Genomic DNA, 115,343 nt, shown 5'->3' on the forward strand with positions numbered 1-115,343 from the left:
CCGGCCTCGGCGGCTCCGGCGATGCTCATTGGCAAACGCTGTGGGAGCGGGTTGATGCCCGCGCCAGGCGATTTCAGCCGGCGAGCTGGGACCAGCCGGACCTCCGCGACTGGGAGCAGTCCCTGGAGCGCGCGATCGAGCGCTGCGCGAGGCCGCCTGTCCTGGTCGCACACAGCCTCGCCTGCCTGCTGGTGGCGCACTGGGCCGCTCGCTTCCCCTCCGCGATTGCGGGCGCGTTTCTGGTCGCTGTCCCCGACCCGGACGGCGCCATCTTTCCCGCGGAGGCCGCCGCCTTCAAGCCGGTCCCGAACGGCGCGCTGCGCTTTCCCGCACTCGTCATCGCGAGCACGAATGATCCCTATGGTGCGCTTGAGGTGACGCAGCGCCGGGCACATGATTGGCAATGCGGCCTGATCGTGGCTGGCGCACTGGGCCACATCAATGCCTCGAGCGGGCTCGGCGACTGGCCGCAGGGACGCGCATTGCGGGATGCCTTCAGTGCGGGCCTGCGGAGGTGACGGCGAGAAGGACGGCAGCCGTCAGCGTGGCCCCTTGCCGATCGCGCGCGCCGCGAGGGCGGCGAGCTTCGGATGGCGGCGCAGGCCCTGTGCGGCATGATCCCGCCACGCATAGGGCAGGCCGCGCCAGGACAGCGCGACGCTGACATCGGTCAGCGGGATCTTCGTGGCGCCGAAGCGGCGCTTGTAATCCTGGTTGCCGATGCTGAGATCGAAACGGCGCACGCCCTTTGCATGCAGCGCCGCCATGGTGCGCTCGATGACGAGCAGCCCGGGCGAGCAGCTCGACCATGAATCGCCGCCGTGGCTGATGCGCAGCAGGTAGTAGGTCGTGCCTTGCCTGACGCCGAACGAGGTGCCGATGACGCCCTCGTCGCAAACCAGCGCCGAGACGACGGCATAACCTTCCGTGATGCCCTGACGGGCAACCTCACGATAGAACCGCGCATGGGTCTCGTCGTTGAGGACGAACGGCGAGCCGAGCTTTTGCATGCGCGCCTGCTGCTGCACATCCATCACGTCCAGCAGTTCGAGTGCACGCGCGATATCCGTGGCGACCTCGAACCGCGCGCCGGCATGACGGGTGAAGACACGCCAGCAGCGCGGCATCTGCATGCGCTTGATCGAGGCCTGGTAGGATTCATAGTCGTCGCCCATAAGCACGAGATTGCCGTTGAGCGAGGAGGATCCGATCCGGCCGAGCGACACCAGTGGATTGGGCTTGCCGCCGACCTGCGCCGGCATCTTCCTCAGGCGGAGCAGATCGAAGCGTTCGGGCAGCGCCCGCAACGCGTCGATCAGCGCCTTGTTGATCGCATCCGCCGCCCCCGCGTCCAAGCCGCCATCGAGCATCAGAATCGGCGCGTTGTTGTCGGAAACGCCGAGGTCCGCGAACTCGACGATGCGGATGCCGCGCCTGACATGGCTGATCATCGGCACGATCGCGATATCCTTGCCGTTGGCGGCATCGGAGACCACGGCGATCAGCGGGGTCACATCGCGAAACGCCTCGTACCAGGCGCCCAGCCAGTAGACATGCTGGAACGCGGTGCGGTGCCCGCCGTTCAGACGCGAGGCCGCCTGCCGCCAGTCACGCACGAAATCGATCGCGATTCCCGACGTGCTGGACGCCCGACCATCCAATTGCTCGACGCTGAGAAAGGTCATCCGTTGCGCATGCGACTACTGAGTGTTTCCAGATAGATGATGTTCTGCTGCAGACCGCAAGCAACGTCTCTGCTCATCCTTAAGCAGATGCCACCTCGGGACGGATCTCCTGCGACAAGCTGTCATGGCTTTGGTTCCATCTGCTCGACGCATTGGAACCTCGCCAGGAAATGCAGGCCGGTCACGGCAAAAGCGAACATGAACCAGATCGGATTCTGCCGATCGAGCACGAAGGTCTCGGTGGCTCCGTAGTACAAGCCGAACAGCCATATGGTCAGGAACAGCTTTGCCAGTGCGCCGCTGCGGCTGTGAGCCTGGGCCGCCTGGAAATTGCCGAGCGGCGCGAGCACAAAGACGAGAACGACAAGCAGCAGACCAGGCAGGCCGATGGTGACCGCGAGATCGAGATAGCTGTTGTGGCTATGGGCCGCAGTGGTTGCCCATTCGGCACCTTGCGCGGTCTGACGTGCCGTTACGTCGTCCCAGAACGCCGCATAGCCGTGGCCGATGATCGGCTTCTCCGCGACGGCCGCGAGCGCGAACTCCCAGATCGCGGAGCGGCCGGTGAAGGTGGGATCGAGCGGAAGCAGCCGCGTCATGCCGCCGAGCGTCGGGCTCATGACGCTGCCGACCGTCAGAAGGTTCATCAGGATCAGCGGCGCGAAGCAGATGATCCGCTTCAGCCACACGCTCCGCGTGACGAAGACCAGCGACGCCAGTGCGTAGATCGCAACGCACAGCACCGAGGACGTCTTGCCACCGGTGAAGATCAGGAAGATGCCGGCAAGCCCAGCGATCGCCGGACCCATCACGAAGGAGCCGACGGCGGACAGATAGATGCCGACATAGACCAGGATGGTCATCACCGGCGAGGCGACGTTCTTGTGGCCGAAACTGCCGCGCCAGTCGCCGGCAAGTTGCGGCTCGGTGATATCGAGCGCCGTGTGGATCGAATACTGCGGCGCCAGGAGGACGCCGAGATAGCAGAGCGCGAGCAGCACCAGCGCGGCGGCACCCAGGCAAAGGTTGAAGCTCCGCTGCGTCGGCGGCAGCAACGGCAGCAAGACGGCAAGCGACGTCACGCTCGCCGTGAGCACGAACCGCTGGATCGAAACGCCGCGGCTCTCGGAGAAGACGATGTTGACCATCAGCCAGCCCACGAGGCAGAGGTGAAGCGGCGTCAGCAGGCTCTTCAGCGCGGGTGCATCCGAGGCAGCGACACACAGCGTCGCGACCGCAGCCAGGACTCCCCAGGAGACATAGGTCAGAGCCATTCGTCCGCCGACGATGGCGGTAACGTCGGGATTGCGCAGGTCAGGGAATGGATCGAGCGTCACCAGCACCAACAGCAGCGACCCGACCGCAACGACGCAGCGCGCTGCCTGCAAAGCGTTGAGCCCCGCAAGGGCGTCGCGCAGGCCATGGCCGAGCGATCTCGCCTCGATCTCAGTCGTGTCTGCGGCGCTGCGATCCAAACTGCATCCATAGGCAAGTGATAGGCGGGGGGCCCCAAATTCTAGCTCGTCGCCGTTAACCACCCCTTAACCAGCATCCCGACGATGGCGGACCCTGGTGCAAGCGAATTGCGCCGTCCTCTTCCGGATTCGTCATCGGCTCGATGGCTCCGGCTTAACGCTAATACACGAAACCGGCGCCGCGCAGACCTTCGCCGCAACGCTTCGACCATAATGGGGATATCATCCGCGACAGCCGATGTTGCGTTTGCTGGCGTTGGCAAGCGCGGCAGATGCGCCCTGGTTAATGGTCCATTAAAGACGAGCCGCAACTTGATCACCGCCGAGGACGACGTTCTCGAACTGCCAGCCGTCACCCGCGCGGCGGCGCCAGCGCGCCTCCCGCTTCAGGTCGATTCGGCCACGTCCGTATCCGTCGTCATTCCTGCCAAGAACGCTGCAGCCTATGTCAGCGAAACCATTGCGAGCGCGCTTATGCAGGCCGATGTCGGCGAGGTGATCGTCGTGGACGATGGCTCGACCGACGACACCGCTGCGATCGTCCGGGACGTGCATGACTCGCGGTTGCGCCTGATCCAGAACGATACCGCCGGTGTCTCGGCGGCGCGCAATCTCGGCGCGCGGCACGCGAACGGCGAGTGGCTGCTCTTCCTCGATGCCGACGACCGCCTGCGTCCCGGCGCGGTGGCGGCCCTGCTGGCGGCAGCGCGCGGTGCTCCGCGCGCGATTCTCGTCTATGGCGACTACAACACGATCGACAGCGAAGGACGGCAGATCGGCCGGCGCGACCTGCTGAAAGCACGCCGCAAGCCTTCAGGCGACGTGCTGGAGCGGCTCGCGAGCGGCAACTTCATCGTCAACGGCGGCATCGTGCTCACCCGCGCGGAGGCTTTCCGCGCCATCGGCGGTTTCGACGTCTCCCTCAAATATTGCGAAGACTGGCATTGCTGGTGCCGTCTTGCGGCGATCGGCGAGTTCGAATTCGCGCCAAAGCTCCTGCTGGATTATCGCCTGCACACCGCCAACACGATGAACGCGGCGGTGCGAACACCGCAGGATTTCTTGCCGGCGGTCGCACGGGTGTTCGACGACGGGCTGATCCTGGCAAGACTGCCCGAGGGCACGGCGAATGGGTTGCGCCAGGCGGCCGAGATTCATCTCGTCACCTATTCGGCGATGCAAGCGGTTCGCTTCGGCAGATATCGCGAGGCCTTCGCCTATCTCGCGATGATCGGCCGGCGGTCGCTCAAATCGCTGCCACGCTCCGCGATCAGGGTCGCCCTCGCCCGTTTCGGCATCTAGTCCGCCGCCGCGTCAGGAGACGATCTTCGAGGCCTCATAAGGCTTTGGTTCGACGCCGAAAGCCGCCAAGGCGGCGCCAAACGCAACCATCATGGGATGCATCGCGACGACGGCTTTCGACGACGTCAACAAGGCTGCGGTGCGAACCAGCGACAGCGGCAGCCGTCCAAGCATCTGCGCGAACACCCGCGCCCGCGCCGCTGCGTTCTGCGCGGCCTTGTACTGCACACGATAGTTGATTGCACCAATGCGCAGGCCGCGCTTTGCGATCCAGCCGAGGCTGGTGCGGTTGTGCGGAACGGTCTCGGTGATAACGGCATCCGCGGTCCAGTGGAACCGCATGCCGGCGTCACGGCATCGCACGAAGAAATCGCAGTCGCCGCCGCCGAGGAAATTGAAGCGCAAGTCGAATGCGGGACGATCGAACCGCTCGAAGGCAGCACGGGTGATCAGACAATTGCCGCAGCCATAGATCAGCGGCACCGCCCCGCTATAGTCATAGGCGGGACAGAACGCCGGATGCCGCGACAGCCAGGGTTGGGTGTCGTCGTCGAAGACCGGCAGCACCGGCCCGCCGACCACGTCGGCGCCGGTGGCCTCCGCGGTACGAACCATCAGCTCGAGCCAGTCGGGTGAAGCGATCTCGTCGTCGTCGATCATCAGGAAGCGGGTCGCGGCGGGAAACAGCGCCTGCCCCGTCTCGAACGCGGCGTTGATCGCCTGGCAATTGCCCTGCCGTTTCTCGACGAGGCAGACGCCCTGGAGCCGGCCATCGGCGAGATACTCGGCGGCGACCGGCGCGCTCTCGCGCCGCGCAGCGTCGTTCTCGACCATGACGACGGCAAAGGAGCGGGGTGTACGCTGGCTCGCCAGCGAGTCCAGGGTCAACCGCAGATGCTGCGGGCGCCGGAAACAGGGAACGCAGACGACAATGCCTACCGATAGATCGATGACACGGGAGCTGGCCACGATCTCCCGGTTGGGATCACACACGACGTCCGAGATGCGCGTGGCGGACAGGTCTGTCGGGATCAATGTCATGATGTCCTAGATGTCCGAGATATATTGAGAAAGCCCTGCTTCGATCGCGCGGATCGACGTCATCCCACGATGGCACGCCGCCGCGGGACAGATGCGTGCCAAAATGAACGGTCGGCGCGCGGCACACCCGCCACGCCACGCCGGCGATCTCCAGCCATCTTGGCCCAACACCATGCAGTTAACCGCCTTCGCGTGCTCCTGCCGCAGAACCTCGCACGCGTGCTAGTGCAATTCGCGGTCCAGTGCGCCGACAGCATTGCAACATGAACAATGCCGTAGTTAACGCCTGTACGCATTAACCCGACCGTAAGCACTGCGATGAGTGAGACGGCGCGGCATCGGATTTGCTCTTCGGGCAAGCGAGTCTTTTCCTGTAAATTTGAATAGAACAAGCGCGGTCAGAAAATCATGAACAAGCCAGCCACGATCGACTTCGCGACAGCCACGGCGATCAACATCTCCGCGGCCACACCCCCCACTCAGGCGCTGCACGATCTGGTCCCCGGCGAAGCCCGAGACAGCCTGCTCGCCGTCCATGACGTGCTGCGCCGCGAGCTGCCGCTGGACCGGCTCGCCATCTATGAAGCCGGCGGCGGCTCGTGCAGCGTCCTGCCGCCGGAACTGCTGGGCCGCAGCAAAGTCACCGTCGTCGACATCGACGAGGACCAGGTCCGTAACAACACCTACGCCGACGAGGCCATTCTCGGCGACGTCCAGACCTACCGCTTCGGGCGCGAGACCTTCGATCTCGTGATCTGCTACAACGTCATCGAGCATCTGCCGAAGGTCGACGCCGCGCTCCTGAACTTTCGTGACGCGCTCAAGCGCGGCGGGATGATCCTGATCGGCGCGCCCAACCCGCGCTCGCTCTCCGGGGTCGTCACCAAATATTCGCCGCACTGGTTCCACGTCTGGTTCTACCGGCACATCCGCGGCATCAAGGATGCCGGCCTGCCCGGCGAACCGCCGTTCCCGACGTTCTTCCATCCGCTTGTGACGTTGCCACGACTCGAAGCATTCGCGGCCGCCAACGGCCTCGAGATGATCTATCGTCGTGAAGTCGAGAGCCCACGCTACCCCGAGATGCGCCGGCGCAGGCCGCTGTTCGCGGCCCTGGTCGACGCCGGCGCCGCGATGCTGAACGCCCTGCTCCCGCGCGGCACCGACGTCCGCCGCGGCGACTATCACGTCATTCTACGGAAGCGCTGAGGCGCCATGGCACGTGTGCCGCCCATCACCGGACGAGCGGAAGCTCGCGGCCATGCTGCGCGCGGTAACGAACCGTTAATTCCTGGAAAATTCCGGAATCGCGAGCCTCATAGGAGCGAGCCGAACAGCGGCACGCGCTTAAACGCTTTGTTTGCCATTTCGGTGAATAGTCCCCCGGTGAGTATGGTTAATTTTCCCTGTTGCGTTGACTGGACACCTATATCCCGGGTGCGTGGCGTAAAGCGAAGAGTAACCCCTCAGCCCGCGGCAGTTGGAATGAAAGCTGGGGATCATGCTTGACTATAGCCAGCCGATCGATCGGGCCGGACCGGAGGCCCCGCAACCGAGGCCTCAGGCCGGCTTCAACGTGCTGGAGCTCGCCAATCTGCTCTGGCGGCGAAAGGTAGCGATCGCCGCGGCCGCTCTGCTCGGCGCGACGCTCGCAGTCACCATCGGCAAGAGCGTGACGCCCCGCTACACCGCCACCGCCCAGCTCTATGTCGACCCGCGCGAGCTTCAACTGGTCGACCGCGAACTCACGCCCCGCGCGCAGGACGTATCCGGCATGTCCATGGTGGTGGAGAGCCAGGCGCGCCTGATCACCTCCAACAGCGTGCTGCTCCAGGTGATCCAGCAGGCCGGCCTCGAGAAGGATCCGGAGTTCGGCGCCGGTGACGGCAAGAGCCTGATGTCGTCACTGCTCGGCCTCATCGGCCTTCAGCCTCGCGTACCCTCCGCCGCGGAGGCCAAGGAAGTGCAGCTTGCGGCGCTCGAGGCGCTGAACAAGCACATCACCGTCCGCAAGACCGAGAAGAGCTTCATCGTCGACATCGAGGTCTGGTCGACGGATCCCGCAAAAGCGGCGATGCTCGCCAACACGCTGACCAATGCCTACCTCGCCGAATCCAGAAACTCGCAGGCTTCGGCCGCACGGCGCGCCACCAACGATCTCTCCGGCCGCCTCAAGGAGCTGCGCGAGCGGCTGCGCAATGCCGAGACCACGCTCGCCACCTACAAGGCCCAGAACAATTTCGTCGGCACCCAGGACGCGCTGATTAGCGATCAGCAGCTCTCCGCCAGCAACCAGCGGCTTTCCGCGGCCCGCGCGGCGACGATGGATGCGCAGGCACGGCTCGACCAGATCGAGGCGAGCCGCCGTACCGCGGCCGATGCCGGCGCGATTCCGGAAGCGCTGCAATCGCCGACCATCGCGAATCTGCGCGCGCAATATGCCGACGCCCGCAAGAAATATGCAGAGCAGGCCGGCGAGCTCGGACCGCGCCATCCGGCGCTGCGCCAGACGGAGAAGCAGGTCGAGGACCTCAAGCGCACCATCGCCGAAGAGATCGACCGCTTCGCTCAGTCCGCCAAGAACGATCTGACGCGCGCCCGAGATTTCGAAGCCTCGCTCAACCGGGCGCTGGAAGCGCAGAAGCGGCAGAGCGTGCAGCTCAGCCAGGCCGCCGTGCGTTTGCGCGAGCTCGAGCGCGAAGCCGATGCCAGCCGCGACGTCTATCAGTCCTTTCTCAAGCGCTCTCGCGAGACCGAAGAACAAGAGAGTCTGAACACTTCGGCGGCCCGCGTCATCGGCGAGGCGACTGTGCCGCAGCGGCGCTCGTTCCCGCCGGCAATGAGCCTGTTCGCCATGATCGGCTTCATCTTCGGCGCGATCGCCGCATCAAGCTGGTTCGTTGCGGCCGAACTCCTGCTCGGTGCGACCGCACCGGCACCGACGCCTGCCCGTCCACAACGCACACCGGCGCCGGATTCAGCGCGAGCTCCGCAGCGGGCGCGCCCTGCAGAGGCTTTGCCGCCTCAACCGACCCCGCGAGTCCCAGAAGTCGAGCAGATGCCGCCGGAACTTGCCGCGCCCCCGCTCCAGCCTTCGATGGTCGAAGAGCCCCTGATCGAGAGACCGCTGATCGCACGCTTCCAGGAGGCCGACGTCATCCGCACGCTCGGCGCCATCCTCGCCACCGGCGGCGGCATCGACCTTACGCGGCTGGGCTGGCCGACGCTCCGGCCCGGCTTTCCGCTGACGACGCTGCTCAACGCCTGGCGCGACATGCGGGCATCGGCGGCCCGACGCGCCGGCGGCAAGGCGATGCCGGTCATCGCGCTCGTCGGTGCCGGCACGACGACCGGACGGAGCGTGACCGCGCTGAATTTCGCGCTGGCGGCCGCGCGCGACGGTGCCAGCGTACTGATGATCGATGCCGACCATCAGGTCCGCTCGCTCTCGAACAAGATCGTCCGCCCCGGCAAGAGCGAGCCGAGCAGGCTCGGCTGGCTCTCGATCGGCAGCAAGGACGCACGCGAGATCAAGACGGTCAACGGCATCTCGGTGCTGCCGGCCGCGGAGGGCGACGCCGGCAAGGCGGCCGATGCGATCCGCAAGGCGATTGCGCAGGCCCGTTCCGCCGGAGGCTATGATCTCGTGGTCCTCGACGGCCCGCCGATGCCGCTCTCGGCCATCTGCCGCAAGCTGCTGGACGACATCGACTCGCTGGTGGCCGTGCTGCCGACCAGCCTCGACGTCAACGACAGCCTGGAAGAGATCCTGTCCGCGCTCGGCTCCGCCGAGAGCAAGCTCGTCGGCGTCGTGCTCGACGAACTGTCCCCCGCCATGCAAACGCGACAGCGAGGCAGACAATATGCTTGAGCGCCGCGTCAATCTCGACGGACGGGCGGCAACCGCCGACGTGCCGAGACTCACCGTGGGCGGGCTTCGCATGGCCGCGCTCGACCTGGAAGCCACCGCCGATTTCATGATCGAGGCGACCGATCCTGACAATCGCATCGGCCGTCCGCTGTTCCTGACCTCGGCCAATGGCGAGGTGCTGGCGCGCTGCTCGACCGAACCGCAGACCGAGCACCTGTTCCGCGCCGCCGACCTGATCAACGCCGACGGTCAACCGCTGGTCGCCGCCTCGAAGCTGCAGTCCTGGTTCCCGCTGCCGGAGCGCGTTGCGACCACGGACCTGTTCCACGTCGTCGCGCGCAAGGCCGAAGCCCTGGGCCGCACATTCTACCTGTTCGGCGCAAGCGAGGCCGAAAACGCCGCTGCGGTCGAGAACGTGCAGAAGATGTATCCGCATCTCAAGATCGTGGGACGCAGCCACGGCTATCTGCGCGGCGAGGCACTGCGTGCCAAGGTCGAGGAGATCAACGCCCTCGCGCCGGACTATCTGTGGGTCGCGCTCGGCGTGCCCAACGAGCAGGCATTCGTTCAGGAGTTCACGCCGCACCTGACTAATGTTGGCGTCATCAAGACATCCGGCGGCCTGTTCAATTTCTTGTCAGGCAGCCGTTCCCGCGCGCCGCAATGGATGCAGAAGATCGGGCTCGAATGGGCCTGGCGCATCTTGCTCGAACCACGTCGGTTGTTCTGGCGCTATTTGACCACCAACCCCCGTGCGCTCTATCTTCTCTTCAGCCGCAACCACCCCCTCCGCTAAGAGAAGAGCAGAAGACGACATGACCGACCGACCGACCGTCCTCGTCACCGGGGGCGCTGGCTACATTGGCTCGCATGCCTGCCGCGCACTGACCGCCGCCGGCTATCAGCCCGTCGTTTATGACAATCTCTCGACAGGACATCGCAGCTTCGTATCCGGCCCGCTAGTGACGGGCGATCTGCTCGACGGCGCGACGCTGGCGCGCACCTTCGCCGACCACAGGATCACGGCGGTGATGCATTTCGCTGCGGCGAGCCTCGTCGGGGAGTCCATGGCCGACCCGCAGAAATACTACATCAACAACGTCCAGGGCACGCTGTCGCTGCTGCAGGCCATGCGCAACGCGGGCTGCCAGCGCATCGTGTTCTCCTCGACCGGCGCCGTCTACGGCAACGCCGATTCCAAGGCGCTGCCGGAGGACTTCCCCTGCGCGCCGATCAATCCGTACGGCGCCTCGAAGTTGATGATCGAGCGCATGCTCGCCGACTACCGCACGGCCTATGGCTTCGGAGCGTTCTGCTTGCGCTATTTCAACGCCAGCGGCGCCGATCCGGCCGGCGGCATCGGCGAAATGCGCGACAACGAAACCCACCTCATACCCCGCGCCATGATGGCGCTGCAGGGCCATGTCGAGTTCGCCGTGTTCGGCGACGACTACGACACGCCCGACGGCACCGCGATCCGCGACTACATCCACGTCACGGACCTCGCTGCGGCCCATGTCGCGGCACTGAAGCTTCTGGAAGACGGACATGCCGGCGGCAGCTTCAATCTCGGCACCGGCTCCGGCTTTTCGGTACGCGAGATCCTCGACGCGATCAGGCTGGAGACCGGGCGCGAGGTGCCCCACACCGTCAAGCCGCGCCGCGCCGGCGACCCCACTTATCTGGTCGCGGATCCCTCCGCTGCGAGAAAGGTGCTGAACTTCGTGCCGCGTCACTCGGACCTGCCTGCCGTCATCCGCACGGCCTGGGCCTGGCACCAGAAGGCGCATCCGTTCAGATCGCGTTAGGCAAACGCTGCTCCCATTGCTTGCCTGCCATGCCCTCGAGCGGCTAGAATGCATGCTTGCGGCGCCCGAGCGCATCGCCGACAGCCGCACGCTTCGCATCGCCGACGACGATGTCGGCTTGCATGGTTCGGCCCATTTGCGGCGAGCCGATTTTCCGAGCGAAGCGATGGCCAAACACCCGTGTCGGCCCGTCATCGCGGCGCGGATTCAAGGAGCATCGACCACATGCATCAGGCTGCACGCCTGGAATTCGAGCGCGTGATGGAGGAGTTCGTCCGCTGGCACGTCGTGCCGGAGGGCGAGCGCTCGCCTGCGCCGGCCTGGTGGTGGGGGCCTGCCATGGCAGTAGTCGACAACCGGGAGCCGATGAGCGAAACATGCTGCCGCGCGCTGAATGTGAGCGAAGGAACGAGCCTCGCCGATGGCGCGCGCACCATTCTCGCGCTGTTCGTCGAGCAGACGTCACTCACGGGGCCCCAGGATTTTCCGAGCAAGGCCGACGGAGGAGAACACGAGGTCCGCGAGCTGCATCCGCAACCGTCAGACGACAGCGCGTTTCAGCCGTGACGCTGCGTCTTCCCCGGCCGGTTCCGGCTGGAGGGGCGGCGCGACCGGCAGCACCGTGGGCCGCAGCAACTCGGCCATCTGCTGCGCGGGCAGCGGCCTGGAGATAAGGAAGCCCTGCATCTCGTCGCAGCCATGGGCCCGCAGGAACGCCTCCTGCTCGGCATTCTCGACGCCTTCGGCGACGACCGTCATGCCGAGTGCCTTGCCCATGCTGATGATCGCCTGCGCGATCGCCTGATCCTCCGAATCCTGCGGCAGATCCCGCACGAAGGAGCGGTCGATCTTGATCGTATCGATCGGGAAGTGCTTCATCAGCGACATCGACGAATAGCCGGTGCCGAAATCGTCGATGGCGAGACGGATGCCGCGGCTCTGGATGGAGTCGAGCACCTTGAGTGCGCGGCCGACGTTGCGCATCATCATGCTCTCGGTAACCTCCAACTGGAGCAGCACCGGTGACATGCCGGAGGTCGCCAGCGCCTCGTCGACGTCCTGCAACAGATGTTCGTCGGCAAACTGCCGCGGCGACAGGTTGACCGCCATCGACACCGGCAACAGGCCGCGGCGCTGCCAGGCCATCGCCTGCGCGCAAGCCTCATTCAGCACCCAGCGGCCGATCGGCACGATCAGCCCGGTTTCCTCCGCGAGCGGAATGAACTGGGCCGGAGAGACGTTGCCGAGATCGGGATGGTTCCAGCGCAGCAGCGCTTCCACACCGGTAATCTGGCCGGTCTCCATGTCCACCTTGGGCTGATAGTTCAGCGAAAACTGCTCGCGCTCCAGTGCTCGGCGTAGCGCACTTTCGAGCGACAGCCGCTCGATCGACTGCGTCTTCACTTCCTTGGAGAAGAAGCGATAGCCGTTCTTGCCGTCTTCCTTGGCGAGATACATCGCCATGTCGGCGTTCTTGGTCAGCGTCTGTGCGTCCGAGCCGTTGGCTGGATACATCGCGATGCCGATCGAGGCCGTGGTGTGGCACTCGTGCCCGGCCAGCTCCATGGGCTCCGCAAGGGCGGCGAGCAGCTCGGTCGCGATGCGCTGGACGTCGTCTATCTCGCCGCACTGGTCGAGGATCACCACGAACTCGTCGCCGCCGAGGCGCGCCACCACGTCGCTCGTTCGCAACGCACCGCGCAAGCGATCTGCCACTTCGAGCAGGAGCAGGTCGCCGGCCTCATGCCCCAGCGAATCGTTGATGACCTTGAAGCGGTCGAGATCGATGAACAGCACGGCAAAGCGGTGATCGTGGCGTTGCGCCGCTTCGATCGCCTCGTGCAGCAGCGCGTTGAATGTCTCACGGTTCGGCAGGTCGGTGAGGCTATCATGCGAGGCGAGGTATTCGATCCGCTCGTCGGCCTTGTTCTTCTCGTCGGCGCGATCGAAGTTCTCCATTGCGAAGGAGACGTTGTCCGCGAGACGCTGCAACAGCTCGACGAACTCGGGCGTGAAGGTACCCGGTTCGGTCGACATGTAGATCATGACGCCGACCGCCTGGTCGTTCGAGACGAGCGGAAACGCGGCACCTGACCGTGCACCGTCCCCACGCACGATGGCATGGAAGACGCGAACGCGATCGTCGTTGAGATAGTCGTTGCTGATGCAGGGTCGCCGCGTCCGGAATGCAGTGCCGCTCATTCCGCGGCCTTCCGCCCGCTCAGGATCGACGGAGAGACGGACGTTGCGCGTGGTGGCCGCAGACGGACCGGCGGCGGCTACGATCTCGAGCTGGTCCGTGCCGGCTCTGGCCAGTGCTATCGTGGTGGAGGTGAACTTGGCGCCGTTCGATGCAGCAAGGCACACCAGGTCGAACAGCTCGGCACGCGACTTCGCCCGCATGATCGCCTCGTTGGTCGCACTCAGAGCCGCGAACATGCGCGTCAGGCGCTCCTTCTGCGCTTCGGTGCGGACCTTCTCCTCGGCGCGGTCGAAATTGTCGAGTGCAAAAGAGACGTTCTCTGCGAGGCGTCCGAGCAGCTCGAGCAGATCGGGCGTGAACGTGTCTTCTTCCGATGCGAGGAAGAGCAGAATGCCGACGGGCTTCCGCCCCGCGCTCAGAAGCGGGAAGCACGCCGCAGCCCTGGTCCCATCTTCGAGGGCCTTTGTGCGCCAGTGTGCGGATCGCGGTTCGTTCAGATAATCGTTCATGACGCTGGGCCGGCCCGTACGCAGCGAGGTCCCGATGATTCCCTGGCTCTCGGGATGATCTGGGGAAATCCCGCAGGTGCGCCCGACCATTCGCTCCTGCAGGCGGCCCTTCACGGCGACGACACGAACGAGCTCGCGGTCTTCATCGATGATGCCGATCGTCGCAGAGGCGAACAGATCGCCGAGCACAGCCGCCTGGCAGGTCGCCTCGAACAACTCCTCGCGCGTCTTGGCGCGCATGATGGCTTCATTGGTTGCGCTCAGCGCCTCGAACATGCCGCTCAGACGATTGCGCTGCTTGTCCGCTCGCGCCTTCTCGTCAGCGCGGTCGAAACTCTCGAGCGCGAAGGCGACATTGGCCTGAAGCTTGCGGAGTAGCTCGACGAGTTCGGGCGTGAAAGTGCCGCGCTCGGGGGAATTGAACAGGAAGATTCCCTCGACCCGATCGCCGTTGAACAGCGGCAAAGCCGCGGAGGATGCGATGCCGTTGCGGCGCGCGCTAGCATGCCACGGCGCGATGCGGTCGTCGGCGAGCACATCGTTGCTAACGGCGGGCTGGCGGGTGCGGAACGCCGTGCCCGTCAGTCCGCGCCCTTCGGGCACCCGATCGGAGCTGGAGAACGTGAACTTACGAACCTGATCCGCATTCGGTCCATAGCAGGCGACAACGCGCAGCAGCTCGGCCTGATGGTCGATCAGCGCGATGTTGGCCGAGGTGAACTTGGCTCCCTTCGCCGTCGCTTCGCAGACAAGGTCGAACAGCTCGGCCCGCGACCGCGCCCGCAGGATCGCCTCGTTGGTGGCGCTGAGCGCCGCATACATTCGCGCCAGGCACTCTTCTTCCGCGGCGATCCTGGCTTTCTCGGCCTCGCGGCCGAAATTCTCGATGGCAAACGAGACGTTCTCCGCCATGCGCAGCAGCAGCGCGACGATCTCCTCATCCTTGGCCCAGGAGCGGCTGATGAAGAACAGCAGCACGCCGACGCTTTCGCCGTACCTGATCAGCGGCGCGACGACGCAGGCGGCGACGCCTGTGTTGACGTTGGCCTGCTCCCACGGCGTGCCCTTGGTCCGGCTGGCGAGATCGTCCTCGACGATGGCTTTCTGCGTCCGGAATACCTCGCCGGATACGCCCCGGCCATAGGGGTTCTCCGGATCGATCGAATAGCGTGCCTGGGTGACGAGCTCCAGATTCTGCCCGGTTGCAGCGACAGGTTTCATCCAGTGCGAATCCGGCTCGCGGAGCAGCACGATGGTCGCCAGCGACTTGCCGCCATAGACCGCGGCGTCGCACACGAGCTGGTATAGCTCCTGCTCGGTCTTGGCGCGCAGGATAGCCTCGTTGGTGGCACTGATGGCGCCGAACATGCGGTTCAGCCGCCGCATCGCCCGTTCGCCGGCCTTCCGCGCGGTCTCTCGCGCGAAATTGTCCAGTGCATAGGAGATGTTGGCCGACATGCGCTCGAACAGCGACACCATCTGCTCGTTCAGCGAATTGGCTTCGCGGCGGGTGACGAAGAGTACGCCGACACTCTTGCCGTTGCAGAGCAGCGGCAGCGCTGCGGCCGCACCGATGCCGGCTGGGGCCGCTCCGTCACGCCACGCCAGTGAACGCGGGTCGTTCAGATAGTCGTTGCTGATGCACAGCTTCTGGTCCCGAAATGCCTCGCCGCCGACGCCCGATCCTTCGGGAGTGCCGGCTTCCGTCGTGATCACGATCGAACGCAGCCGCGCAATGTCTTTGCCGCAGCCGGCCGCAAAACGCAGCCGCCGGCCGTCCGGCTCCACCAGGAACACAGCAACGGCCAAGAAATCCCCGCTCGAAAACCCGGCGTCGCAGACCTTCTGGTACAGCTCGTCCGGCGATTTCGCGTAGAGGATCGCTTCGTTAATTGCGCTCAACGCCGCAAATGTGCGCGCGAGTGTCGTCGGCACGATCTCAGCTCCCGGGCATTCTGCCTATTTCTCCCGGTAGCTTTATGAGAGGCGACCGCCTAAGTGGTCGTTATTGCGCACTGCAAACCGTCCATCAAAGTGAACGAGATGCGAACGAGGCGCGCCAAACTGTCTAAAATACCGCCGCACGGCCCAAATCTCGCGCCAAGCGCGCGCTCTCTTCACGAGTTTTCGGCCCTGGATGGTTTACGGGAGATTGATATCTCAGCAATGCCTAGAGCGGCCAGCAAGGCCGGCGCGATGCCGACCAGTTGCCCCTCTACAACCTGACGACGCTTGGAAGATGCAGCCGCGCGACGACGGCAACATCAAAACGGCAGCGCCACACCCGCCTTGATCTCCTTCAGCACCACATTGCTGCGGACGTAGCGGATGCCGGGAATGCGGAACATGAACTCGTCGAGGAAGCGGTTGTAGGCGGGCATGTCTTGCACGACGACGCGCAGGTGATAGTCGGCATCGCCGGTGGTCGCGAAACACTCCAGAACTTCGCGCCGTTTCGTCACGCGCGCCACGAACTCGTCGACGAATTTGGCGTCGTGCCGCTCCAGGGAGACGTGGAGGATGGCCGACATCGCAAAGCCCGCCTGCTCGCGCGCGACCAGCGCCGCATAGCCCTGGATGATGCCGGCCTCCTCCAGCGCGCGCACCCGGCGCCAGCACGCCGAGGTGGACATGCCGACCTCATCCGCAAGCTGCTGGTTGGTGGCGCGACCGTCCTTTTGGAGATGGGCGAGGATCCGTGTGTCCTGCTCTTCGATCATGAATGCACCTCAGTTCGATAGACTCTACCACAATCAGCCATAAATCAGAAAATCCTACCGAATCCAGGGCCAGGATAGAACGAATAGGTAAGACCTACCAGCCGCCAGGGCTTAACCTTCGCTCAAGGGCAGAGTGCCCTGCGAGGTCCGCCATGGACACCATTCCATCACTCGACGCCTACGAGCTCTCCGACCGCTACGACCGCGAGGGGGGGCGGGTCTTCCTCACGGGCACGCAGGCCATCGTCCGCATCGCGCTCGACCAGGTCAGGCGCGACCGCTCCCGCGGCCTCAACACGGCGGGCTTCATCTCCGGCTATCGCGGTTCGCCGCTCGGCAGCGTCGATCTCGAACTGTGGCGCATCCAGGAGCGGCTGAAGCGGGACCGCATCGAATTCCTCCCCGCGGTCAACGAGGACCTTGCCGCAACCGCGGTGCTCGGCTCGCAGCAGGTGGAGACGCAGGCAGATCGCGAGGTCGATGGCGTGTTCGGGCTCTGGTACGGCAAGGGACCCGGCATCGATCGCTCCGGCGATGCGCTCAAGCACGGCAACGCCTATGGCTCCTCGCCGCATGGCGGCGTGCTGGTGGTCGCCGGTGACGACCATGGTTGCGTCTCGTCCTCGATGCCGCACCAGTCCGACGTCGCCTTCATGAGCTGGTTCATGCCGACGCTGCACCCCGCAAGCGTGAGCGAATATCTCACGTTCGGCGAATATGGCTATGCACTGAGCCGCTTCTCCGGCATGTGGGTCGGCTTCAAGGCGATTTCGGAGATCGTGGAATCGGCAGCGTCCGTCGCGCTGCGCCCTGATCGCGACTTCCGCACCCCCGACTTCACGCCACCGCCGGGTGGCCTGCACTATCGCTGGCCCGACTTGCCGGGACCGCAGATCGAGGAGCGGCTGGAAGCGAAGAAGCACGCGGTCTACGCCTTTGCGAAGGCCAATCCGATCGACAGGCACATCTACGACATTCCGAACGCGACCTACGGCATCGTCACCACGGGCAAGGCGCATCTCGACCTGATGGAAGCACTGCGGCTGATGGGCCTCGATGAAGCCGCTTGCCGCAGCATCGGCATCGACGTCTACAAGGTCGGCATGGTCTGGCCGCTGGCGCTGCACGACGCCATGGACTTCGTGAAGGGCAAGCGCGAGATTCTCGTGGTCGAGGAGAAGCGCGGCATCATCGAGAGCCAGTTCAAGGAATATTTCTACGATTATCCCGGCGCCAAGCCCGAACGCATGGTGGGCAAGCACGACGAGCGAGGGGCACGGCTGATCTCCTGGATCGGCGAATTGTCGCCCCGCGCGCTCGCCGGCGTTCTCGCACGCCGGCTCGATCCGATGTTCCCGGGCCTCAATCTCGCCGCGCGCGCGGCCGACTTGATGCCGGAGGCCGCGCGCACGATCAACGTCTCGGGCGCGACGCGCACCCCCTATTTCTGCTCGGGATGTCCGCACAACACGTCGACGAAGGTGCCGGAGGGATCAAAGGCATTGGCCGGCATCGGCTGCCATTTCATGGCAAGCTGGATGGACCGAGAGACCTCCTCGCTGATCCAGATGGGTGGCGAGGGCGTCAACTGGGCGGCTTCGTCGCGATTCACCGGCCACAAGCATGTGTTCCAGAACCTCGGCGAAGGCACCTACTATCACTCCGGCTCGATGGCGATCCGGCAGGCGATCGCGGCGGGCGCCAACATCACCTACAAGATCCTTTTCAACGACGCCGTCGCGATGACCGGCGGCCAGCCGGTCGACGGCCCCGTCAGCGTGCATGCCATCGCGCATAGCGTCCGCGCCGAGGGCGTTGGGCGCATCGCGCTGGTCTCGGACGACCCCACGCAGTTCGCGCCGGCGGACCTGCCCGCCGGCGTCACCATTCACCCGCGCGATGAGATGGATCGCGTGCAGCGTGAGCTGCGCGAGGTCCCCGGCGTCTCGGTCCTGATCTATCAGCAGACCTGCGCCACCGAGAAGCGGCGCCGGCGCAAGCGCGGGCAGATGGCTGATCCCAAGCGTTTCGCCTACATCAACGACCTCGTCTGCGAAGGCTGCGGCGACTGCTCGGTCGAATCCAACTGCCTCAGCGTCGAGCCAAAGGAGACGCCGTTCGGCCGCAAGCGGCAGATCAATCTCTCGGCCTGCAACAAGGATTTCTCCTGCCTCAACGGCTTCTGTCCGAGCTTCGTGACCGTCGAGGGCGCGACGCGACGGAAGAAAAGCGCCAGCCAGATCGACGCGGTTGGCCGCGCCGCCACGCTGCCCCTGCCCGCGCCCGCAACGCTCGATCGCCCTTACGACCTGCTCGTGACCGGCGTCGGCGGCACCGGCGTGATCACGGTCGGCGCGCTGGTCGGCATGGCCGCCCATCTCCAACGCCTGGGCGTCTCGGTGCTGGACTTTACCGGCTTTGCGCAGAAATTCGGCCCGGTGCTGAGCTATATCCGCTTCGCCGCGAGCCCCGAGGCACTGCATCAGGTCCGTGTCGACCAGGGCTCGGCCGATGCGCTGATCGGCTGCGATCTCGTCGTCAGTTCCTCGCCGAAGGCGTCGGGCACCTATCGCCGCGGCACGCGCGCAATCGTCAACACCGCGGAGATGCCGACCGGCGACGTCGTCCGCTTCCGCGACGCCGATCTCGCCTCCCCTGCCCGCCTGCGCGCAATCCGCCAGGTCATCGGCAATGACAATCTCGAGACGATCAATGCCAATGCGCTGGCCGAACGGCTGCTCGGCGATGCCGTCTATGCCAACATCATCATGCTGGGCTTTGCCTGGCAGCACGGTCTCGTCCCGGTCGCGCTGCAGGCGCTGCTGCGCGCGATCGAGCTCAACGCCGTCGCAGTCGAACGCAACAAGCAGGCCTTTGCCTGGGGCCGGATCGCAGCGGCGGACCCGGAGTTCCTGCCGAGCACGGAGGCCGCGCCCGAAGCCGAGACGCTCGACCAGCTCATCGCCCGGCGTGTGGATTTTCTGACCGGCTATCACAGCGCGGCCTATGCAGCGCGCTACCGGAGGATCGTCACAGACGTCCGCGATGCCGAAGCGAACCTGAACAGCGAGGCGCTGACCGAAGCCGTCGCGCGCACCCTGTTCAAGCTGATGGCTTACAAGGACGAGTACGAGGTGGCGCGGCTGCACATGCAGGGCGGGTTCCTCGACGAGCTGAAGCGCGAATTCGAGGATGGGTTCAAGATCCAGTATCACCTCGCCCCGCCGTTCCTGGCATCGCGGCGCGATGCACGCGGACGTCCCCGCAAGCGCGCCTTTGGAGAGTGGATCCAGATGCCTTTCAGCATGCTCGCGCGCTTGAAGCGGCTGCGCGGAACGCCGTTCGATCCGTTCGGCTACAGCGCGGAGCGACGCACTGAACGCGAGCTGATCGCCTGGTATGAAGACCTGATCGAACGGATGCTCGGCCGGCTCGACACGGCGTCTCTTCCGGATCTCGTCGCAATTGCCAGAGCGCCCTTGGAGATCCGCGGTTATGGCCCGGTGAAGGATGCCGCGATCCGCAAGGTGAAGGCGGAAGTCGAGCGGCTGTTGACCGAACTCGGCACGCCATCGCCGGCAAAGATATACGCCACCGGTTGACGCGGCGCCCGCGACGCTTCAGCTTCCGTGTCGAGGGACGCCCTGATGGCACCTCTGCAATCGGGTGACGCATCATGAATTACGACCAGTTGACCCTGACCCAGGCCACGGCCGACCTCCGCGCCGGGAAGATCACGAGCACCGCGCTCACGACGGAAGCTCTCGCCCGTGCCAGGGCCAATGCCGATCTCAATGCCTTCATCACGCTGGACGAGGCCGGTGCCCTGGAGGCCGCCGCGGCGTTCGACTCAAACGGCGACAGGAGCAAGCCGCTGGGCGGCGTGCCCGTCGCGATCAAGGACAATATCGAGGTGGCCGGGCTGCCCTGTAGCGCCGGCACCCCGGCGCTGAAGGATTACAACCCGAAGACCGATGCGCCCGTGGTGGCAAAGCTGCGTGCCGCCGGAGCGGTCATCATCGGCAAGACCAGCATGCACGAATTGGCCTTCGGCATTTCCGGCTACAACACCGCGTTCAAGACCGGCGCCGAATTCGGCGTCCGCAACGCCTATGACCGCGCGCTGATCGCCGGCGGCTCCTCGTCCGGGACGGGTGCCGCAATCGGCGCACGGATCGTCGCGGGCGGGCTCGGCACCGACACGGGAGGATCGGTGCGCGTGCCCGCCGCGCTGAACGGATGCGCCTCGCTGCGGCCGACCGTCGGGCGCTATCCGCAAGCAGGGATCGCCCCGATCTCGCACACCCGAGACACCGCGGGCCCGATGGCCGCGACGATGGCCGACGTCGAGCTGCTCGACCGTGTCATCGCCGGTGGAGACGAGATTGCGCCGGCCGATTTGACGCAGGTGCGGATCGGTATCGTAAAGTCGATGCTGACCAACCTCGATGCCGACACCGAGATCGCGTTCCACGCGGCAATTGCAAAAATGACGGCCCAGCGCATCACGATCGTCGAGATCGAGATGCCCCAACTGGCCGGGTTCAACGGTCAGGTCGGCTTTCCGGTCGCGATGTATGAAGCCTATGACGACATGATCGCGTATCTGAAGCACACCGGCACCGGCCTCAGCATCGAAGCGCTGGCGAAGGAAATCTCGAGCCCCGACGTGAAGGGCACCTATGATGGCCTCGTCCTCCCGCGCAAGCTGCCCGGCCCCGACGGCACGGTGATTGACGCCAAGCCGATATACGATGCCGCGATCAAGATCGCGCGCCCAGCGCTTCAAGCGCTGTATAGTGACACGTTTTCCGGAAACAGGCTCGACGCCATCGCTTTTCCGACGACCCCGCGCGTCGCGATTGCCTCCAATCCCGACTCCAGCAGCCTCGAATACTTCGGACTCTTCATCCAGAACACCGATCCCGGTAGCAATGCCGGCATTCCCGGAATTCAGATCCCGGTCGGACTGGGCGGCACCAGCCAGCTGCCAATCGGGCTCGAGCTCGACGGCCCGGCAGGAAGCGACCGTCACCTGCTTGCCATTGGAATGGCACTGGAGACCCTATTCGGACGATTGCCGCCGCCGCGCCGATCTTGAGTAGGGATTGATCAGGCGCGCCGCCGCGGCAGGGGGTCTTGAACCTGTCCCATACCGAGATCACCGCGCCGGTCGAGGCCCGGGTGTCCGCGACCACCCGCTCAACCCGGGCAATGACACCTGGCTTTGGTGATGCCCCGCCGCGACTCGCTTTTCACGGCGCGTTCGGCTTAAACCGCCGTCGCCTTGGCGAACTCCACGTAGATCTCGCGAAGGCGCGTTGCGATCGGACCGGGCTTGCCGTCGCCGACCGTCTTGCCGTCGATCGCGACCACCGGCTGCACGAACGATGACGCGCTGGTGATGAACGCCTCCTTGGCAGCGAGCGCCTCGGAGACCGTGAAGGACCGTTCCTCGACGCGGAGCTGGCGCTCCTCGGCAAGCGCGATCACGGCCTTGCGGGTGCAGCCGGGCAGGATCGCGTTGGAATTCTTGCGGGTCACGATGACGTCGTCCTTGGTGAGGATGAACGCCGAAGACGAGCCGCCCTCGGTGACGTAGCCGTCTTGCAGCATCCAGGCCTCGCCCGCGCCGGCTTCGGCCGCGGCCTGCTTCGCCAGCACCTGCGCCAGCAGCGCCACGCTCTTGATGTCGCGGCGTTCCCAGCGGATGTCGGGCACCGTGATGACCTTGATGCCGGTCTTGGCCACTGCGGCATCGACGATGTCCTTCTCCGAGGTGAACATCACCAGGCTCGACTTGACGTCGCCCTTGGGGAACGGGAAGTCGCGCCCCTTGTCGGCGCCGCGCGTGACCTGGAGGTAGACGAGACCGCTCACGAGCTTGTTGCGCGCGATCAGCTCCTTCTGGATCTCGGTGATGCGCTCGATCGTCTCCGGGAGTTTCAGCTTGATCTCGCCGACGGAACGCTCCAGCCGGGCCAGATGCGAAGCATTGTCAACCAGCTTGCCGTCCAGCACGGCCGAGACCTCGTAAATGCCATCGGCGAACAGGAAGCCGCGATCGAGCACCGAGATCTTGGCTTCCGAAAGCGGGACGAATGAGCCGTTGACGTAGGCGATCGAGTCCAAGGCAGTCTCCTGGGAAGCAAGGGAATTCGCCTATCCCTATAGGAGATTTGGCAAGGCCGATAAACCCTCGATCCGTCATTCCGGGGCATTCGCGCAGGGAATGCGCCCGGAATCCCGAGATTCTCAGGTGCCCAATTGCGCACCATAGTTCGATGTTTCGCATCGTCCCGGAATGACGGACGTGGTCAGTGCGACAGAATCTTCGACAAGAACTTCTGCGCGCGGTCGCTGCGCGGCTTGCCGAAGAAGTCTTCCTTCGGCGCGTCCTCGACGATCTCGCCGCGGTCCATGAAGATGACGCGGTTGGCGACCTTGCGGGCGAAGCCCATCTCATGGGTGACGACCATCATGGTCATGCCCTCATGGGCAAGGTCGACCATGACGTCGAGCACCTCGCTGACCATCTCAGGATCGAGCGCCGAGGTCGGCTCGTCGAACAGCATCACGATCGGATCCATGGCGAGCGCACGCGCGATCGCGACGCGCTGCTGCTGGCCACCGGAGAGCTGCGCAGGAAACTTCTGCGCCTGCTCCTTCAGGCCAACGCGCTCCAGCAGCTGCATGCCTTTGGCCACCGCCTTGTCGCGCGACCTGTCGAGCACCTTCTGCTGCGCGAGGCAGAGATTATCGATGATCTTCAGGTGCGGAAACAGCTCGAAGTGCTGGAACACCATGCCGACGCGCGAACGCAGCTTCGGCAGATTGGTCTTGGGATCGTTGACCTTGGTGCCGTCGACGCTGATGTCGCCGCTCTGGAACGGCTCCAGCGCGTTGACGCATTTGATCAGCGTCGACTTGCCCGAGCCCGAGGGGCCGCAAACCACAACCACCTCACCCTTGGTGACGCTCGTGGTGCAGTCGGTCAGCACCTGGAAGCTCGGGCTGTACCATTTGTTGACGTGGCTGATTTCGATCATGAGCGGCTAGCCCTAGCGAATGATGGCGATGCGCGCCTGGAGGCGGCGGACGCCATAGGACGCGATACAGGAGATGGTGAAGTAGACGACTGCTGCAAACAGGTACATTTCAACCAGGCGCCCGTCGCGCTGCGCCACCTTGCTGGCCGCTCCCAGGAAGTCGGTGATCGACAGCACGTAGACCAGCGAGGTGTCCTGGAACAGCACGATGGTTTGCGTGATCAGGACCGGAAGCATGTTGCGGAAGGCCTGCGGCAGCACGATGTAGCGCATGGACTGCGCGTAGGTCAGCCCCAGCGCACTCGCAGCGGCCGGCTGTCCGCGCGAGATCGACTGGATGCCGGCACGCATGATCTCGGAGAAGTACGCGGCCTCGAACATGATGAAGGTGATGAGCGAAGAGGCAAAGGCGCCGACGCTGATCGGCCGCGAGGCGCCGGTCACCCACTGCCCGATATAGGGCACCAGGAAGTAAAACCAGAAGATCACCAGCACCAGCGGCAGCGACCGCATGAAATCGACATAGATTCCGGCGATGCGGCCAAGGACCTTGAAGCCGGAGAGCCGCATCAGCGCGAGTGCCGTACCGAAGACGAGACCGCCAAGGGCCGCGAGCCCCGTCAGCGTCAGCGTGAAGGTCATGCCCTCGTAGAACAGATAGGGCAGCGCGCGGCGGATGACGTCGAAATCGAGATTGCCGAACATCGCTTATTTCCCCGTGATGTAGCCGGGGATCGCGACCCAGCGCTCGAGAAAGCGCATTCCGGTCACGACGACGGCGTTGACGAGGAGGTAGAGGATGGTCGCGGCGGTGAAGGCCTCGAACACCTGGAACGAGAATTCCTGCATCGAGCGCGCCTGTCCGGTCAGCTCGAGCAGACCGATCGTGATCGCGACCGCCGTATTCTTGATGGTGTTGAGGAATTCGGAAGTGAGCGGCGGCAGGATGATGCGGAATGCCATCGGCAGCAGCACGTAGCGATAGGTCTGCACCGTGGTCAGACCCAGCGCGGTAGCGGCCATCTTTTGTCCGCGCGGCAGCGAACCGATGCCGGCCTGCAATTGCACGGCGACGCGGGCCGACATGAAGAAGCCGACGCCGATCGCGGCCGTCCAGAACGGCGCGTTCGGCAACTGCTTCAACCAAGTGCCCGCAGCTTTCGGCAGCAGCTCCGGCAGCACGAAGTACCACAGGAAGAGCTGCACGAGCAGCGGCATGTTGCGGAAGAACTCGACATAGGCAAAGCCGAACCAGTTCGCCCCTTTCGATGGCAGCGTGCGCATCACGCCGACGATCGAGCCGGTGATCAGTGCGATGACCCAGGCCAGCGCCGCGGTCTTGAGGGTCAGCACCAGGCCCGACAGCAGCATGTCGAGATAGGTGCCGGTCCCCATCGGGTTCGGCTGGAAAAAGATTCCCCAGTTCCAGTTATAGTTCACGTGTCCCCCGCGCGAACGCGCCAGTCATGGATGTCCTGAGCGCCTATGCAAATGTCCGGCCACCCTGGTGTCAAGAGTGGCCGGACATGATCCCGATCGAAAGATCGAGGTTTTATCTTACTTGTAGTCGTCCGGGTTCGGCGAGTCCGTCGGCTTGGCGAACTCGTTCTTCAGCTCGGCCGAGATCGGCGTGTTGAGGTTCAGGCCCTTCGGCGGGATCTTCTGGGTGAACCACTTGTCGTAGATCTTCTGGGCTTCGCCGGAGGTGTAGAGCGCCGCCGTCGCCGCATCGACCACCTTCTTGAACGGCGCGTCGTCCCTGCGCAGCATGATGCCGTAGGGCTCGGGCTTGGAGAACGCATCCTTGGAGACGACATAGTCGCCCGGGTTCTTCGAGCCGGCGACGAGGCTCGCCAGCAGGATGTCGTCCATCACGAACGCAACCGCGCGGTCGGTCTCGACCATGAGGAAGGCTTCGGCGTGGTCCTTGGCCGGAATGATGTTGGCGCCGAGGCCCTTCGCGACGTTGGCTTCGGTGAGCTGCTTGATGTTGGTGGTGCCGGCGGTCGAGACGACAGTCTTGCCCTTGAGATCGTCGATCGACTTGAGGCCGCTCGCCTTCTTGAAGACGTAGCGGCTGGCCGTCAGGTAATGGGTGTTGGTGAAGGCGACCTGCTTCTGGCGCTCGGCATTGTTGGTGGTCGAGCCGCATTCGAGGTCGATGGTGCCGTTGGCCATCAGCGGGATACGCGTCGCCGACGTCACCGGGTTGAGCTTGACCTCGAGCTTGTCGAGCTTGAGCTCCTTCTTCACGGCGTCGACGATCCTGTAGCAGATGTCCATCGCGAACCCGATGGGCTTCTGGTTGTCGTCCAGATAGGAGAACGGAATCGAGGAATCGCGGAAGCCGAGCGTGATCGCCCCGGTGTCCTTGATGTTCTTCAGCGTGCCGGTCAGCTCCTGGGCCCCGGCCTGGCTGACGACGAAGGTCGCGGCGAGCGCGAGCCCGATGCTACGGAAATGTTTCACTTTCTTCTTCCCCTTTCAGGATGATGCGGCCGGATGCAAGCACAAATCGGGCCGGATTAGAATGTGACTTTCGGCTGGACCAATGCCTCAGGTTAACGGGCCTGTCAGTGGTCTCGGCAATTCGCCGAGATCCCAGAACAGCCCGGCCATCACCGTCAAGGCCTCTTCAGTCAAGGGCAGCAGGATGTGCTCATTGGGCGCATGCTGGGAGCAGCCGGGATAGGAGTGCGGGACCCAGATCGTGGGCAGGCCCAAAATCTCGGAAAACACGTCGTTCGGCAGCGAGCCTCCGAAATTAGGCAGCACGGCCGGCACCTTGCCCGTGGTCTCCCTGACCGATTCCGCCGCCCATTTGATCCAGGGGCTGTCGAAATCGGTGCGCGATGCAGCAAAGCTCTGGGCCGCCCGCACCTCGACCATCGGAAAGCCCTTTGCGACCAGATGCGCGCGGATCGCCTCGATCAAGCCCTCCACCCTGGTCCCGACCACGAAACGCAGCTGCAGAACGGCATTGGCATGGCCAGGGATGGCATTCGCCGGCTTCTCGATACTGCCCGAGGACATCGCCAACACCTCCAGCGTGTTCCAGGCATAGAGCCGCTCGGCCGCCGACAGGCCCTCCTCGCCCCAGTTCTCGGCCAGTGCGGGCTCGTCCGCGGTCGGCACGACCTCCACGTCCGCCAGATAGCTTCGGATCTGGTTCGTGAGCCGGGGCGGCTTCAAAGCGTCGAGCAGGAGACGGCCATGGCCATCGACCAGCGTCGAAATCGCATTGACCAGGATAGTCGCGGGATTGGCGAGCACACCGCCCCAATTGCCGGAATGGTGGCCGCCATCGCGCAGGTTCACGTCGAGGTGGATGCGGATGCCGCCGCGGCAGCCGAGAAAGAGCGTCGGCCGATCGGCGGACAGGCGCGGCCCGTCGGAGGCCATGAACAGGTCGGCCTCGAGCGCGCCGCGGTTGAGATCGCAGACCTTGCCGAGATCGGGCGAGCCGATCTCCTCGCCCATCTCGATGATGAACTTGGCGTTGAAGCCGAGCTTGCCGCCGCGGGCATCTCGCACGGCGCGCAGCGCCGCCATGTTGATGCTGTGCTGGCCCTTGTTGTCGGCGGTGCCGCGGCCGTAGAGCCGCGTGCCTGAAACGGTGGTGCGCCAGGGATCGCGGCCATCGCGCCACTCGCCTTCCATGCCGTCGACGACGTCGCCATGGCCGTAAATCAGCACGGTCGGCGCGGACGCGCTCTCGTGATGCTCGGCGAACAGGAAGGGCGCCTTGCCGCTCGGCGAGTCCACGATGCGACTGGAAAAGTCCAGTGCAGCGAAGGCCGGCTGCATCTCCTGCTCCAGATAGGAGCGCAGCTCGCTGGCGCGCGACGGGTTCTGGCTTTCGGTCCGATACGCGACGCGGCGGTCGAGCTCGGCGAGAAACGCACCGGACTTGAAATCGTCGCGTGCACGGGCGATGGCGTCGGCTCTGGTCATTGCTTTCGTTTTCAAGGTTTCGACGCGGGCGAACGTAGCGGGCTACATGGGCCGTCGAAGTGGCGGGGGCTGGACAGGTCTCGAAGGTCGTCTTGGGATTTCGCTGTTGCTCGCTCGAGATTGGCTTGCCAAGCGCGGTGGCACCGCTGATTTTGACCTTGCCAAGACCCAAACATATGCAAGAACTTCGCCAAGTTGGGGCGCACATCTAGCATTCGAAGAGCCCTCAGTACAGGGCGCCGAGGGGACCAGCATGGCCAAAGAGATCAGGCTCAACGCCTTTGCGATGAATTGCGTCGCACACCAGTCGCCGGGCCTGTGGACCCACCCGCGGGACCGCACTGCCGACTACAACCGCTTGCCCTACTGGACCGATCTCGCCAAGACGCTGGAGCGTGGCCGTTTCGACGGGCTGTTCCTGGCCGACGTGCTCGGCGTCTATGACGTCTATGGCAACAGCCCTGACGCAGCCTTGCGCAACGCGGCGCAGACGCCGTCGAACGAGCCGCTGCTGCTGCTCTCGGCGATGGCTGCGGTGACGCAGAATCTCGGTTTCGGCGTCACCAGCAATCTGTCTTTCGAGCCGCCCTACCCGTTCGCACGGCGCATGTCGACGCTGGATCACCTCACCGAGGGGCGGATCGGCTGGAATGTCGTCACCGGCTATCTCGACAGCGCCGCGCGCGGCGCCGGCAAGGACAAGCAGACCGGGCACGACGACCGTTACGACATCGCCGACGAATATATGGAGGTCGTCTACAAGCTCTGGGAAGGGAGCTGGGAGGACGACGCCGTGCTGCGGGACCGCAAGCGCGGCATCTTTACCGATCCCACCAAGGTTCATCGCATCAATCATGAGGGCGCGAACTACCGCATCAACAACACCATTCATCTCAGCGAACCGTCGCCGCAGCGCACGCCCGTGCTGTACCAGGCCGGCACCTCGCCGCGCGGTCGGCAATTCGCGGCCAAGCATGCCGAATGCGTGTTCATGTCAGGACCGTCGGCCAAGGTGATCGCGCCGCGCGTCTCCGCGATCCGGCAGGAGGCCGCCGCGCTCGGCCGCAACCCGGCCGAGATCCTGATGTTCTCGATGATGACGATCATCCTCGGGCGGACCGAAGCCGAGGCGAAGGAGAAATACGCCGACTATCGCCGTCACATCAGCCCGGAAGGCGCGCTCGCCCTGATGTCGGGATGGACCGGCGTGGACTTCTCCGGCTACGACCTCGACCAGCAGGTCCGCCACGTCCAGAACGACGCCGGCCGCAGCGCAATGGACAACGTCACCCGCGCCGATCCGGACCGCGTCTGGACCGTACGCGACGTCATCGAGCATGTCGGCATCGGCGGCGCCGGTCCGGTCGTGATCGGCACACCCGAAATGGTCGCCGACAAGATCGAGCAATGGTTCGAGGCAACTGACGTCGACGGGCTCAACGTCGCATTCGCGATCTCGCCCGGCGATTTCGAGGACATCGCCGACATGCTGGTGCCGGAGCTGACCCGGCGCGGACGGTACAAGCCGGAATACGCGAAAGGCACGCTGCGGGAGAAGCTGTTTGGCGCGGGCCGGGCAAGGCTCGATGCGAAGCATCCGGCGGCGGGGTATCGCGTTGGAGGGAAAGCGTAGCGCTCCCGGGTACGCTGTCGCGCAGGCCGGGAATCCAGTCCGGCGCGAAATATCGGTCGACGACAGCTGTCTCTGGAATACTGGATCGCCCGGTCGAAGCCGGGCGATGACACCGAGTGTGTCGAGATTCAGACCTTGCCGTCCACTATCACCTCGATCAGCTTCGTCCCCGGCCGGCTGAACGCCGACGACAGGGTCGCCTTCAATTCGCGGGGGTCGCTGACCTTGATCGCTTCACAGCCGAGCGCCTTGGCGACGGCGACGAAATCCACCGGCGGATCGACGAAGTCCATGCCGACATAATTGTCATCGCCATGGAAGGCGAGCAACCGCTGCTTGATGATGCGGTAGCCGCCATTGTTGACGATGACCACGTTGAGCGGCAGCTTGTGATGCGCTGCCGTCCAGAGTGACTGGATCGAATACATCGCGCTGCCGTCGCCGGAGAAGCACACCACAGGCCGGTCCGGATTGGCGATGCTGGCGCCGACCGAGGCCGGCAGGCCCCAGCCGATGCCGCCGGAGGCGAGGCCGTGATAACCGTAGCGGTCGCGGTGCGGACGCAGCGCCGTGATCTGGCGGCTGGAGGTGAGTCCTTCGTCTACCAGGATGGCATTGTCAGGCATGGCCTCGACCATCTGGAGGACCAGGAAGTCCGGATCGATCGGCGAACGGCCGGCACTCTCGCTGATCTGCTCGACCAGGGCGGCGCGACGTGCGGCCCAGTTCTTCGGCGCAAGCTCGGCGAGACGCTGTCTTGCACGTTGCGCCAGCGCCGCCCCGCCCATCTCCTTCAGCAGCGGAATCAGCGCGCGCAGCGTTTCCTTCAGATCCGCCTTCAGCGCGATCTCGGCGCCGTAATTCTTCGCGATCTCCCAATCGGCGAGGCCAACCTGCACGATGCCGAGACCATCCGGCAGCGCATCGACCTCGCTGTAAACAGACATCCGCAAGGGATCGCCGCCGAGCGCAATCAGGAGGTCGTATGGCGCAAGCGTGTCGCGCGCCACCTTCTGCACGCGGGCCAGCGTTCCGACGAAGCTCGGGCTTTCGGAAAGGAAGTGCGAGCCATAGGGCGTCGAGGACTGGTAGGCGGCAGCTCCAAGCAGCTCGGCGAGTTCAGCCGCTTCCTTCAGCGCGTCGCTCTTGACCACCTCGTCCATGGTGACGATCACGGGGCGTTCGGCCTTGAGCAAGCGCGCGGCAAAAGCCTTCAACGCCTCATCCGACGGTTTGGTGCGGGCATCAACGCGGGTGGAGCGGCCGAGATCGATCCCGGCCTCACTATTCAGGATGTCGCCGGGCAGCGAGATGAACACCGGGCCAGTCGGCGGCGTCGTCGCGACCTTGGCGGCGCGGCGAACGATGCGCGGCAGGTCCTCCAGCCGCGTCACCTCGACCGCCCATTTCACCAGCGGCTCGGCCATGCGCACCAGGGGACCGTAAAGCACCGGCTCCATCAGCCCGTGGCCCTGCTCCTGCTGGCCGGCCGTGAGGATCATCGGCGTGCCCGTGAACTGGGCGTTGTAGAGCGAGCCCATCGCGTTGCCGAGGCCCGGTGCGACGTGCACGTTGCAGGCGACGAGCTTCCCGGAGGCGCGACTGTAGCCGTCGGCGATCGCCACCACCAGGCTCTCCTGCATCGCCATCACATAGGTGAGATCAGGATGATCCTTCAGCGCGTGCATGATCGGCAGCTCGGTGGTGCCGGGATTGCCGAACAGATGCGTGATGCCCTCGTCCTTGAGCAGCGCGAGAAAGGCGGAGCGGCCGGTGATCTTGTTCTTCATGCTTCCTCCAGGAGCGGACATTGCCGCAACGACTGAAAGCATGATGACCGAAATGGGAGGAGGCGCGCAATGGAGCGCGGTCATGGCTGCGTTGCGCGGGAACGCAACGCGCTACATCTCCTCCCGGCCCAACTCGAACGGATCTTCGCCGCTCGCCCGCTTCTTCTTTTTCGAGCGCTGCCAGACCACGCCCGGAAAGCCCTTCAGCGGCACCAGCGGCTCGCCGGTATAGGCCCATTCCTGCAGCTCCTCGATGGCGATGTGATAGAGCGGCTGGCGGCCGGTGCGCTCCTTGAACAGCGCACGGGGGATGTTGACCATATGCGGGCCGCGCGGACGCTCATAGGCGATCGGCGTGCCGCAATGCGAGCAGAAGCTGCGCGTGGTCTTCGTGGCCTTGTCCTCATAACGCGCGAGCGAGGTCTTGCCGGATGTGACGCGAAAACGTTTCTTCCAGCTTCCGACATAGGTGGCGTAAGCCGCGCCATGGGCGCGGCGGCTTGCCGCCGAATGATCGTGCCAGGCCCAGCGCGCGGGTACGTCGATCTCGAAGGTGACCTTGCCGCAGAGGCATTGACCGGTGGCGATCCCTGCGGCGGCTGCGGCTTTGGCCATGGAGGTCTCTCCGTCGTCATTGCCTAGCTACGCTCGCAATGTCGAAGTTTGTGGTGCGGGTCGCGCAGCAAATCAAGCTCGTCACTCCGGGCGATGCGAAGCATCGAACCCGGAATCCATCTCACCTCCAGGTATGTGGCCCGATGGATTCCGGGCTAGCGACTTCGTCGCGCCCCGGAATGACCGAGAGAAGCCCTACGCCGGCGTCAGCTCGTCATAAGCAGGATAGTCCGTATATCCCTTCTCCTCGCCGCTATAGAACGTCGCGCGGTTGTACGGCGTGATCGGCCAGCCGCGCTCCAGACGGCGCGGCAGATCGGGATTGGAGATGAAGATGCGGCCGAACGCGATGATGTCGGCATGGCCGTCGGCGATGGCCGCATTCGCGGTTTCGCCGGTGAAGCCGCCGGCGGTCATCAGCACGCCGCTGTAGAGCGGACGAAACAGCACCATTGCCGATGGCACGTTCTCCCAGTGCACGTCGGCGCGGCCGGCGCCGCTGGAGCGCGGCTCGATGAAATGCAAGTACGCCAGACCAAGCTTGTCGAGCGCCTTCACGACATGGGTATAAAGCGGCATCGGATCGGGCTCGCCGGAATCATTGGCGATGCCGTGGGGCGACAGCCGCACGGCGACCCGGTTCGCGCCCCAGACGTCGATCGCCGCCTGCGTGACCTCGAGCAGCAGCCGCGCGCGGTTCTCGATCGAGCCGCCGTATTGATCGGTGCGGTTGTTGCTGCGCGACTGCAGGAACTGCTCGAGCAGATAGCCGTTGGCGCCGTGGATCTCGACACCATCGAAACCGGCGGCGAGCGCATTCTTGGCACCTTGGCGGAACGCCTCGACGATGTCCTTGACCTCCTCGGTCTCCAGCGCGCGCGGCGTCTCGTAGTCGGCAATTTTGCCGTCGGCCGTCATCGCCTTCATGCCCTCGGCCTTGATCGGAATCGCCGAGGCCGACACCGGCAGCGCGCCGCCGTGGAAAGAGGAATGCGAGACGCGGCCGACATGCCAGAGCTGGAGGAAGATGATGCCGCCCTTGGCGTGAACGGCATCGACCACCTTGCGCCAGCCCGCGATTTGCGCCTCCGAATAGATGCCGGGCGTTGCCGGATTGCCGCGTCCGTGCGAGAGCACCGGCGAGGCTTCGGCGACGATCAGGCCGCCTTGCGTTGCGCGCTGACCGTAATATTCGGCATTGAGCGGCCGCGGCGCAAAGCTCTCGCGTTCGGCCCGCATGCGCGTGAGTGGCGCCATCGCGACGCGATGCGCGAGCTTGTACGGACCGACCTGCAATGGTTTGAACAACGCCGGAAATTTCATGCTGCACCGATTTTCCATGGAAGGATGCTGATCATATAGCGTGGGGCGGCCACCGGCAAAGGCGCCGCCCCACAAGCAGATATTCCCCCTCGCGGAACGCGACGAGGAACAGACCTTACGCCGTCTTGATCCAGACCGCCTTCACGTTGAGATACTCCTCGACGTGCTGCTTGCCGGATTCGCGACCGTAGCCGCTCATCTTGTATCCGCCGAACGGCATGGCCGGGTCCATCGCCTGGTAGCAGTTGACCCACACCGAGCCGGCGCGCAGGCGCTTCGCCACCGCATGGGCCTTGCTGACATCGCGCGTCCACAGGCCGGAGCCGAGGCCGAACGTGGTGTTGTTGGCGCGCTTGACCAGTTCGTCCATGTCCTTGAACGCGATCGCTGAGATGACGGGACCAAAAATCTCCTCCTGCGCGATGCGCATGTTGTCCTCAACGCCCGCGAATACCGTCGGTGAGACGAAGAAGCCCTTCGACAGCGCGCCTTCCGTGACGCGTCCGCCGCCGGCGAGCGCCTTCGCGCCTTCCTTCTGGCCGATGTCGAGATAGCCGGTGACGCGCTCGAGTTGCTGCTCGGAGACGAGCGGTCCGATCTGCACGTTGGGATCGAGGCCGTTGCCGACTTGCAGCTTCTTGCCGAACTCGGCAACGCGGCCGACGAATTCGTCGTAGATCGACTGCTCGACGAACAGGCGCGTTCCGGCGCTGCAGATCTGCCCCGAATTGGCGAACACCGCCATCGCGGCGCCCGGCACCGCGGCATCGAGGTCGGCGTCAGCGAACACGATGTCCGGCGACTTGCCACCGAGCTCGAGCGAGACGCGCTTGAGGTTGCCGGCGGAGGCTCGGATGATCGACTGACCCGTGACGTGCGAGCCGGTGAAAGCGACCTTGTCGACGTCGTGATGCGAGGCGAGCGCCGCGCCCGCGGTCTCGCCATAGCCGGGTACGACGTTGATGACGCCGGGCGGCACGCCCGCCTCCATCGCCAGTTCGGCGATCCGCAGCGAGGTCAACGGCGCTTCCTCGGCGGGCTTGAGCACCACGGTGCAGCCGGTCGCGATCGCCGGACCGATCTTCCAGATCGTCGCGGTCAGCGGCCCGTTCCAGGGAATGATGGCGCCGACGACGCCGACCGGCTCTTTCAGCGTGTAGGAGAAGATCTCTCCTGGCAGCGAGTTCTCGATGGTCTCGCCGTGGATCGCCGTGGTCTGGCCGGCGTAATAGCGCAGCATGCCGACGGCGCGCAGGCGATAGGCGCGGGTACGGCTGAGAGGCGCGCCCATGTCGAGCGTGTCGAGCTGCGACAATTCGTCGAAATTCTTTTCGACGAGGTCAGCGAGCTTCAAGAGCAGGTTCTGCCGCTCGAACGGCTTGACCTTGCTCCAGGGGCCCTCGAAGGCGCGGCGAGCGGCGGCAACCGCACGGTCGATGTCTTCCTTGTCGCCTTCGGCGACGGTGGCGAGCAGCTCGCCGGTGGCGGGATTGCGGGTCTCGAAGCGCTTGCCGGAGGCGGAATCGACCCACTTCCCGTCGATCAGCATCTGCTTGTAGGAACCGTTCGCGAACGGATGGCGCGTGATCGGAATAGCCTGCGACACAGCCATGGCTGCACTCCCTGTCAGGTGTTTGATTGGCTCGATCTGGGCGGGATCGTTCGGACGAGGATACAGCCGTGCCGGATAGGCGTAAAGGCAGCGCAGGACGAAGAGCTCCCATGCCGACTTGTGCAGGGTCGGACCGCTGCCATGTTATAATTCGACCGAGAGCCCTCCACGGAGACGATCCATGCCACATCCCGCCATCGTCAAAGACAATGTTGCCGTGATCACAGGTGGTGCATCCGGCATCGGATTTGCCGCCGCCACCGCCTTTGCGCGCGCTGGGATGAAGGTGTGTGTCGCGGATGTCGACGAGGCACGGCTGGCGGAGACTGCAACAAAACTGTCATCCGTCACGGCTGCCGCAAACGTGATGACCTCCGCCGTCGATGTCAGCAAGGCCCAGAGCGTGACGGAACTGGAACGCGCGGTGCGCGAACGGTTCGGCGGCACCGACATCCTCATGAACAACGCAGGCATCCAACCGGGCAGCACGCTGTTCGGCGAGCCCGACCATTGGCAGCGCATCATCGGCGTCAACATGTGGGGCATCATCAACGGCGCGCGGATCTTCGCGCCGAACATGATCGCACGCGGCCGGTGCGGCCTCATCATCAACACCGGCTCCAAGCAGGGCATCACCACGCCGCCCGGCGACCCCGCCTACAATGTTTCGAAGGCTGGCGTGAAAGCATTCACCGAGGCGCTCCAACACGAGCTGCGCAACACGAAGGGCTGCGACATCACGGCCCATCTGTTGATCCCGGGCTTCGTGTTCACCGGCCTGACTGCGAAGGGACGGACCGAGAAGCCGGCCGGCGCCTGGACACCGGAGCAAACGGTCGATTTCATGCTGGCGCGGCTCGAGGTGGGCGATTTCTACATTCTGTGCCCGGACAACGACGTGCCGCGCGCTCTCGACGAGAAGCGTATGCTCTGGGCCGCGGGCGACATCGTCGAGAACCGCCCACCATTGTCGCGCTGGCATCCAGATTACGCGGATGCATTCAAGACATTCGTGGGGAGTGACTGACCGTCGAAATCTCATGGAGAGGAGCGCGGAACCGTCTGGCGGCCTGCTGATGCGACTCGGCCTCGATCCTTCGAGAGGCCGCGAAGAGCGTGGCTTCCTCGGCATGAGGAGCTGGAGCGCGGCAGCACGGTGAGATCAGAGGCCCCGACTACAACGTCTCTTGCTTGTGTCCACACTGCTTGCAGGCGAACTTGACGCGGGCTTGTCCCTTTTCCGCCTGGACCCGGTTCGGTGCGCCGCACTTGCCGCAAACCGCCTCGATGCGGGTGGTGCCCTGCTTCACGACGACGGTCTTCTTTTCCATCGATTCGCGGATGAGGCGTTCGGCCTCCTCACGCAGGGATTGTTTCGACAAAGCTCATCTCCGCCTCTGGAAAGCGCGAGAGCCATAACGCACCTGCATTCGAAGCACAATGCGTGATCAGGACCGCCGGCCCGTCAAGACGTTCTTCCGGATGGTTCCGGACGCGAGGGCGGCTGAGCGTGTCGCTCCGCGGCTCGCTTGCTCGTCGTCCGGGCCGGCTCAAGCCGCCTTTCGTCAGGCTGCCTTGGATACCTCCATCAGCAAACGCTCGGCCTTCGCGTCCTCGATACGGTTCACCAGCCGGCTGCTCTCGTGATTGTCGCGCACGGTCTTGGTCAGGGTGATGCAGGTCTGGATCAGCATCACGATGCCCATGGTGAGATAGCCTTTCATCCAGAGGTCGACCGGCAGGAAGAAGATGCCGACGGCCATGAGGAACGCGGAGGCTGCGAAGGACACGTAAGTGAAGGTCACCCAGGCGCTGCTGTGGGGCTGGCCGTTCTGGTTCATGATGGTCTCCTGTTGGTTCGATTGACGTTTGGGGATGAGATCAAACCGTTGGCGCATGCTTGCACTTCAACCGTGCCAGCACGTCGTCCGCAGTGGTCTTGAGCCGCGGACCAAAACCCTGCTCGGCGAGTCTCTCGGCGGTGGCGAGCGGACCGGTCGCCGCATCGAGCTCGACCAGCGCATCGTCGGCGGCCTGGGCCTCCATCTGCCGCTCGCGCAGGCGTCGCAAGGTGCTCTCCGCCTCCGGCAGCGTGGATTCGTAAGGACGTGCCGCCTCGATGCCGCTGCGGCGAAGCGCGCGCACGGCCTCCGAGGCTCGGGCGACGCGACGGCCGCGATCGAGCTCGGTGATGCGGGCCTGCGCGGTTGCGACGTGCCGCTTGAGCCGGGCGATCTCGGCCGCGAACAGCGCACGGGCCGTCATCGCCGCATCGCGGTCGGCCTCTAAGCCTGCGATGGCTTCCGCGGCGTCCCTGGCGAGATCCTCACGGCCGCCGTCGAGCGCCGCAACCGCGCGCGTCTCGAGATCGGCGATGCGCGCGACGGTCGCCTCGAACTTGCGACCTTCCTGCTGATCCTGCGCGATCGCCAAGGCCAGCGTCCGCTTGCTGCGTTCGACGGCGGCAGCCGCATCGCGCATCTGCTGGTCGAGGATCAGAAGGGCGGTGCGGTCCTCCAGTTCTTCGCCCGCGGCGGCCACGCTGCCGCGGAAGAGTGTCACTACGGTCTTGAACATCTGTAGCTCCCTGTTATGAGCGTTGCTCACAGATGCTTTGTAGCAAGAACCTTGAACATCGTTCAAGAAATAATTGAGCGATGCTCAAGAATTTGGTAGAAAATGTCTAAGCCGTTGGAACGACGAGAGAAACTTCGATATGACCTGATAATGGCGGCGGAGCGGATGATCGCCGACCGCGGATTGTCCGGCCTGAAAACCCGCGATCTCGCCCGCGAGATTGGCTGCGCCAACGGCGCGGTCTACAATCTCGTGGCCGACATGGATGAGCTGATCCTGCGTGTGGGCTCGCGCACGCTGCTCAGGCTCGACGAGGCGCTCAGCGCAGCGGAAAGCGCGGGCGAGCCGATGCCGCAAGAGACGCTGATCCGCATCGCGATCGCCTATTGCGATTTCGCTGCCGAGAATCTCCAACTCTGGCGCGCGCTGTTCGAACATCGAATGGGGGCCGACAAGGTCGTCCCCGACTGGTCCGTCAACGACCAGATGCAGCTGTTCCGCCACATCTACCATCCGCTCGCCGCGCTGCTTCCAGAGCGCAGCCCGGAGGAACTCGGCATTATGGCGCGCAGCCTGTTCTCGGCCGTCCATGGCATGGTGGCGCTGGGCCTGGAGCAGAAGCTCGTCGCCGTGCCGTTGCCGGCGCTGCGCAAGGAGATCGCGACGCTCGTGCGCGCAATGATTGACGGACTGGTCCGGCCAGCGGCTTAAAGACGACAGCAGAGTTCGCCGGCACCAGCGAAGGCCATTCGCGCTTCGCCCGACTTCTTTGCGCCGCACCCGCTGAATCTCGAGGACGGCGAGGAACGAACGTTTCAAGGGCTCGTTGTCGCCGTAGTTTCCCTCACAGCGCGAGCCGTCCCATGTATCACCACGTCAAGAAGCTGATGTTCACCGTGCGCGTCGACGAACCCGATCCGCGCTTCGGCAATATGCTCCTCGAGCAGTTCGGCGGCGCCAACGGCGAACTTGCGGCGGCGATGCAATATTCGATTCAAGGGCTGAATTGCGAGGATCCCGACCGCAAGGACCTGCTGATGGACATCGGCACCGAAGAGCTCAGCCATCTCGAGGTCGTCGGTTGCCTGGCGCGGATGCATCTTGCGCCTTCAAAGAACGATCGTCAGGCGGCCGAAGCCGATCCGCTGATTGCGATTGCGGGCGGCGGCGGCGTCAATCTGTTCAACTCGCAAGGCAATCCCTGGACTGCCGACTATCTCAAGATCACCGGCGAACTCGACGTCGATCTCCGCAGCAACATCGCCGCCGAGGCGCGTGCCAAGATCGTCTATGAGCGCCTGATCAATTTCTGCGACGATGCCGGCAGCAAGGACGCGCTGCAGTTCCTGATGACGCGTGAGATCACGCATATGAAAGCCTTCGCGCGTGCGCTCGAAAGCCTGTCCAAGCCGGCCTTCAGCATCGGCAGGATCGCTCCGACGCCCGGTCTTGTGAACCAGTACTTCAACGATTCCACCGGAAGCGGCGATCACGGCGAGATCGACACCCGCGGCCCCTGGAACGAAGGCGAGGACTGGGTATTCACGGAATCGCCTGCCCTCCAGTCTTCTGACCCCGGCGCAGCCCCGTCGATCGTCGCGGAGAGCTCGTCGCCCGTCGACGAGGCGGGCCTGACCGATCTTCTGCTTCACGAGCTGCGCGACATCCTCCATGCCGAGAAGCAGTTGACCAAGGCGCTTCCCAAGATGGCCCAGGCCGCGCGCTTCGACCAGCTGCGCGAGCTGTTCGAGCAGCATCTCGTCGAAACGGAGAACCAGGTCGAGCGCATCAATGAATGCTTCCAGCTGCTCGGCGAGAATGCGCGGGCCAAGCCCTGCAAGGGCATGATGGGCCTGATCGAGGAAGGCCAGGAGGTCATGAAGGAAGGCGAAGAGAAGGAGGACGCAGCCGCCGATCTCGCGCTGATCTCAGCGGCCCAACGCGTCGAACATTACGAAATGTCCGGCTACACCACGGCACGCAACCTGGCGCAGCAGCTTCGGCACAGCGCCATCGTCGCTCTGCTCTCTAAGTCGCTCGCGGAAGAGGAGAACGCCGATCTCCTGCTCAATCAGGTGGCGCGGTCGCTGATGTCCGTGGCCAAGATGCCCGCCGCGCTGGAGCAGGCCGAATAGAGGCACTGGCGCCACACCGCGTTCAACCGCCCCTCGCCAGCACGCGCGGGGCGGTACGCGTTTTCTCACGTGTAGTTCCACCGCGTGAGACGGCGCGCGCCTGCTCGGCCGCAAAACCCGTCTTCAGGCGCGCCTCGCTCGCACGCAGCATCGCCTCATCCAGCTTGCCCCGCCGTGATCCGTCGAGAGCGCAGGCGAAGACGCGGTAGAATTGTGTGCCGTCATAGGCGACCAGCAGCAGATCGACACCGGCATTGATTGCCTCGACTACGGCCTTGCAGACGTCGTTCTGATAGATCGCGCCCATCACGAGGTCGTCGGTCATCACCATGCCCTGATAACCCCATTTGTCGCGGATGATCCCTTGGACGACCAGCTTCGAATGCGAGGCGGCGCGGTCGGGATCGACGGCGGTAAGCGTGACGTGACCGATCATCAGCGCGCTGCGCGAATGCGACAGCACCTCGCGAAACGGCAGCCAGTCCGCTGCTTCCAGCTCGGTCACCGACGCATCGAGATTGGCGCTGAAGTGATGAGTGTCGCTGCGCACGCGGCCGATGCCGGGAAAATGCTTGAGCGTCGCACCGATGCCTGACTCTTCCAACCCACGCACATAGGCGCTCGCGATCGTGCTGACGACGACGGGATCGGCGGCAATCGCGCGCTGCCCGATCAGCGTGTGGAAGTCGAGACGATTGCGCCTCGGCGGCGGCTTGAGGTCGAGCACCGGTGCGAGATTGAGGTTGACGCCGATTCCCGCGAGCTCGCGCCCGTGGATGCGGCCGAACTCTTCCGCCTTGGCCTGCTGATCATCGGGAGCAAGTCCGGTGAGTGTCGCCAGCGCCGGCACCCTGGTCAGCGGAGGCGCGAGATGCCCGACGATGCCACCCTCCTGGTCCGCGGCGACGACCAGCGGCGGCAGGCCAGCTGCGCGCCTGATATCCTGGAGCGCCGCGAGCTCGGCGCGCAGCGCCTCGACTGTCCGTCCCCGGATGTTGTGGCGGGTGACGTAGACGCCGCCGATCAATCCCAGTTCGGCAAGGCGCGCAACTTCCGGAAAGGACGAATACCCGACCATGAAATGTGGTCCGAGCTGGCGAGCCTCAGCGGCGCTGGCGCCGAGGACATCATGCTTGCGCAGCTCGAACCTGACATGCGCCGCAGACATCAGAACCGGCGGCAGGCACCAGAGCAAGACGAGGAGCTTGCCCGCAAAGCTGCGCCAATGCCCGCGACGCAGCAGGACGATGACGACCAAGATGCTTGTGACGACAAGCGCGACGTTTCCGGCGCCACGTAGCACGAGCAGATAGGGATCATTCTTGTTTGCGGCCGCGAATGCGGCGAGCGGCGCGGCTAGCCAGAGCAGGATGAGGCCGATACGACCGAGGAATTGCATGATGCATCACACGCTGTTGGAGCGAATGCTTCGCACCTATCAAAGCGGTTGACGCTGCGCGAGAGACAAACGCGCGCCTGCACGAAAACTGCAAAAGACTCCTGAAACCGTGCAGACGACGATCCCGCCTTCTGCACAAGGCCCCTTCAGACTGCGTGATGTCACACATCACGAAAGGTCTTTTGGACATGGCGAGCCTGGCTTCGACGATAGCAGCGGACCTCCAGCCGATCCGGCATCCCACCATTTTGGCCAAGCTTGGCCTCGCGCTCGCGCTGGCCGCACTGGCCGACTGGCTGTTCTACGGCGAACAGATCGGGCTGTCGCTGACGCTCTTTGCTGTCGCGACCGTTGGCGTGTCGGTGCTGTTCAATCATGCGGCTCTGGATCTGCGGCGCGCGATGATCGGCGTGGCCGTTCTCGTCGCCGGTCTCGTACCGGCCTTCGAGGAGCTCAACACGCTCTCGTTCCTGATCCTCATCGCGGCGCTGCTCATAGCCCTGCTGCTCGCGACCAATCCGGAAACGACCGGGCTCGCCGAGCGTAGCCGCGCACTGCGCAACTTCGTCCTGCTCGGCCCCTTCAGGTTCTTTCCCGACGCGCTCCAGATCTTCAATATGTCGGCGTTCACTCGCGGCGTCGCACTGTGGCTACTGCCGGCGGCGCTGAGCACCGTATTCGTCGCGCTGTTCGCAGCGGCCAATCCTGTCATCGAGCATTGGGTGTCCTTGCTCAATCCAAAGCTCATCTTCGAATATGTCAGCGTCCCGCGCGTGCTGTTCTGGACCATGATGCTCGCGCTGGTCTGGCCCTTCATCCATGTATGCTGGCAGCGCAAGACGCTTGCCACCACTGGTGTCGCCGATGTCCCGGTGCCCCCGTCGCTCCCGCCGCTCGTCCCGGCCGAATTCCTGGGCCCTTCGACGATCCTGCGCTCGCTGATCCTGTTCAATCTGTTGTTCGCAGCGCAGTCGATTCTCGACGGCATCTATCTCTGGGGCCACGTGGCGCTGCCCGCCAATATGACCTATGCGGCCTACGCCCATCGCGGCGCCTATCCGCTGATCGCAACCGCCCTGCTCGCCGCCGCCTTCGTGCTGATCACGATGCGTCCGGGCGGGCCGGCCGAGAAATCGAAGGTGATCCGGTCGCTGGTCTATCTCTGGGTGGGACAGAACGTGCTTCTGGTCGCCTCGTCCATTCTCCGGCTCGACCTCTATGTCGACATCTACATGCTGACCTACTGGCGCATCGCGGCCTTCATCTGGATGGGGCTGGTGGCGCTGGGACTGATCCTGATCCTCGCCCGCATCGTGCTCGGAAGGTCCAACCAATGGCTGATCGGCGCCAACCTGATCGCGTTGACGATCGTGCTCTATGGATGCTCGCTCGTGAACTTCGACGCCTTCATCGCCGACTACAATGTTGCTCACAGCCGGGAGGCATCGGGCAAGGGCGTGCAGATCGACATCAACTATCTCCTGACGCTCGGGCCGCAGGCTCTGCCGGCCATCGACAAGGCAATCGCGCTGCGGCCTGGCTCCGGCGAGGGCTGCCTTGTGTCACGGCGAGACAGGCTTGTAGAACAGCAGCGTCGGGAACTGGCCTGGCGGAGCTGGGGCTTCCGAGGCTGGCGGCTCCAGCGCAGGCTGGACGCCCCAGCCAAAAGCTAAGTCCGGCCCCCAGCCGCCGGGCTGACGAAGCAGCGGAGAATTTCTTGGCGCATCGCATTCTCATCGTCGACGACGAGGGTCATATCCGCGAGGTCATCCGTGTTGCCCTGAAGAAGGCCGGTATGGACGTGATCGAGGCGCGCGACGGCAAGGAGGCGCTCGCCCGCTTTGCCGCCGACAGGCCCGATCTGATCGTGCTCGACATCGGCATGCCCGAATTCGACGGCCTCGAGGTCTGCCGCGAGGTGCGCAAGTCCTCCGACGTGCCGATCCTGTTCCTCTCGGCGCGCGACGAGGAGATCGACCGCATTCTCGGGCTCGAGATCGGCGGCGACGATTACGTGACCAAGCCGTTCAGCCCGCGCGAGCTGGTGGCGCGGGTCAACGTCATCCTGCGCCGGCTGGGCCCCCGCAACGGCGAGATCAAGGCCGGCGGCCCGGCCACGCTGACGCAAGGCCGTCTCCTGATCGATCCCGAGCAGCATGTGGCATCCTTCGCCGGCACGCCGCTGAAACTGACGGCGATCGAGTTCGGCATCCTGCGCGCGTTCCTGACCCGCCCCACCTCGGTGTTCAACCGTGAGCAGCTGATGCGGGCGGCCTATCAGCTCAACATCCAGGTCTCCGACCGCACCATCGACAGCCATATCCGCAACATCCGCGCCAAGCTGGCGGCGCTGAACTGCGGGAACGTCGTCGAGACCATCCACGGCGTCGGCTTCAAGCTCGGCCGCTGCGAGAAAGAGGCATGAGCACGGCACCCGACAAATGGCGGCCGTCGCTGGGGCTGGTCATCTTCACGGTGCTGACCACCGTTGGCGTGCTGCCGCTGGTCGGCCTGTTCTTCTTCCGCCTCTACGACAATCAGCTGATCCGCCAGACCCAGGCCGAGCTGATCGCGCAGAGCCGCGTGCTGGCGACGATCTATGCGCAGGAGGTCACGGCGCGGCTCGACGGCGGCCTCACGCTGGGCGCCGAGGTGCCGCCGGGCGTGCTGCCCGATCCCGGCGACCAGGTCACGCCGATCCGTCCCGCGCTCGACCTCACCGCGAACGACTTGCTGCGGCGGCGGCCGGATGCCCAGGCTGCACTCCGGCCGGCGCAGCCCGCCTACATCGAGATCGGCGCACGACTGACGCCGATCATCCGCGAGACCCAGAAGGTCACGCTGGCGGGCTTCCGCATCCTCGATCCGCAGGGCGTGGTGATCGCCGGCCGGCAGGAGGTTGGGCAATCGCTTGCGCATATCGAGGAGGTCGCGGACGCGCTGCACGGTCAATACCGCGCCACCTTGCGCAACCGCGTGCCGGACAAGCCTCCGCCGCCAATCTATTCCTTCAGCCGCGGCCTCGGCGTGCATGTGTTCTCAGCGATGCCGGTCATCGTCGACAATCGCGTCGCGGGGGTGATCTACACCACGCGCACGCCGAGCAATATTTTCGACCTCCTCTACCAGGAGCGGGGCAAGTTCGTGCTGGCCGGGCTTGCCGTGATCCTCGGCACGATCGCGATCGGGCTCGTGTTCTCGCGCACCATCACGCTGCCGATGCGCGAGCTGATCGATCGCGCCGCGCGAATCGGCCGCGGCGACCGCGAGGCGTTCCGGCCGCTCCGGCACTACGGCACGCGCGAGTTCGCCCAGCTCTCGCACAGCTTCCTCGGCATGGCCGAGCAACTGGCGCGCCGCTCGGACTACATCGCGACGTTCTCGGCGCACCTTACCCACGAGCTGAAATCGCCGCTGACCTCGATCAAGGGCGCGGCCGAGCTGCTGCAGGATTCGGTTCAAGGCAAATCCGGCAGCCTGACGCCCGCCGAGCAGAAGACATTCATCGCCAACATCCTGTCCGACACCCAGCGGCTGGAGGCGATGGCGCAGCGGCTGCGCGAGCTCGCCCGCGCCGAAAGCCTGCCGCAGAACGAGCGCACGGAGCTCGCGCCCGTGATCGCCGACCTCAGAAACAGGTTTCCGGCAAGCTCGATCGACGCCAGCGGCAGTCTCGACCGGGCGGTCGGCATGTCCGGCGAGAAGGCGCTGATCGTGCTGTCGCATCTCGTCGACAACGCGGTGCGGCACAAGTCGCGGAGCATCAGGCTGGAGGCGGTCGACGAGCGGACGACCCTGCTGCTGACGGTCAGCAACGACGGCGAGCCGATCTCGGCGCCCAATCGCGACAGGATCTTCGATGCCTTCTTCACCACCCGCCGCGACCAGGGCGGTACCGGAATGGGGCTGGCGATCGCCCGTGCGGTCATGGCGAGCCATGGCGGCTCGATCACGCTGAAGCCGACCGACGAAGGCGCGGCCTTCGAGCTCCAGTTTCCCGCAGCCTAGATGGCGAACACCCAGGCGGCGACGATGGTGCCGATGGTAACGATACCGGCGATGGTCCAACCCGCGGCATATTCCAGCTCAGGGTGACCGGTCGCCCGCATGATATCTACCGGATCGGTGGCATGCTTCTCTGCCATGACAGCCTCGCACATGACTCCCCGCGTCATATGTAAGTCGCATCAGCCGCCATTAGGTTCCATCACGGACGTGCGAGGAATGATGCAGCTAGGCTTGTTCGCAGAGCCGCAGGCGGAGCCGGCCGGGCTTCGCCATACGGACGATTTTATCGGTGCCGCAGTCGAGCAGGACTTGATCGACCGCATCGCAGCATTGCCGCTCCAGCGCTTTCAGTTCGGCGCCTTCGAGGGCAACCGCCGCGTGGCGTCGTTCGGCTACCGCTACGACTATTCGCTGCAGCGCCTGGTCGAAGCGGAGCCGATCCCGGACTGGGTGGCGCCGATCGCGCGTCACGTCGAGGCATGGGCGGGGCTGCCGGAGGGCAGCGTCCGGCAGGTTCTGTGCACCGAATACGAGGTCGGCGTCGGCATCGGCTGGCACCGCGACAAGCCGCATTTCGACAAGGTGCTCGGACTATCGCTCGGCGCGCCCTGCAAGTTCCGCTTCCGTCGCCGCAGCGGCGACCGGTGGGAGCGCCACACGCTCGAAGCCCTGCCTCGCTCGCTCTACATGATGGACGGCGAGGCACGGTCGCAATGGGAGCACAGCATTCCGCCGGTCGGGGCGCGGCGCTACTCCATCACCTTCCGGACGATGAAGCGGGCCTGACGGGTCGTCCAAAACAAAAACTGCGAAAACAACCCCATGCACAGTAGAATGCCTCTTCCGGCGCGAGACTGGCCGGCGCCGGACAAGGGCTTGACGGATCGAGACAAACTGGCCGCGCCCCGCAATCGTCCCGGGGCCTTGCGACCTTGCGTTCCAAATGATGCGCGTGCGAAGGGAGGACGTATGTTCGGCGCCGGCTAACAGTGCCGCGAATTCGCCTCAAGGCAAGCTGACTACTAATGAGGCGAATTGAAAAGACAGGTCACATCAGCGAGCCACTATGAGCCCCGCAAGGCGGCCGGCATCACCATGAAGAATTTTCTGACGTTTTTCTTGCTTCTGACCATGAGCACGGCCTCCGCACACGGACCTTTGCCGGCCCGGCTCTCCGCGCCGTCCGATCTCGTGCGCGTGGGTCTCACCGATGCCGACACGACCGCCGGAGGCACGGCGCGGCTGTGCGAGCAGGTCACCTTCTCGCGCGGCCTGCGCTATGGCGAGAGCGAAGCCAATGTGCTCGACGTCGCGACCAGCGCAGCCAAGGCCGATACGCCGCGGCCGGTGCTGCTGTTCGTGACCGGCGACAGCTTCACCGGCGACCACGCGGCGCCGGAGCTGGCCCGGCAGATCCAGGACCAGGCGATGTGCTTTGCCGCGCGCAACGACATGATCGGCGTGCGCGTCAGCTACCGCCTGGCGCCCGCGGCGACCTGGCCGATGGGGGCCACCGACGTGGCGGCGGCGCTGTCCTGGGTCCACGGCAATATCGACCTGTTCAACGGCGATGCCCGCGAGATTGTCGCGGTCGGCTATGGCGCTGGCGCCTTCCACGTCGCGACCCTGCTGGCGCATCCCGAGTTTCAGGCCGACCGCGCCGATGTTGCCGCGGTCGTGCTGGTGTCCGGCATCTACCGCGCGGGCAAGGACGCGAGCGACAGCGAGAAGGCCTATCTCGGCCCGGATGCCAACCAGTATAACGCGCGATCGGTCTTCCCCGGCATCCTGAACGTCGACGTGCCGATCGTGCTGGCGTGGGCGGCGGACGATCCTGCTGCAATCATGGCGCAGGGCGAGACGCTGAAGAAGACGCTCTGCGGCGCCGGCCACTGCCCGCGCAGCGCGCTGCTGCGCAGCCGCGACGGCATCGCCAGCGCCTTCGGCCTCGACGGATCCGGCGACAGCCTCGCCGAGCCGACACTGCTGCTGGTGAAGCAGCTCGAGGCACGGGGGTTGCCGTAGCGGTCTGGCCTTGGCGGGCAAACAGACGGAGCCGGGGTCACGACCTTCCCCGCTTGCTTGAGGGAGGGGGAGCGCACCTTCTTCGCGCCAACGGCTGGACTCATCAAACCCCTCCTGGGCGCCATCACGCCGGCTTGAGCGAGGCCAGCGCGTTCTCCAGCAGCGACCGCACCCGCGCTGGATCGCCCGACTTCACCACCGCGGGATCGAGATAGAGCTCGAGCCCCGGCGCGCGCTCGGTGATGATGCCGCTGCTTTCCGCCGCCGCGTCGGTCAGCGCGTCGACCGAATAGGGAATGACCTCGCGGCTGATGCCCTTCATCGTGATGGCCGGCAGCGCATGGGCGCGGACGATGTCGCTGACGAGGGCAAAGGTCTCGTAGCTCAGCACGATGCCGCCGGGCTCGGCGATCGATTGCAGGCGCGCGGCGAGGTTCGCTTCTGCACCGATGATGGTGTAGTCCATGCGGTCGGCGCTGCCGAAATTTCCGACGTTGCAATAGCCGGAATTGATGCCCATGCGCGAGCGGAACGGCTGCTCGACGCCGGAGGCGCGCCATTTTGCATTGAGCTCGGCAAGGCGCTGCTGCATGCGCCAGGCCATCTGGAGGCAGGCCTGCGCATCGGCCCGGTCGCCCCTGGTCTCGGGGTCGCCGAAGAAGATCAGCATGGCATCGCCGATGAACTTGTCGATGGTGCCGCCATATTCGTGGGCGATCGCCGACATCTCGGTGAAATATTCGTTGAGCAGCTGCGTCAGTTGCTCCGGCTGGAGCCGCTCCGCCGTCGCGGTGAAGTTCTGGATGTCCGAGAAGAAGATGGTGAGCTTCTTGCGTTCGGTATGGATGGTGACGTCCTTCTGGCCGCTGAAAATGGACTTGTAGACCTGCGGCGGGATGTAGCGCGAGATCTTCATCGATAGCGAGGCGAGGAAGTCGTTGGCGGATTCGAGCTCCTTGTTCATGCCCTTGATGCGGCGCGCCTGGCGGCGCTGCAGCGACAGGAACGCCAGGCCGCTGCCGGCGGCGATCACGAAATAGGCCAGCAGGAACTTGAACGAGAAGATGTTGGCGGCGATCGGCTGGGCGATGATCACCTCCTGGATGCCGCGGACATCGCCGACCTTCCAGTCCTTCTTCGGGCTTTCGGGGTGGCTGTTGTGACAGCTGACGCAGGCCGGGCCCATGGTGACGGGGGCAACGAGGCGGACCTTGTCGTTGAACAGCGAGGTCTCGGTCTCCACGATCCTCTGCTCGGGATCCCGGCGCAGCGCGTCGATCGCATCCTTCTCGAACTTGTCGAGGTGGTGCGGCGCGCGGTTCTGGAACGGGAAGTCGGAAACGAAGCGGTAGGTGATGTTCTCCTGCTGCGCGCCGATCACCCGGCCGAGCTCCAGCGACAGCGTCGCCGGAATCGGGATGGCGCCGGGGACGGATTCGTAGTTGTGAACGACCTTGGTGCTGCCGTCGCGGTTGGCGAGGATGCGTCCGACCACGTTGGTCGCGTAATAGCCGCGCACGCTCGTGATCACCGAATTGAGATCGATTGCCTGCCGGCGCAGGCCCGTCTTGCTGAGCTCGGTCAGGTCCAGCCACACCGCGAGCGGCAGGGCAAGCAGGAGGAAGACGATCACGGCACCGGTCAGGATACCGCTCTTGCGCTGTTCTTCGGAGATCTCTTGTTTCACATTGTGGCTCCGTGGTGCGCGATTTTGTCGGCAAGGACCGTCCGAATCCGCGGCAAGGAATGCGGCGGCACAGAGCCCATATTTGCCAGCCGGCGCAAGCCCATTTTATGGTAGTCCGGCTCGGTGCCCTTTCGTTTGATCACGGATGCTCAAGTTCGGCACCGACCTGCATCCGCTCCGCCGGGAGAAGCCCCATGACCGAGACCATCCGCATCAAACGCTTCCATGCGCGGCCCGTGATCGTGCCGATGAACCTGCCGCTGCAGACCTCGACCGGCGCGATCGCCAAGGCCCCGCTGGTGCTGATCGACTGCGAGACCGACCAGGGCGTGGTGGGCCACGCCTATCTGTTCTCGATCACGCCCTCTGCCCTGAGGCCGCTGGCGGCGATGATCACGGAAATGTCGGAGCTGCTGGCTGGCGACGAGCTGCTGCCATTCGAGATCGAGCGCAAGCTGGCCCAGCGATTCACGCTGCTCGGCCTCGCAGGCCTGCAACGGCTGGCGCAATCCGGTATCGACATGGCGGCATGGGATGCGCTCGCCCGCAGCAAGGGCCTGCCGCTGGCGCGCCTGCTCGGCGGCGCGCCGAAACCGGTCAAGGCCTACAATTCGAAGGGGCTCGGCATCATGCCGGCCGGCGCCGCGGTGGACGAAGCCCACAAGCTGCTGGCCGAGGGTTTTCAGGCGGCAAAGATCCGCGTCGGGCGGCCCGACGCGCGGGAGGATCTCGCCGTCGTGCGCGCGGTGCGCAAGGCCGTCGGCGATCAGGTCACTCTGATGTGCGACTACAATCAGGCGCTGACGGTCACCGAGGCCATCCGCCGCGGCGAGATGCTCGACGACGAAGGCCTCACCTGGATCGAGGAGCCGATCCGCCACGATGACTATGCCGGCTGCGCCCGCATCGCGGACGCGCTACGCACACCGGTCCAGATCGGCGAGAATTTCGACAGCGCCTTCGCGATGCAAGCGGCGCTCTCGGCGGAAGCCTGCGACTATGTGATGCCCGACGTGCAGCGCATCGGCGGCGTCACCGGCTGGCTGCGCGCTGCGTCGCTTGCGCACGCCGCCGGCATCGAGATGTCGACGCATCTGTTCTCGGAAGTGAGCGCGCATCTTCTCTGCGTGACGCCGACCGCGCATTGGCTGGAATATGTCGACTGGGCCGACGCGGTGCTGGCGACGCGGCTACGGATCAAGGATGGTTTTGCGCTGCCAGGCGAGGAGCCCGGCAACGGGATCGAATGGGACGAGGCGGCGGTGGGCAAATATTTGGTGGCGTGATCACGCTGCCGCCCGCCCAACACCGACGCCGTCCTGTCGAAAGCCAGGATGACGTAGGGAATATGCTGCGGGCAGTTCGTCACCCCTCGTCATTGCGAGGAGCTCTTGCGACGAAGCAATCCGCGCGCGCACCGGCGAACGAGCCTGGATTGCTTTGCTACGCTCGCAATGACGCAGGGAAAGCAAGACCGCTCGTTGCGCTGAGACGAGAAGCGGACTAACGGTGCCCCATGACCACTTGGCGCCCTCACGCTCACATCCGCGTCGTCGCGATCGGCCTGCACTGGCGGGACGGTCGGCTGCTGGCGGCCGAGGTGCGCGACGACGCCGGCCGGATCAAGGGCGTGCGGCCGCTTGGCGGTGAGGTCGAGTTCGGCGAAAGCTGGCGGGCCGCTTTGCTGCGCGAATTCAACGAAGAGCTCGGCATCGAAATCTCGCTCAAGGGCGAGGCCATGATGCTGGAGAACATCTTCGTGCACGAGGGAGCAACCGGGCATGAGGTGATGTTCATCTCCGAGGTCGAGTTTCCCGATGCCGCGTTCCGCGGTCAGGACCGCATCGACTTCAGGGAGGACAATGGCGCCCACATCGTCGCCCGCTGGTTCGACCTCGCCGATCTCGATGTAGCAGGCGCTCCGAGCCTGTTTCCGACCGGGCTGAAGGGCCTGCTGCTAGGGGCGCCAAAGGGCAGGCCCGCGTAGTCGGCTCTCCTGTCTTGCCGGGCGCAACGCGTCAGGCAAAGCAGGAGCCGTCCGCCGCAAAGGCAAGCCGTCGGCACGTGCTGGCGGGCTTCAACGCCACTCACACGGCAGTGCCGAGCGGTACTGCTCGGCGGCTACTTCATCAGTTCGAAGCGACCTCCTCGGCCTCCAGCTGCTGTTGGGAGTTCGGACCTTAAAAATTACCGAAGAATGAACCAGCCGGCTCGGCGCACGACGCGACGGATTTACGGCCACATCGACCTTGGGACCACAGGGCTGAAATTCGCGTGCAGCCGCAGGCGACGGTAAACTTTATGGTCCCGCTCCGGCTTTCCCGGTCTCGAGCTACGGCAACCGCTCCGCTGTTGCCGTCGGCTTTATTCAGAGTTTAGATAAGATTGGAGAGTACCAATCCTGGATGTCAAGAGGCGCCTTTAATGCTAATTGACAGTCGTCAACCGCATGGCTTACGGCTTCCACAACGAGATATTTTCTTCAAGTTTTGCGCTGCGTTGCTCGGAAATTCATGATGAAGCGATGACTCTGCCCCAAGCCCTGAGCGATGGCGCACCAGCCGCCTCCGATCTATCCGCACTCGCAATCGACCGTAGCGCCGGCTCGCGGCGTCACAAACGACTGCGCCGCATCGTGGTGCGGGTCCTTCTGGTCGCCGTTCTCGTCGGCGTTGGCGTCGCAACGTGGGTGTGGCGCCGGCATAGCCAAATCGTCGTCGAAACGGCGCTCGTCTACTCCGTCTATCCGTCGCAAGCGCTGACACTGCTCAACGCGACCGGGTATGTCGTTGCGCAACGCAAGGCCTCCGTCGCCTCGAAGGCGACAGGCCGTCTCGAATGGCTGGGCGTTCTCGAAGGCAGCAAGGTGCGCGAGGGTGATGTGATCGCCCGTATCGAGAGCAGCGACACGCACGCGATGCGCGACCAGGCAGCCGCCAACGTGCAGGTTGCGGAAGCCAACCTCGCCCAAGGGCGGGCGGAGCTGACGCAAGCAGAAATCGCGTTCAGGCGCTCAGAGGCCCTCGGCGAGAAGAACATCATAAGCGAGTCGACGCGCGAAACCGCTGAGGCACGCCTCGCCAAGGCGCGAGCAGCGTTTGCCGGGTACGGGGCCGCCATCGCGGCCGCGCAGGCCAATCTCCGCGTGTCCGAAGTTGCCATCAGCCAGACCCTTATCCGAGCGCCCTTCGACGGCGTTGTCCTCACGCGGCACGCCAACGTAGGCGACACGATCACACCGTTCTCGCAGGCGGTCGACACCAAGGGCGCGGTCGTCACCATCGCCGACATGGACTCGCTCGAGGTGGAAGCCGACGTGGCGGAATCGTCGTACCTGAGCATCCACGTGGGGCAACCGGTGGAGATCCAGCTGGACGCGATTCCCGGCGAACGCTTCGAGGGCGTGGTTAACCGGATGGTACCGACCGTGGATCGCGCCAAGGCGTCTACCCTCGTGAAAATCCGGTTCGCGCAGCGTGACTCGCGGATGCTCCCGGATATGAGCGCCAAGGTGGCTTTCCTCGAGCGTGAAGTAGCCGAATCAGAACGCAAGCCCGTTCTTGCAGTGCCGGCGGCGGCCGTTCTCGAGGTGGATCGACGACAGCACGTCTACGTCATCGAAAATGGGAAAGCTCGTCTGCGGAGCGTGGATCTCGGCGCCAAAGTGGGTGACCAGATTGAGGTACGTGACCTCGGTGCCGGGACGCGAGTGGTGATCCGACCGTCGGAAGATCTTGGGGACGGGCGCGCAGTCAAGCAGGCCACGAAGTGACCGTGCTTCGCGTCGCCGACGCGCCGGCCGGGGAAGATGTGCTTATCGCACTGACCGACGTAAGCAAGAGCTACCGACGCGGCGCGCAGATCGTCCCGGTCCTTTCCAAGCTCACATTCGACATCCGCCGCAAGGAGTTCCTCGCCCTGATGGGTCCGTCGGGCTCGGGCAAGTCGACACTGCTCAACCTCATCGCTGGCATCGACAGTCCGGATCACGGCTCGATCAAGGTGGGGGGCGAGGACATCACGCTTCTCGAGGAAGCCGATCTCGCTGACTGGCGTGCGGCGAACGTGGGCTTCATATTCCAGTTCTACAACCTGATGCCTGTGCTCACGGCGCTCGAGAATGTCGAGTTGCCTCTCACTCTCACGAGCTTGGGGCGGCGCGAGCGCCGAGACCGCGCGCAACTCGCCCTCAGTCTCGTCGGCCTTAGCGATCGCGTCAAACATCTGCCCTCGGAGCTCTCAGGCGGACAACAGCAGCGCGTGGCGATCGCGCGGGCGATCGTCACCGACCCGACAATGCTGGTGGCCGACGAACCGACCGGCGACCTCGACCGGCAATCCGCCGAGGAGGTGCTCGAGATCATGCAGCGGTTGAACCGCGATATGGGCAAGACGATCGTGATGGTGACGCATGATCGGCGCGCGGCGGCACGCGCGAAGCGCATCATGGACCTGGAAAAGGGCGATCTTTCCTATCTGGTGGAGCAGCGCCTTGCGTGAGTGCCGATCATGAGCCAATGGCTCACGCTCGTGGTGCGTAACGTCTTGCGCCACCGGCTGCGCACGTCCCTCACGCTCGTCGGGCTCATCGTTGCGATCCTCGCCTTTGGTGTGCTCCAGACCGTCGTCAAAACGTGGTACGCGGGGGTGGATGGCGCCGCTCCTGCGCGACTGCTGACCCGCAATGCCATCTCTTTCACGCTGCCGCTGCCACAGGCTTATCGGAAGCGCATCAGCGCCGTCGAAGGTGTGCGGCGCGTCACTTGCATAAGCTGGTTCGGCGGCATCTACAAGGATCCGAAGAACTTCTTTCCGCAGTTTGCGATAGATGCCCCGAGCTATCTCGATATGTTTCCCGAGATCCTGGTTTCGGACGAGGCGCGGCGCGCTTTCCTGCACGACCGCCGCGGCGCGATCGTCGGACGCAAGCTCGCCAAACGCTACGGCTTCAAACCAGGCGATGTGATTCAGCTGCGCGGGACGATTTTCCCCGGCAACTGGGAGTTCGTGATCCGCGGCGTCTTTGACGGTCGAGAGCCCAAAACCGACACCTCGCAGCTATTCTTCCACTGGGATTACCTGAACGAAACGCTGCGCGTGCGCTCCAAGGCACAAGCCGATCAGGTTGGCATCTTCGCCGTGGACGTCGACGGCATCAATCGCGTCGCGGAAGTCAGTCAGGCAATCGACGACGTATTCCGAAACTCGCTCGCCGAGACGCTCACCGAGACTGAGCGCGCTTTCCAGATCGGTTTCGTGAAGCAGACAGAGGCGATCCTCATTTCCATCCGCGTTGTCTCGTTCATGGTCATTATTATCATCCTGACGGTCATGGCAAACACCATGGCGATGACGGCGCGTGAGCGTCTCCGCGAGTATGCGACGCTGAAGGCAATCGGCTTCAGCCCCGGTTACGTAGCGCGATTGATCCTCGGGGAGTCCGTCATGATGGCATTGATCGGGGGCGCGATTGCCATCGGGCTCACGCCCCCGATTGCCGCGCGCCTCGCCGAACTCTCTGCAACGCTATTCCCGTCCCTGATCGTGAGCGTCAACACCGTCATGTTGCAAGCACTCGCGTCGTTGCTGGTCGGGGTCCTCGCCGCGGTCTTGCCGATGCGCCGGGCAGCCCGTGTCAGCATCGTCAACGGCCTTCGGGCGTTGGGCTGACCATGCCGTTGCTGCTCGCCTACAGCTTGCGTAACCTGCAAGTGCGCAAACTCACCAATTTCCTCACCGCGACAGGGATGGCGCTCGTGGTGTTCGTCTACGCTGCCGTGCTCATGCTTGACTCCGGACTCAAGCAGACGCTCGTTACGACCGGCGAGGATACGAACGTCATCTTCGTACGCCGCTCCGCGGAAGTCGAGATCCAGAGCCTGATCGACCGCCGGCAGGCCAGGATCATCGAAAGCCAGGCCGAAATCATCAGCGGGGCCGAAGGCGCGCCGCTCGTATCGAAGGAAGTGGCTGTGCTGATCGCACGGCCAAGGCGCAAGACCAAGCAGGCAAGCAACGTTCTGATCCGCGGCGTTGGTCCAGCCGCCCTGGCCGTGCGTCCGCAGGTGCGGCTTGCCGAGGGGCGAATGTTTCGTGCGGGATCGAACGAGATCGTGATCGGACGAGCGCTCGTGGGGCGTTTCGAGGACGTCGAGGTTGGATCGAGCCTCAGGTTTGCTCAGCGAGAGTGGAAGATCGTAGGCCGGTTCGACGCTGGCGGCAGCGGGTTCGATTCCGAGATTTGGGCCGATGGCGAGCAGCTCATGCAGTCGCTTCGGCGAGATGTTTTCTCTTCGGTCACGGTGCGGCTCGCTGATCGATCCAGCTTTGATACGCTCAAGGCGCGTCTCGAAGCGGATCCCCGTCTCACCATCGAAGCCAAGCGCGAGCGCGCCTTTTACGAGGAGCAGTCGCGCCTGCTCTCCGGGTTCATTCAGATTCTCGGGATCACGCTCTCGGTGATGTTCTCGCTCGGTGCAGTCATTGGCGCGACCATAACCATGTACGCGGCCGTGGCCAGCCGCATGATGGAGGTAGGGGTCCTGCGCGCACTTGGGTTCCGGCGCTCGCGGATCCTCGTTGCTTTCCTCGTTGAGGCAATGCTGCTCGCGATCGTAGGCTGGGTCGTTGGGCTCTTGTTCGCATCGCTCATGACGCAGGTGAGGATCACGACGCTGAACTGGACCTCGCTCTCCGAACTCGCATTTCGGTTTGTGCTGACGCCCGAGATCGTGCTGCGGTCGCTCGTCTTCGCGCTCGTGATGGGCTTCCTCGGCGGTTTCCTGCCGGCCGTACGGGCCGCCCGCATGAAGATCGTCGATGCGTTGCGCGTTGCTTGAGCGTTCGGCGGGGTGAAACCCTGCGGTCTCATCCTGATTGTCGCGCTGTAACCTTTGTTGATCGGCCATCATCAACTGACCGCGCCGTACAGGCCCATGTCCGAGAGAGCGTCGCGTACGAGTGGCGCCAACTCGGCGCGGGTCGTTACGCGGTCTGGCACGTAGCCGGACACAGTCAAGAACAGCCGCTCGCCGACACGGTAGTACACGATGAATAGCACGCCACCCAGCCGCTCAAGCTCCGAGGCCGTATAGCGCTCCAGAAGGGAGGCTTGAAGAAGCAATGCCTCGCCGCAAGGACGGTTCATGTCCGGCGGCAACTCGCCGACAAGGCTGCATCCAACGGGCAGATCCGCTCCGAGCGCCCCCCGCTCCAGATGGCGCGCGAGCCACGGGGGCACATACGGAATCAGCGGAAACAATGGCGACAGGTCATCACCATGCCGGACCAGCGAGGCCAACGCAGCCTTGTGATCTCGCTGGAGAGCGCGCGGATGGTTGCGGCAAGCATCGGGGTCTGCCATCACGGTGACCGATCGCAGCGCGTTGCCGCGCCGGTCACCTGGATGGCGGTCGCTGACCGGCAATACCAGCTTCACGTGCCCTGAGGCGTCCACGCGGCCCATCCGGAAAGCGAGCCGTGCCGCGAACGCCATGATCAGCGGGTTACTTGCCACGCCCAGAACCGACGCACGCTGTTGGCAGGCGCCTGCGTCCATGACCACCTGCACGAGCGGCACATCCGCTGCCGGCTCAGAGTGGGCGCGGCTGCTTCGCGCGCGGGAGCTCGAACGCGGCGAGCCCGCCCTCCCCTTGCGCGACCGCCGCACGAGAGCCACCAGAGCGTGCCAAACGTCAGGCAGGGCGCGCAAGCTCTCAACGCTGTCGCGCGCCAGCATCACTGGAGACCAACGCCGAGATGGAGCCGGGAGTCCCAGGTCGCCATCGCGACCAGCCACCGCGTCAGCGATGGCCTGAGTGGTGGCTTGCATGTCAGCGATCGTATGCGACACCAGCATCATCAGCGCGCAGCCACCGCCCTCCAGTGCCTGGACCGCCAGACGCCAGCCTGGTCCGCGCTCGGGATCCACAGGCAGGTCGAGCAGCACACGTCGCAGCTTGGGCAGACACTCGTCGGGAATCGGGTCGTGAAACCACGTCACTGGGCCCGGCACGGGATTAGCCACCCAACGGTGCCGCCCCCACGGCAATGGTGAACGCTGCAGGAGACGTCCCAGCAACCCCCGTGCGAGGCGCTCGCTGAACTCTCTCACGGCGGCTTCATCGATAGCGTGCGGATACAACCAGGTGAGATGCAGCGCTGGCCCGCGTCCGAGCGCGCGCAATCCGGCGAATGAGCCTTGGTCCATATAGCACAGAATGTCGTCCGCGCCCGCGCCAAGGTGGTTCGCCCGGCCGCGGCGTCTACGCAGTTTGTTGACAGAAGAAGGGCTCACCCCTCAAGCCCCGGGTTTCTTTGCTGCGCGATGCGACCGCCGCCCAACAAGGTTCGGTGCTTCCAGACGATGTGGGCAGGCTGAACGCCGCGCGTTCCGACACACTCGTCCCGAATCCACCGCACTGCATCACCTTTGCAAGTACGCGAGCGCGACAGCTTAATGACGCCACCCGTGTCACACCGCGTCCAGGTTTTGTAGGACGCGTTCGAGCGCGCTGACAAGCCCGCCAGGCGAAGATCGCCAGCCGCGATGGACATGAAACTCGACCGGAAGCCGGTTGGCAACGATGAAAACTCTGGTCGCGTATACCGTCGTCTGCCACATCTGTGGTTTCTGTGGTTTCGCGGTCCAAAGTCGCAGTTGCCCCCCGCGGCCTATCAGTCGTAGTCAATTGGCCCGATCCTGAGAACGCGTAACTTTCATCGTGTGGGAATCCACATGCAAGACCAGTCGCCGCGCCACGCCGGAATCAGGCGTCGATGATCGCGTCGAGTCCGAAGTCGGCGAGTGTTCGCGAGACCACCATGCGAAGTTCGTCAGACGTGGTTGGTGCGGGTCCCAACCGGCAGGCCTCGATACAGAGGGAGACGGTCTCGTCATAGCGGGAGGCCACCACGACGAGATGACCGTGTGAGCGCTCCAGGTCTCGGCGCGTGACGTTGACATCCACAGCTCGTGTCAGCACATGACGGCACGGCGCGCCGTCGATGCGCCCGAGCGCGGCCGGCAGCATTCCGACGTCGGAACAGCTTACTGGCATGTCACCGGCATAATTGAACAACCGGTTCACGAGCGTCTTTGCGGCAGTGCGCGGCATCCAAGCGATGGCGGGCAGGAACGAAGCCAGGACATCGGTCTGATTTTTCCTCGCGAGGCGCAGCGCCTTCCGTGACGCATTCACGGGCTCCAGGGTCCTGGTCAGGCCTGCAGGCGCGACGTTCATCGTCAGGAATTCGATCGCCAGCGCGCGTTCGTCGTCCAGCCCCCGCCTTTTGTTGATCGGGAGAAGCAGGCTGACGGCGCCGTCAGAGGAACGGCAGCGGCCCAGATGCGATGCCAAGGACGCTACGAAGCCCGGCAGCAGGGTACTGAAGCTGCCACCAAGCCGCTCCTCGCACGCGAACCAGTCACGCGATTCAACGGTCACCACGACGGCCGGAAGCTCCACAATCGCCAATGGGTCGTGACTTGCTTCAACGGCTGTAACGGCCGGCCTCTGTATCGGGGCGGCAGGGCGGCACCAGCTCGCCTGCGCGACCCGAGCGAGTGCGGCAACCGTGCGCGGAGCGTCGGCCAGGATCTGCCACGCGTCTGACACGCACCCGGACAGCAGTCCGCGCGCGCCTTTGAGCAAGTACGGGCTCGGGACGCCCGTGCCGTTCACGGCAGCCTCGATAAAGCGCAAGGCTCCCATTCCGTCCAGCACGAGATGCGATCCGACGATGCTCACGGCCGTGCTGCCATCGTCGAACCGTTGGATGGCCATTCGTCCGGCCGGACCGATGACGGGGTCTACGGACGCGCGCGCATGCTGGTTAGCCCAGTGCAGCAGCCGCGATCGTGGCAGCAGATCCGAACCCTGCTCAGGCGGAATGGGCGGCCAGGCGGGCTTCACCCAACGAGGCCTTCCCCACGGCAAGCGAGACGGTTCGATGAGCCGATTGAAGGACTGCGAGGTGAGTCGTTCATATGTTCGCACGAGCGCGGCGAGGTCCACGTCACGGTCATAGAGCCAGAGGCATTGCATCAACTGGCTCCGGCCGGTGACCCTGAACAATTCGTAGGCCAGTTGGTCCAGCCAGGCGAGCCGGTGTCGCGCGTATGCTGGAGCGCCGGGCGTGCTGGTCTCAGGCATCGAAAAACTCACCAGCAAGTTCGTAATCGGCCAGAAGCCGTTCGACGAGCGCACGAAGATCCCGAGGATCCGTCACCACGCCGGGCTGGTAGGCAACGAAGCTCAGAGCGAGAAATCCGGGTGTGACGCCGGCGAAGAGAGTGGCCACGCCTCGACGCGCCTCGATCGCGCGGCGCGGGACCGGACGGTCGATGCCGCGAAAGCAGATTCGATCAGCCGCGCCGCCATCGATCTGGAGCACGTCCGTCGGCAAGTCGCCCAAGTTCGAACAGGTGACCGGCAGGTCAGCGAGCGCGCCAAGCGCAAGATGGCCGGCAGCCGAAAATGCGCGTCGAGGCACAAAGGGCACCAAGGGCAGCAGCGCGGAAAGGCGATTGGGCGCCCGCCTCGTCCGCAGCAGCGTCGCCCGCAGACGCCGCTGCAACGTATGCAGGCGCCCGCGCGATTCGTCGACACGCAGCTTCAATGTGGCTAGCGCGACGCCGTTCCCGCCGGTGTGCGACAGACCCTGTCGTTGGTTCACGGGGATCAACAAGGTCACATCATCGCCACGGACGCGACCGAGCGCCTCGGCAAACGCCGCGGTTACCGCGGCAAGGAGCGTGAGGCGGTTCGCACCGAGGCTCTTTGCTCTGGCGTCCCAGACGGACGTGGGCACGCGTATGAAGGTCGACGGAAACACGACTGCCCCGCCATCTGCGATTGTCACGGTTGGCGATGCGGCGGGTGTGTTGGACGCGGCGCGCGAGGCGTATGCTGTACGGACCGCCTGGGCGAGCGCCCGGAGGGTCGCTGGCGCGTCCCGCACAATGCGTTGGAGTTCGGCACCCAGTGTCGTTGCGGCGCGGTGCGCTGACCAGCCTGACCATGCGGGGTAGACTGGGGGCCGTCGCTCTCCCCGCACTGCTTCGCTCACGGCTATTGCCGTCGTCAGTCCGTCCGCGATGCAATGCGACACCACGAGCGAGACCACGGTGGAGCCATCGGTGAAGGTCTGGACCGTCAAGGTCCATGCTGGCCCCCGCTCAGGGTCCAATGGAATTTCGACCTGCGCGTCGGCCCAGACCTGCATCGCCTCGGGGGCAAGCGGCGCCTCCGCAACAGCCAGGGCAGGCGACGGGGGTGGCGCGCTGACCCACTGATGCCGTCCGAACGGAAGCAGCGCCGGCCGGATCAGGCGCGCCAGATGGCCATGCGCGAGATTGTCACGAAACCGCCTCAGCGCGTCCAGGTCGACGGGCCGCAGATAGCGCCACAGCACCTGAATGACCGCATGCTGCCCAAGCGAGATATGCGCAAGATAAATGCCCTGATCCGTGAAGGACAAGAAGGGCGGCGACACACTCGACACGTTCTCTGGGTGAGACATCGTATGCGTCATCGTCAGCGACCGACATGCGAGTGCGCCGGCATCAATTGGTCGGCCGCCCGACGGCAAGCGCCCGCAAGCGCTTTGACATAGCGGTGCATCGAGGCACGGGCCGTCGCGTTTGCGGGATAGGCCGCCGTAAGCGAGAGCCCGCGTTGCGTACGGAAGAACCAGAGCGCAACCTGCGCGGCCATGCCCTGGTTGATGTAAACCCGCCCATTCACCTGATGCCATTCGCGCGCAATGTGCGCACTGAGCGGAGGAACGTTCGCATCCATATAGGATAGCATGACGCCACCTGTGGCGACGGATCGAATCGTCGGCAGCCCGGCGGCCAGTTCAAGTACGAGTTCGATCGGCACGTTGGCAAGGCCTAGCCGTTCGTCAAAGTTGCGTTGGGCGGTGAAGGCGAGTTCAGGAAACGTTCGTTCTTGCACGTCGAAGTCGATCGGCACCACGCCCACGCACCAGCCGGTCGTCCTGAAAGCCTGTGGCGATCTTCGCGTCGTTGTGGGGGTGACGACACTGTAGCGCGAGCGCCCAGTCAATTCCCGCTCGGTCAGGGCCGCGCAGGCCAACAGACCGCCGATGACCCGCGCGCCGGACACATGGCACGCGGACTCGAACGCGGCCATGACGGCATCATCGAAAATATCCAAGTGAACATACTCGGCGTGGCAGCGATCCTCCAGCACAGCGAGCGGCAGCGCGAAAGAGGGCATGCGTCCGTCGTTGCGGTGCAGGAACGCGATCCACTCCTTCACCTCAGGATCCGCTAGCGTCGTCACGGCTGCCCGCTGGCGCTGAGTAGTGCAGTAATCCAGATAGCTCCCGGGCCGTCCGAGGTGAGCCGGCGTCTCGCCGTCCAGCACAGCGCGATACACCGAGCGGATCTCTGCCATCAGGAACGCGATGACGGTCGCGTCGGCATGCAAGTGATCAATGCTCGCGAAGCAAGTGAACCCATTCGCGCGCTGGAGAACGCCAAACCGAAAGCAATCCCATGCGAACGGCGAAGGCGTTGCCATGACATGTTCTTGCCAGTCCTCCGCGCTCACCTCGCCGATTGCCGAGGCCTCCATCTGGATGGCCGCAGGGTCGGCAAGTACGTGTCGTACGATTGCTTCGCCGCGCTCCTCGAACCAGCTGTGATAAGTGTCGTGCCTGCGCAGATGTGCGGTCACCACATGGGTCATGGCTCTGAGGTCACATCGCCCGGGTTCGTCCCACACAACGACAAGCAGCCGCGCCATCGCCTCGTGCCGCTGCTCACACGCGCGGAAGGCGCGCAGATGCTGTTCCTGTTCGTAGCTCGGTAACACGGGCGACACCGGTGCACGTTTCGCGCTTTCCATCGATGCCGCAGACGGACACCACAGAGTGAGCGTCGCAGGAGACCCTGACCAATCGTGCAGCGGACGCAGATCAGTCACCGGCATCTGCTCCGGCCGGCTGCAATTCCTGCATCGCCCCACTCAGTGTGTCGGCCAGTGCACGCACGGTCGTCGCGTCCACGGCACGGAGCCGGATTCCTGTGTCGGCTTCGAGCGCGATCAGCAGCTGGAGCGTCCCGAGTGAGTCGAGGCCGTAATCGAAAAATGAGCGGTCTGGATTCACCGTACGGCGCAAGATGACACCGAGATGCTCGACGATCAGGCGCCGCAACAGGGCCGCCCGTTCGTCCGGCGGCGTGCGTCTCAACTCCGTGCGCAGATGCCGCGCCGGATCGCCCGCGGCTTCTGAAGCCGGTGACATGGCCGCCGCGAACGGACTCCGAGCGGATAGCGCCGTCAGCCAGGGCGCGCCGTCGAGATGGGCGTATGCGGCATACCCGCGGTCGTGCCGCAGAAGCGTGTCGAAAGCGTAAACACCGTCGCGCGGCTCGATCATTCGCGCATCGCCGCGCGCCGAGAGATGCGCACCGGCGCCGATGTCCGCCCACGCGGCCCAGGCGATTGCCGAAGACGGCAGGCCTTGCGCGCGCCGCCACTGCGTGAACGTGTCGAGCCAGCTGTTTGCGGCTGCGTACGCGGACTGCCCAGGCGAACCAAAGAGCGCAGCGACCGACGAGAAACAGCAAAACCAGTCGAGTTGCTGCTTCAGCGTCGCCCTGTGCAAATGCCAGGCTCCTTCCACCTTGGGTGCCCAGTTCCGATGTAGCTTCTCCTCGGTAACCGAGGAGAGGATGCCGTCCTCGACGACGGCTGCGCCGTGCAGGACACCGCGCAACGCGAGACCCGTCGCGGTGGCCACTTCGACCAGGCGCCGCGAGGTCGATGGCTCGGCGATATCCGCGCTTATCACTTCGACCTCGGTGCCCCGCGCTCTCATCGCCACCAGCATGCTCGTGACCGCGTCGGTCGGCTTGGAGCGCGCGTTGAGGATCACGCGGCCGGCCCCGCCGGCGGACATCGCATCGGCGAGGAACAAGCCAAGCCCGCCGAGACCGCCGGTGACGATGTAGGCGCCATCGCGCCTGAACGGCGTGAAGCGCTCCGGCGCCTCCGGCACGCGGTAATGGCCGGTCCTTGGAACGGTGAGCACGAGCTTGCCGGTGTGACCGGCGCCGCTAATAACGCGAATGGTGCAAGCCGCGTCGGCGAGGGGATAGGTCGCGATGTCTGGCAGGGTCAGCCGCTCCTCGTCGGCAAGACGCATGACACGCGACAGCAGTGCCTGAACGCGCGCCGGAGCGGTCAAACACATCTGCGCCAGGTCGACGGCGAAGAACGAAAGGTTGCGCTTGAACGGAGACAGCCCCAGCCACGTGCCCCCATAGATATCTTTCTTGCCGATCTCGATGAACCGCCCGCCCGTCGCGAGGAGCTCCAGGCCGGCGCGCTGCGATGCGCCTGTGAGCGAGTTGAGGACGATGTCCACGCCGTAACCCGCCGTGTCCCGCCGGATCTGCTCGGCGAAGGCCACGGACCGAGAGTCGTACACGCGGCTGATTCCGTCGGCGCGCAGCAGCTCTCGCCGCGCCTCTGAGCCCGCTGTCGCAAATATCTCTGCACCGGCCGCTCGCGCAATGGCCACAGCCGCCTGGCCGACGCCGCCGGTTGCCGAGTGAATGAGCACCTTGTCGCCGGGGCCGATCCGCGCCAGATCCTGGAGGCCGTACCACGCTGTGGCAGTTGTAGTGAGAATGGCGGCCGCTTCGACATTCGTCAGCTTGCAGGGTATCGCGACAAGCAGGCGTGCATCGCAGGTGAGATAGGTGCCCCAGGCGCCGCCGCAGCAGAGCCCGGCCACGCGGTCGCCGACGCGAAACGGCGAGAGTCCCGGCCCGACGGCGGTGACAATGCCGGCAAAGTCGAGGCCAAGCCCCTGCGCACGACCATCGAACGAGGAATAGCGGCCATGGGCAACGAGCACGTCGGCGAAATTGACACTGGTGGCATGGATGGCCACCTCCACCTCGCCCGCGCCCGGCGCGCGCCGTTCAAACGCCGCCATCTCCAGGCTCTGCAGGTCACCGGGCACGCGGATCGCTACGCGAAGACCATCGCGTGTCGCGTCGCGGTCGACCGTGCGCCGATCAGCGTGACCAAGGGGGCTTCGCTGCAGTCTTGCGGCATACGCGCTCGCTCCCCGCAGCGCCGTTTCGTCTTCGTCCGAGCCGCTCAGCAACTGAGCCTGAAGCAGTGACACGTCCGCCTGCGGGTTCACGTCTATGTGGGTGGGACAGAACGCGGGAAACTCGGCGCCGATCGCTCGCAGCCACCCACGCACACCGGCGTGCGCGAGCTGAACGGTGTCGTCCGGCAGTACGCGTTGGGCCATGCAGGTGACGACGAAGAGGCGGGGCCGCCGCTCGCAGTTCGTCAGCGCTTTGGTCACGTGCAGCAGGCTGCCTATGTTCGCCCGAGATGCGTCCGGAGTCACCGGTTCATTGCTGCGCGGCAATACCACCACCACAGCCGCGGGGCGATGCTGATCCAGAACGTCTTCGATCTGGTCGCGCCATACGCTCCCCCTGCCGGCCCAGGCGCTGCTGAGGATGCGAGTTTCGAACCCCTGCTCGCGCAGGCTTTCCTCCAGCTCGACCATCAACTGGTGTCCCGCATCATCGGCATCGAGCAGTAGCCAAGCGCCGGCGCCCGGCTTGACCGTGGCACGCGGGATGTCCCATGCCTCCCAGACCACGTCGAGCAGGCGCGAGTTGCAGACGACGGCGTCGGCATGCTGCCCGGCCGCGCCGCTACTACCCATTGCCAACCCATCGACACTCAGCAGCACGCGCCCGGACGCGTCGAGCAGATCAATGTCCACCTCAACATGCAATGCATCCATCGCGACGAAGCGCGTGATGCAATGGGCAACGTCCGCGTCTGCGCAATGCAGCCGGAGGCTTCTCACCGAGAGTGGCAGTAGCAGGCGCCCGTTTGTCGCCGAAACGACCTGGGCGAAAGCCCCAACGGACTGGAAACACGCGTCAAGCAGGACGGGATGCACTATGTAGCCACGCGCGCTGGTTTGGAAAGACGTCGGCAGCCGGAGATCTGCAAAGAGCGAGGCGCCGTCCGCAGACATAGCCAGGCTAGGGGCCAGCGCGCGAAACGAGGGGCCGAACTGGATGCCCTGCGAGTCGAACCATCGCCACACCTCGTCCGCGGCAACGGGCGTTGCGTGCGCGGCCCGCAACGCCGTTAAGTCGTACGCGGCGGGCGGCTCTGGGGAGGCAGCGGCAAAGAGCCGAGCGCTTGCATGGACCTGCGCTTCGCTTTTTGCCTGGCTCTCGAGCCTGAAGTTCAAATCACCCGGTCGCTCCAGCACTGCTGTGCAGACGATCGGCATCGATGGTTCCAACCGGAGTGCGTGGTCGAACGTCATCGCCTGCACTCCGACGCGAGATGTACCGAAGACCGTGCGCGCGGCGGCGAGCGCCATCTCGCAGAAACCGGCGCCCGGGAAAAGCGGCGCTCCGTTCACGCGGTGGTCCGCAAGCCACGGGTGGGCGTCGAGGCCGACCTCGGACGCCCAGATGTGGCGTTCCGGTTCCTCGTGCAGTGTGCGGTGGACGTTCAAGAGCGGGTGCGTTGACAGAACGTGATGCCTACCTGCGGCTGGCGTAGCCGGCGCAAGGAACAGGGGATAATGAGTCCAGGCCGGCAACGGGAGGTCAAGCAGCGGACCATCCGGATACAGGACACCGAAATCGATCGCCGCGCCGGCGACATAGATGGCGCCAACCAAGTCCAGAAGCCCGTTGTGCATGGGTTCGCCGCGCGTCATCGACGGAAGCGCGCGGACGGCGAAGTCCATCGCGGCAGCATTCTCCAACACCGCGCGGGTCACGATCGGATGCGGCGAAAGCTCGACAAATACGCGGTGTCCGTCTTCGAGCGCCGCCTGCACGGCCGGACGGAAGCGAACTGAGTGCCGAAGGTTATCGACCCAGTAGGCGCCATCGCAAGCGGCGGATTCGCGCGGATCAAGCAGGACGGTGGAATACATCCGCGTGTGCGGCGTGTGGGCAGTCACTCCCGCGAGGCGCTCCGACAGCTCCGCGAGGATCGGCTCGACTTGGGATGTGTGTGAGGCCACATCGACCGCGACCTCGCGGGCGAACAGGCCTTCAGCCTGCCAAGCAGCGACGAGACGTTGCACGGCCTCGACAGGGCCCCCGACGACCGTCGATGCCGGGGCCGCCAGTACGGCGATCTCCACGTCGTCAATCAGTCGGCACGCCAGATCTTCGCGGAGCACTGCTGGCGCCATCCCGACAACTGCCATTGCACCGAAGCCAGCGAGCGTTTGGCACAGCATTGCGCGATGGCAGATCACGCGAACGCCATCTTCGAGCGAGAGCGCGCCGGTCACGACTGCCGCCGACACTTCTCCCATCGAATGCCCGATCACCGCCGACGGCACCACACCCTGGGCCTTCAAGGACGCCGCCAACGCGACCTGCACGGTGAAAATGGCGGGCTGGACACGTTCGATGCCGTTGAGCTGATCGGGCTGACGCAGGCTATCAGTCACCGAGAAGCCGCCGTGGGCCTGAATCAGAGGTTCAATGGCGGCAACCACCTCGGCGAAGACCGCGTCGATGTCGAGCAGCGCCGCTCCCATCGACTCCCATTGCGATCCCTGGCCAGAGAATACGAAGACGGGCCCACAGTCATTGTGGTCGGTCCAATCTGCATCGAAAGACGCATCGGCCGCGAGCTCACGCAACTGCGCAGTCAAATCGTCGAGCGTTTTCGCAATGAGCGCATGCCGGACTGGCCGGTGCCCCCGTTTGCAGGCCAGGGTCCGCGCTACGTCACTCGGGTGATGGCGGCCGGCAGTCGCGTCGAGCCAAGACGCAAGGCGACCGGCCGACGCGCGAAGTGCCTTTGGCGAAGTGGACGAGATTGGAAACAGCCACGGCGGTTCTGGTGGTCTGGCGCTCTCCAGCGAAGGAGGAAAGGCTGGAGCCTGAGGAGCCTGTTCGAGCACGACGTGCGCGTTCGTGCCGGACATGCCGTAAGACGATACGGCTGCACGGCGGATTCCATCCGCACCAATTGACGGCCAGGGCACCGTATCCGTCGGGACGAAGAGCCGCGTCTCGATCGTCTGGAGATGCGCAGGCAGCCGATGGAAGTGAAGTGATCGCGGTACGACGCCGTGCGCGAGTGCAAGCGTCGTCTTGATCAGGCCAAGGACGCCCGCCGCTGATTCGGCATGGCCGAGATTGCTTTTCAGCGAGCCGAGGGCGCAGGGCGACTGTCGTCCATACTGCGTCGACAGGCTGCGGAACTCCTCGGTGTCGCCTACCGGCGTACCGGTGCCGTGCGCCTCGATCATGCCGACGGACGAGGGGTCAACCTGCGCTTCGGAAAGGGCACGATCCATCACCGCGATCTGCGCCGCGCGGGAAGGTGCCAATATGTTGTGCGTGCGTCCGTCCTGGTTGACGGCGCTGCCGCGGATAACGGCAAGCACTCGGTCGTTGTCGCGCAGGGCGTCGCTCAGCAGCTTCAGCATCACGACGCCGCAGCCTTCGGCGCGCACGAACCCATCGGCACGCTCGTCGAACGCATGACACCGCCCCGTAGGCGACAGCATGCCGAGCCCCGACGCCGAGGCGAATGTTGTGGGCGAGAACATCAGCATTGCGCCGCCGGCAAATGCAATGCGGCACTCGCGATCAAGCAGGCTTCGCCGAGCCGCATGCACGGCGACGAGGCTTGACGAGCAGGCCGTGTCCATGGTGATCGCTGGACCCGTCAGGCCCATCGCATGGGCGACCCGCCCTGACGCCATGCTGAAGGGCGTTCCTGTGAACGTGTAGGCCTCGCCCATAGCGCCCGCGTCACGTGTGACCTGCATGTAGTCCTGATGCGAAAGGCCGAAGAACACGCCGGCGTCGGCCCCGAACAGACACCGCGGATCGCGACCAGAATGTTCGGCGGCTTCCCAAGTTACCTCAAGCAACAGCCGGTGCTGCGGGTCCATGGCAAGGGCTTCGGGCTCGCCAATGCCGAAAAAACGATGGTCGAAGCCCGATGGGTCGTCCAGGAACGCGCCCCAGCGTGAGATCGAGCGGCCCGGCGCGCCTGGCAGTGGCATGTAGTAGTCGTCGGCATTCCAGCGCTGCTGCGGGATATCCGCAACGAAGTCGATGCCTGCGAGCAGCGCGCCCCATAAAGCGTCCGGCGAGTCGATATGTCCTGGTAGTCTGCAGCCAATGCCGACAACAGCAATCGCAGTCACAATCGAGACCTTCTTCCGGGAGAAAACTTTCGATCCAAATGCGATACTAAGTTATTGACCCTCTGGGCAATCGTCCAGCGCGCCGGCTGTTGGCGTTCAAGAAGCGAGAGAACAGTATGTGGATGGTCGCGTGGCTGCCTATTGCAGCGCGCGCTCTCTGGCTTGATTAGGGGCGGAGCATGCCGGAGCCCTTGACTAGGAGATCGTCGACGCGGGTCAGTCTCTTCGGTCGACCGACGGTCTGATGAGGCGTCATGCGGCTGATTGCCAAGTCCAACGCGGGATGGCTTCCGTGAGCGCTCTCTCTTCGGGAGCCGCCATGCTCTTTGAAGTTGCTGACTTACAAACTACAGCTCAGCAACCCGTGGACGCTTTGAACCTGAGGAGATTGCAGCCAACTCGCCGCTCTGCTCAGAATTTCCGATAGAGCGGCTCGCCGAGGAGTCGTCTGGGGGAGTGCTCATACAGCGCCCTCTCCTGTTGTCCAAAGCCCGTTCCGGCGTGGAAAGCTCGGCTATCTCCTTGGTGATCGTCAGGAGCAATCCCCATCGATGTCCAACATGACGGGATCATTCAGGCGGTTGATCATGAAAGTGACAATCGGGGTGATCTCGCTCTCCACGTGACCATCGAGGAAAGAGCACGGGGCCTTCTGCGTAACCTTTGGAATAACGCTGGAGGAAGCAAGACTATGCTTCGGCACCCTCTCAAGGGGTCTGGAAACCGAGCGCCCACGTTCAGATAGCCAGCCCATCTGCACGGGGCAGCCAGCGCCGAAATCAGCCTTGTTGGAAATTCTCGTGGATACCACCCCTTCAGGCCTCGGGCGCGGTGCCCTGAGTCATTGAAGAAGATGGTGGGCACGACAGGGATCGAACCTGTGACCCCTACCATGTCAAGGTAGTGCTCTCCCGCTGAGCTACGTGCCCTAGAGGTCATTTCATCGGTGGGTCCCTATAACGGCTCAGGGGAGCCGGCGCAAGGACGGAAGGGGGCCGATTCAGGCCGCCAGCATCTTGTTCACTTCGCTGACCAATTCGCGAAGGTGCACGGGCTTGGACAGCACCTTGGCGTTCTTGGGGGCGTCCGAATCCGAATTCAGGGCCACCGCGGCGAAGCCGGTGATGAACATGATCTTGATGTCGGGGTCGAGTTCCGAGGCGCGGCGGGCGAGCTCGATGCCGTCCATCTCCGGCATCACGATGTCGGTGAGCAGCATCTCGAACGGCTCTTCCCGCAGTCGCTGATAGGCGGCCATGCCGTTATCATGGGACGAGACCTGAAAACCGGCGTTTTCCAGCGCCTTGACCAGGAAACGGCGCATGTCGTTGTCGTCTTCGGCGAGCAGGATTTTTGCCATGGCAGGAAACGTCGAATCCCCAGAGGATATCAGCAGAGGTTACTAAGCCCGACAGAGGGTAAATTTGGGGTGAAAATCTTTACCTTGGGCCGGCTGCGCTGCCGGCACTTGTGAACCGGAATGGGCTCCGAATCAATCGAGCGCGACCGACTGGTCCCCGCCACGATGCCGGCACGGTTAAGACATGTTCCAGCGTCCATCACATCTTTTCGCTTGGCAGAATGGTTGCGATTCCGGACAATGACGACACATAAGAGCCGTTCGACCGGCCGAATCATTGGATCCGGAGCTTTGCCGGGTCGTGCGGCGCCGAGGGGGCGAAGCCTGAGTAAGGGACGAAGCCTGAGAAGATGACCCGGTTTGACGGCGACATGTCGCCAGCCTTCGAGATCTTCGAGCCCGCCGAATGGCGCGCGCCTGTCATCTTCAACTCGCCCCATTCGGGCTCGACCTATCCGGACGAATTCCTGGCGGCGTCGCGGATCGACCTGCCGATGCTGCGACGGTCGGAAGACTCGTTCATGGACGAGCTGATCGGCCATCTCAGCGAGCGCGGATTTCCGACCGTGCGCGTCAATTTTCCCCGCTCCTATGTCGACGTCAATCGCGAGCCTTATGAGCTCGACCCCCGCATGTTCAGCGGACGGCTGCCCAGCTTTGCCAATACCCGCTCGATGCGGGTCGCCGGCGGCCTCGGTACGATTCCGCGCGTGGTCGGCGATGGGCAGGAGATCTATCGCGACCGTATCCTGGTCGAGGATGCGCTGGGGCGGATCGAGACGCTGTACAAGCCCTACCACCGCGCGCTGCGGCGGCTGATCAACAAGGTGCACCAGATGTTCGGCACCGTGGTGCTGGTCGACTGCCACTCGATGCCCTCGGTCGGCGTCAGCAGAGACGAGCCGCGCCGACCCGACGTCGTCATCGGCGACCGCTATGGCACGAGCTGCACGCCGCTGCTTCCCGATCGCGTTGAGGAGACCATGACGGGCCTCGGCTATTCGATCGGCCGCAACAAGCCCTATGCCGGAGGCTTCATCACCGAGCACTACGGCAATCCCGCAAGCGGCCTGCACGCGGTACAGATCGAGCTCAACCGCGCGATCTACATGGACGAGCGGCGACGCGAGCGCAGTCCGCGCTTTGCGCAGGTGGCGTCTGACTTCGGCGTGCTCGCCGACGTGCTGGCGACCACGATCCCCTTTGGGGATCTCGGCCCGTTCCAGGCCGCGGCCGAATAGGGCTCGTTGGTCCTCACGGTCTGTCGCGAGCAATGGCGCGAACACGTTTCGTTTCGCCAGCTAGCGCGCGCCGAAACGAAACGATGAAAGCGGGCCCCAAAGAAAAAAGGGCCGCTTCTGATGAAGAAGCGGCCCAAGTCTAGGGAGGAAACGCCCAAGGAGGGCAGCGGTAACGCCAAGCGCTACCGCACCGCAACAATATGCGACCGCGCCGCACAAAGTGCAAGAGCTTTTGAGCCGTTTCCCATGCAATTCACACATGGCTCGGTTGCTTCCAGAGAAACCCAGATTCAGTCTCTTTGATAAGGAAAATCAATGGGTTGATTTTCATTTGCATACGAACGAGGCAAGTTCGGAACTAAGTTTTCAACTCAATGATCGATATTTGGCCGGCAGATGACCGGGATGAGGCAGCAGCGCTCAGCATCCAAAATACCAGGGAGCAAAATCAGGACAGCGCTGCATGCGGAGGCGAATTGGGCTAGGCAGGGGCGGGCTGCATCCAACCTTCGCATCGAGGATTCCCGTGACGGTGATCGACTTCTCCGCCTTCATCGGTCGGCTCGCCACCGCCTCCGGCGAAACCATCCTGCCGTTCTTCCGCACCTCGCTGTCGATCGACGACAAGAGCAAGACCAGGGATTTCGATCCCGTGACGGAGGCCGACCGCGCCGCGGAGGCGGTGATGCGGCGGCTGATCAAGGCCAACTTCCCCCAGCACGGCATCGTCGGCGAGGAGTTCGGCAACGAGCGGGAGGACGCCGATTATGTCTGGGTGCTCGATCCCATCGACGGCACCAAATCCTTCATCGGCGGCTTTCCGATCTGGGGTACGCTGATCGCGCTGCTGCACAAGGGCGCGCCGGTCTACGGCATGATGCACCAGCCCTTCATCGGCGAGCGCTTTTCCGGCGACAACGGCTCGGCCAACTATAGAGGGCCCTCCGGCGAGCGCCGGCTTCAGGTCCGCCGCTGCGCTTCGCTGTCGGAAGCCACGACCTACACCACCAGCCCGCTGCTGATGAACGAGCGCGACCGCGCCATCTTCGGCCGCATCGAACAGGGCGCGCGGCTGTCGCGCTATGGCGGCGACTGCTACTCCTATTGCATGCTGGCGGCCGGCCATGTCGACCTCGTTGTCGAGACCGAGCTGAAGCCCTACGACATCGCGGCCCTGATCCCGATTGTCACCGGCGCCGGCGGCGTCGTCACCACCTGGGAAGGCAAGCCCGCCCAGGGCGGCGGCCGTATCATCGCGGCCGGCGACGCGCGGGTTCACGAAGAGGCACTCAAGCTCCTGAACCAATAACAAACGCGAGCGGGAGGTTTGCATGACCATCTCACGCAAGCTCATCTCATCCCTGGAATGTTCCTGCTGGTGCCGCCGCTCGCCTCCGAAGTAGGCTGGGTTCACCTTTCCGGCTAGCTCGCGGGAGAGGGAGTGCACCGCCGATGCGGAGCGCGTCAAGGCACGGCTCACACCGCCTCCGCCCGCAAGTGCTCCACCAGCATCTTGGCTGGCCGCGGCAGCGCCTTGAAGCTGCGGGCGCAGATCACGAGCTTGCGGTTCGCGAAGGCATCGCGGAGGCGGACCATTGCGAGCGGCATGGTCCTGGCGCAGCGCCGTGCGGCGGCTTCCGGCACCAAAGCCACGCCGACATCGGCGGCGACCATCTGGCATATCGCGTCGAAATCGCGCAGGCGCGCGCGGAAATGCGGGCGCATGCCGAGTCGTGCCGCGTGCTTCGAAATGTGCATCTGCAGCGCGGTGGCGCTGGTAAGGCCGACGAAGTCACATGCTCCCGCCTCCTGAAAGTCGATCTGGCGGCGGCCGGCGAACGGACCGCGTTTCGACGTCACCAGCGTCAGGCGGTCCTCGCTGAAGACGAAGCGCTCGATATGCTCGGGCAGGGCATGCTCGGCCGCGAAGCCGAGATCGGCGGCACCCGCGGTGATCGCTGCCGCAATGTCGGTGCTCTCGCGCTCCTCGATGTCGACCGCGAGGTCGCGATGCTCGCGCAGGAAGCCCGCGAGCGCCTTCGGCAGATGCTCCGAGAGTCCCGAGGTGTTGGCGAGCAAATGCACGCTGGCGCGGACACCGCTGGCAAAGCCGGCGAGATCGCCGCGCATGGCGTCGATCTGGTGGATGACCAGCCTTGCGTGATCGAGCAGGCTCTCGCCGGCCGCGGTCAGCTCGACGCCGCGTCGCCCGCGCTTGAGCAGCGCGACGCCGAGCGCATCCTCGAGGCCTTTGATGCGCGCGCTGGCCGAGGCCAGCGCCAGGTGCGAGCGCTCGGCACCGCCTGTGATGCTGCGCTGGTCGGCCACCGCGATGAAGAGCTGGAGATCCACGAGATCGAAGCGCATGGCAGATGGGTCCTTAGCCTTCGTTTGAAACGAAGGCTCACTCCGGAACCTCCAGATTGTGCCTGCGCACGGCTTCGGTCAATGTGCAGATATGATCGACCCGCTTCTCATCGTGATCGCCGCCGTCTTCCTGCTTGCCGGATTCGTCAAGGGCGTGGTCGGGCTTGGCCTGCCCACGGTGTCCATGGGCCTGCTCGCGGTGAGCATGGCCCCGAGCCGCGCCATCGCCATCGTCATCGTGCCCGCCATCGTCACCAACATCTGGCAGACCTTCGTCGGCCCCCATCTGCGCGACATCCTGAGGCGGCTGTGGCCGCTGATGATCGGCACCGTGGTGGGATGCTGGCTCAATGCCGGCGCGCTGACCGGCCCGCATGCGCGTTACGGCACGATCGTGCTCGGCGCGCTCCTCGTCATCTACGCCGTGATCGGCCTGAACAAATTCCAGTTCCGCGTCGCACCTGAGAACGAGAAATGGGTCGGCGGCGTGGTCGGCGTCGTCACCGGCGTGATCTCGGCATCGACGGGCGTGCAGGTGATCCCCTCGATGCCGTTCATGCAGGCGATCGGCATGGAAAAGGACGAGCTGGTGCAGGCGCTCGGCGTGTTCTTCACGACGGCGACGCTGGCGCTCGCCTTCAACCTGACCGCCGTCGGATTGCTGACGCCCGCCAATGCCGTGCCGGGCGCCGTGGGCCTCGCCATGGCCTTTGCCGGCATGTTCATCGGCCAATCGGTGCGGGCGCGGATGCCGGCGGAAGGGTTTCGCCGCTGGTTCCTGATCGCGATGATCCTGCTCGGGCTCTATCTCGCCGGAAGCGCGCTGTTCAAGGAATTCGCCTGAGGGACGTTACCGCGTCTCCAGCATGGCGACCCGGATGCCGAGATAGATGAAAAGGCCGCCAAGCGCGCGATTGACCCAGGCGATCGCGCCCTCGGATCGACGCAGCCGGTGAGCGGCCTTTGCCGCGAACGCCGCCAGCACCAGGCACCACAGCGTCCCCGTGAAGATGAAGATCAGGCCGAGTGTCAGGAAGGCGAGCGGCTTGTGCGGTGCGTCGGCTGCGACGAATTGCGGCAGGAAGGCGAGAAAGAACAACGCGACCTTGGGATTGAGCGCGTTGGTGAGGACGCCCTGGAGGAAGACCCGCCGCAGCGGGCTCCGCACCGGTTCCTCCATCGCCGACGCCAGCACCGGGCGCGACCACAGCATTTGAAGCCCGGTCACCACCAGATAGGCCGCGCCGACGAGCTTCAGGATCGAGAAGGCGGTCGAGGAGGCCATCAGCAGGGCCGAAAGCCCGATCGCCGCGCCCGCGACATGGACAAAGCAGCCGCAGCTGATGCCCAGAGCGGCAGCGGCGCCGCCGCGCCACCCCATCTGCATGCTGCGGCCGATCACATAGACCGAATCCGGCCCTGGCGTGATGTTGAGCAGCACGCCCGACAGGATGAAGAGCCCGATTTCATGAATGCCCAGCATGCAAGGTGCCTCCGCCACCCGGCCGGGCGGCCCTGGTTCCGCTTAGTCGGTTCGACCGTTCCCGTCCACCGCCGGGATTGCGCAGGATTTATCTCGAATTTGCAAATCTGATCATGCTTCCGCTCTGCCTCATCTGCTCTATAAAGGCAGGGTTCTTGGAATGCGGGAATCGAGGCGACTGCCACGCCGTGGTCGGTCCCCTGTCCCTTGGAGCTTCGCGGATATGGAAAGACGTCTGGCCGCCATCGTCTGCGCCGATGTCGCCGGCTATTCGCGCATGATGGGCAGCGACGAGGCCGGCACCCATGCCGCCTTCAAAGCCCATCGCGCAGCGATCCATCCCATCATCCTCAATCACGGCGGCCGCGTGGTGAAGAACACCGGCGATGGCTTTCTGCTCGAGTTCCCTTCGATCGTCGGCGCCACCGAGGCCGCGATCGCGATGCAGACGCTGATGGCCGAACGCAACCACCATCTGCCCGCCGACCGCGCCATGCAGTTCCGGCTCGGCATCCACATGGGCGATGTCATCGCCGACGAGGACGAGGTCTTCGGTGACGACGTCAACATCGCCGTCCGCCTGGAATCAGTGGCGAGCCCCGGTGGTTTCGCGATTTCGGCCAAGGCCTATCGGGAGGCAAGCAAGCATCTCACGGCTCCGCTGACCGATGCCGGCAACCATCGCTTCAAGAACATCAAGGATGCGATCGGGGTCTGGACCTGGACGCCCGAGGGCGCGCCGGCGCTTGCTCCCGAGCTCCGCGAGGCCTCGGCGCTGTCGCAGCAGTACCGCACGGCAATCGTCGGTGTGCTGCCCTTCGCCAATCTCAGCGACAGCCAGGACGAGTATTTCTCGGACGGGCTCACGGAAGATCTCATCCACGCGCTGTCGCTGCAATCCTTCTATCGCGTGCTGAGCCGCAACTCGACCTTCGCCTTCAAGGGCACGAACACGAGCACCCGCCTGATCGCGCGCGAGATCGACGCCACCTATCTGATCCAGGGTTCGGTGCGGCGCGCCGGAGCCAAGATCCGCGTCACCGCCGAGCTGATCGCGCCGGAAACAGGGGAGCAGCTCTGGACCGGCCGCTACGACCGCGACATCGGCGACCTCTTCGCGATGCAGGACGAGATCACGACCAATTTGTCCGCCGCCATCGCCACGGAGATCGTCCGTGCCGAGGCCTCGGCGCCGGCGCGGCTCTCGACCGACGTGACCGCCTGGGACCGTTTCCTCAAGGGCCTGTCGCATTACTACCGGCACACCAAGGAGGATCTGGCCGTCGCTGTCGACCTGTTCCGCGAGGCCATCAGACTCGATCCCAAACTGTCGATCGCGCACGCCTATCTCGGCACGATCCAGATCCAGAGCATTCAGTTCGGTTGGGTCAAGGGCACGCGCGAGATGTGGGCCGAGGCGATGAACCTCGCCGAAACCAGCGTCCGGCTCGACCCGCGATCTTCCTTCGCGTTCTCGATCCTGTCCTGGGCTCACGCGATGGAGGGACATTACGAGGCGGCGATGGACGCCGCCAAGCGCGCCGTCGCACTCAACCCCTATGACAATGGCGCGCGTGGCGTGCTCGGCATCTGTCATTTCGTCATTGGCGAGCACCGCGAGGCGATCGAGCTGTTCTCGATGGCCGCGCAACGCGACAACAGCGACCCGCGCTACCAATGGGCCGCACTGAATGCGTTCAGCCATTATCTGTTGCGCCAATATGACGCGACCCTGTCGTGGGCGCGCGAGCAGCTCTACATCAATCCGAACCACATGCAGGCGCTGGCGATCCGCGCCGCGGCGCTGGCGCAACTGGGCAGGAACGACGAGGCGAGCGAGGCCGCCGGCGTGCTCATGGGCAACTACCCGAACCTCAACGTCGATCGTCACTTGCGCAACTTTCATTGGAAGCGGCCCGAAGACATCGCGCACTATCGCGAGGGATTGCTGAAGGCCGGCGTGCCGCTCGGCAAGCTGACGCTGATTCAAAGCGACGTCAAACGCGCCGCCGAATCCTGAGAGACTGCCCGTCCCGCACCGGCTTTTATTGACAGGACAGTGAATTCAGCCACACTTCTTTGCACGCTGAAGTAGTATACCGTGCTGTCGTTTTGTTAGGACTTTCCACGCTTGATCGGCGCGCCTTCTTTTCACGATTCGCCGTTTTCAGGATTTGGGCCATGCATGACCCCGTATCGAAACCGCCCTTGGATCCCTCGATCCCGGTCTCGCCGAACAATCCCTGCCCGTTCCTGCGTGGCCTCGTCGGCGAGGGTTTCGTCGACGGCGGGACCGTCCCGCTCAACACGCTGTCGCAGACCATCGCGAATGCGAGCGGCGAGACGGGGCTGAAGAAGATCTCGGCCCGCATCCAGGTCCGCGGCGTTGCGCTCATCGCCAATGGCATCAGTCACATCCTGAAGAGCATCTGGTCGGGCGCGCAGCTCGACGCGCTGCGCGGCGGCCCGCTCGACAAGCGAGGTGCCGGCTCGCGCATCCTCGGCGTCGACGGCAAGGTCGACGAAGACGAGATCGCCCGGTTCGCGAGCTTCGGCCGAAGCTACACCGACCCGAACACCGGCGGCAGCGAGCCCGGCCTCAACGCCGCGGAAATCAAGAACTTCATGCGCGACAACCTCCAGCGCGCCGGCGCTGCCGCTCGCTGGTACTACCCGCTGCTGATGAAGTTCGAATGGCCGATCCTTCTGAAAATCATCGGCAAGGGCAAGCAGGGCGAGGAGCGCTATCTCAGCGTCGCCGACGTGCGCACGCTGTTCGAGCAGCGCAAATTTCCCGACCGTATCAATCAGCGGATATTGTCGCAGCCGTTGCTGTCGACGTGCCAGCTCCGTTTTCGCTGGGCGGGCGCGCTCTCGGCCCTCGTCATCGGCCTTGGCCTCGTCACCCTGGTCGCCGTCGCCGAATTCCCCAATCAGCTCCGCGCCGTGCTGCCGCAGAAGAGCGTGCTGGTGAATCTCCTGCCGCCGCCCCTGCCCGCGGTCCCCGAAACGAAGGCAGCCTACTGGCTCGAGCAAAACTGGTCACTGAAGGACCGGCACTGGTTTCACCATGCCAGCCAGGGCACCGCGACCTTCCCGGTGCCCTATGAGTGGTTCGTGGCACTGGAGCAGCCGCGGCTTCATCTGTTCTCGAAGCCGGGCATGATGAAGGACAGCGCCTATCTCGAGCGCTTCGGCTTCATCCCGAGCCCGCAGTCGATCCAGACCGACACGGCGACGCTACGCCGCTTCGGCTATGCCAACGTCTACGAGACGGCGCAGGTGCGGGACTGGTCGACGCGATGGACGCCCGCGGAGAACGTCGACGGCCTGCCGGTCGGCTTCGCGCGCATGACCGGCGTCGTCGATCCCGCGACGGGCCGCCGCGAACAGGACATGATCGGGCTGACCTGCGCGGCCTGCCATACCGGCCAAATCCACTATCAGGGCGTCGACGTCCGCTTCGACGGGGGCGCGGCGATGACCGACCTGAAGAAGCTCGAACTCGCGACCGGCCTGTCGATCGCCTACACGCTGTACGTGCCGTTCCGCTTCCAGCGCTTTGCCGATCGTGTGCTCGGCCCCGACGCCAGCCAGACGGATCGCGCCGCGCTCAAGCAGAAGCTCAGCGCGATCGGCAGCTTCCTGATCGACTGGGCCAAGAATTACGACAAGACCATCGAGGGCAAGAAGACCTGGGACAACAAAGACCAGAAGGACACCGAGGAAGGGTTCGGCCGCCTCGACGCCCTCAACCGCATCGGCAACCAGGTCTTTTCGCAGGACCTCGCGATGAGTGGCATCAAGGGATTCGAGAAGAATCTGCACGCCCAGGACGCTCCGGTCAGCTACCCCGCGATCTGGACCGTGCCGTGGTTCAAGTTCGCCCAGTACGACGCCTCGATCGAGCAGCCGCTGATCCGCAACGCCGGCGAAGCCCTCGGCGTGACGGCGCTGCTCAACCTGTCCGACGCCTATCCCGAGGACAGGCTATGGCGCTCCTCGGTGAACATCAGGACGCTCGGCTGGATCGAGGACATGCTGAGAGGTCCCGATCCGTTCAAGGCGGCCGACGGTCCCAAGTTCGGCGGCCTGCTCGCGCCGAAATGGCCCTCGCAGATCCTGGGGGACGCATGGAGACTGAAGCCCGATCGCGTCGAGCGCGGCCGCGCCATCTACGCCGAGATGTGCTCCGGATGCCATCTGCCGGCCATCGACAGCCCCGCCTTCTGGTCATCGAAGCATTGGGAGCCGAACGGCGACAGCAAGGTCTTGAACGCGGTGACGATACCCCTGGAGGAGATCAAGACGGATCCCGAACAATCGCTCGTTCTCAGCAAGAGGACCGTCGATGTGCCCGGCTTCCTGAAGGTGAACACGGCCGACCTGCAGAAATGGTGGCAATGCGAGATCCCGACCGCGAGCACTTCGCCCAACGAGATGGTCTATGCGCTCGGCCTCATGACGGTGGTCGATCTCGTCGCACGCAAATGGATGGACGACGAGAAGATCCCGGAGGCGGAACGGGCCCAAATATGGAATCTCGCGCGCAAGAACTGTCTCAATCCGGCGCCTGATCCGCGCTATCGCGCCCGGCCGCTGAACGGCATCTGGGCGACGGCGCCTTACCTGCACAATGGTTCGGTGCCTTCGCTGTATTGGCTCTTGAAGCCGGCGAGCGAGCGCCCGCAAAAGTTCTGCATGGGCCGGCGCGACTACGACCCCGACACCGTCGGTTTCGCAGTTGCTGCCAACGAACGTTGCAAGACGGGCGAAACGGAGTTCTCTGCGACAGGGTCTGACGGCAAGCCGATCCAGGGCAACAGCGTGCTCGGCCATTCCTTCGAGCGCAAGGACGGCGAGCCGAAACGGCCGGGCGTCATCGGCCGCATGTTCAAGGACGACGCCGAGCGCTACGATCTGATCGAGTATCTGAAGACGCTGTAGTGAACGTCACTTCGTCATTGCGAGCGCAGCGAAGCAATCCAGGATCTCTCCGCGGAGTCAGTCTGGATTGCTTCGTCGCAAGAGCTCCTCGCAATGACGGAGAGTGAGGCCCCTTCGCGAGTCCACCTCTCATCTCACTTGAACAGCGGCGTGCCCGGGACGAAGGCGTCGAAGGCGGCCCAGAACTGGGAGCGGTAGCGGTCCTGCTCCTGCAGGATCTCGTGCTTGGCGCCGGCGATCACGAGATGGGCCCCGGCGCGCAAGTGATAGGCGAACTCCTCGATCGCCGCGGTCGAGACCACGGTGTCGTTGGAGGCCGCCAGCATCAGGATCGGCTGGCGGATCTGGGAGGGGTAGTTCACGCGCCTGAAGGTGTGCATCGCGCGGAAGGCGGTATCGGCCCAGGCGACCGTCGGTGACGCCAGTCCGAGCGTCGGATCTTCCTCCAGGATCGCGGCATTGCGCGCATAGCGCACGGGATCGCTGGTCAGGGGATTGTTGATGAAGGGGTCGAGCCCGGTGAGGCGGTCGCTGCCGCCGGGAACGTAACGGCCGCCCTGCCCGAGCAGGCGCATCGTCTTGAGCAGCGCACGCACCGGGAACGAGGTGGTGCGTCCCGGCAGGTCGATCATTGGCGCCGACAGCACCATACGGTCGAACCAGCGCTTGCCGGCATGGGCCACCCGCAGCATCACCGTGCCGCCCATGGAGTGAGCGAGCGCGAAGAACGGCGGCGGGCAATCCGGCAGCACCACCTGCTGCACGAACGTCTCGACGTCGATCTCGAAATCGGCGAAATCGCGCACATAGCCCTTGCGTGGATCGCGCAGGCGGCGCGAGGAATGGCCCTGCCCGCGCCAGTCGATCATCGCCACCGCAAAGCCGCGGTCTCGCAGGTCGCGCACGGTCTCGAAATATTTCTCGATCTGCTCGCTGCGCCCGGTGAAGACGCAGACGGTGCCCTTGCGGCCCGCCGGCGGCGCCCACCGCGCGAAGCGCAGCTCGGCGCCATCCGGGGTCCTGATGGTGCCGCTGACGACGTTTTCGGGAACAGGATTGGACGGGATCGAGACCAGCGTCATAGGCGGGAAGTACTGCAAATCAAGGGGCTAAAGCGCCGAAAAGGCGCAAATGCCGCCCTCTTGAACGCCGTCTCGTTCCACCCATATCATTTTCGTGCAGGCCGCTACCAGTGTTTCGGAACCGGAACATCAGGCTGCACACAGACGAAAGCCCGGCCCGATTGGCGGGCGGGTTACCTAACAGTCGCTCAATGGAGGACTTGACCATGCGTAGCTACGATCTCACTCCCTTCTATCGTTCCACCGTCGGCTTCGACCGCCTCTTTAGCCTGCTCGACCAGGCCAGTTCGGACGGTAGCCCCGGCTATCCTCCCTACAACATCGAGCGCACCGGCGAGAACGCCTATCGCATCACCGTTGCGGTCTCGGGCTTCGCCAAGGATGAGCTCTCCATCGTCGCGAAGGAAAACACGCTGACGATCAAGGGCGAGAAAGTCGCCAACGAGAACTCGAAGTCCGAAGTGCTCTATCGCGGCATCGCCGCGCGCGCCTTCGAGCGCGCCTTCCAGCTTGCCGACTTCGTGCAGGTGAAGGACGCTTCGCTCGAGAACGGGCTGCTTCACGTCGACCTCGTACGCGAGATTCCCGAGGCCAAGAAGCCGCGCCAGATCGCGATCAACGCCGGCGCCAAGGCGCAGGTGATCGAGAACTCGGCAGCGCAAGCCGCCTAAGCAGCACGAGACTTCCGAGCTGCGAAAGCGCCCCGGTGCCCCGGGGCGCTTTTTCGTTGTGCACTGCATCACGGAGCGGTGAAGACGAGTAACGCCGCCGTCGCTCCCTCCGTCCTTTGGGCATCGAACCCAACAAGATGGAGAACGATGATGTCACCCTGGCGCAGCCTGTTCGTTGCCGCGAGCCTTTTGGCGGCTTCCCTTAGCCTCGCTCATGCGCAGACAGCTCAGATGGCAAAGGCGAAGAACGTCGTGCTGGTGCACGGCGCCTGGGCCGACGGTTCGAGTTGGTCAGAGGTGATCCCGATCCTCCAGGCCGCGGGCCTGCACGTGACGGCCGTGCAGAATCCGCTGTCGTCGCTTGCGGACTCCGTCGAGGAGACCAAGCGTGCGCTGGCCGAGCAGGACGGGCCGACCGTGCTGGTCGCGCATTCCTGGGGCGGCACCGTGATCAGCCAGGTCGGGAACGATCCGAAGGTGACCGGGCTCGTCTACGTCGCCGCCCGCGCGCCGGATGCAAACGAGGATTTCGTCGCACTGTCGAAGCAGTTTCCGATCGGGCCTGTGCGTGCCGGCATCGTCGAGCGCGACGGCTATACAAAACTCTCGGAAGAGGCTTTCCTGAAGTATTTCGCCAATGGCGTGAAGCCTGAGCAGGCAAAGGAGCTCTACGCGGTGCAATGGCCGACCGCGGCCTCGATCTTCGCCGGCCGCACCACGGAAGCGGCATGGCACAGCAAGCCGAGCTGGTATGCGGTGTCGAAGAACGACTACACCATCAACCCCGATTTCGAGCGCTTCCTCGCCAAGCGCATGAATGCCACCACGATCGAGCTCGATGCCGGCCACCTCTCGCTGGTGTCGCATCCGAAGGAGGTGGCTCACCTGATCCTGGAAGCAGCGGGCTACGGCCGAAGCTGAGGCACCGTCACGGCGATGCAAAAGCGTCCGAGATTTTCGGGCGCTTTTGCATTGCTCATGCCCCTCCACAATGTCGTGGGGCTAGCGCCTGCCTTCACGTCAAAGCTAATCCAGCCCCTGCGCGGCCGGCATCTCCTGCGTTGGCAGGATGGTCGGGGCAGGCTTGGCCTGGCTGACGGTTGGCACGGCTGCATCGGCGGGCTTGGCCTGCACGGCGGCCGCTTGCTGCGAAGGCTCGGCCCGCGGTGATTGGGCCTGCTGCGCCACGGGCTGGGCCGGCTTCGCCGCAGCGACCGGCGTCTCGGCGCGACGCGGAGCGGCCTTGGGAAGCGGCACGGCGCGGCTTGCCACATGCGGGATCGAGGCCGGCGGGCGCGGCGGGCCGTTGCGGATCGCCGTCGGCAGTGGCAGCGCGCTTTGCGGGCCGTAGGGCGCGACCGCGCGCTCGTCATAGCTGGGCGCCATGCCATAAGCGTCGGCGGCCGGCATGAAGCGGATGATGCGTCCGTCGCGGGCGTCGATCACCAGCCGGCCATCGTCGCCGCGGTGATCGATCACCGCGATGGTGTAGACACTGCCGCGCAGGCGCGGGATGCCCAGCGGCGAGAAGCCGTTTTCGCGCAGCACCGCATAGACCTCGGTGGCCGGCAAAAGCGCCGGGGCCGGGCCGCGCTCCTCGTAGCCATAGCCATAACCGTAACGCTGCGGGGGCGGCGCGACCTCCGGCGGCGCATAGGGGCCGTCGAAATCCGACACCGCGATCACAGCCCCGCTCGCGATACCGCTCGCGGGAACCTGCGCATGGCCCGCGCTTGCGGCCAGTGCCAGCGCAGCGGCGGCCACACATCTTGTGAAAAACTTCATGGTCGAGACGCTCCTGTCAGGCCCCCCGATGGCCGCCCATCTTTCGCTGCTCGCGGCGTGGCGCGCCTTCCCAAGGGGTTGATCCGAAGCTTCATTGGGGATTTCGGCGCGCGCGGGGCCGGATCGGGGCGCGTTTGCTTCAAAACCGGGGCCGCGCAACTTTCGGAAAGCGATTGATTGACATATCGGGAATCGGGACTTCCGCACGCTTGTGTGCTAGACAAAAATTTGGCAAGGTGATGGTTAGGACAGGAAAGCTGTCTCAATTTTGCTTGCGGTTCCGGCACAGGGATTGCAACGAGAACCGGTGCTCTCGAGCGCCGGCAAGGTACCAGGCAAAGCCGTTCTCGGGGACGAAGAACGCCTAGGCCTGAATTTAAGAAAATGCGGCTCGCTAACGGACGAGCGGTGACCCAGAGGCGGGTGCCGCGGAACGCCCAAGGTGCGCCGAAGATGGCGGTGAGGCAGCTTGCCGCATGGAGAGGACGGAACAATGAACGGGTCGCAATTCGAGCGCGCAAACATCGTGGCAGAAGAACTGTCGGCGACGGTCGCCTCGAAAACGACCGATCCGATTCAGGAGCACAATTCGCGCCCCAAAGCCGAGGGTCTGTACGATCCGAGCCTGGAGAAGGACAGCTGCGGCGTCGGCTTCATCGCCAACATCAAGGGCAAGAAGTCGCACGAGATCGTCTCGGACGCGCTGAGCATCCTCTGCAATCTCGAGCATCGCGGCGCCGTCGGTGCCGATCCGCGCGCCGGTGACGGCGCCGGGATCCTGGTGCAGATCCCGCACGCCTTCTTCAGCCGCAAGGCGAAGGAGCTCGGCTTTGCGCTGCCCAACCCGGGCGAATATGCCATTGGCGCGCTGTTCATGCCGCGCGACACCGCCTGGCGCAACGTCATCAAGAGCATCATCGCCGACCAGATCAAGGAGGAGGGCCTGACCCTGCTCGGCTGGCGCGACGTGCCGACCGACAATTCCTCGCTCGGCGTCACCGTGAAGCCGACCGAGCCCGCCTGCATGCAGGTGTTCATCGGCCGCAACGGCACCGCCAAGACCGAGGACGAGTTCGAGCGCCGGCTCTACATCCTGCGCAAGTCGATCTCTCAGGCGATCTACCAGCGCCGCGACCGTGGCCTTGCCGGCTATTACCCCTGCTCGATGTCCTGCCGCACCGTGATCTACAAGGGCATGTTCCTCGCCGATCAGCTCGGCAAGTACTATCCCGATCTGCACGAGAAGGATTTCGAGAGCGCTCTGGCGCTCGTTCACCAGCGCTTCTCGACCAACACCTTCCCGGCCTGGTCGCTGGCGCATCCCTACCGCATGATCGCACATAACGGCGAGATCAACACGCTGCGCGGCAACGTCAACTGGATGGCGGCGCGGCAGGCCTCGGTCAGCTCCGAGCTCTACGGCAAGGACATCAACCGGCTCTGGCCCATCTCCTATGAAGGCCAGTCGGACACCGCCTGCTTCGACAACGCGCTCGAATTCCTGGTGCAGGGCGGCTACTCGCTGCCGCATGCCGTGATGATGATGATTCCGGAGGCCTGGGCGGGCAATCCCTTGATGGATGAGAAGCGCCGCGCCTTCTACGAATATCACGCCGCGCTGATGGAGCCGTGGGACGGCCCCGCCGCGATCGCCTTCACCGACGGCCGCCAGATCGGCGCCACGCTCGACCGCAACGGCCTGCGGCCGGCGCGCTACCTCGTGACCAAGGACGACCGCATCGTGATGGCGTCCGAAATGGGCGTGCTGACGATCCCCGAGGACCAGATCATCACCAAGTGGCGCTTGCAGCCCGGCAAGATGCTGCTGGTCGATCTCGAGCAGGGCCGCCTGATCCCGGACGACGAGATCAAGGCCGAACTCGCCAGGAGCCATCCCTACAAGGAGTGGCTGGAGCGGACCCAGATCGTGCTGGAGGAGCTACCGAAGGTTGCGACCACCGGCGTGCGCTCGAACCTGTCGTTGCTCGATCGCCAGCAGGCGTTCGGCTACAGCCAGGAAGACATCACCATCCTGATGACGCCGATGGCGGCCACCGGCGAGGAAGCCGCGGGCTCGATGGGCAACGACACGCCGATCTCGGCGCTGTCGGACAGGGCCAAGCCGCTGTTCACCTACTTCAAGCAGAACTTCGCGCAGGTCACCAACCCGCCGATCGACCCGATCCGCGAAGAGCTGGTGATGAGCCTCGTCTCCATCATCGGGCCGCGGCCGAACCTGTTCGACCTGCAGGGCATGGCCACGACCAAGCGCCTCGAAGTGCGCCAGCCGATCCTGACCGACGCGGATCTGGAAAAGATCCGCTCGATCTCCGAGGTGGCGGAATCGCACTTCAAGTCGCGCACGCTCGACACCACCTTCCACGCCGGGCTCGGCGCCGCGGGCATGGACCAGGTGCTGGACGAGCTCTGCGCGCGCGCGGAAAGCGCGGTGCGCGAGGGTGTCAACATCATCATCCTGTCCGACCGCATGGTCGGTACCGACCGCGTGCCGATCCCCTCGCTGCTGGCCTGCGCCGCGGTGCATCACCATTTGATCCGCACCGGCCTGCGCACATCGGTCGGCCTCGTCGTCGAATCCGGCGAGCCGCGCGAGGTGCACCACTTCGCCTGCCTCGCCGGCTACGGCGCCGAAGCGATCAATCCCTACCTCGCGTTCGAAACCATCATCGCGATGAAGGACCGCCTGCCCGGCTCGCTCGACGACTACGAGATCGTCAAGCGCTACATCAAGTCGATCGGCAAGGGCCTGCTCAAGGTGATGTCCAAGATGGGCATCTCGACCTACCAGTCCTATTGCGGCGCGCAGATCTTCGACGCGGTCGGCCTCAAGGCGGACTTCGTCGCGAAGTTCTTCGCGGGCACACACACCCGCGTCGAGGGCGTCGGTCTGGCCGAGATCGCGGAAGAGGCCGTGCGCCGCCATGCCGACGCGTTCGGCGAGGCACTCGTCTACAAGAGCGCCCTCGATGTCGGCGGCGAGTATGCCTATCGCAGCCGTGGCGAGGATCATGCCTGGACCGCCGAATCGGTGTCGCTGCTCCAGCACGCCGCGCGCGGCAATTCGCAGGAGCGCTACCGCGCCTTCGCAAAAATCCTCAACGAGCAGTCCGAGCGGCTGCTGACGCTGCGCGGCCTGTTCCGGATCAAGAACGCGGAGGAAGAGAAGCGCAAGCCGGTGCCGCTCGACCAGGTCGAGCCGGCCAAGGACATCGTCAAGCGTTTCGCGACAGGTGCGATGAGCTTCGGCTCGATCTCGCGCGAGGCGCACACCACGCTCGCGATCGCCATGAACCGGATCGGCGGCAAGTCGAACACCGGCGAAGGCGGCGAGGAAGCCGACCGCTTCAAGCCGATGCCGAACGGCGATTCCATGCGCTCGGCGATCAAGCAGGTCGCCTCCGGCCGCTTCGGCGTCACCACGGAGTATCTCGTAAACTCCGACATGATGCAGATCAAGATGGCGCAGGGCGCCAAGCCCGGCGAAGGCGGCCAGCTGCCCGGCCACAAGGTTGACGCGACCATCGCAAGGGTCCGGCACTCGACGCCGGGCGTCGGCCTGATCTCGCCGCCGCCGCACCACGACATCTACTCGATCGAGGACCTGGCGCAGCTGATCTACGACCTCAAGAACGTCAACCCGACGGGCGATGTCTCGGTCAAGCTCGTCTCCGAGATCGGCGTCGGCACCGTGGCCGCGGGCGTCGCCAAGGCGCGCGCCGACCATGTCACCATCGCGGGCTTCGAAGGCGGCACCGGCGCTTCGCCGCTGACCTCGATCAAGCATGCCGGCTCGCCCTGGGAGATCGGCCTCGCCGAAACCCACCAGACCTTGGTGCGCGAGCGGCTGCGCAGCCGCATCGTGGTCCAGGTCGACGGCGGCTTCCGCACCGGACGCGACGTCGTCATCGGCGCGCTGCTTGGCGCCGATGAATTCGGCTTCGCCACGGCGCCCTTGATCGCGGCCGGCTGCATCATGATGCGCAAGTGCCACCTCAACACCTGCCCGGTCGGCGTCGCCACCCAGGACCCCGTCCTGCGCAAGCGCTTCACCGGCCAGCCCGAACACGTGATCAACTACTTCTTCTTCGTCGCGGAGGAAGTCCGCGAGATCATGGCCTCGCTCGGCTTCCGCACCTTCAACGAGATGGTCGGCCAGGTGCAGCTGCTCGACCAGACCAGGCTCGTTGCGCACTGGAAGGCCAAGGGCCTCGACTTCTCCAAGCTGTTCGTCAGGCAGAAGGAAGAGAAGGGCCAGAAGATCTATCACTCCGAGCGCCAGAACCACCATCTCGAAGCGGTGCTCGACCGCACGCTGATCGAGCGGGCGCAGCCCGCGCTCGACCGGGGCGCGCCGGTGAAGATCGAGGCTACGATCAACAGCACCAACCGTTCGGCGGGTGCGATGCTGTCGGGCGCGGTCGCCAAGATCTACGGCCATGCCGGCCTGCCGCACGACACCATCCATGTCAGCCTCAAGGGCACCGCCGGACAGGCCTTCGGCGCGTGGCTCGCCCACGGCGTCACCTTCGAACTCGAGGGCGAAGGCAACGACTATGTCGGCAAGGGCCTCTCGGGCGGCAGGATCATCGTCAAGCCGCCGAGGAACTCCGCGATCGTGCCGGAAGAGAGCATCATCGTCGGCAACACCGTGATGTACGGCGCGATCGAGGGCGAGTGCTACTTCCGCGGCATCGCCGGCGAGCGTTTTGCCGTGCGTAATTCGGGCGCCGTCGCGGTGGTCGAAGGCGCGGGCGACCATTGCTGCGAATACATGACCGGCGGCATCGTGGTCGTGCTCGGCAAGACCGGGCGCAACTTCGCGGCCGGCATGTCCGGCGGCATCGCCTATGTGCTGGACGAGACCGGCGATTTCGACCGGCTGTGCAACATGGCGATGGTCGAGCTCGAACCGGTGCTGTCGGAAGAGCTGATCAATGCCGACGCCTACCACCATTCCGGTGACCTCGAGGCACACGGCCGGGTCGACGTGTTCAAGAATCTACTCGCCTCCGACGTCGAGCGCCTGCACGTGCTGATCTCGCGCCATGCCAAGGCGACCGGCTCCAAGCGTGCCGCCGACATCCTTGCCAATTGGAAGGAATGGCTGCCCAAGTTCCGCAAGGTGATGCCGGTCGAGTACCGGCGCGCGCTGCGCGAGATGGCCGCCAACGCGGACGCCGAGCCGAAAATCGCGATCGGGGCGTAAGGCATTACACCTCGTCATTGCGAGCGAAGCGAAGCAATCCAGAATCTCTCCGCGGAAAAAGACTGGATTGCTTCGTCGCTTCGCTCCTCGCAATGACGGTGAGAAAACAACGAGACGAATTTAAGCGGCAGGGACTTCGGGTTTAATGGGCAAGATCACGGGATTTCTGGAAATCGAACGGCACGACCGCAAGTACGCTCCGGTCGCCGAACGCGTGAAGCATTACAAGGAATTCGTCGTACCCCTGTCCGACAAGGAGGTGCGCGACCAGGCCGCGCGCTGCATGAACTGCGGCATTCCCTATTGCCACGGCACCGGCTCGGTGACGCCCGGCACGCCCGGCTGCCCGGTCAACAACCAGATCCCGGACTGGAACGACCTCGTCTATCAGGGCAATTGGGAAGAGGCCTCGCGCAACCTGCACTCGACCAACAATTTCCCGGAGTTCACCGGCCGGATCTGCCCCGCGCCGTGCGAGGCTTCCTGCACGCTCAACATCGACGACAACCCCGTCACCATCAAGACCATCGAATGCGCGATCGTCGACCGCGCCTGGGACAATGGCTGGCTGAAGCCGGAAGTGGCGACCGTGAAGACCGGCAAGAAGGTCGCCGTGATCGGCTCGGGCCCGGCCGGCATGGCCTGCGCGCAGCAGCTCGCGCGCGCCGGTCACGACGTCCACGTCTACGAGAAGTACGCAAAGGCTGGCGGCCTGCTGCGCTACGGCATCCCTGACTTCAAGATGGAGAAGGGCGTCATCGACCGCCGTGTGGCGCAGATGGAAGCCGAAGGCGTCACCTTCCACTACAACAGCCATGTCGGCGCAGACGGCAATGTCGATCCGCGCGAGATGCTGAACGAGTACGACGCGGTGGCGCTGACCGGCGGCGCCGAAGCCCCGCGCGACCTGCCGATCCCCGGCCGCGAGCTATCAGGCATCCACTACGCCATGGACTTCCTGCCGCAGCAGAACCGCCGCGTCTCCGAGGAGCCGCTCGGCGGCGTCCGGGAGATCCTGGCCGGCGGCAAGCATGTCGTCGTCATCGGCGGCGGCGACACCGGTTCGGACTGCATCGGCACCTCGCTGCGCCAGGGCGCGCTTTCGGTGACCCAGCTCGAGATCATGCCCGCCCCGCCCGAGCGCGAGAACAAGGGCCTGACCTGGCCGAACTGGCCGCTGAAAATGCGGACCTCGTCGAGCCAGGCCGAAGGCGCGATCCGTGAATACGCCGTGCTGACGCAGAATTTCTCGGGCGAGAACGGCAAGGTCAAGAAGCTGCACTGTGTGCGCGTCGACGACAAGTTCAAGCCGATGGCCGGCACCGAATTCGAGCTCGACGCCGACCTCGTCCTGCTCGCAATGGGCTTCGTCCATCCCGTGCACGAAGGTCTGCTCAAGCAGCTCGCGGTCGAGCTCGACCCCCGCGGCAACGTCAAGGCCAACACGCTCGACTACCAGACCTCGCGCCCGAACGTGTTCACCGCCGGCGACATGCGCCGCGGCCAGTCGCTGGTGGTGTGGGCGATCCGCGAGGGCCGGCTGTGCGCGCGCTCGATCGACACGTTCCTGATGGGGAAGACGGACCTGCCGCGGTAATTGAGCCAGTCATTCCGGGGCGCGCGAAGCGCGAGCCCGGAATCCATTTATCAACATACACCGACGCCCGATGGATTCCGGGTTCGCGCCAAGTAGCGCGCCCCTGAATGACAATCGGAGAGAGCCGCGCCTTCGGCTTCGTCTCATGAGACGCGAAAGCAAGCGCTCTCAATTCTGCAGCCTCACCCCGACCATCATCACCGTTCCCTGCGAGCTCGAGCCCGGCTGGTTCGAATCCAGGATGTCGTGGCGCAGGGTGCCCTTGATCCAGATGTTGCGATTGAGCTTGTAGATCAGGTTGCTCTCGAACGAGTAGGTCTTGTCGTTGCGATTCTGGCCCTGGTAATCGTAGGTGCCGTAGGTGAACTTGCCGACCGCCGTGAGCCAGCGGCGGAAGTCGTGGTCGACTTCGGCGGCGTAGGTGCGCACCAGGACGCCGGAGGAGCCGGGGATCGTGGTCTCCGCGATCTGCGTGTCGGTGAAGAATTTCACCGTGGTGAGGCCGCTCGCATTCCAGATCAGGGAGCCCGTGGTGAGGAAGCCCGCGAGCTGGCTGAGGCGCGGATCGGTATAATTGCGCGCGGAATAGCCGACCGAGATCTCGCCGATGAGGATGCGCGAGAATTCGAAGGAGGAGCCGACCTTGGCGTAGCCACCGTTGGAATCGCGGAAATAGCCGTTGCGGTCGGCGGCCTGGTCGTGAACGCGGGTGTCGCCCTGGATCTCGACGAAGGGTTTCAGGCCCGGCTTGAGATCATAGGAGAAGCGGCCGATGCCGCCATACTGGTTGAAGTCGCGGTCGGTGTTGGGAAACGTCGAACCATCCGTGAGTTTTGAATCGGTATACTGAGTGCGATCGATGGTGGCGCCGGCGGCGACCTGGAAGCGATTGAAGGTCTGGTCGAATCCGATCGTCGTGCCATAGGTGGCATAGACCGGATATCTCTGCAGGCCGGCCTGCACGTTCGGGCTGCCGGGATTGTCGGTGGCGAGCCGCAGGCGCATCTGCGAGAGGAGCTTGAAATCGCGGGTGACGTCGAGCCGACCATCGACGTGGCCGATGAAATTGGGGCGGTTGGCTTCGACCGGGGACGGCGAAGCGAAACCGTCGATCGTCGCCGGCATGTTGTTGGTGTAGCCCGAAAACGAGCCGCGCAGATCGGCGACCAGCGCATGGCGCTCCCAATCGGACACCACGAGGAGATCGGGCGCGATCACATAGGCCGGCGAACCGACAGGCCTGTTGAGGCGGGTCGGATTGGTGTCGTAGCCGGCGGAGAGCTCGAGCCCACCTTTGATCAGGAAGCTGCCGGCATAATCGCCGACGGCTCCGAAAGGATCCTCATCGGCCCTCAGGCGGCGACGCAGCGGCTGGCCGGGCACGATGCCCGCCATCGCCGCCGGCACTGGCGCCTTGTTCGCGGACGCGGATGGCGGCGGCGCAATCCGCGGCAGGCCGAGCGTCGTGACCGGCGGTGTTGCGGACGGCACCGGTGAGCCGGGACCGGCAGGACGCTTCGGCTTCGGCTGGCCGGGATAGAGCTTTGGCTGCTGCCGCTTGCGGTTGAGCGAATCGTAGCCTGAGCTGCTCGCTCCGGTGGCGGCGGGCAGGCCGTAGGTCGGGACCTGACCGATGCGCGAGGTCGCCGGCTTCTCGCGGGCCTTGCGCGGATCGGCATTGGGATCGGGCAACGCCGGCAATGAATCCGACGGCGCCTGCGGCACGCCCGCCGTGCGGCGCGTCGGCAGCATGTCGGGCGAAGCAAAACCGCCGCGGTTGGGATTGAACAGGTCGGGCGTGAGGCTCTGGGCGGCCACGGGGCCGCTTCCGAGGGTCGTCAGCGCCAGGCACGGCAAAGCGGCGCGCAGGAAACGCCTGCGCTTGCTCCGGCCCCTGCCTGGAGACGACCCCACGATTGAATAACTCCAACGAAATCAAACACTTCATGACGGACTCCGACCGGCTGGCGGGAACCATCGTTAATGGAGTTAAAACAATTATGGTTAATGACCGGTTGAGGGGGTTGGGGCGCGCGTCGCCTCACCGGTCGGGGCGTGCTAAGCAGGCGCCAACGGGCGAACGCCTCTCCTCCCTGGACCAGAACATGCCGAGTTCGAAACCGCTGATGACCGCAGCATCCGGCCCCACTCCCGATAGCGTCGAATCCGCGCTCCGCACGCTGGAGACGGAGAGCGGCGGCATCAATGCGCTCGCAGCCGCCCTGCGCGGCCCGCTGGGCGAAACCTTCGCGAGGGCGGTCGAACTGATCCGGCACGCCAAGGGCCGCGTCATCGTCACCGGCCTCGGCAAATCCGGCCACATGGGGCGCAAGATCGCCGCGACGCTCGCCTCGACCGGCACGCCCGCCTTCTTCGTGCACGCCGCTGAAGCCGGCCATGGCGATCTCGGCATGATCACGCCCGACGACGTCATCATGGCGCTGTCCTGGTCCGGCGAGCAGCCGGAGATGAAGAACCTCGTGAACTATTCGGCGCGGTTCGCCATCCCCATGATCGCGGTGACGTCGAACGCGGCCTCCTCGCTCGGCCAGGCCGCCGACCTCGTCATCGAGCTGCCGAAGGCGCGCGAGGCCTGCCCGCACAATCTGGCGCCGACCACCTCGACCTTGATGCAGGCCGCGATCGGTGACGCAATCGCGATCGCGCTGCTGGAGGGGCGCGGCTTCACTGCGCTGGAGTTCGCGCATTTCCACCCCGGCGGCAAGCTGGGCGCGATGCTGAAATTCGTCCGCGACTACATGCGCACAGGCGCGGAGATTCCGCTCAAGCCCGAAGGCACCAAGATGTCGGAGGCGGTGGTCGAGATGTCGGCCAAGGGGCTCGGCTGCGTCTGCATCGTCAACGAAGCGGGCGAGGCCGTCGGCATCATCACCGATGGCGATCTGCGCCGCCACATGCGGCCCGACCTGCTGACGGTGACAGTCGATGAGATCATGACGAAGCAGCCCAAGTCCGTGCCGCCCTCGATGCTCGCGACCGAAATGATCGAGGTGCTGAACACCCGCAAGATCACGACGCTGCTGGTGACGGAGGCGGGCAAGGTGGTCGGCATCGTGCATCTGCACGATCTGCTGCGCGCGGGCGTGGCGTAGCTTCAAGCACAGTCATTCCGGGGCGATGCGAAGCATCGAACCCGGAATCTCGAGATTCCGGGTTCACGCTTCGCGTGCCCCGGAATGACAGCGAGGGCTAGGCCGGAAACCGCGCCGCCTTCTCCTCCAGCGGCAAGCGCAGCCCGTTCGCCAGATACGACACCGTGCGGTAGAATCCGCAGAGCAGCATGATCTCGAGGATCTGCGCCTCGTCGTAATGTGCGGAGAGCGTGGCAAACTCGGCGTCGTCGAGCGTCGCGCGGTGATGCAGCGCGTCTACCGCCGCGATCAGCGCCTGTTCGGCGGGTGACCAGCAGGTTGAAGTGGCATCGCCCTGCACGGTGGCGCGGATCTCTTCCTCGCTGAGCCGCGCAGGCCCGGCGAAGACAGCGACATGCACGCCCCATTCATACTCGCATTTGTTCAGCGCACAGGTGCGGTCGATGACGATCTCGCGCTGGCGCAGCGAGAGCGGGCCGGGATCGAGCAGGCCGCCGGCACGAAACTTGTCCCAGGCGCGGCTATGGCCCGCCATCACCCGGAACAGCACCAGCGGCGGCGCACCGCGCATGATGCGGTCGAACTGGGCCTTGATCTCCGGGGGATAAGGTGGCGTGAGCGGGGCGATGCGCGGTGCGGCTTCGGACATAGGCCGGCTCCTGTGCTACATTTACAGTAGCAATACGCTACATTATTTGTAGCACGACGCAAGAGGCGACGATGGAGAAACAGGCTGGCCCGAAGACACGCAACGTGCGCGGCTCGCGCGCCGGTCGACCGATCATGGCGTTGCTCGACCTGCTCGGCCGGCGCTGGAGCCTGCGCATATTATGGGAGTTGCGCGAACAGCCCCTCACCTCGCGCGCGTTGCGCAGCGCCTGCGACGAGGCCTCGCCGACGGTGCTGCAGGCGCGACTGACCGAACTGCGCGAGGCGGGCTTCGTGGAGCTGGGTGACGGCGGAGGCTATGGGCTGACGGCCTTGGGGCGGGAATTGTGCGAAACGTTCATGCCGCTGCACCGGTTTGCGGAGAGGTGGAAGAGGTAGCGCTTCTCTTACCCTCCCCCGGAGCGGGAGGGTGAGAGCGATTACGCCGCGGCGACCGTCAGGTTCGCGCCGTCGACCTGCACCACCTTCACCCGCGTTCCCGCGGGCGTATCCGGGCCTGCAACCCGCCACACCGTGTCGCCGATGCGCACGGTGCCTGAGCCGCCGATGATCGGCTTCTCGAGCGTGAACTCGCGCCCCAGCAGCGCCTCGCTGCGCTTGTTGAGGAAGGGGCTGCCGCTCGCATCCGGCTTCGGCCGGGCAAGGCGGCGCCACACCGGCACGGCGGCAGCGGCGAAGATCGCGAACATGACGAGCTGGATCTGCCAGGATATGACGACCGTGAACGATATCAGCCCGACCAGCAGCGCAGCCAGCCCGAGCCAGAACAGGAAGATGCCCGGCGCCAGCACCTCCAGCGCCATCAGGACGAAGCCGAAGATCAGCCAGTTCCAGGTGCCGAGCGATACGAACATGTCGGTCATGATACGACCTCTCTCACTATCCCTGCCGTGGCGGCACCGCCGGCGGCGTGCTGCCGGTCGGCGGCAATGAGCCAGGGCGGCGCGCAGCCGCTGCAGAGGCCGCGCCTTCGCCGAATGTGGCCTTGGCGATCTCTCCGATGCCGGCGAGCGAGCCCAGCATGCTCATCGCTTCGACCGGAAGCATGATGACCTTCTGGTTCGGCGAGTCCGCCAGCTGCCCGAACGCCTTGATATACTTGTCGGCGATGAAATAGTTCAATGCGGCGACGTCGCCCTTGGAAATCGCTTCGCTCACCATCTGGGTGGCCTTCGCCTCGGCTTCCGCCGAACGCTCGCGCGCCTCGGCGTCGCGGAACGCCGCTTCCTTGCGGCCTTCCGCCTGGAGGATCTGGCCCTGCTTGGCGCCCTCGGCGCGCAGGATCTCGGACTGGCGCTGGCCTTCGGCGGCGAGGATGTCGGCGCGCTTGACGCGCTCGGCCTTCATTTGCCGGCCCATGGCCTCGACCAGATCGGCAGGCGGCACGATGTCCTTGATCTCTATGCGGTTGACCTTGATGCCCCAGGGCGAGACCGCGGCGTCGACGACGCGGAGCAGGCGCTCGTTGATCTCGTCGCGATGCGACAGCACCTGGTCGAGATCCATCGAGCCCATCACCGAGCGGATGTTGGTCATGGTGAGGACCGTGATCCCCTGGTTGAGATTGGCGACCTCGTAGCTCGCCTTTGCGGCATCGAACACCTGGTAGAAAGCGACGCCGTCCACCGTCACGGTGGCGTTGTCCTTGGTGATGACCTCCTGCTCGGGAATGTCGATCACCTGCTCCATCATATTGATCTTGCGCCCGACGCGGTCGAAATAGGGCACGATCAGATTGAGGCCGGGGCTGAGCGTCTGGGTGTATTTGCCGAACCGTTCGATGGTCCAGTCATAACCCTGCGGCACCGTCTTCACGCCGGCCACCAGCGTGACGATGACGAGCAACACCAGAACAATCGCGAAAATGTCGAAACCGCTCATATTTCCTCCAAGGCAGGAAAATCCTTTTCCCGCGCCGTCATTGGTCGGGTTCGCAACCCTAGCGGTTCAGCGGCCGCAGTTCACGTCGGTATGCTGCCGCGAGTGCGGCGCGCGAACGTCCCGGACGCGCCCGAAGTTCGCGGCGGAGCGTGGAGGCACCCGTCAGATCCAGCCCTGAAGCTCGCGCAGCACCAGGGTACGGATCACGTCCATGCCTGGGACGCTGTCGTTGAGGCAGGGGATCGCGGAAAACTGGTCGCCGCCATTGTGCACGAAGATCTCGGCATTCTCCTGCGCGATCTCCTCCAGTGTCTCCAGACAATCGGCGGAAAAGCCCGGCGTCACCACCGCGATGCGGCGCACACCCTCTTTCGCAAGCCGCTCCATCGTCTTGTCTGTGTAGGGCTGGAGCCACTCTTCATTGCCGAAACGGGACTGAAACGTCAGCAGCAGCTTGGTCTCGTCCATGCCAAGGCGGCGGCGCAGCGCCTCGGTGGTTGCGACGCAGTGGCTCTGGTAGGGGTCGCCCTTGTCGACATAGGATTTCGGCATGCCGTGGAAGGAGGCGACGATCAGCTCCGGCTTGAACGGCAGGCTCGCCAGATGAGTCTCGATCGAGGTCGCGAGCGCCTCGATATAGGCCGCGTCCTCGTAATAGGGCGGCGTCACCCGCAGCGTCGGCTGGTTGCGCAAGCGGCCCAGCACGCGGAACACTTCGTCGCAGACGGTCGCCGAGGTCGAGGCGGAGTATTGCGGATAGAGCGGCACGGCGAGGATTCGCTCGCAGCCTTTCGCGATCAGCCCGTCGATACCCGCCTTGATCGAGGGATTGCCGTAGCGCATCGCCCAGTCCACCACGACGTGGCTGCGATCCGACAGCGCGGCCGCGAGCTTTTCGGCTTGCGACCGCGTGATCGTCTTCAGCGGCGACTCGTCTTTCTCTGTGTTCCAGATCTTCTGGTAATCGAGCGCCTTGGTGCGGGGACGGCTGCGCAGGATGATGCCATTCAGCACCAGCTTCCAGATCAGGCCCTGGTCCTCGATGACGCGGGCGTCGCTGAGGAACTCCTTCAGATAGACACGCACCCCCGGGGCGTCGGCCGTATCGGGCGTGCCGAGATTGATCAGGAGCACGCCGACGCGCGGCATTGCGGATTGGGCGACCGGTTTCGCGGTCTCGATGGGGACGACGCTGGTCATGGTTCTGTGGGTCGCGCTTTGGTCCGAACTTGTCAAGATGAGGCCGGGTTCGCTAGGGTCGCACCCAAGCGGGGGAGGAAAGATGACACTCGCGGAATGGTGCGTCCTCGGAGCGTTGCTGCTTTACCTCTTAACGATCGCGTCGATCAAATGGATCAGGCTTCGCCACTTCGACAATTCCCGGCCGCGCGACCCCGCCTTCTATGAGGACGCCCTCTCGCAACGCGCTCTCGGCGCGCACCAGAACGGCATCGAGACGTTTCCGTTCTTCGCCTTCGCGGTGCTGCTCGCCGAATACAGGGACTCGCCGCAGCGGCTGATCGACGAGCTCGCGGCGCTCTTCCTGATCGTGCGGATCGCCTATGTACTGACCTATCTCGGCAACCGTCCGACGCTGCGCTCAATCCTCTGGAGCATCGGCTTTGCGATCAATCTCGGGATCTTCTTCATGCCGGCCTTGAAGCAATTTCTGCCGGTGTGAGGCGGCATCACGCCGCCAGATGACGTTCCCGCGTCGCGATCAGCGCCCGCATCGATGCCGGGATCGTGACCGGACGATGGGTCTCCTGGTTGGTGTAGACCCAGACGATCTCGCCGGTCACCAGCGCGTCAGTGCCGTCCTTCAGGAAAATGGCGAGCTCGAAGACGAGGCTCGAATTGCCAATCCGTGCCACGCGTACGCCGACGTCGAGCTCCCAGTCGAAGCGGACCGGCGCCCTGTATTCGATGACGGACTTGACGACGTGGAAATCGATGCCGATCGCCTGCGCGTCCGCATATTGGTCAAAGCCAAGCGCGCGGAAGTACTCCGTGATGCCAGTGTCGAAATAGGTCAGGTAATGGGCGTTGAAAACGACGCCCTGACCATCGATCTCGGAATAGCGCACCCGCAACGGATGAAAGAACCAGAAATCTTCGCGCGGCATTCAATCCCCCGACCGAGACGCTGTTGATCTGTCCGTTTGAATAAAGGACCTGAGGGAGTTCGCAAAGCCGACGGCTCTCGTCTGCCGAACGCGGTGCAGCGCCCGTCGAAGGGACGCTGCGCTGCGTCCACGGCACGAGAGCTTCCCTCAGAAGCACGTCGTCCGTTCAGCCGCAATGTAGCCGAACAACAGGCCGACGCCGAACAGCAGGACAAGGCCGGCGGCACCGAATTCGACGCCGCGCATGAACAGCGCACCGCCGCCGTCGCGCCCCGCGCTGAGACGCTGCGCGATGTCCTTGGCGGAGACGGCGATGACTGCGATGGCCGCGACCGTGATCGCGGTGCCGAGACCCATCAGGAACGTTGCGGCGACGCCGGTCCAGAACAGGCCCTGCGCCAGCGCAAACACCAGCACCAGAATTGCCCCCGAGCAGGGGCGGATGCCGACGGTCAGGATCGCAGCGAACCCGCGCCGCCAGCCTCCGGGGCCAGCGAGTTCGCTGGGAGTCGGACCGTGCGAATGGCCGCAATGCTCGTCATGGACGTGACCATGCCCGTGGTCATGGTGAGCGTGACTGTGGCCATGGTGGTGATCATGCCCGTGGTCGTGGTCGTGATGAGCATGGGCATCACGGGGATGATGGTGATCGTGATCATGATGGTGCGGCACGCCCGCAATCGCCGGCACCGGCTGGGCGGCCTGAAGCGCGCGGATGAAGGCGCCGCCCTTGACCCAGACCAGGCGCAGGCCGAACAGCGCGATCAGCGCATAGCTCGCGATCTCGATCACCCCTTCCGCCTTGCACATGGTCTTTGCGGTCGCATTCAGGATCCAGGCCGAAATGCCGACGATGAGGATCGCCACCAGCGACTGCATCAGGGCGGAGGCGAAGGACAGCGCAATGCCGCGCCGCGCCGTCTCGCGGTTGGCAACCAGATAGGAGGCGATCACCGCCTTGCCGTGGCCGGGACCGGCAGCGTGAAAGATGCCATAGGCAAACGAGATGAGCAGCAGCGTCCACACCGCCGAGCCGTCGGACTTCGCGGCGCGGATGGTCGCCGACATCTGGCGATAGAATTCCGATTGTTTTGCCAGGAGCCAGCCGATCAGGCCACCCGCCTCGGGGGCGGCCGCCTGCTGGGTGCGCGGCGCGCCGAACGGATTTTGCGCGAGCAGATCGTGAAGCGCGGCATCGGCCGCGGTCACGACCAGCAGGACAGCGGCGCAGGCGAGCAGCCCGCGGGCAAGCGGAGAGAGTTGCAGCTTCAAGGGCAATCCACCGTGATCTTGTTGGCGAACATCATGCCGAAGTTCGAATTCTCGCCGTTCAGGAAAGTCTGCTCGTTCAGCTTCTGCGCGCTCGCGGTGCCGTCGTTCGGCCGCTCGAGCTTCATCTGGCAGCCCGCGGGCGCGCCGACCAGCTTGACCGGATTGTCCTTGGCCATCTGGAAGTCGATGAAGAAGGAGCGGTCGAACACTTCGAGCACCAGCTGCTTGGGCTTGACCGGATTCTTCAGCGGCAGCGTGAAGTGCAGGGTCAGCACCGTGTCCTTGTAGTCGAGGAAGTAGTCGACCGGCTCCTGGAAACGCTCCTTCTTGCCGTCGGCTCGCGCAAAGGTGAAGTAGGCGTACTCCTTGAGCGATTCGACATTGGTTTGCGCCAGCGGCCCGAGCTCCTCGCGGGTATAGGCCCCCTTGGTCTTGCTCTCGAGTCCCTGCACCGCATAGGACGAGAACATGTCATCGAAGGTCCAGGCGTGGCGGACGCCGGTAATGGTCCCGTCGGCGGCATAGAGCAGCTCGCTGGTCGCGGTGATCCAGACATGCGGATGCGCTCGCGCCGCACCCGCCGCGAGTGACAGGCCGGCGGCAAGCAGCAGACCGAGAAGGACACGCATGCCCATCAGGCCGCCTTGGGGGTTTCGAGCAGGCCGCGGCGGCGCAGCAGCGCATCCGGCTCCGGCGGGCGGCCGCGGAAGGCCTCATAGGCGGCCTCCGGATCGACCGATCCGCCCGAGGCGTAGATGTCGTCGTGCAAACGCCTGGCGACCACGGGATCGAAGATGTCCCCGGCCTCCTCGAAAGCGCCGAAGGCATCGGCGTCCATCACCTCCGACCACATGTAGCTGTAATAGCCCGCGGCATAGTGGTCGCCGGTGAAGATGTGGCCGAACTGCGTGGGACGATGCCGCAGCGCGATCTCCTCGGGCATGCCGATCTTCTCCAGCTCGCGTCTCTCGAAGGCGCGGACATCCTGCGCGGCGGCGGCCGGCTGGGTGTGGAACTCGAGGTCGATCAGCGCCGAGGAGACGAACTCGACCGTGGCAAAGCCCTGGTTGAACTTTCGCGCGGCGAGGAACCGTTGCAGCAGCTCGTCCGGCAGCGGCTCGCCGGTCTGGTAATGGCGGGCGAACTTTTGCAGCACCTCGGGCCGCTCCTGCCAGTGCTCGTAGAGCTGGGACGGAAGCTCGACGAAGTCGGTGAACACGGAGGTGCCCGACAGCGATGGGTAGGTCACGTTGGAGAGCATGCCGTGCAGGCCGTGGCCGAATTCGTGGAACAGGGTGCGGGCATCGTCGGGCGACAGCAGCGAAGGCTCGCCGCCGGCGCCCTTGGCGAAATTGCAGATGTTGAGAACGAGCGGCGCGACGTCGCCGTCGAGCTTCTGCTGGTCGCGCAGCGAGGTCATCCAAGCGCCGGAGCGCTTCGAGGGCCGGGCGAAGTAGTCGCCATAGAACAGCGCCTTGTGCTTGCCGTCCCTGCCCTTCATCTCCCAGACCCTGACGTCGGGGTGCCAGACCGGAACGTCCTTGCGTTCCTCGAAGGTGACGCCGAACAGGCGCGTGGCGCAATCGAAGGCGGCGGCGATCATGTTGTCGAGCGAAAGGTAGGGCTTGATCGCCGCGTCGTCGAAATTGGCGCGCTGAAGGCGCAGCTTCTCGGCGTAGAAGCGCCAGTCCCAGGGCGCAAGATTGAAGTTGCCGCCCTCTTCCGCGATCAGCGCCTGCATCTCGTCGCGGTCGGCGAGCGCGCGTGCCCTTGCCGGCTTCCAGACCCGCTCCAACAGGCCCCGCACCGCTTCCGGCGTCTTGGCCATGGAATCTTCGAGCCGGTAGGCGGCGAAAGTCGGGTAGCCCAGGAGCTTGGCGCTTTCCTCGCGCAGCTTCAGGATCTCGACAATGGTCCCATTGTTGTCATTGGCGTTGCCGTTGTCGCCACGCGCGGTGAACGCATTGTAGACCTTCTCGCGCAGCTCACGCCGGGCAGAGCTCTTCAGGAACTGCTCGACCGAGGAACGCGACAGCGTGACGATGGCCTTGCCTTCCATGCCCCGCTCTTCTGCCGCAGCCTTGGCGCCGGCGACAAAGCTCTCCGGAAGGCCCTCGCGATCGGCCTCCCCGAGCTCCATGAACCAGTCCTGCTCGTCGCCGAGCAGATGGTGGCTGAAGCCGGTGCCGAGCTGGGCGAGCCTCTCGTTGATCTCGGCCATCCGCGTCTTGGCCTCCTCGGAGAGACCGGCGCCGGAGCGGTGGAAGCGGGTGTAGGTGCGCTCCAGCAGGCGAAGCTGCTCCGGGGTGAGCCCAAGATCGGCGCGGTTCTCGTGCAACTGGGCGATGCGGCCAAACAGCACGGCGTTCATTACGATCGGATTCCAGTGCCGCGCCATCCGCAAGGAGACCTCCTTGTCGATCTCCAGGATGGCCGGGTTGGAATGCGCCGAGACGAGGTCGTAGAAGACCGCCGCGACCTTGCTCAGCAGCTTGCCCGAGCGCTCCAGCGCCGTGACGGTGTTGGCGAAGTCGGGCGCCGCCGGATCGCTGGTGATCGCCGCGATCTCGGCGGCGTGGTCGGCAAAGGCCTGCTCAAAGGCCGGCAGGAAGTGCTCCGGCTTGATCTCGTCGAAGGGCGGGGTCGCAAACGGCGTCACCCAGGCCTCCAGCAGCGGGTTGGTCTCGGTGTCCGTAATTTGGCGGGATTCTGACATCACAAGTCCGATTTTCCTGGCTCGATTGTTGCGGTCAGCTATAGCACGCGATGGGGCTTTTTTGGGCCGTTTGCCCTTGCTCCCGGCCGCCTTTTCGGGGAGATTGCGGCCCTCGAAGCTACGGACCCTGAGCTCATGAACGCGCCCGCCTCCTCTTCCCGCCAGATCGTCTGGCCCAGCGTCATCACCGTCATCAGCGCCGCCATCCTGATCGGCGCGGAGGTGTTCGGCGCTGCCTTTGCCGGCGGCTGGGCGCTCGCGATCCTGTTCGGACTCGGCGACCAGGGCGCGCACATCCTCCAGGCGGTGCTGTTCGCACTCGGCGTGCTCGTGATGACCGCCTTCGTCCGCGCAGCGCAGCGCATCGAGCCCTTCACGAAGCGCGGCTGACGCTTCTCGCGCGCGAGAGACTCCGCGCGCCGCGAAAAACTTAACGCCAGTTCATCTTCCGCGTCGCTCGCGCAACACTGCGCAAGCAGATGTTAGGCAATTCTGTTCTCAGCCTAAAAAAATTCTTGCGAAGCAGAGTCAAAACGCTTATGTGCGCTCTTGCCCAATTTCGCACGTGCCTGTGGTCGTGTGTCAGTCGGTAGGTATCCGGACAAGAGGCCGGACAGCCGCCAAGGGGTGAAGAAGCCGAGGGGCTCTTCGGAAGTGCGGAAGTCGCGAGACTGAAGAAGTCGAACGACCGACAGCAAACCGGAGCGTCCAGCATCTCTCTCAAGAGATGCCTTGTCGAAGGTGACTTCACTCTTTGCAACCGTGACTGGCAGCCGGAGGCGAACCGGCGCACCCCGCTCTCAACGGGGGACGCGACTTAAAGCAACGACGGATCGGGCTTTTTTGGTCTCTACCGGCAGTCCAACGCCGGCGCGGGCTACTGAAAAGGCTTGTCCTTCATTGCCAGGTGTGCGGGCGGGAAATTCCCAACCAATCCACGGCAGCACTGTCTGGTTTGAGTCTTTGGCTTCGTTGCGCCTCCATCGCGCAATCCGGCCAGAGCGCTCTTATCCGACGTCATTTTTTGAACGGATCCCCGTCGCTGGGCCGTTTGGGAGAGTGCTATGACCGAACGTATTCAGGAATTCCTGCGCAACCGCCGCAGCGAGGGCCGGGACACCGAGCCTTGCCTCGTCGTCGACCTCGAGGTCGTGCGCGACAATTACCAGACCTTTGCCAAGGCGCTGCCCGACAGCCGCGTGTTCTATGCCGTCAAGGCGAACCCGGCGCCGGAAGTGCTGAGCCTGCTCGCCTCCATGGGCTCCTGCTTCGACACCGCGACCGTCGCCGAGATCGAGATGGCGCTGGCCGCGGGTGCGACGCCCGACCGCATCTCCTTCGGCAACACGATCAAGAAGGAGCGCGACATCGCGCGCGCCTTCGCGCTCGGCATTCGGCTGTTCGCGGTCGACTGCGCCGCCGAGGTCGAGAAGGTCGCCCGTGCCGCCCCCGGCGCGAAGGTGTTTTGCCGTATCCTCTATGACTGCGCCGGCGCCGAGTGGCCGCTGTCGCGCAAGTTTGGCTGCGACCCGGAGATGGCCGTCGATGTGCTCGACGTCGCCAAGCGCCTGGGGCTGGAGCCGTGCGGCATCTCCTTCCATGTCGGCTCGCAGCAGCGCAAGGTAAAGGCGTGGGACCGTGCGCTGGCGATGGCCTCGCAGGTGTTCCGCGACTGCGCCGAGCGCGGCATCAACCTGTCCATGGTAAACATGGGCGGCGGCTTTCCGACCAAGTACCTGAAGGACGTGCCGCCGGTGGTCACCTATGGCCGCTCGATCTTCCGCGCGCTCCGCAAGCACTTCGGCAACCAGATTCCGGAGACCATCATCGAACCGGGCCGCGGCATGGTCGGCAACGCCGGCATCATCGAATCCGAGGTCGTGCTCATCTCGAAGAAGAGCGACGAGGACGAGGTCCGCTGGGTCTATCTCGACATCGGCAAGTTCGGCGGTCTCGCCGAGACGATGGACGAGTCGATCCGCTACGCCATCCGCACCAGTCACGACGGTGCGGACATGACGCCGTGCGTGCTCGCAGGTCCGACCTGCGACAGCGCCGACGTGCTGTACGAGAAGAGCCCGTATCCGCTCCCCGTCACGCTCGAGATCGGCGACAAGGTGCTGATCGAAGGCACCGGGGCCTATACGTCGACCTACTCGTCGGTGGCGTTCAACGGCATCCCGCCGCTGAAGACGTACCACATCTGATCCGCCTCTCCGTCTGAGGCCTGACGAACCCCGGGAGCCGGTCCGCCGGCTCCCTTCCTGACATTGCCATTCTGACGACGCTTGAGTCCGCGTGCCCCTGGCGCGCGGAATCGAGCGGGGACTGACGCGCCATGACCGCTCCTCGGAAGCCACAGATCGCCCTCACCTCGAAAGCCGCTCCGTTCGCAATCCGCTGCGAGCGTGCTGCCGACGTCGCGACGCGTGAAGCGCTGCTCGATGCCTGCTTTGGCGAGAATCGCCACGGCCGCACCTGCCAGCGCCTGCGCGACGGGCGCGCACCTGCCGCAGGGCTCGCCCTGTCGGCCGTGCGCGAGGGCAAGCTCGTGGGAACCGTGCGGCTGTGGCACGTCAGCGCTGGAGGCAGGCCCGCTCTGGTCCTCGGACCGTTGGCGGTCGACCCTGCCTGCCGCGCGCTCGGGATTGGCGCCGCGCTGATGCATCAGGCGCTGGCTGCCGCCCGGGCACGCGGGCATGCCGCCGTGATCCTGCTCGGCGACGCGCCTTATTACGCCCGTTTCGGCTTCTCGGCGGAGAAGACCGGCGCGCTGTCGCTGCCCGGCCCGTTCGAGCGCGACCGGCTGCTCGCGATCGAATTCCTCGACGGCGCGCTGACTGGTGCCGAAGGGATGATCGTCCCGACCGGCACGGCCCTGCCCAGACGGAGGGCGGTTCGCGCCCTCGAAGCTCACGCGGCCTGAGAGATCGCCTTCATAGCAAAGGGCGCAGCCGTGCTGAGCGGCAGCGCCCAAACGCGCCTGCGCTGGCTTCCTTTGGGGTTGCACAGGCGAGGGAAACGCCCTTTAACCCCACGAAACATCCCATCCGTCGAGGCCCATGACCATGTCCCGTCGTCTGATCTCCACCGGCTCCCCGCTCGAGAAGACCGTCGGCTACAGCCGCGCCGTGATCGACGGCGACTTCGCCTTCGTCGCTGGAACGACCGGCTATGACTACACCACGATGACGATGCCGGCCGATGTCACGAGCCAGTCACGCAACTGCTTCAAGAGCATCGAAGCCGCCCTGAAGGAGGGCGGATTCGAGATGGCCGATATCGTCCGTGCGACCTACTACGTCACCGACGTAAGCTACATCGATGCCCATTTCGCCGTCTGCGGCGAGGTTCTCGGTGACATCAGGCCGGCGGCGACGTTGCTGGTCGTCACCGCCCTCGCCAAGCCCGAGATGAAGGTCGAGATCGAAGTCACCGCCAAGCGCCGCAGCACCTAGCAGGCGCCGCAGCGCCTGATCCACCCCCTTCCCATTCTGCCTGCACTTTCCGGAGAAACCATCCCATGAGCCCCGCCTCGCAGATCTACGCGAAGATCACCGGACCCATCGTCATGGTCGGCTTCGGCTCCATCGGCAAAGGCACGTTGCCGCTGATCGAACGGCATCTCGACTACGACAAGTCGCGCATCACCGTGCTCGATCCCAAGGACGAGGGCCGCAAGGCGCTTTGCGAGAAGCACAATGTCAGGTTCATCCAGAAGGGCCTGACCAAGGACAATTACCGCGAGGTGCTGACCCCGCTGCTCACCGAGGGCGGCGGCCAGGGTTTTTGCGTCAACCTCTCGGTCGATACCGGCTCGACCGACATCATGGAGCTCTGCAACGAGCTCGGCGCTCTCTACATCGACACCGTCAACGAGCCCTGGCTCGGCTTCTATTTCGACTCGTCGAAGGGCCCGGAAGCGCGCTCCAACTACGCCCTTCGCGAAGTGACGCTGGCCGCCAAGAAGGCGCGCCCGGCGGGCTCGACGACGGCCGTCTCCTGCTGCGGCGCCAATCCCGGCATGGTCTCCTTCTTCGTCAAGCAGGCGCTGCTCAATGTCGCCGCTGACCTCAAGCTCAACGCCCCCAAGCCCAAGACCAAGGCCGAATGGGCGGATCTGATGCGGCAGGCCGGCATCAAGGGCATCCACATCGCCGAACGCGACACCCAGCGCTCCAAGACGCCGAAAGAGCCTGATGTCTTCGTGAACACCTGGTCGGTGGAAGGCTTCCTGTCGGAAGGCGTACAGCCGTCCGAACTCGGTTGGGGCACCCATGAAAAATGGATGCCCGAGAATGCACATACCCACGAAGCCGGCTGCGGCGCCGCCATCTATCTGATGCAGCCCGGCGCCAACACGCGCGTGCGCACCTGGTGCCCGACCCGCGGCGCGCAGTATGGCTTCCTCGTCACCCACAACGAGTCGATCTCGATCGCGGATTACTTCACCGTGCGTGACGCATCGGGCACGGCGGTCTATCGGCCGACCTGCCACTATGCCTACCATCCGGCTGACGATGCCGTGCTGTCACTGCATGAAATGTTCGGCCGCGCCGGGAAGATGCAGGAAAAGCACCATATCCTCGACGAGAACGAGATCGTCGACGGCATCGACGAGCTCGGCGTGCTGCTGTTCGGCCATGACAAGAACGCCTATTGGTATGGCTCGCAGCTCTCCATCGAAGAGACCCGCAAGCTCGCGCCCTATCAGAACGCCACCGGCCTGCAAGTCACCTCCGCCGTGCTCGGCGGCATGGTGTGGGCGCTGGAGAACCCGAACGAAGGCATCGTCGAGGCCGACGAGATGGATTTCGATCGTCTCCTGGAGATCCAGCTGCCCTATCTCGGCCCGGTGAAGGGCTTCTACACCGACTGGACGCCGCTGACGGATCGCCCGGGACTGTTTCCGGAAGATATCGACACGAGCGACCCCTGGCAGTTCCGGAACGTTCTGGTGCGGTGACAACCAAGCGCTCATGCCCGGGCTTGTCCCGGGCATGGCGCTCACTGCGAGCTTCTCCTACTTCTCCTTCATCGGCGGCGCGATCTTCTCCGCCGGAGCCGGCGGCAGCGCCGGCTTGGTCGCGGCGCCCTGCGTCTCGGAATCCGGCCGCGCGGGCTCTGGCGCTGGCGTGGTCGGCCGATCACCGCCAGGCCTGGATTCCGCGGGCACCTTGCTCTGTTCGTCGGACGGGGTGCCTTGGAGCGGTGGCGTCGCCTGTGCCAGTTCCATCCGGCTTTCGGCACGGATTTGGGCGAGTGACATCACCGACACCACGACACCTGCTGCGAAGAGCGAGCAGGCGATCATCAGGTCACGTTTCAGTCTGCGATTGCCATTGCCGATCATGTCGATCACCGCCTTTTCAGCAGGATCAACGAAATTGCGCGACGGCAGTTCCGCAAAGGCCGAGACGGGAACCTGACCACCGCGCGCCAAAACGCCGCGCTAATCGGTCGTGCTGACCTCCCACGTCGCGTGCCGCACGCCCGGCAAATGCTGCAAATCCGTCGCCACCGCGTTCAGCTCGTTTGGATCGACCGCGCTCGCGACCAGCTTTGCGACGATCTCCAGAACATCCTCGCCGATCTCGACCACGTCGACATCGGCCACCGGATATTTGGCGGCCTCGAGCTTGTCGATCAGCCGGTCGCGCATGTCCGGCAGGGCGTCAGTCGCCACCGCGAGCTTGAAGTAGTAGGTGGCCTCAGAGGTTTTCTCGTTCAGCGGAATGCGGTTGATGGCGTTGACCAGCGGACGCAGCAGCGTGTTGCCGGCGATGACGAAGAAGGTGAGCGCAGTCGCCTGCGCGACCATGTCGGCGCCGGCGCAGGAGCCGACCGCGGCCGAGGCCCACAGCGTCGCTGCGGTGTTGAGGCCGCGCACGTCCATGCCCTGCTTCATGATGACGCCGGCCCCCAGGAAGCCGATGCCGGAGACGACATAGGAGATCACCCGCACCGCGCCGTCGGCCGCGGTCAGATGCATCGCGAGATCGACGAAGGCGGCGGCGCCGACCGCGACCAGCACGTTGGTACGCAGGCCCGCCGTGCGCTGGCGGTACTGCCGCTCGGCCCCGATCAGCGTCCCCAGCACGAAGGCCGTGAACAGGCTGATCAGCGTGTCGCCGAAGTCGGCAAGCTGGAAGGTCGTCAGGAACCGCATGGCCCCCTATACGGCCAGAACGATGACAGATTAAAGCTCCAGCAGGCCACCGTCACCATTTTCATCGGCAAAGGCCAGCAGCGTGCCCTTGGCATTCCAGGCGAGCGCGGCCACGGGCGGAGTGCCGTTACGGCGGACCAGGATCTCGGCACCGTCCTCCAGCCGCACCATCAGCACGGTGCCGTCGCTGTAGCCGGCGGCGAGGATATCGTTCTTGGGGTGGCAGGCCACCACGGACACGCGTGCCTGGAGCGGCGCGAGCATCGCGGGCTCCTTACCCATCGGGCCGTCCTTGCTGCCGAACGGCCAGACGATGACGGTATCAGCACCCGAGGTCGCGAGCCCCTTGCCGCCCGCGCTCCAGGATATCGAACGGACGCGGCCGGGATAGCCGGTCATGCGCATGTGCCTGTTGTCGGCGAGCCGCCAGCCATGCAGCGCCGGCTCGTGCATTGCGGTGACCAGGAATTTGTTGTCCGGGCTGAAGGTGACGCCGTGATGCGAGCCGGCCCAGGGCAGGAATTCGGCCGATCCCGCCATGTTCGGAAACCACAGTGTCACGCCGTTGTAATGCGCGATCGCGAGCCGAAGGCCCTTCGGCGCGAACGCGAGTCCGCCGACGGTCGACGGCACCTCGATCGACTTTTCCTCGGTCTTGCCGCTCTTGACGGTGGCCGTCTTGCCGGCCGACCAGGCGAAGGCGCCGTCCGCATGGAGCGCCACCGCATCGATCCAGCGCCGCTTCGGATCGGTGGCGAGCAGCGTCACCTCGCCCTTGGCGTCGAGCGAGACGACCTTGCCGTCGTCACCGCCCAGCACGAGGCGCTTGCCGTCGGAAGCGGTCGAGAGAATGCCGCCGCTGTGCACGGCGACCGTGGTGATCTCGCCTTTGCCATCGACGAACGCAACGTTTTCCTCGCCCCCGACGAAGGCAGCACGGGCGCCAAGGAAATGCACCGAGGTCACGGCAATGCCGAGCCCGACCGGCTTCACACGGTCGGTGACGGATACGATCGAGGCGGAATCGGGAGGCGGCGTGAACTCTTTCATCACGAGACGATGCAGCTCTCGAAACCCTTGCGGATCGCCTCTTCCGGCAATTCGCGACCGATGAAGACGAGGCGGCTCTCGCGCGGCTCGCCCTCCTTCCACTTCCGCTGGTGATTGCCCTCCAGCATCATGTGGACGCCCTGGAAGACATAGCGGTCGTCGTCATCATGGAAGGCGAGGATGCCCTTGGAGCGCAGGATCTTGCCGCCCTCGACCTGCACCAGGTTCTGGAGCCAGGGCATGAACACGTTCGGATCGAGCGGCTTGTCGGTCTTGAGCGAGAGCGATTGCATCTCCTCGTCGTGATAGTGCTTCAGGCCGTGTCCGTGATCATGGTGGTGATGGTCGTGATGGTGATGATCATGGTCGTGATCGTCGGCCTCCAGGAAGTCCGGCTCGATATCGAGGATGCGGTCGAGGTCGAACGCGCCGCGGTCTAGCACGTCGGTCAGGGCGACCGAGCAGCGCTCGGTGCGGTGAAGTTTCGCGTAGGGATTGATGCCGCGAATGCGGGCCTCGACCTCGGCGAGCTCGCCCTTGGAAACGAGATCGGTCTTGTTCAGGACGATCACGTCGGCAAAGGCGATCTGGTTCTTGGCTTCGGGCGCATCCTTGAGCCGATCGGACAGCCACTTTGCGTCGGCGACCGTGACCACCGCGTCGAGCCGCGCGTGCTTCTGCACGTCCTCGTCGACGAAAAAGGTCTGGGCGACCGGCGCGGGATCGGCAAGGCCGGTGGTCTCGACGATGATGGCGTCGAACTTGCCCTTGCGCTTCATCAGGCCATCCATGATGCGGACGAGATCGCCGCGCACGGTGCAGCAGATGCAGCCATTGTTCATCTCGAACACTTCCTCATCGGCGCCGATGATGAGGTCGTTGTCGATGCCGATCTCGCCGAATTCGTTGACGATGACGGCGTACTTCTTGCCGTGGTTTTCGGACAGGATGCGGTTGAGCAGCGTGGTCTTGCCGGCACCGAGATAGCCGGTCAGGACGGTCACGGGAATCTTTTGGGAGGTCGCTTCAGACATAACAACTCCGAACTTCGGGCTTTTCGCGCGACGCGAGGCGGGGTGGCCCCTGCCTTAATGGTCAAGCGCGCTGGTCAGGGCCTTTATATTGTGCCTGACCATGTCAATGTAAGTGGGTGCAGGCCCCTTTTCGCCCGTCAAACCGTCCGAAATCAGGGTCCCGCCGATCCTTGCGCCGGTCTCGGCCGCGATCCGGCGGATCAGCCGGTCGTCGCTGATATTTTCCAGGAACACGGCCGGGATCTTCTGGGCCCTGATCTGGCCGATGATGGCCGCGACGTCGCGCGCGCTGGGTTCGGTTTCCGTGGAGACGCCCCGGGGCGCGATGAACTGGATACCGTACTCGGCGGAAAAATAGCCGAAGGCGTCGTGACTGGAGATCACCTTGCGCCGGTCCCGTGGGATTGTCGCCACGGCGTCGCGGACCTCGCGGTCCAGCGCTTCGAGCTTTTCCAGATAGGCCTTGCCCTGGGCGCGGAAGAACTCCGCATCATCTGGACTGGCGGTCGCCAGCGCATTGGCGATGTCGGTGACGTAGACCTTGGCGTTGGGGATGGACTGCCAGGCGTGGGGGTCGGCGGCCGTGCCGAGTTTGAGCGGCGAGATGCCGGCGCTCGCAACTACGACCTGGGCCTTGCTGCCCGCGGACTGCACGAGGCGCGGCAGCCAGCCCTCGAGGCCGAGCCCGTTGACGATGACGAGCTTTGCACCCGCGATCCGCTTCGCGTCGGCGGGCGCCGGCGTGTAGACATGGACGTCGCCGTCCGCGCCGACCAGCGTCGTCAGGTTGATGCGGTCGCCGCCGACATTGCGGGCGAAGTCGCCGAGAATCGAGAAGCTCGCGACGACGGTGAGCCGGTCTGCGGCATGCAGCGGCGAGGCGATCAGCAACAGCGCACAAAGCAGGATGAGCCGCATCGTCACGCTTCCAGATGCCGGCCGGGAAACAGCTGGCGGATGATGCCGCCCACCCGGCCGAACAGGACGGAGACCACGTAGATCACCGTCGCCACGAGAATGATCGCGGGGCCCGAGGGCACGCGGGTCTGGAACGACAGCACGAGGCCGGCATAGCCCGAGACCGCCGCAGCAACGACAGCGATGCAGATCATTGCGGTGAGATCGCGCGACCAGAACCGGGCAATGCCCGCGGGCAGGATCATGAGGCCGACCGCAAGCAGCGTGCCGAGCGCCTGAAAGCCGTTGACGAGATTGATGACGACGAGCGCGAGGAAGGCGAGATGCGCAGGTCCGCCGGCGCGGCTCACGGTGCGCAGGAACAGTGGATCGACGCTCTCGATCACCAGGGGACGATAAATCACCGCGAGCACCAGCAGCGTCACCGTGGCGTTGAAGGCGACCACCAGCAGCGTCTGGTCGTCCATCGCGAGAATGTTGCCGAACAGCACGTGCAGCAAGTCGATATTGGTGCCCTTGATCGAGACGATGGTGACGCCGAGCGCCAGCGAAGCGAGATAGAAGGTCGCGAGCGAAGCGTCCTCCTTCAGCCCGGTCGAGCGCGCAACCACGCCGGCGAGGATCGCGACGGCGAAGCCGGCAATCAGGCCTCCGGCCGTCATCGCGAATAGGTTGAGACCGGACAGCAGGAATCCGACGGCCGCGCCGGGCAGGATCGCGTGCGCCATGGCATCGCCGACGAGGCTCATCCGACGCAGCATCAGGAACACACCGATCGGCGCGCCCGCCAGCGCCAGCGCGATCACGGCGGCGAGCGCCCGCCGCATGAACTCGAATTCGGTGAATGGACCGATCAGCGCGTCATAGATCATCGGATATCAAGCCGCCCGCGAGCTGATATCGTCGTCCGCGCAGGCCGCGGCACTGTCGTCGAAGGCCTCGCACATCCGCATCGCGACCATCAGGTTTTCCGGCGTCAGCACCTCGGCCGTCGGTCCCCACGCCACCGGCCCCCGCGCCAGCACCAGCGTCTCGCTGAAATGGTTGCGCACCATCTCCATGTCGTGCAGCGCGGCCAGCACGGTGCGGCCCTCGGCGTGCCACGCCTTCACCAGCGCGAGCAGATCGGCCGTGGTCTTGCTGTCGATGGCGTTGAAGGGCTCGTCGAGCACGATCAGGCCCGCGTCCTGGAGCAGCACCCGCGCGAACAGCACGCGCTGCATCTGGCCGCCGGAGAGCGTGCCGATCGGGCGATTCTCGAAGCCATTGAGACCGACGGCGGCGATCGCGCGCAAGATCTTCTCGCGCGCGGTCTTGCCGATGCCGCCGAACAGGCCGGTGCCGCGCCACAGCCCGGTGCCGACGAAATCGAACACCGAGATCGGAAAGCTGCGGTCGATCTCCGCGCTCTGCGGCAGATAGGCGATGTCCCGGTTGTCGAGGCCGCCGAGATGGATGCTGCCGTCGAGCGGCTTGAGGATGCCGACGATGCCGCGCAGCAGGGTCGACTTGCCGGCGCCGTTCGGACCGACCACGGCGACCAGCGCACCCGGCGCGATGTCGCCGCTGAGATGATGCACGGCCGGATGCCGGTCGTAGCCGAGCGTGACGTTGTGGAAATGCAGCGCCGCCATCCTCACCTCATCGCCAGGAAGACGATCCCCCAGAGCACGGCACAGACGGCAAGCGCAGCCGCGAGCCGGCCCGCCATGGTCATGCGCAGGATCGACCAGGGCGCCGCCTGGGCCGGATGCGGAGACGTCGCAGCATGGCTGTGATCGTGCTCGTGCGGATGCCCGTGGGCATGGGAGTGGCCGTGGGCATGGTGATGATGGGCGTGAGACGCAGCAGGAACCATGCCAAACACGTTATATTATAACATTACTCCTGTCCATGACGAGGTCACGGCTTGCCGATGATCATGGCGATGCCGGCAGCCACGAACGGAAACGGCACGGACACAGCGCAGCGGAACCAAACGAAGCGGGCCGGCATGAACGGGATCTCCCACAAGATCACCCGCTGGAAGGCGAACAGCGCCCAGGCCACGACATAGGCGACCACCTGGGGCGCCCCGCCGCCCGACTTCAGCGCCACCGTACCGATGGAGAAGCCGATCACGGGACCACCGGGCGTGGCCGCGCCGGCGACCACGGCAGTTGCGACCCCGAGCCAGCCGCTGTCCGGCCCGAGCCAGCCGGTGATCACCTCCTGCGGGATGATGGCCGCGATGTACCCGGAGCCGATCACACCCAGTGCGATCCGCGGCACGATGTTGATGAAGTCCATGGAGCCTTCACGCAGCGAAACCTTGAACACGGCAGGACCGCGGCGGAAAGCGATCAGGCCGACGCCGAGGACCGAGCCCCACAGCAGGATGTCGATCAGAAGCGCGGCGCTCAATTCTCATCGTCCTTCATGGCCGGCTTCGGATAGAGCCGAACGTAGACGAAGCGGCCGAGCGCGCCGGCCAGCACCGGCAGCGGCAGCGAGATGACGATCCGCCACAGCGTGAAATCCGTACCCATGATCGGGATCTCCCAGGCCACCGCCCGGCCGTAGCCGATCAGGGTCCAGCTCACGACCATCGCGATGGTGGCGCCGAAATCGGCGCCGACTGCGAGCAGCGCGCTCGCGACCGGATAGGCGGTGAAGGGACCACCGGGCAGGATCGCGCCGAAGGCGGTGCCGATCAGAAGGCCCATCAGGCCGGATTTCGGCCCGAGCGAGCGCGAGACCTTCTCGTGCGGCAGGATCTCCGAGATGAACGCGCCGAGCAGGCAGCCGGCGAGCACGCGCGGCAGGATGCCGCCGAACAGCGAAAGGTCGTGGGTGAGAATCTCGAGGACACCGTCGGTGCCGTCACGCCGCCAGACCACGCCCGCGCTCACCGCCACCAGGACCGCGATGATGATGGTCGACCAGCCGATCGGCTTGCGCACACGCCCCGGCCGCGGCTCGGAGTCTGCTTCGTCGGCAGGCGCGGGGTCTTTCGAGGAATGTTCTGACAATTGGCGCGGGGCGGATCGAGGGAATGCCTATCCTGATTAAGGTCGGCGTCTGGGCGATGCAAACGGAACGATCACAGGCCGATGCGCGCGCCGTGCAGGGCAATTCCGCACAGCAAAAAAGCGGCCGCGTCGGCGACCGCCTTTCGTAGTCTGTCATTCCGGGCCGGCGAAGCCGAACCCGGAATCTCGCGCCACAATTCCTGGATTCCGGGTTAGCCCTGCGGGGCCCCGGAATGACAGGCTCAGGCTTTCTCGAACAGGGACTCGACGTACTCCCAGTTCACGAGGTTCTCGACGAATGCCTTGAGGTAGTCGGGACGACGGTTGCGATAATCGATGTAGTAGGAGTGCTCCCAGACGTCGCAGCCGAGGATCGGAGTGGCACCGTGCACCAGCGGATTCTCGCCGTTCGGGGTCTTGGAGATCTCGAGCTTGCCGTTCTTGACCTGGAGCCAGCACCAGCCGGAACCGAACTGTCCGACGCCGGCCGCCTGGAAGTCGGTCTTGAACTTCTCGAAGCCGCCGAGGTCCTCGTTGATCTTCTTCTCGAGCTTGCCCGGCAGCTTGGTACCGCCACCATTCGGCTTCATCCAGCTCCAGAAGTGGATGTGGTTGTAATGCTGGCCGGCATTGTTGAACACCGCGGGGTTCTTGCCGAACGAGCCCTTGACGATCTCTTCAAGGGACTTGCCTTCCCATTCGGTCCCCTTGAGCGCGTTGTTGCCGTTGGTGACGTAGGCCTGATGATGCTTGTCGTGGTGATATTCCAGCGTTTCCTTCGACATGTACTGGCCGAGGGCGTCATAGGCGTAAGGTAGTGGGGGGAGCGTAAAGGTCATGGGTTCTTGTCCGCAACTGGTGGGAACGAGTTCTAACGGTCACCCCTTATAGAAGGTTCCGCGGCCGTTAAATACCTCAGAATTTGCGAAAACGCGTGAAGCAGGCGCGTGGCACGATTGCATAAAATCGTCGCAGCACGCGAAGACACGGCGTCTTGGTGGCTCGATGCAAAATATCATTGCCTTTGAGGCGCTTATGACAGAACGAATGCCCCACGCGCCGACCTTGCGAAAGACAGAGCCATGAGCATCGAGATCGACATTCTGAACGGCGACGCTTCGTGGCCGATCGCAAAGCCGCTGCTCAGCGCGGTCTGGGGACACGATGCGACGGAGAAGCCGCCTTGGGCTCACGTCAAATGGGCCAATCCGGACCTGCGCGTGCTGATCGAGACGCCCGAGGACGGTCTCGTCTGCCACGTCGGCATCTACTTCCGCACCGTCACCTGGAACGGGCAGAAGGTCCACATTGGCGGCATCGGCGGGGTCTGCACCCGCGAGGACCGCCGTGGCCGCGGCTATGCCACCGTGGCGATCGACGCGGCCGTGCACACCATCAGGGCCAACGAGGCGGTCCGTTTCGCGCTGCTGTTCTGCGAGCCGCACAATTTCGCGTTCTACGAGGCCCGCAAATGGCAGCCCTTCAACGGCGAGGTCTATTGCGAGCAGCCCGAGGGGCGGATCCGCTTCGACTACATGGCGCCCTATGTCTTCGAGATCGTGCGCGCGCCGACGCTCGGCACGATCGACCTATGCGGCCTGCCGTGGTGAGCCCTGCGTGAACGAGGGCTGCGCCGCATCCGCACGTCCTATAGTATGTCGATCATCATCTAATATTCCATCCGGTGAACATGACGATCGACGCCCCTGCAGACGCCGTCCCGCCGGTTGCGCCGGTCGCCTCCCCCATCGCCAGCCTTCTGACCGCGCCGATCCTGCCGACGCTAGTGCGGCTCGCGATTCCCAACATGATCGCGATGGTCGGCAGCACGCTGGTTGCCATCGCCGAGACCTCGTATATCGGCCGGCTCGGCACCATTCCGCTCGCCGCGATCGCGCTGGTGTTTCCGTTCGCGATGCTGACGCAGATGATGAGCGCGGGCGCGATGGGCGGCGGCGTCTCCTCCGCGATCAGCC

95 protein-coding genes and 1 tRNA gene (2 of these 96 only partly in view) are annotated in these 115,343 nt (G+C 64.8%); 44 read left to right on the plus strand and 52 right to left on the minus strand.

Annotated features, from left to right (window positions below; translation table 11 throughout):
- Window positions 1-518 carry the 3' portion of an RBBP9/YdeN family alpha/beta hydrolase gene (locus tag ACYCVF_RS21820; protein ID WP_459600133.1) on the plus strand. Its footprint begins 22 nt before the window's first position, so the window shows 518 of its 540 coding nt (coding positions 23-540); its start codon lies beyond the left edge, outside the window; the stop codon is at window positions 516-518.
- Window positions 519-539: 21 nt separating this feature from the next.
- On the opposite strand, the gene ACYCVF_RS21825 is transcribed toward ACYCVF_RS21820, so the two are convergent.
- Both ACYCVF_RS21825 and ACYCVF_RS21830 read right to left on the minus strand, forming a co-directional pair.
- Window positions 540-1,685 carry a GNAT family N-acetyltransferase gene (locus tag ACYCVF_RS21825; protein ID WP_459600135.1) on the minus strand — a complete coding sequence of 382 codons (1,146 nt, stop codon included), beginning with the start codon at window positions 1,683-1,685 and terminating at the stop codon, window positions 540-542.
- Between the two features lie 122 nt (window positions 1,686-1,807).
- Window positions 1,808-3,160 carry an O-antigen ligase family protein gene (locus tag ACYCVF_RS21830; protein ID WP_459600137.1) on the minus strand — a complete coding sequence of 451 codons (1,353 nt, stop codon included), beginning with the start codon at window positions 3,158-3,160 and terminating at the stop codon, window positions 1,808-1,810.
- A 312-nt stretch (window positions 3,161-3,472) separates the two neighbouring features.
- Here ACYCVF_RS21830 and ACYCVF_RS21835 point away from each other — a divergent pair, with 312 nt between their 5' ends.
- A complete protein-coding gene (locus tag ACYCVF_RS21835) occupies window positions 3,473-4,462 on the plus strand; it encodes a glycosyltransferase (protein ID WP_459600139.1) in 990 nt (329 codons plus the stop codon).
- 12 nt (window positions 4,463-4,474) lie between these two features.
- On the opposite strand, the gene ACYCVF_RS21840 is transcribed toward ACYCVF_RS21835, so the two are convergent.
- Window positions 4,475-5,503 (minus strand): glycosyltransferase family 2 protein, encoded by a 1,029-nt coding sequence (locus tag ACYCVF_RS21840; RefSeq protein ID WP_459600141.1) that lies wholly within the window; start codon window positions 5,501-5,503, stop codon window positions 4,475-4,477.
- A gap of 408 nt (window positions 5,504-5,911) precedes the next feature.
- Between ACYCVF_RS21840 and ACYCVF_RS21845 the strand changes: the two genes are divergently transcribed.
- The 5 genes from ACYCVF_RS21845 to ACYCVF_RS21865 all read left to right on the plus strand — a co-directional run bounded on the left by ACYCVF_RS21845 (window position 5,912) and on the right by ACYCVF_RS21865 (window position 11,749).
- Window positions 5,912-6,712, plus strand: a complete 801-nt coding sequence (locus tag ACYCVF_RS21845; protein WP_459600143.1) for a class I SAM-dependent methyltransferase — start codon at window positions 5,912-5,914, stop codon at window positions 6,710-6,712.
- Window positions 6,713-7,004: 292 nt separating this feature from the next.
- Window positions 7,005-9,374 (plus strand): exopolysaccharide transport family protein, encoded by a 2,370-nt coding sequence (locus ACYCVF_RS21850; protein ID WP_459600145.1) that lies wholly within the window; start codon window positions 7,005-7,007, stop codon window positions 9,372-9,374.
- Entirely contained in the window at window positions 9,367-10,170 is an 804-nt protein-coding gene (locus ACYCVF_RS21855) for a WecB/TagA/CpsF family glycosyltransferase (protein ID WP_459600147.1), read from the plus strand. Before ACYCVF_RS21850 ends, ACYCVF_RS21855 begins: the two co-directional genes overlap by 8 nt.
- Before the next feature lie 19 nt (window positions 10,171-10,189).
- Window positions 10,190-11,182, plus strand: coding sequence for a UDP-glucose 4-epimerase GalE (galE, locus tag ACYCVF_RS21860; protein WP_459600149.1), 993 nt, complete (start codon window positions 10,190-10,192; stop codon window positions 11,180-11,182).
- 225 nt (window positions 11,183-11,407) lie between these two features.
- Window positions 11,408-11,749 carry a hypothetical protein gene (locus ACYCVF_RS21865; protein ID WP_459600153.1) on the plus strand — a complete coding sequence of 114 codons (342 nt, stop codon included), beginning with the start codon at window positions 11,408-11,410 and terminating at the stop codon, window positions 11,747-11,749.
- Here ACYCVF_RS21865 and ACYCVF_RS21870 read toward each other — a convergent pair.
- Window positions 11,723-15,829 (minus strand): bifunctional diguanylate cyclase/phosphodiesterase, encoded by a 4,107-nt coding sequence (locus ACYCVF_RS21870; protein ID WP_459606613.1) that lies wholly within the window; start codon window positions 15,827-15,829, stop codon window positions 11,723-11,725. The two genes, ACYCVF_RS21865 and ACYCVF_RS21870, sit on opposite strands and share 27 nt — an antisense overlap.
- A gap of 329 nt (window positions 15,830-16,158) precedes the next feature.
- On the minus strand, window positions 16,159-16,614 hold the full coding sequence (locus ACYCVF_RS21875; protein ID WP_459600157.1) for an Lrp/AsnC family transcriptional regulator: 456 nt from the start codon (window positions 16,612-16,614) through the stop codon (window positions 16,159-16,161).
- A gap of 152 nt (window positions 16,615-16,766) precedes the next feature.
- Here ACYCVF_RS21875 and ACYCVF_RS21880 point away from each other — a divergent pair, with 152 nt between their 5' ends.
- On the plus strand, window positions 16,767-20,216 hold the full coding sequence (locus ACYCVF_RS21880; protein WP_459600159.1) for an indolepyruvate ferredoxin oxidoreductase family protein: 3,450 nt from the start codon (window positions 16,767-16,769) through the stop codon (window positions 20,214-20,216).
- A 74-nt stretch (window positions 20,217-20,290) separates the two neighbouring features.
- A complete protein-coding gene (gene iaaH / locus ACYCVF_RS21885; protein WP_459600161.1) occupies window positions 20,291-21,715 on the plus strand; it encodes an indoleacetamide hydrolase in 1,425 nt (474 codons plus the stop codon).
- 170 nt (window positions 21,716-21,885) lie between these two features.
- Here iaaH and ACYCVF_RS21890 read toward each other — a convergent pair whose 3' ends face one another.
- The 6 genes from ACYCVF_RS21890 to ACYCVF_RS21915 all read right to left on the minus strand — a co-directional run bounded on the left by ACYCVF_RS21890 (window position 21,886) and on the right by ACYCVF_RS21915 (window position 27,617).
- Window positions 21,886-22,746, minus strand: a complete 861-nt coding sequence (locus ACYCVF_RS21890) for a D-amino-acid transaminase (protein WP_459600163.1) — start codon at window positions 22,744-22,746, stop codon at window positions 21,886-21,888.
- 185 nt (window positions 22,747-22,931) lie between these two features.
- The gene (locus ACYCVF_RS21895; protein WP_459600165.1) at window positions 22,932-23,663 is read right to left on the minus strand and encodes an amino acid ABC transporter ATP-binding protein; all 732 of its coding nucleotides are present in this window, start codon (window positions 23,661-23,663) and stop codon (window positions 22,932-22,934) included.
- 12 nt (window positions 23,664-23,675) lie between these two features.
- Complete coding sequence (locus tag ACYCVF_RS21900) at window positions 23,676-24,368, minus strand: amino acid ABC transporter permease (protein WP_459600167.1); 693 nt, start codon at window positions 24,366-24,368, stop codon at window positions 23,676-23,678.
- Between the two features lie 3 nt (window positions 24,369-24,371).
- A complete protein-coding gene (locus ACYCVF_RS21905) occupies window positions 24,372-25,103 on the minus strand; it encodes an amino acid ABC transporter permease (protein ID WP_061026633.1) in 732 nt (243 codons plus the stop codon).
- A gap of 117 nt (window positions 25,104-25,220) precedes the next feature.
- Window positions 25,221-26,132 carry an amino acid ABC transporter substrate-binding protein gene (locus tag ACYCVF_RS21910; RefSeq protein ID WP_459600168.1) on the minus strand — a complete coding sequence of 304 codons (912 nt, stop codon included), beginning with the start codon at window positions 26,130-26,132 and terminating at the stop codon, window positions 25,221-25,223.
- 87 nt (window positions 26,133-26,219) lie between these two features.
- Entirely contained in the window at window positions 26,220-27,617 is a 1,398-nt protein-coding gene (locus ACYCVF_RS21915) for a M20 family metallopeptidase (protein ID WP_459600170.1), read from the minus strand.
- Window positions 27,618-27,870: 253 nt separating this feature from the next.
- On the opposite strand from ACYCVF_RS21915, the gene ACYCVF_RS21920 reads away from it, so the two are divergent.
- The gene (locus tag ACYCVF_RS21920) at window positions 27,871-29,250 is read left to right on the plus strand and encodes an LLM class flavin-dependent oxidoreductase (RefSeq protein WP_459600172.1); all 1,380 of its coding nucleotides are present in this window, start codon (window positions 27,871-27,873) and stop codon (window positions 29,248-29,250) included.
- A gap of 128 nt (window positions 29,251-29,378) precedes the next feature.
- Here the strand turns inward: ACYCVF_RS21920 and ACYCVF_RS21925 are convergent, their stop codons facing one another.
- The 4 genes from ACYCVF_RS21925 to ACYCVF_RS21940 form a co-directional block, all read right to left on the minus strand.
- Window positions 29,379-31,040: a thiamine pyrophosphate-binding protein gene (locus ACYCVF_RS21925; RefSeq protein ID WP_459600174.1), complete on the minus strand. Its 1,662-nt coding sequence runs from the start codon at window positions 31,038-31,040 to the stop codon at window positions 29,379-29,381.
- A gap of 111 nt (window positions 31,041-31,151) precedes the next feature.
- The gene (locus ACYCVF_RS21930) at window positions 31,152-31,655 is read right to left on the minus strand and encodes a GFA family protein (RefSeq protein WP_459600176.1); all 504 of its coding nucleotides are present in this window, start codon (window positions 31,653-31,655) and stop codon (window positions 31,152-31,154) included.
- A 195-nt stretch (window positions 31,656-31,850) separates the two neighbouring features.
- Window positions 31,851-32,978, minus strand: coding sequence for an alkene reductase (locus ACYCVF_RS21935; RefSeq protein ID WP_459600178.1), 1,128 nt, complete (start codon window positions 32,976-32,978; stop codon window positions 31,851-31,853).
- A gap of 115 nt (window positions 32,979-33,093) precedes the next feature.
- Window positions 33,094-34,590, minus strand: a complete 1,497-nt coding sequence (locus ACYCVF_RS21940; protein WP_459600180.1) for an aldehyde dehydrogenase family protein — start codon at window positions 34,588-34,590, stop codon at window positions 33,094-33,096.
- 181 nt (window positions 34,591-34,771) lie between these two features.
- Between ACYCVF_RS21940 and ACYCVF_RS21945 the strand changes: the two genes are divergently transcribed.
- A complete protein-coding gene (locus ACYCVF_RS21945) occupies window positions 34,772-35,617 on the plus strand; it encodes an SDR family NAD(P)-dependent oxidoreductase (RefSeq protein WP_459600182.1) in 846 nt (281 codons plus the stop codon).
- A gap of 148 nt (window positions 35,618-35,765) precedes the next feature.
- Here ACYCVF_RS21945 and ACYCVF_RS21950 read toward each other — a convergent pair whose 3' ends face one another.
- From ACYCVF_RS21950 to ACYCVF_RS21960, 3 genes are all read right to left on the minus strand, one after another.
- Window positions 35,766-35,972 carry a hypothetical protein gene (locus tag ACYCVF_RS21950; protein ID WP_061026625.1) on the minus strand — a complete coding sequence of 69 codons (207 nt, stop codon included), beginning with the start codon at window positions 35,970-35,972 and terminating at the stop codon, window positions 35,766-35,768.
- A 183-nt stretch (window positions 35,973-36,155) separates the two neighbouring features.
- Complete coding sequence (locus ACYCVF_RS21955; RefSeq protein ID WP_459600185.1) at window positions 36,156-36,431, minus strand: YiaA/YiaB family inner membrane protein; 276 nt, start codon at window positions 36,429-36,431, stop codon at window positions 36,156-36,158.
- Between the two features lie 40 nt (window positions 36,432-36,471).
- Entirely contained in the window at window positions 36,472-37,167 is a 696-nt protein-coding gene (locus ACYCVF_RS21960; RefSeq protein WP_459600187.1) for a PspA/IM30 family protein, read from the minus strand.
- Between the two features lie 102 nt (window positions 37,168-37,269).
- On the opposite strand from ACYCVF_RS21960, the gene ACYCVF_RS21965 reads away from it, so the two are divergent.
- A complete protein-coding gene (locus tag ACYCVF_RS21965; RefSeq protein ID WP_459600189.1) occupies window positions 37,270-37,878 on the plus strand; it encodes a TetR/AcrR family transcriptional regulator in 609 nt (202 codons plus the stop codon).
- Between the two features lie 152 nt (window positions 37,879-38,030).
- Window positions 38,031-39,302, plus strand: a complete 1,272-nt coding sequence (locus ACYCVF_RS21970) for a DUF892 family protein (protein ID WP_459600191.1) — start codon at window positions 38,031-38,033, stop codon at window positions 39,300-39,302.
- Window positions 39,303-39,324: 22 nt separating this feature from the next.
- Here the strand turns inward: ACYCVF_RS21970 and ACYCVF_RS21975 are convergent, their stop codons facing one another.
- Window positions 39,325-40,701: a glycoside hydrolase family 3 N-terminal domain-containing protein gene (locus ACYCVF_RS21975; protein ID WP_459600193.1), complete on the minus strand. Its 1,377-nt coding sequence runs from the start codon at window positions 40,699-40,701 to the stop codon at window positions 39,325-39,327.
- A gap of 188 nt (window positions 40,702-40,889) precedes the next feature.
- Between ACYCVF_RS21975 and ACYCVF_RS21980 the strand changes: the two genes are divergently transcribed.
- From ACYCVF_RS21980 to ACYCVF_RS21990, 3 genes are read left to right on the plus strand one after another with little or no spacing between them, the layout of a single operon-like run.
- Window positions 40,890-42,374 (plus strand): DUF4153 domain-containing protein, encoded by a 1,485-nt coding sequence (locus tag ACYCVF_RS21980; RefSeq protein ID WP_459600195.1) that lies wholly within the window; start codon window positions 40,890-40,892, stop codon window positions 42,372-42,374.
- Window positions 42,375-42,418: 44 nt separating this feature from the next.
- Window positions 42,419-43,126 carry a response regulator transcription factor gene (locus ACYCVF_RS21985; RefSeq protein WP_459600197.1) on the plus strand — a complete coding sequence of 236 codons (708 nt, stop codon included), beginning with the start codon at window positions 42,419-42,421 and terminating at the stop codon, window positions 43,124-43,126.
- Entirely contained in the window at window positions 43,123-44,709 is a 1,587-nt protein-coding gene (locus ACYCVF_RS21990; protein ID WP_459600199.1) for an ATP-binding protein, read from the plus strand. Before ACYCVF_RS21985 ends, ACYCVF_RS21990 begins: the two co-directional genes overlap by 4 nt.
- Here ACYCVF_RS21990 and ACYCVF_RS21995 read toward each other — a convergent pair.
- Window positions 44,706-44,846, minus strand: a complete 141-nt coding sequence (locus ACYCVF_RS21995) for a hypothetical protein (protein ID WP_459600201.1) — start codon at window positions 44,844-44,846, stop codon at window positions 44,706-44,708. The genes ACYCVF_RS21990 and ACYCVF_RS21995 overlap by 4 nt on opposite strands.
- Window positions 44,847-44,925: 79 nt before the next feature.
- Between ACYCVF_RS21995 and ACYCVF_RS22000 the strand changes: the two genes are divergently transcribed.
- Both ACYCVF_RS22000 and ACYCVF_RS22005 read left to right on the plus strand, forming a co-directional pair.
- On the plus strand, window positions 44,926-45,495 hold the full coding sequence (locus ACYCVF_RS22000) for an alpha-ketoglutarate-dependent dioxygenase AlkB (protein WP_459600203.1): 570 nt from the start codon (window positions 44,926-44,928) through the stop codon (window positions 45,493-45,495).
- A 309-nt stretch (window positions 45,496-45,804) separates the two neighbouring features.
- Window positions 45,805-46,734, plus strand: coding sequence for an alpha/beta hydrolase (locus ACYCVF_RS22005; protein WP_459600863.1), 930 nt, complete (start codon window positions 45,805-45,807; stop codon window positions 46,732-46,734).
- 124 nt (window positions 46,735-46,858) lie between these two features.
- On the opposite strand, the gene ACYCVF_RS22010 is transcribed toward ACYCVF_RS22005, so the two are convergent.
- Entirely contained in the window at window positions 46,859-48,421 is a 1,563-nt protein-coding gene (locus ACYCVF_RS22010) for an adenylate/guanylate cyclase domain-containing protein (protein ID WP_459606614.1), read from the minus strand.
- Between the two features lie 194 nt (window positions 48,422-48,615).
- On the opposite strand from ACYCVF_RS22010, the gene ACYCVF_RS22015 reads away from it, so the two are divergent.
- The 6 genes from ACYCVF_RS22015 to ACYCVF_RS22040 all read left to right on the plus strand — a co-directional run bounded on the left by ACYCVF_RS22015 (window position 48,616) and on the right by ACYCVF_RS22040 (window position 55,260).
- Entirely contained in the window at window positions 48,616-49,707 is a 1,092-nt protein-coding gene (locus ACYCVF_RS22015; protein ID WP_459600207.1) for an enolase C-terminal domain-like protein, read from the plus strand.
- Between the two features lie 230 nt (window positions 49,708-49,937).
- Window positions 49,938-50,408 (plus strand): NUDIX hydrolase, encoded by a 471-nt coding sequence (locus ACYCVF_RS22020; protein ID WP_459600209.1) that lies wholly within the window; start codon window positions 49,938-49,940, stop codon window positions 50,406-50,408.
- A 444-nt stretch (window positions 50,409-50,852) separates the two neighbouring features.
- Window positions 50,853-52,193, plus strand: coding sequence for an efflux RND transporter periplasmic adaptor subunit (locus ACYCVF_RS22025; protein WP_459600211.1), 1,341 nt, complete (start codon window positions 50,853-50,855; stop codon window positions 52,191-52,193).
- A 2-nt stretch (window positions 52,194-52,195) separates the two neighbouring features.
- Window positions 52,196-52,921, plus strand: a complete 726-nt coding sequence (locus tag ACYCVF_RS22030; protein WP_459600213.1) for an ABC transporter ATP-binding protein — start codon at window positions 52,196-52,198, stop codon at window positions 52,919-52,921.
- Between the two features lie 9 nt (window positions 52,922-52,930).
- Window positions 52,931-54,091: an ABC transporter permease gene (locus tag ACYCVF_RS22035; protein WP_459606615.1), complete on the plus strand. Its 1,161-nt coding sequence runs from the start codon at window positions 52,931-52,933 to the stop codon at window positions 54,089-54,091.
- Window positions 54,092-54,093: 2 nt separating this feature from the next.
- The gene (locus tag ACYCVF_RS22040; RefSeq protein ID WP_459600217.1) at window positions 54,094-55,260 is read left to right on the plus strand and encodes an ABC transporter permease; all 1,167 of its coding nucleotides are present in this window, start codon (window positions 54,094-54,096) and stop codon (window positions 55,258-55,260) included.
- 71 nt (window positions 55,261-55,331) lie between these two features.
- Here ACYCVF_RS22040 and ACYCVF_RS22045 read toward each other — a convergent pair whose 3' ends face one another.
- The 7 genes from ACYCVF_RS22045 to cpdR all read right to left on the minus strand — a co-directional run bounded on the left by ACYCVF_RS22045 (window position 55,332) and on the right by cpdR (window position 69,008).
- Window positions 55,332-56,423 carry a hypothetical protein gene (locus ACYCVF_RS22045; RefSeq protein ID WP_459600219.1) on the minus strand — a complete coding sequence of 364 codons (1,092 nt, stop codon included), beginning with the start codon at window positions 56,421-56,423 and terminating at the stop codon, window positions 55,332-55,334.
- 766 nt (window positions 56,424-57,189) lie between these two features.
- Window positions 57,190-58,575, minus strand: coding sequence for a hypothetical protein (locus tag ACYCVF_RS22050; protein ID WP_459600221.1), 1,386 nt, complete (start codon window positions 58,573-58,575; stop codon window positions 57,190-57,192).
- Complete coding sequence (locus tag ACYCVF_RS22055) at window positions 58,568-59,956, minus strand: hypothetical protein (protein WP_459600223.1); 1,389 nt, start codon at window positions 59,954-59,956, stop codon at window positions 58,568-58,570. The genes ACYCVF_RS22050 and ACYCVF_RS22055 overlap by 8 nt, the downstream gene beginning before the upstream one ends.
- 2 nt (window positions 59,957-59,958) lie before the next feature.
- A complete protein-coding gene (locus tag ACYCVF_RS22060; RefSeq protein WP_459606617.1) occupies window positions 59,959-61,377 on the minus strand; it encodes a condensation domain-containing protein in 1,419 nt (472 codons plus the stop codon).
- Entirely contained in the window at window positions 61,370-67,648 is a 6,279-nt protein-coding gene (gene pks2, locus ACYCVF_RS22065; protein WP_459600227.1) for a sulfolipid-1 biosynthesis phthioceranic/hydroxyphthioceranic acid synthase, read from the minus strand. The genes ACYCVF_RS22060 and pks2 overlap by 8 nt, the downstream gene beginning before the upstream one ends.
- Before the next feature lie 854 nt (window positions 67,649-68,502).
- Window positions 68,503-68,577, minus strand: a tRNA-Val gene (locus ACYCVF_RS22070).
- A 71-nt stretch (window positions 68,578-68,648) separates the two neighbouring features.
- Window positions 68,649-69,008: a cell cycle two-component system response regulator CpdR gene (cpdR, locus tag ACYCVF_RS22075; RefSeq protein WP_028179810.1), complete on the minus strand. Its 360-nt coding sequence runs from the start codon at window positions 69,006-69,008 to the stop codon at window positions 68,649-68,651.
- A 350-nt stretch (window positions 69,009-69,358) separates the two neighbouring features.
- Between cpdR and ACYCVF_RS22080 the strand changes: the two genes are divergently transcribed.
- Window positions 69,359-70,249: an N-formylglutamate amidohydrolase gene (locus ACYCVF_RS22080; protein ID WP_459600229.1), complete on the plus strand. Its 891-nt coding sequence runs from the start codon at window positions 69,359-69,361 to the stop codon at window positions 70,247-70,249.
- A gap of 526 nt (window positions 70,250-70,775) precedes the next feature.
- A complete protein-coding gene (gene hisN / locus ACYCVF_RS22085) occupies window positions 70,776-71,558 on the plus strand; it encodes a histidinol-phosphatase (RefSeq protein WP_459600231.1) in 783 nt (260 codons plus the stop codon).
- 167 nt (window positions 71,559-71,725) lie between these two features.
- On the opposite strand, the gene ACYCVF_RS22090 is transcribed toward hisN, so the two are convergent.
- On the minus strand, window positions 71,726-72,616 hold the full coding sequence (locus ACYCVF_RS22090; protein ID WP_459600233.1) for a LysR substrate-binding domain-containing protein: 891 nt from the start codon (window positions 72,614-72,616) through the stop codon (window positions 71,726-71,728).
- Window positions 72,617-72,707: 91 nt separating this feature from the next.
- Here ACYCVF_RS22090 and ACYCVF_RS22095 point away from each other — a divergent pair, with 91 nt between their 5' ends.
- Entirely contained in the window at window positions 72,708-73,460 is a 753-nt protein-coding gene (locus tag ACYCVF_RS22095) for a sulfite exporter TauE/SafE family protein (RefSeq protein ID WP_459600235.1), read from the plus strand.
- A 6-nt stretch (window positions 73,461-73,466) separates the two neighbouring features.
- Here the strand turns inward: ACYCVF_RS22095 and ACYCVF_RS22100 are convergent, their stop codons facing one another.
- Window positions 73,467-74,099 carry a LysE family translocator gene (locus ACYCVF_RS22100; RefSeq protein ID WP_459600237.1) on the minus strand — a complete coding sequence of 211 codons (633 nt, stop codon included), beginning with the start codon at window positions 74,097-74,099 and terminating at the stop codon, window positions 73,467-73,469.
- Window positions 74,100-74,322: 223 nt separating this feature from the next.
- Here ACYCVF_RS22100 and ACYCVF_RS22105 point away from each other — a divergent pair, with 223 nt between their 5' ends.
- On the plus strand, window positions 74,323-76,119 hold the full coding sequence (locus tag ACYCVF_RS22105; protein ID WP_459600239.1) for an adenylate/guanylate cyclase domain-containing protein: 1,797 nt from the start codon (window positions 74,323-74,325) through the stop codon (window positions 76,117-76,119).
- Between the two features lie 161 nt (window positions 76,120-76,280).
- On the plus strand, window positions 76,281-79,046 hold the full coding sequence (locus tag ACYCVF_RS22110; RefSeq protein ID WP_459600241.1) for a di-heme-cytochrome C peroxidase: 2,766 nt from the start codon (window positions 76,281-76,283) through the stop codon (window positions 79,044-79,046).
- Between the two features lie 134 nt (window positions 79,047-79,180).
- Here the strand turns inward: ACYCVF_RS22110 and ACYCVF_RS22115 are convergent, their stop codons facing one another.
- The gene (locus tag ACYCVF_RS22115) at window positions 79,181-80,128 is read right to left on the minus strand and encodes an alpha/beta fold hydrolase (RefSeq protein ID WP_459600243.1); all 948 of its coding nucleotides are present in this window, start codon (window positions 80,126-80,128) and stop codon (window positions 79,181-79,183) included.
- Between the two features lie 206 nt (window positions 80,129-80,334).
- Between ACYCVF_RS22115 and ACYCVF_RS22120 the strand changes: the two genes are divergently transcribed.
- On the plus strand, window positions 80,335-80,799 hold the full coding sequence (locus ACYCVF_RS22120; RefSeq protein WP_036036693.1) for an Hsp20 family protein: 465 nt from the start codon (window positions 80,335-80,337) through the stop codon (window positions 80,797-80,799).
- 150 nt (window positions 80,800-80,949) lie between these two features.
- Complete coding sequence (locus ACYCVF_RS22125; protein WP_459600865.1) at window positions 80,950-81,720, plus strand: alpha/beta fold hydrolase; 771 nt, start codon at window positions 80,950-80,952, stop codon at window positions 81,718-81,720.
- Between the two features lie 105 nt (window positions 81,721-81,825).
- Here ACYCVF_RS22125 and ACYCVF_RS22130 read toward each other — a convergent pair whose 3' ends face one another.
- Entirely contained in the window at window positions 81,826-82,584 is a 759-nt protein-coding gene (locus ACYCVF_RS22130) for a hypothetical protein (protein ID WP_459600246.1), read from the minus strand.
- A gap of 493 nt (window positions 82,585-83,077) precedes the next feature.
- Between ACYCVF_RS22130 and gltB the strand changes: the two genes are divergently transcribed.
- Both gltB and ACYCVF_RS22140 read left to right on the plus strand, forming a co-directional pair.
- Window positions 83,078-87,811 (plus strand): glutamate synthase large subunit, encoded by a 4,734-nt coding sequence (gltB, locus tag ACYCVF_RS22135; RefSeq protein ID WP_459600248.1) that lies wholly within the window; start codon window positions 83,078-83,080, stop codon window positions 87,809-87,811.
- A gap of 145 nt (window positions 87,812-87,956) precedes the next feature.
- Window positions 87,957-89,408, plus strand: a complete 1,452-nt coding sequence (locus ACYCVF_RS22140; RefSeq protein WP_459600250.1) for a glutamate synthase subunit beta — start codon at window positions 87,957-87,959, stop codon at window positions 89,406-89,408.
- Between the two features lie 168 nt (window positions 89,409-89,576).
- Here ACYCVF_RS22140 and ACYCVF_RS22145 read toward each other — a convergent pair whose 3' ends face one another.
- A complete protein-coding gene (locus ACYCVF_RS22145) occupies window positions 89,577-91,322 on the minus strand; it encodes an outer membrane beta-barrel protein (protein WP_459600252.1) in 1,746 nt (581 codons plus the stop codon).
- A gap of 191 nt (window positions 91,323-91,513) precedes the next feature.
- On the opposite strand from ACYCVF_RS22145, the gene ACYCVF_RS22150 reads away from it, so the two are divergent.
- Window positions 91,514-92,521, plus strand: a complete 1,008-nt coding sequence (locus tag ACYCVF_RS22150; RefSeq protein ID WP_459600254.1) for a KpsF/GutQ family sugar-phosphate isomerase — start codon at window positions 91,514-91,516, stop codon at window positions 92,519-92,521.
- A 97-nt stretch (window positions 92,522-92,618) separates the two neighbouring features.
- On the opposite strand, the gene ACYCVF_RS22155 is transcribed toward ACYCVF_RS22150, so the two are convergent.
- The gene (locus tag ACYCVF_RS22155) at window positions 92,619-93,170 is read right to left on the minus strand and encodes a carboxymuconolactone decarboxylase family protein (RefSeq protein ID WP_459600256.1); all 552 of its coding nucleotides are present in this window, start codon (window positions 93,168-93,170) and stop codon (window positions 92,619-92,621) included.
- 71 nt (window positions 93,171-93,241) lie between these two features.
- On the opposite strand from ACYCVF_RS22155, the gene ACYCVF_RS22160 reads away from it, so the two are divergent.
- On the plus strand, window positions 93,242-93,568 hold the full coding sequence (locus ACYCVF_RS22160) for a winged helix-turn-helix transcriptional regulator (protein ID WP_459600258.1): 327 nt from the start codon (window positions 93,242-93,244) through the stop codon (window positions 93,566-93,568).
- 41 nt (window positions 93,569-93,609) lie between these two features.
- On the opposite strand, the gene ACYCVF_RS22165 is transcribed toward ACYCVF_RS22160, so the two are convergent.
- From ACYCVF_RS22165 to hemH, 3 genes are all read right to left on the minus strand, one after another.
- A complete protein-coding gene (locus ACYCVF_RS22165; RefSeq protein WP_459600260.1) occupies window positions 93,610-94,053 on the minus strand; it encodes an NfeD family protein in 444 nt (147 codons plus the stop codon).
- Window positions 94,054-94,069: 16 nt separating this feature from the next.
- Window positions 94,070-95,071: an SPFH domain-containing protein gene (locus ACYCVF_RS22170; RefSeq protein ID WP_459600262.1), complete on the minus strand. Its 1,002-nt coding sequence runs from the start codon at window positions 95,069-95,071 to the stop codon at window positions 94,070-94,072.
- Between the two features lie 162 nt (window positions 95,072-95,233).
- Window positions 95,234-96,271 carry a ferrochelatase gene (gene hemH, locus ACYCVF_RS22175; RefSeq protein ID WP_459600264.1) on the minus strand — a complete coding sequence of 346 codons (1,038 nt, stop codon included), beginning with the start codon at window positions 96,269-96,271 and terminating at the stop codon, window positions 95,234-95,236.
- Between the two features lie 82 nt (window positions 96,272-96,353).
- Here hemH and ACYCVF_RS22180 point away from each other — a divergent pair, with 82 nt between their 5' ends.
- Window positions 96,354-96,752, plus strand: a complete 399-nt coding sequence (locus tag ACYCVF_RS22180; RefSeq protein ID WP_459600265.1) for an MAPEG family protein — start codon at window positions 96,354-96,356, stop codon at window positions 96,750-96,752.
- 7 nt (window positions 96,753-96,759) lie between these two features.
- Here the strand turns inward: ACYCVF_RS22180 and ACYCVF_RS22185 are convergent, their stop codons facing one another.
- The 4 genes from ACYCVF_RS22185 to ACYCVF_RS22200 all read right to left on the minus strand — a co-directional run bounded on the left by ACYCVF_RS22185 (window position 96,760) and on the right by ACYCVF_RS22200 (window position 101,185).
- Window positions 96,760-97,197, minus strand: coding sequence for an acyl-CoA thioesterase (locus tag ACYCVF_RS22185; RefSeq protein WP_459600267.1), 438 nt, complete (start codon window positions 97,195-97,197; stop codon window positions 96,760-96,762).
- A gap of 147 nt (window positions 97,198-97,344) precedes the next feature.
- A complete protein-coding gene (locus ACYCVF_RS22190; protein ID WP_459600269.1) occupies window positions 97,345-98,469 on the minus strand; it encodes a nickel/cobalt transporter in 1,125 nt (374 codons plus the stop codon).
- A complete protein-coding gene (locus ACYCVF_RS22195; protein ID WP_459600271.1) occupies window positions 98,466-99,104 on the minus strand; it encodes a DUF1007 family protein in 639 nt (212 codons plus the stop codon). The genes ACYCVF_RS22190 and ACYCVF_RS22195 overlap by 4 nt, the downstream gene beginning before the upstream one ends.
- Entirely contained in the window at window positions 99,104-101,185 is a 2,082-nt protein-coding gene (locus tag ACYCVF_RS22200; RefSeq protein ID WP_459600273.1) for a M3 family metallopeptidase, read from the minus strand. The genes ACYCVF_RS22195 and ACYCVF_RS22200 overlap by 1 nt, the downstream gene beginning before the upstream one ends.
- A 135-nt stretch (window positions 101,186-101,320) precedes the next feature.
- Here ACYCVF_RS22200 and ACYCVF_RS22205 point away from each other — a divergent pair, with 135 nt between their 5' ends.
- The 5 genes from ACYCVF_RS22205 to ACYCVF_RS22225 all read left to right on the plus strand — a co-directional run bounded on the left by ACYCVF_RS22205 (window position 101,321) and on the right by ACYCVF_RS22225 (window position 106,151).
- The gene (locus tag ACYCVF_RS22205; RefSeq protein ID WP_166818617.1) at window positions 101,321-101,575 is read left to right on the plus strand and encodes a hypothetical protein; all 255 of its coding nucleotides are present in this window, start codon (window positions 101,321-101,323) and stop codon (window positions 101,573-101,575) included.
- A 674-nt stretch (window positions 101,576-102,249) separates the two neighbouring features.
- Complete coding sequence (locus ACYCVF_RS22210) at window positions 102,250-103,392, plus strand: type III PLP-dependent enzyme (protein ID WP_459600275.1); 1,143 nt, start codon at window positions 102,250-102,252, stop codon at window positions 103,390-103,392.
- A 131-nt stretch (window positions 103,393-103,523) separates the two neighbouring features.
- Entirely contained in the window at window positions 103,524-104,111 is a 588-nt protein-coding gene (locus ACYCVF_RS22215) for a GNAT family N-acetyltransferase (protein ID WP_459600277.1), read from the plus strand.
- 142 nt (window positions 104,112-104,253) lie between these two features.
- Complete coding sequence (locus ACYCVF_RS22220) at window positions 104,254-104,643, plus strand: RidA family protein (protein ID WP_459600867.1); 390 nt, start codon at window positions 104,254-104,256, stop codon at window positions 104,641-104,643.
- A gap of 65 nt (window positions 104,644-104,708) precedes the next feature.
- Window positions 104,709-106,151, plus strand: a complete 1,443-nt coding sequence (locus tag ACYCVF_RS22225) for a homospermidine synthase (RefSeq protein ID WP_459600279.1) — start codon at window positions 104,709-104,711, stop codon at window positions 106,149-106,151.
- Window positions 106,152-106,208: 57 nt separating this feature from the next.
- Here the strand turns inward: ACYCVF_RS22225 and ACYCVF_RS22230 are convergent, their stop codons facing one another.
- The 10 genes from ACYCVF_RS22230 to ACYCVF_RS22275 all read right to left on the minus strand — a co-directional run bounded on the left by ACYCVF_RS22230 (window position 106,209) and on the right by ACYCVF_RS22275 (window position 113,367).
- Window positions 106,209-106,538, minus strand: coding sequence for a hypothetical protein (locus tag ACYCVF_RS22230; RefSeq protein WP_459600869.1), 330 nt, complete (start codon window positions 106,536-106,538; stop codon window positions 106,209-106,211).
- Window positions 106,539-106,637: 99 nt separating this feature from the next.
- Window positions 106,638-107,354, minus strand: coding sequence for an MgtC/SapB family protein (locus tag ACYCVF_RS22235; RefSeq protein WP_459600281.1), 717 nt, complete (start codon window positions 107,352-107,354; stop codon window positions 106,638-106,640).
- Between the two features lie 30 nt (window positions 107,355-107,384).
- A complete protein-coding gene (locus tag ACYCVF_RS22240) occupies window positions 107,385-108,404 on the minus strand; it encodes a WD40 repeat domain-containing protein (RefSeq protein WP_459600283.1) in 1,020 nt (339 codons plus the stop codon).
- Complete coding sequence (locus ACYCVF_RS22245; RefSeq protein ID WP_459600285.1) at window positions 108,404-109,438, minus strand: CobW family GTP-binding protein; 1,035 nt, start codon at window positions 109,436-109,438, stop codon at window positions 108,404-108,406. Before ACYCVF_RS22245 ends, ACYCVF_RS22240 begins: the two co-directional genes overlap by 1 nt.
- 54 nt (window positions 109,439-109,492) lie before the next feature.
- Window positions 109,493-110,356, minus strand: a complete 864-nt coding sequence (locus tag ACYCVF_RS22250) for a metal ABC transporter substrate-binding protein (protein ID WP_459600287.1) — start codon at window positions 110,354-110,356, stop codon at window positions 109,493-109,495.
- Window positions 110,357-110,358: 2 nt separating this feature from the next.
- On the minus strand, window positions 110,359-111,228 hold the full coding sequence (locus tag ACYCVF_RS22255; RefSeq protein WP_459600289.1) for a metal ABC transporter permease: 870 nt from the start codon (window positions 111,226-111,228) through the stop codon (window positions 110,359-110,361).
- 6 nt (window positions 111,229-111,234) lie between these two features.
- Complete coding sequence (locus ACYCVF_RS22260; RefSeq protein ID WP_459606618.1) at window positions 111,235-111,990, minus strand: metal ABC transporter ATP-binding protein; 756 nt, start codon at window positions 111,988-111,990, stop codon at window positions 111,235-111,237.
- A 2-nt stretch (window positions 111,991-111,992) separates the two neighbouring features.
- Window positions 111,993-112,214 carry a hypothetical protein gene (locus tag ACYCVF_RS22265; protein WP_459600293.1) on the minus strand — a complete coding sequence of 74 codons (222 nt, stop codon included), beginning with the start codon at window positions 112,212-112,214 and terminating at the stop codon, window positions 111,993-111,995.
- A 44-nt stretch (window positions 112,215-112,258) separates the two neighbouring features.
- Window positions 112,259-112,759, minus strand: coding sequence for a hypothetical protein (locus tag ACYCVF_RS22270; protein ID WP_459600295.1), 501 nt, complete (start codon window positions 112,757-112,759; stop codon window positions 112,259-112,261).
- A complete protein-coding gene (locus ACYCVF_RS22275) occupies window positions 112,756-113,367 on the minus strand; it encodes a permease (protein WP_459600297.1) in 612 nt (203 codons plus the stop codon). The genes ACYCVF_RS22270 and ACYCVF_RS22275 overlap by 4 nt, the downstream gene beginning before the upstream one ends.
- 23 nt (window positions 113,368-113,390) lie before the next feature.
- Here ACYCVF_RS22275 and ACYCVF_RS22280 point away from each other — a divergent pair, with 23 nt between their 5' ends.
- On the plus strand, window positions 113,391-113,516 hold the full coding sequence (locus ACYCVF_RS22280; protein WP_459600299.1) for a hypothetical protein: 126 nt from the start codon (window positions 113,391-113,393) through the stop codon (window positions 113,514-113,516).
- A gap of 93 nt (window positions 113,517-113,609) precedes the next feature.
- On the opposite strand, the gene ACYCVF_RS22285 is transcribed toward ACYCVF_RS22280, so the two are convergent.
- Complete coding sequence (locus ACYCVF_RS22285) at window positions 113,610-114,206, minus strand: superoxide dismutase (protein WP_027573470.1); 597 nt, start codon at window positions 114,204-114,206, stop codon at window positions 113,610-113,612.
- A gap of 243 nt (window positions 114,207-114,449) precedes the next feature.
- Here ACYCVF_RS22285 and ACYCVF_RS22290 point away from each other — a divergent pair, with 243 nt between their 5' ends.
- Window positions 114,450-114,977 carry a GNAT family N-acetyltransferase gene (locus tag ACYCVF_RS22290; protein ID WP_459600301.1) on the plus strand — a complete coding sequence of 176 codons (528 nt, stop codon included), beginning with the start codon at window positions 114,450-114,452 and terminating at the stop codon, window positions 114,975-114,977.
- An 80-nt stretch (window positions 114,978-115,057) separates the two neighbouring features.
- On the plus strand, window positions 115,058-115,343 hold the start of the coding sequence (locus ACYCVF_RS22295) for an MATE family efflux transporter (protein ID WP_459600303.1). 1,100 nt of this gene lie beyond the right edge of the window; 286 of the gene's 1,386 nt are visible here — the first part of the coding sequence; its start codon is at window positions 115,058-115,060; its stop codon lies off the right edge, out of view.

The sequence above is a fragment of the Bradyrhizobium cedriense genome, assembly GCF_054602315.1.

Coding starts and splice junctions, on each gene's coding strand:
- ACYCVF_RS21825 (WP_459600135.1), bottom strand. CDS start 1,685: ATGACCTTTCTCAGCGTCGAGCAATTGGATGGTCGGGCGTCCAGCACG.
- ACYCVF_RS21840 (WP_459600141.1), bottom strand. CDS start 5,503: ATGACATTGATCCCGACAGACCTGTCCGCCACGCGCATCTCGGACGTC.
- ACYCVF_RS21845 (WP_459600143.1), top strand. CDS start 5,912: ATGAACAAGCCAGCCACGATCGACTTCGCGACAGCCACGGCGATCAAC.
- ACYCVF_RS21850 (WP_459600145.1), top strand. CDS start 7,005: ATGCTTGACTATAGCCAGCCGATCGATCGGGCCGGACCGGAGGCCCCG.
- ACYCVF_RS21855 (WP_459600147.1), top strand. CDS start 9,367: ATGCTTGAGCGCCGCGTCAATCTCGACGGACGGGCGGCAACCGCCGAC.
- galE (WP_459600149.1), top strand. CDS start 10,190: ATGACCGACCGACCGACCGTCCTCGTCACCGGGGGCGCTGGCTACATT.
- ACYCVF_RS21865 (WP_459600153.1), top strand. CDS start 11,408: ATGCATCAGGCTGCACGCCTGGAATTCGAGCGCGTGATGGAGGAGTTC.
- ACYCVF_RS21875 (WP_459600157.1), bottom strand. CDS start 16,614: ATGATCGAAGAGCAGGACACACGGATCCTCGCCCATCTCCAAAAGGAC.
- ACYCVF_RS21880 (WP_459600159.1), top strand. CDS start 16,767: ATGGACACCATTCCATCACTCGACGCCTACGAGCTCTCCGACCGCTAC.
- iaaH (WP_459600161.1), top strand. CDS start 20,291: ATGAATTACGACCAGTTGACCCTGACCCAGGCCACGGCCGACCTCCGC.
- ACYCVF_RS21895 (WP_459600165.1), bottom strand. CDS start 23,663: ATGATCGAAATCAGCCACGTCAACAAATGGTACAGCCCGAGCTTCCAG.
- ACYCVF_RS21900 (WP_459600167.1), bottom strand. CDS start 24,368: ATGTTCGGCAATCTCGATTTCGACGTCATCCGCCGCGCGCTGCCCTAT.
- ACYCVF_RS21915 (WP_459600170.1), bottom strand. CDS start 27,617: ATGACCAGAGCCGACGCCATCGCCCGTGCACGCGACGATTTCAAGTCC.
- ACYCVF_RS21920 (WP_459600172.1), top strand. CDS start 27,871: ATGGCCAAAGAGATCAGGCTCAACGCCTTTGCGATGAATTGCGTCGCA.
- ACYCVF_RS21925 (WP_459600174.1), bottom strand. CDS start 31,040: ATGAAGAACAAGATCACCGGCCGCTCCGCCTTTCTCGCGCTGCTCAAG.
- ACYCVF_RS21930 (WP_459600176.1), bottom strand. CDS start 31,655: ATGGCCAAAGCCGCAGCCGCCGCAGGGATCGCCACCGGTCAATGCCTC.
- ACYCVF_RS21935 (WP_459600178.1), bottom strand. CDS start 32,978: ATGAAATTTCCGGCGTTGTTCAAACCATTGCAGGTCGGTCCGTACAAG.
- ACYCVF_RS21940 (WP_459600180.1), bottom strand. CDS start 34,590: ATGGCTGTGTCGCAGGCTATTCCGATCACGCGCCATCCGTTCGCGAAC.
- ACYCVF_RS21945 (WP_459600182.1), top strand. CDS start 34,772: ATGCCACATCCCGCCATCGTCAAAGACAATGTTGCCGTGATCACAGGT.
- ACYCVF_RS21955 (WP_459600185.1), bottom strand. CDS start 36,431: ATGAACCAGAACGGCCAGCCCCACAGCAGCGCCTGGGTGACCTTCACT.
- ACYCVF_RS21960 (WP_459600187.1), bottom strand. CDS start 37,167: ATGTTCAAGACCGTAGTGACACTCTTCCGCGGCAGCGTGGCCGCCGCG.
- ACYCVF_RS21965 (WP_459600189.1), top strand. CDS start 37,270: ATGTCTAAGCCGTTGGAACGACGAGAGAAACTTCGATATGACCTGATA.
- ACYCVF_RS21970 (WP_459600191.1), top strand. CDS start 38,031: ATGTATCACCACGTCAAGAAGCTGATGTTCACCGTGCGCGTCGACGAA.
- ACYCVF_RS21975 (WP_459600193.1), bottom strand. CDS start 40,701: ATGCAATTCCTCGGTCGTATCGGCCTCATCCTGCTCTGGCTAGCCGCG.
- ACYCVF_RS21980 (WP_459600195.1), top strand. CDS start 40,890: ATGGCGAGCCTGGCTTCGACGATAGCAGCGGACCTCCAGCCGATCCGG.
- ACYCVF_RS21990 (WP_459600199.1), top strand. CDS start 43,123: ATGAGCACGGCACCCGACAAATGGCGGCCGTCGCTGGGGCTGGTCATC.
- ACYCVF_RS21995 (WP_459600201.1), bottom strand. CDS start 44,846: ATGGCAGAGAAGCATGCCACCGATCCGGTAGATATCATGCGGGCGACC.
- ACYCVF_RS22000 (WP_459600203.1), top strand. CDS start 44,926: ATGATGCAGCTAGGCTTGTTCGCAGAGCCGCAGGCGGAGCCGGCCGGG.
- ACYCVF_RS22005 (WP_459600863.1), top strand. CDS start 45,805: ATGAAGAATTTTCTGACGTTTTTCTTGCTTCTGACCATGAGCACGGCC.
- ACYCVF_RS22015 (WP_459600207.1), top strand. CDS start 48,616: ATGACCGAGACCATCCGCATCAAACGCTTCCATGCGCGGCCCGTGATC.
- ACYCVF_RS22020 (WP_459600209.1), top strand. CDS start 49,938: ATGACCACTTGGCGCCCTCACGCTCACATCCGCGTCGTCGCGATCGGC.
- ACYCVF_RS22035 (WP_459606615.1), top strand. CDS start 52,931: ATGAGCCAATGGCTCACGCTCGTGGTGCGTAACGTCTTGCGCCACCGG.
- ACYCVF_RS22040 (WP_459600217.1), top strand. CDS start 54,094: ATGCCGTTGCTGCTCGCCTACAGCTTGCGTAACCTGCAAGTGCGCAAA.
- ACYCVF_RS22050 (WP_459600221.1), bottom strand. CDS start 58,575: ATGCCTGAGACCAGCACGCCCGGCGCTCCAGCATACGCGCGACACCGG.
- ACYCVF_RS22055 (WP_459600223.1), bottom strand. CDS start 59,956: ATGACGCATACGATGTCTCACCCAGAGAACGTGTCGAGTGTGTCGCCG.
- cpdR (WP_028179810.1), bottom strand. CDS start 69,008: ATGGCAAAAATCCTGCTCGCCGAAGACGACAACGACATGCGCCGTTTC.
- ACYCVF_RS22080 (WP_459600229.1), top strand. CDS start 69,359: ATGACCCGGTTTGACGGCGACATGTCGCCAGCCTTCGAGATCTTCGAG.
- ACYCVF_RS22090 (WP_459600233.1), bottom strand. CDS start 72,616: ATGCGCTTCGATCTCGTGGATCTCCAGCTCTTCATCGCGGTGGCCGAC.
- ACYCVF_RS22095 (WP_459600235.1), top strand. CDS start 72,708: ATGATCGACCCGCTTCTCATCGTGATCGCCGCCGTCTTCCTGCTTGCC.
- ACYCVF_RS22100 (WP_459600237.1), bottom strand. CDS start 74,099: ATGCTGGGCATTCATGAAATCGGGCTCTTCATCCTGTCGGGCGTGCTG.
- ACYCVF_RS22105 (WP_459600239.1), top strand. CDS start 74,323: ATGGAAAGACGTCTGGCCGCCATCGTCTGCGCCGATGTCGCCGGCTAT.
- ACYCVF_RS22110 (WP_459600241.1), top strand. CDS start 76,281: ATGCATGACCCCGTATCGAAACCGCCCTTGGATCCCTCGATCCCGGTC.
- ACYCVF_RS22115 (WP_459600243.1), bottom strand. CDS start 80,128: ATGACGCTGGTCTCGATCCCGTCCAATCCTGTTCCCGAAAACGTCGTC.
- ACYCVF_RS22120 (WP_036036693.1), top strand. CDS start 80,335: ATGCGTAGCTACGATCTCACTCCCTTCTATCGTTCCACCGTCGGCTTC.
- ACYCVF_RS22125 (WP_459600865.1), top strand. CDS start 80,950: ATGTCACCCTGGCGCAGCCTGTTCGTTGCCGCGAGCCTTTTGGCGGCT.
- ACYCVF_RS22130 (WP_459600246.1), bottom strand. CDS start 82,584: ATGAAGTTTTTCACAAGATGTGTGGCCGCCGCTGCGCTGGCACTGGCC.
- gltB (WP_459600248.1), top strand. CDS start 83,078: ATGAACGGGTCGCAATTCGAGCGCGCAAACATCGTGGCAGAAGAACTG.
- ACYCVF_RS22140 (WP_459600250.1), top strand. CDS start 87,957: ATGGGCAAGATCACGGGATTTCTGGAAATCGAACGGCACGACCGCAAG.
- ACYCVF_RS22150 (WP_459600254.1), top strand. CDS start 91,514: ATGCCGAGTTCGAAACCGCTGATGACCGCAGCATCCGGCCCCACTCCC.
- ACYCVF_RS22155 (WP_459600256.1), bottom strand. CDS start 93,170: ATGTCCGAAGCCGCACCGCGCATCGCCCCGCTCACGCCACCTTATCCC.
- ACYCVF_RS22160 (WP_459600258.1), top strand. CDS start 93,242: ATGGAGAAACAGGCTGGCCCGAAGACACGCAACGTGCGCGGCTCGCGC.
- ACYCVF_RS22165 (WP_459600260.1), bottom strand. CDS start 94,053: ATGACCGACATGTTCGTATCGCTCGGCACCTGGAACTGGCTGATCTTC.
- ACYCVF_RS22170 (WP_459600262.1), bottom strand. CDS start 95,071: ATGAGCGGTTTCGACATTTTCGCGATTGTTCTGGTGTTGCTCGTCATC.
- hemH (WP_459600264.1), bottom strand. CDS start 96,271: ATGACCAGCGTCGTCCCCATCGAGACCGCGAAACCGGTCGCCCAATCC.
- ACYCVF_RS22180 (WP_459600265.1), top strand. CDS start 96,354: ATGACACTCGCGGAATGGTGCGTCCTCGGAGCGTTGCTGCTTTACCTC.
- ACYCVF_RS22185 (WP_459600267.1), bottom strand. CDS start 97,197: ATGCCGCGCGAAGATTTCTGGTTCTTTCATCCGTTGCGGGTGCGCTAT.
- ACYCVF_RS22195 (WP_459600271.1), bottom strand. CDS start 99,104: ATGGGCATGCGTGTCCTTCTCGGTCTGCTGCTTGCCGCCGGCCTGTCA.
- ACYCVF_RS22200 (WP_459600273.1), bottom strand. CDS start 101,185: ATGTCAGAATCCCGCCAAATTACGGACACCGAGACCAACCCGCTGCTG.
- ACYCVF_RS22205 (WP_166818617.1), top strand. CDS start 101,321: ATGAACGCGCCCGCCTCCTCTTCCCGCCAGATCGTCTGGCCCAGCGTC.
- ACYCVF_RS22210 (WP_459600275.1), top strand. CDS start 102,250: ATGACCGAACGTATTCAGGAATTCCTGCGCAACCGCCGCAGCGAGGGC.
- ACYCVF_RS22215 (WP_459600277.1), top strand. CDS start 103,524: ATGACCGCTCCTCGGAAGCCACAGATCGCCCTCACCTCGAAAGCCGCT.
- ACYCVF_RS22220 (WP_459600867.1), top strand. CDS start 104,254: ATGTCCCGTCGTCTGATCTCCACCGGCTCCCCGCTCGAGAAGACCGTC.
- ACYCVF_RS22225 (WP_459600279.1), top strand. CDS start 104,709: ATGAGCCCCGCCTCGCAGATCTACGCGAAGATCACCGGACCCATCGTC.
- ACYCVF_RS22230 (WP_459600869.1), bottom strand. CDS start 106,538: ATGATCGGCAATGGCAATCGCAGACTGAAACGTGACCTGATGATCGCC.
- ACYCVF_RS22235 (WP_459600281.1), bottom strand. CDS start 107,354: ATGCGGTTCCTGACGACCTTCCAGCTTGCCGACTTCGGCGACACGCTG.
- ACYCVF_RS22240 (WP_459600283.1), bottom strand. CDS start 108,404: ATGAAAGAGTTCACGCCGCCTCCCGATTCCGCCTCGATCGTATCCGTC.
- ACYCVF_RS22245 (WP_459600285.1), bottom strand. CDS start 109,438: ATGTCTGAAGCGACCTCCCAAAAGATTCCCGTGACCGTCCTGACCGGC.
- ACYCVF_RS22250 (WP_459600287.1), bottom strand. CDS start 110,356: ATGCGGCTCATCCTGCTTTGTGCGCTGTTGCTGATCGCCTCGCCGCTG.
- ACYCVF_RS22255 (WP_459600289.1), bottom strand. CDS start 111,228: ATGATCTATGACGCGCTGATCGGTCCATTCACCGAATTCGAGTTCATG.
- ACYCVF_RS22260 (WP_459606618.1), bottom strand. CDS start 111,990: ATGGCGGCGCTGCATTTCCACAACGTCACGCTCGGCTACGACCGGCAT.
- ACYCVF_RS22265 (WP_459600293.1), bottom strand. CDS start 112,214: ATGGTTCCTGCTGCGTCTCACGCCCATCATCACCATGCCCACGGCCAC.
- ACYCVF_RS22280 (WP_459600299.1), top strand. CDS start 113,391: ATGCCTATCCTGATTAAGGTCGGCGTCTGGGCGATGCAAACGGAACGA.
- ACYCVF_RS22285 (WP_027573470.1), bottom strand. CDS start 114,206: ATGACCTTTACGCTCCCCCCACTACCTTACGCCTATGACGCCCTCGGC.
- ACYCVF_RS22290 (WP_459600301.1), top strand. CDS start 114,450: ATGAGCATCGAGATCGACATTCTGAACGGCGACGCTTCGTGGCCGATC.